The sequence below is a fragment of the Cyclobacterium lianum genome (assembly GCF_900143075.1).
In the GTDB taxonomy this organism is placed as follows: Bacteria; Bacteroidota; Bacteroidia; order Cytophagales; family Cyclobacteriaceae; genus Cyclobacterium; species Cyclobacterium lianum.
Window position 1 is genome coordinate 288358 of the sequence record NZ_FRCY01000004.1, and the last position, 115343, is coordinate 403700.

Here is a 115343-nt window from a genome sequence, read left to right on the forward strand (position 1 = left end):
AAGGCTGCTTCCGCATTAGCTAATAAATGAAGATTGCTTCTGGCAATGGCAGAGTCTACTACTGCCTGTGCCTTAGGGTCAGTTGTTGTGCTAGCTGATGGATTACAGCCGACAAAGAGTAGGCCCAGAAGAATGCCTAAATAGCTGTTGTACTTTATTTGCATCCTCTTGAAAATTGCAGGTGAACGATCTTCCGCATATCTTCCTCTACCTGCATGGAAAGGGTTACCAATCCGGCAGAATTAATTTGCTGGCCTTGCATCTCGCCCTTAATCAAATAATTGCCTTGCAATAATGCCATCTCTTTGTTGACCAGAGATTCAGCAACTTCAACAGAGAATGTCATCTCCTGCATCTCCTCAATTTCTTTTCCCAAATGACCGTCTCTGTAGTGCTCCCAGGAATCATCAACTGATCCCTGTTCGTATATCTTAGCTTTGGAAGAAAAAACCGCGTTCAACGAATCCAGATTTTTATCATTTACTGAACTGACAAATAAGTCCAGCACTTCGTTGGCTGTATTTTTGGGTTTGACCGAATCATTGCAATAAATCATTAGTATTGATAGAGCCAAAATAGCGGTGGTAAATAATTTTTTCATCATAGATTATTGGGTTAGTTATAAATAGTTAAGCAATAGTAATTTCTTTATCAAGGTAAACCTGCTGGATCAGATTAAGCAGTTCAACGCCTTCGTTTCTAGGTCTTTGGAATGCTTTCCTTCCCGAAATCAATCCCATGCCTCCTGCTCGTTTATTGATAATAGCCGTTTTTACAGCTTCAGCATAGTCCGAATCACCAGATGATGCCCCTCCCGAGTTGATCAGGCCTATCTTGCCCATGTAGCAGTTGGCTACCTGGTATCGGCACAGATCAATTGGATGATCCGAAGTATATTTCTCATACATTTCTTTAGAAGTCTTACCAAAATCCATAGCCTTGAAACCGCCATTTGTTTCAGGCAGCTTTTGTTTGATAATATCTGCCTGAATGGTCACTCCCAGATGGTTGGCCTGGCCTGTGAGGTCAGCGGCTGTATGGTAATCCTTGTCCTTGGTTTTGAAGGCTTCATTTCGGGTATAACACCACAAGATAGTGGCCATCCCTAATTCATGGGCATAAGCAAAGGCTTCTGAAATTTCACGGATCTGCCGGTTTGACTCTGCCGACCCAAAGTATACGGTAGCCCCAATGGCGCAAGCCCCCATATTCCAGGCATCCTTTACCGTTCCAAATAAAATCTGGTCATGCTTGTTGGGATAGGTTAGAAGCTCATTATGGTTGATTTTTACGATATAAGGAATTTTATGCGCATACTTTCGGGCGTTAAGCCCTAATACACCAAAGGTAGAGGCTACACCGTTACAACCTGCTTCCAAACCAAGCTGTACAATATTCTCCGGGTCAAAGTAGTCCGGATTGGGGCCAAAAGCACTCCCAGCGGAATGTTCAATACCCTGATCTACCGGAAGAATTGACAAGTAGCCCGTGCCTGCCAGGTTACCACTATTATACAATCTTGATAGTGAATTAAGCACCTGCGGATTTCTGTTTGTATTCAGAAAAACCTGATCCAGATAATCCGGTCCGGGTATGGTAAGCCTTGTTTTGTCAAAGGTTTTGCAGCTGTACTCTAACAGGTATTCAGCCTGATCTCCTAAATATTCATTTATCTTTTTCATATCCATTCTATTTACAGTTGACAATTATTGACGTTTTGTACTTGTAGATTTTAACCTCGGGACGACCAGAACGGTTACAAGTAGTAATACTGTTCCGATGATCGGGTATGGCCAGGATTTGCCAAAGGTGTACAACCAAATACCCAAAATAGGCCCCAGTACCTGACCGATGCTATTAACAGATGTTTGTAGCGAAAGATCAGCTCCGGTATGATTTTTATCAATGAAAGAAATCATAGCGATAAGATTTGGCGTAACCATGGCTCCTCCTACCGCAAAAACGATGATCATAGCGTAGACAAACAAGTTGTGTATCCAGAAAGAAAAAGCGAACATGGCCAATGAGGCTATTGCAAAGCCGATAAATAGTTGTGTGTTTATAGACAATTTTTTCTCATCAAGACTGGCAAAGAGGGGCTGTAGTGCCGCCATGATCAAACCACAAAGCATAAAGCCCAGGCCTATCTGTGAAGTAGTAAAAGTAAGGACATCCTTAGCGTATACGGAAAAGACCGTTTCAAATAAGGTGACCGCTAATTGAATAACCAACGACATCAGTAACAGTAATATAAAATCTAATCTGATGCTCAATCTTGATTGCTGTACTTCTTGTAGAATATCAAGGTTACGTCTTTCGGGATTTTTCAACCATCCGATGGTTAGAAACAAAATCAATACCCCTAATAATGCCACCGCAAGGAAAGGAACGCTGAATTTATCTAGCAGTAAATGCCCGAAGCTGGTATTAAAATGCAGGTTGGTTTGAGCGAGATAACCACCGATCATCGGCCCGGCTATCACTCCCGTACTTACAGCAACCCCGGACCATGCCAAGACTTTCCTTCGCTGCATGCTGTTGGTAATGTCACTGAGGTAAGCATTACCAACGGGGATAACCGAAGATGAGAAGATCCCTCCAAGGATACGGGCCATGTACAGCATGGTTAAAGAAGTAGCCAGGCCGGTTAATGCCTGCATAACAACAAAACCTGTCAGCCCCATAATGATGAGTAGTTTACGACCGAAACGGTCGGATAACTTACCCCAAACTACCGCAAATAATAGTTGAAAAAATGGGTATATGCTGGTAAGGATACCAATGTGATAGTTGATATCCTCATCCGCCACTACACCGGACTTTAAAGCAAGTCTTTCCGTATAGTAGGGTAAAACGGGCAGCAGTACGCCATACCCGCTCATAACCACAAAAATACTCAACAGGACAATTATTATCCTGCCAAGAATTTCTCTATTACCCATTACTTGTTACCAATTTTTTTCTTTAAAAGTTGGGCATTGATTGCCACTATAATGGTACTCAAACTCATAAATACCGCACCTACCGCAGGCCCCAATACAAAACCGGAAGTGTAAAGAACACCTGCTGCTAACGGAATGGCAACCGCGTTGTATCCCGTAGCCCATATCAGGTTTTGGATCATCTTATTGTAAGTAGCTTTTCCAAACAGGATCAGATTGGCAATGTCTTGCGGGTTGCTATTGACCAAAATAATGTCGGCTGTTTCGGCCGCTACATCGGTGCCTGAGCCCACGGCAATACCTACGTTGGCCTGTGCCAGTGCAGGCGCATCGTTCACCCCATCACCGGTCATAGCGACAAATTCATTCTTAGCTTGTAGGTCTTTTACGATTTCAACCTTCTGGTGTGGCAATACCTCTGAGTAGTATCCGTCCAGGCCTAGTTCTTCACTTACTGCTTTGGCGACTGTTTCATTGTCACCGGTAGCCATCATCACTTTAATGTTATTGTTTTTGAACACTTTAATTGCCTGGGCACTTTCCGGCCTGATCTCATCGGCCAGGGCGATGTACCCGGCCAGTTTATTATCCACCAGCACAAATACAACTGTCTCCGCAGCACTGCTGTAGGCACCATCAGGTAGGGAAATATTCTCATCTTTCAGATAACCCGGGCTCACTACTTTTACATCTTTTCCTTCCACTTTTGCTTCTACCCCTTTACCGGTAATGGCATTGAAGTTTTCCGGTTTGGGTACGGCTATGTCTTTCTCTTTTACTTTTTTGATAATACCAACGGCAATAGGATGTTCCGAACTTTGCTCCAAAGCACTGGAAAGCCGAAGTAGTTCGTCTGCCTCAAATTGCTGATCTACCGCTTCTACACGGGTAACGCCAAAATCGCCTTTGGTCAGGGTTCCGGTTTTATCAAAAACGAGGGCCGAGATCTTTCTTGATTCCTCAAAAGCAGTCCTGTTTCTAATCAGCAGACCATTCTGTGCCGAAACCGCAGTGGATATGGCTACCACTAATGGTATGGCTAAGCCAAGCGCATGCGGACAAGCAATGACCATGACGGTAACCATTCTTTCCAGGGCATATACGAAAGGAAAGCCTAAAAACAACCAGGTAGCCAGCGTACCAAAACCAATGGCCAATGCAATATAGGTAAGCCACTTGGCGGCACGGTCTGACAAATTCTGCATTTTTGACTTAGACTTTTGCGCATCTTGTACCAGCGTAATTACCTTATTGAGGTAGCTGTCTTTACCTGTATGCTCTACTTTTACTTTTAGTGAGCCATTGCCATTGAGTGACCCTCCGATTACTTTATTCTCAAGGCCTTTTTTTACCGGTTTGGATTCCCCGGTCAGCATAGACTCATTCAGGTAACTTTCCCCCTCTACGATAATGCCATCAGCCGGAACTTTTTCACCGGGTTTAATCAAAATAATATCATCTTTTTGCAAGTCTTCCAGCTTCACATCTTCTACCGTGTCACCTTTGACCCGATGCGCTTCTGAGGGCATCATGCTTACCAATAACTGCAGGGCTTTTGAAGCTCCCAGTACGGATTTCATTTCCAGCCAGTGGCCGAGTAGCATGATATCAATCAGGGTGGCCAGTTCCCAAAAAAAGTCTTCTCCTTCAAGGCCGAACACTGTTGCGGAACTATAAAAATAGGCAACACTAATGGCCATGGATATTAAAGTCATCATGCCCGGGGCACCTTCCTTCAGCTCATCCTTCAATCCTTTCAGAAAAGGCCAGCCTCCGTAAAAATAAACGATGGTAGAAAGCCCGAACAGAATGTAAGCATTGCCCGGCAGCAGCCACTCATAACCGAAAAATCCCTGGATCATTGGCGAAAAAACAAGTATAGGGACAGTGAGTACCAGCGATATCCAGAATCGCTTTTTGAAGTCCTCTATCATCATTTTATGATGATCATGTCCCATTTCACCATGCCCGGGGTTGTGACCCGAATGACTACTATGCCCATGTCCTTCATGTCCGGAATGATCTTCATGCTTTTTACTTTCTTCGTGCTTATGGTGTGTGTGATTATGCTCTTTATGATTTTCCATAATGACTATTTTTTATTTGTTCGGGTATTTCAGATTTAGTTTTTCAAGCTGTTCGGCTAAAATTTTAGCTGCTGTATAATTACGAAACCAGCGCTTATCTGCTGGGATGATGTGCCAGGGCAGATGGTCGCAGGCATTCAATATGGTATGATACGTTTTCCTGTAGTCATCCCATTTTTTTGGGATAAGTTCATCTTCTTTGGCATATTTCCATCGTTTGTGCGGTTTTGTCTTACGCTCCTCAATACGCTTTACCTGCTCGTTAGCCGATAGGTGTAGATAAAACTTTAAAATCAATGTACCATTCGCCATCAGATGATGTTCCAGTTCATTGATCAGGTTGATGCGGTGCTGCAAGACATCTTCTGAAAGGCTCTTGTTTGTAGCCGGAACCAGAATGTCTTCATAGTATGACCTGTTAAATACCCTGATCATACCTTTCTGGGGAAAATGTGGATAAACGCGCCATAAAAAGTCATGTTTGAGCTCATCAATTGTGGGTTTCTTAAACGATGTTACCTGCACGCCCTGCGGGTTCATGCCGCTAAAAGCGTGACGGATCGTACCATCCTTTCCGGAGGTATCAAGCCCCTGCAAGACAATGAGCATGCTGTATCTTCCATCGGCATAGAACTTATTCTGCAACTGAAAAAGCTCCTTTCGGAGTTTTTTCAAGGCTTTCTTTGTTTCCGCCTTATCGGCATCTTCCGGTGGCAGTGTTGATATGTGTTCTAACTCAACCATCTGCTTTTATTCAATTTCTTTTGCGTTCTGTTCATATTTCATGGTAAACCAGGCCCCATCATCCTCTGTAAACTGCTGACGTTGCAATACGAAATCGTTAGTCAGGTATTCTTCCACGACATAGTTTATCGTTTTAATACGGATTCCCATCATGTATGCTTCAATAACAGCCTCACTACTTATTTTTACTGATTGGTTCACTACCTCCTTTTTCCTGTTTTTTATGGTGACCAGGCTTTTGGATCCGAAAAAACTTAACACCCCGGATTCAACACTCATCTTCAAATGAATATCTTTTAATTCTTCTCCTTTACCCAGTTCATACAGTTGCTGAAAGTCTTCTGAAGTGACATCCACTTTTATCTTCTCGTCATCCGGATCAGTAAAAGGAAATACATTCAATAGCACATCAAACTCATTGGGATTGCACTTATATGTGGTCGTGTACTTTTCCGTAAGCCGGCCGCTTTCGTCATAGAGCTCGGTTATTACCTTTATCCGATAAGTTTTACCCTGCTGCTCTAACTCACCCGTTAAAAATATCTGCTTGCCCTGCAGGTCTCCATTTTGATCATAGTTTTCACGTACTATTCTTTTTTGCGCTATTTGCTGAATGAACATTTCTTTCTCCTGACCATACAAAATTGCAGGGGCAAGTTGCAGACACGCTATTAAGGTGAGTAGCGCACTACGCATGATGCTTCATCAGTTGGTTAATCTCTTTTGCCAGAATATCTGAAAGGTCAATCTGATTACTTTCATGCGGGATGGTATTGCACGTTACGACCTGTTGTACCCCTGCATTTTTTAGATCCGCATAGGCTGAGCCCGCAAATACGGCATGTACCCCAACACAAACCGGTGGGTGCATTCCGGCTTTTTTTAAATGGCCGACTGTCTCTATCATCGTTCTGGCGGTGGAAATTATATCATCCACCAATACCGGGGTGTGGTCTTTGTATTTTGCTACATCGGGGACGGACACTTCCACATCCCTGTCACCATGCCTTACTTTCTCTAACACGGTAAAAGGTGCCCCGGCTTCTTCTGCTACCTGGGAAACCCATTGCTCACTTTCACTATCCGGGCCGATGAATACCGGCTTTTCAATATTATCGCTCACCCATTTTGAAATGTGTGATGCCGCATGGATCAGTTTATTAGGTACGGTGTAAATCTCACTTAACGAACTTCTACGGTGAAGGTGTGGGTCAACGGTGGTCAATGTTTCTGCAAAACCTGATATCAATTCAGCAAAATACGTAGACGTGATGCCTTCTCCTGGATTAAACTGTTTATCCTGACGCATGTATGCCAGATAAGGCGCTACCAGGCACGTACAGGCAGCACCAAGTTCTTTGGCTGTCTTACTTAAAAAGTACAGGGGCAGCAATTTGGTATCCGGCTCATGCAGCGTACATACCATTACCACACATTTGTCTTTTACCTCAGAGTGAATCTGCACATAACTTTCTCCATCGGGAAACTGCCGGATGGTTGCCTCTCCCTTTTCAGCCTTGAGGTGCCTGGCTATTTTTTTAGTAAGATCTTCGTTGCCCGATAAGGCAAAAACTATCATTTCCATATTTTTAAGTCGCTTTGATTTTAATAATTTGTTTTTGTGTATCCAGGTAAGAAAGGGCGTATTCAAGCTCTCCTTGTGACTCAGCATGGATTTCAAACAGGGTATCGTTCTCTTCCACATGAGTACACAATGGTGTAAGCAGCAAAATGCCTGCTGTCATAGCACCGGGAGCACCGGCCAGCTTAGCCACTTTGGCCAGTCTACGGTTATCAATTTCTGAAACTACTCCACTTGCTGCGGATCTAATCCTATGCTTATGGGGCGCTACCTCAGGTTCCCTGAAAAAACCTTGTGCCTCGCAGATAGCAGTGAATTTTTTGTAGGCAGCTCCACTTTTCAAAACTCTCAAAGCTTCAAGAGTGCCTGACCCTTCGGCTGCTTTTCCTCCCATTTCCAGTAATCTGCCTGCCAGTATTACTGCTCTTTCTCGCAGGTCATCAGGTGCATTGTTTTCATTTCTCAAGACGGATAAAACATCCTTAGCTTCCAAGGCAGGCCCTATACCCCTCCCCACAGGTTGTGACCCATCGGTGAGCACGATATCAATATTCAGCCCGATGGCTTTGCCTACCGCAACCATCTTTTCTGACAGATGCTCAGCAGCCTCCTGCGACCGCACCTTAGCCGTAGCTCCAACAGGAATATCAATCACCACATCGGTAGAACCTGCTGCCGCCTTTTTAGAAAGCACGGAAGCGATCATCTGCCCTTCGCTATCAATATCCAAAGCTTTTTCTACACGGATGAGTATATCATCAGCCGGACTTAGCTGTACTGATCCGCCCCAGGCAAGGCAACCGCCTTCCTGTTCCACGACATTTTTCATTTGCCCGGTGGTGAGATTTACGTTGGTGACTACCTCCATGGTGTCAGCAGTACCGGCAGGAGAAGTAATGGCACGGGAAGAAGTTTTAGGGATGGTCAACCCGGCTGCGGCAACAATAGACACTACCAATGGAGTAGTTCTGTTACCAGGCAAGCCACCTATGCAGTGTTTATCATAAACTTTATCCTTGCCCCAGTCCAATTTGAAACCCACATTGATCATAGAACGGGTCAGGGCAATCACTTCGTCCTGATTTAATGAGTTCCCTGTGCTGGAAGCCAGAAAAGCCGACAATTGAATATTAGATAAGTTACGATTGACGATATCGCCAATGATCCTGTCAAACTCGGCCTGGTTCAGTCGGTGTCCATAAATTTTCTTACGGACATCACTCATGGAATCCAGGGCATCCAAATGGCTCAGCCTAAGCAAGTCACCTTCTTTAGTATCCAGGGCTTCAATGGCGGCATCAGAAAGGCCCAATTGATCGTGACTTAATTGTGACTCATCATCCCAAACGATAAGAGATGCTACGATAGTTTTTTCTCCTTTTGTAACTTTTATACGATTTAAAGCCTCAAACCCTTCCGATATACAAACCGGGCAGTCCTTACGCATAAATACCATATATTCGTTTCGAGCATCTATGCCTAATCTTACTAGTTTTAATACGTTATGCCGGGTATCCTTTGCTTCCATCACAATTCTACCTTTTGATTAAGTTGTGGGATATCTGTTTGCCATCCTTTATTATCTTCCAGGGCTTTTGACAAAGCTTCTGCCTGCTCTGCTTCCCCATGAATAATAAACACCTTTTCGGGTTGTTTTTTAATTTCAGAGAGCCAATCAATCAAATCGTTTTGATCACCATGTGCACTCAGTCCTTCAATGTGTTCCATCTGCATGTTGAATGGCAGCCATTTGCCATACACTTTAATTTCTTTTGCACCTTCAAGTAGCTTTCTTCCTCTTGTTCCTTCTGCCTGATAGCCTACAAAAAGTAGGGTGTCGTTACTATTGCCTGATCTTGTTTCCATGTAGTTGAGTATTCGTCCGCCCGTCATCATACCGCTACCTGCAATGACGATCTTGGATTTATTGTCTTCACGCAGTGCCAGGGTTTCCCGATAGTTGCTCACTACCTGAAAATGAGAACACATTTCATCACATTCTTCCGGCTTAAGCTTGTGCCAGTCCCTGGAAGCATGAAATAGATGGAGTACATTAGCACCCATAGGACTATCCATGATCATTGGTATTTTTGGAATCCTTTTCTCCTTCAAAAGCCTCCAAAGCATTAGCATCATGAGCTGAGTGCGCTCTACGGCAAAACTGGGAATGAACAAGCTTCCTCCACGCTCTACCGTTTCGTTGACTATACGTTCCAGTTCCGGGACAATACTTTCTTCTTCAGGATGAATCCTTCCTCCATAGGTGGATTCAATAAGCAGGACATCCGCTTTTTCAGGCTTTTTTGGCGTATACAAAAGCAAATCTTTTTTTCTGCCAATATCACCTGAAAACACCAGGCGGCTATCGTTGGTCTCTACTTCAATAAAAGTTGATCCGATGATATGGCCATTGTATTGCCACCTTACTTTAAAGGCACCTTCAATTACATGCCATTTACCTTCTGAAACAGGGTTGAAAAGTGGAAGGGTATTTTCAACGTCTTTTAAGTCATAGAAAGCCTCTGCCGGACTGTGCTTACTGTAACCCTCTTTATTTGCCCTGGCTGCCTCTTCTTCCTGAATTTTGGCGCTATCCTTTAAGATAATTTCTGCGATTTTTAAGGTAGGCGCACTACCATATATTTTTCCTCTAAAACCAAGCTTTACCAAACGAGCCAGGTAGCCGGTATGATCAAGATGTCCGTGCGTAAGCACAACAGCATCAATGGCTTTCGGATCATATTCAGGTTGTTCCCAATTGAGTAAACGTAATTCTTTTAATCCTTGAAACACACCGCAATCCACCATCAGTTTTTTATTTCCTGATTCAAGTAAATATTTGGAACCTGTAACCGTACCAGCGGCTCCTAAAAAGTTTATGGTCATTTTATCATTCATTTGTTGTGTTACGTACTACCTGAGCAAATTTCCTCTCCCTCTTTGATGATTCTTTTGACTCGTGTATGAGAAATGCCCATTTCTTCAAGTACTTCGGGTTTATTGCATAACTCCTTACAAAGCACGATCATCTTATCAATCAGCTTTTGCTTCTCAGCCTTTGTAAGGCTGGTAAGACATGTAACAGGGTGCAGACCAGACATATTTATCCGGTCGCTAATGCTTCCTTGCTGTGGATAATCCCAACCTATCAGTATTAGACCTGAACATTTGCCATATTGGATGGCATCTTCGGTAAACCGGGTATTGGTCACCACCCAGCCTTCATGAAATTTTGTCGCGTGTCCTTTGCGCTTTTCCCATTGCTTTTTCACATCCTCAAACCGGGATTTGATATAAAGTGGAATTTTCACATCACACTTATAACCTTGGCGGTTATGAAATTTGCACTCCACCATGAAGTGCTGATTATCTTTCTCAGCCTCCACATCTATTTCGTGAGAAACGCAATGACCCTGAATGATTACCCCGACTTTAGTACGGTACCCCTGATGTTTTAAAATTTCACCTACAAACTTTTCAAAGGGATAACCAGAGGGACCCAGCTCCAGAATCGACTGCTTGATCTTATACCTACCTGCTACAGCTTTTGAGTGCTTCCGTAGCATGGAGAATGCCTGGCTGTAGATTTTCTTTGTGGACATACCATCAACAAGCTGCGCTTCAATCTCACTCACAATCCGATCAATAACGGCAGAAACTGCCCCTGCCTTTTCAAGGGATTGCCTGAGTTTGGTTGATGAAAATGGAGCTTTTTCTCCGGAAGCCTTGGTTATTAAAACGGTCTTTTCTGGCATTCAATCTACTTTAACAATTGAATGTTAAAGTTAGAATTTTACACTCGGAGGTATTTATGATATCTCACTTTCGATGTACGAAATTACGCTATTCAAGTCAGTCTCTGATCACTAGTTGAACACCTAAAATCAAGCCTTACATAAGGCTTGATTTATTAGTTTCACGTATAGTATCTAATAAGATCTTCCTGATAAATCCAGAAAAATTTACTTATATCAAAGTAGTTCAAAGGAGCCAGCTTGTGCTTTGATTTCATCCCTTGAACTACTGCACTGTACTCTAAATAATCATCGGGAGAAAAACAACTTTGAGAACAAGCTTCAGCAATTTTCAAAGAATGGCTGTTCCATAGTGGAAAGTAAGTTGGAGCATGAACTGCGCAATATCTGGAGGCAAATTCTATGTTTTCATAATCTATATTGCTGTTCCCGTTTTGAGCAATACTAACTGCAATTAATAGCTCACCTTGACCTAACGAACTATCAATTTGCAATTTTTTGATATTATTTTGGAAACCACACCTTATGAAATAATCAGCTCTATCATGGTTGGCCACTGCCATCACCTTTTCTTTGATCACATCAATATTCTGATTGCCCGGTCGGAACCTGATGAAATTGATGAGTTTTTTATCAGTAAGAAAGTAGCCACGAATATCTTTAATATGGTTGATATGTTCCTCTATCATCTTATCCATCTTCATTATCAGCTATTGAGGTTTTATGAGTCATCTTGTTTTTGGTAATGCTACCATACCATTGATTGAAAACCACACAAGCAGTCAGGTCTCCCGTTACGTTTACTGCCGTTCGGAACATACCCAACAAGCGCTCCACCCCAATAATGATGATGATACCTTCAGCAGGAATACCTGCACTACCAAGTACGGATGCCAGAATAACTACACCTCCACCAGGAATGGCCGGAGTTCCTATTGAAGCTGCAACAATGGTTACTATTACCACAATGATGTTCAACAAGCTCATCTCCAGCCCATACGCCTGGGCGATAAATAAAGTGGTTATGGTTTGATAAAGTGCTGTACCATCCATGTTGACGGTAGCGCCTATAGGGATAATAAAGTTGCTGATTGCGGGATCAACTTTCAGTTTTTCTTCTGCTGTTTGCAATGAGAGTGGCATAACCGCTGCTGAACTGGTCGTAGAAAAAGCCAACAACTGTGCATCCCTGATTTTTCCTAGAAATTTTAGTGGATTCCTTCTGCCTGGCAAACTCACTATTAACAAATAGATACCTACAAGAATAAGTAATCCGGCTAGTACAACGGCCACATAATAACTTAGTCCGGCAAGAGAACTTAAGCCTACACTAGAAGTAAGTTGAGCCATAAGCCCAAAAACAGCCACAGGCACTAAAAGCATGGCCCACTTGACTACTGTCATACAAATTTCCTGTATTGCACTCAGCAGCAACCTCACAGGTCTTAACAAGTCTGAGGGTAGTGACAGGACTGCCACCCCAATGATAATGGTGAAAATAACAATACTCAACATTTCTCCGCTAACCATGGAAGCCAGGGGGTTTTCGGGGAGCAGATCGGTGATGATAGTTGGCACATCGTTTATCCCAAATGACAATTCTGCACTTTGAGTTCCTTTTGCCAAGGCCTCTTCATGTTCAGCTGCTGCCTGCTGGTGCAAATAGCGACCCGGTTTGAAAAGTGTGGCCAAGACAGTTCCAATACTAACAGAAATAATGGTTGTTGCCACAAAATATAAGAGTACTCCTCCTCCAAGCTTTTTGAGGTTGTCTTTGTCATTGCTGGCAATGCCTGTTATGATAGATGCCACAATCAATGGAATCATGATCATCTGCACCAGCTTAAGAAATAACATGCCGGGCAGGGCCAGCCAGTTGCCTAAAACATCTGCAGTAGCTTTGCTTACCCATCCATTTTGTGGGCTTAAAAGAAGACCAAAACCCACTCCTAAGAAAAGTGCAATGAGTACCTTTAACCAGAGCTTACCTGCTACCAGTTTTTGAAGATAGGTATTAAGTGATTTGAGAGATTTTATTTCTGTATCAAACAAGCTCATTATATAATCCCTAAACTTTCATTCGTCTTTTTAATAGAGCTTACTGCGCTTTTCTCTATTCCCGTCAATGCCCTTATAGCATCAATTGTTTCCGGTATAACAATGGCCTGGTTATCCACCACATAAGCGTAATAGAGTTCATCTCCCTCGACTTTAAGCATATCTTGCCAAAGGGCTACTTCATACATATCGCCCCAGGGTCGTCCCATATCCAGGTACTTTTCTTTGATCGTATTATTGGAAACCAGACCATCGCTGTAATTGATCAAGGTGATTCGCGTAGATGTCTGAAATGCTTCTATCACCTCTTTTTTATCAGCTTTCCGGGTAAGGCGGACATTCCAATAATGCAGGTGGCTAAGGGTTTGAGGTACTTTCACAGCCATGGTTACTACATCCAGTTCAGAGTCCACGCTCTGAGCGTCCGGTCCCTGGTGGCTGGGAATATCTTTCTCCGGAACGAGTGTATTCATGATGCCCCCTAAATGGCTTTCCCAAGGATCTGTAGCCCTGCGTAGCAGTGTACCACGAGCACTTTGCAACAACCCTACTTTTTTGAGAGCAGTAAGCGTACGCAAAATGGAGGTGGTGTTACAGGAGACCACCCGGGTACTGTCCCGGTTCAGGGCGGAGGCATAGTTATTTTCCGCACTAAAGGAGTGACCGGTAGTTTCGTGTTTTTCTCCACCTTGCAGGATAAATTTTATTCCCTGCTCCTTATATATTTTTACATTTTGTGCGGCTATCTTCTTTGGCGTACAATCTACCACCAGGTGAGCAACCCCTAATAGGTCTGCCATATTACCAGCCAGGGGAATACCGGCCTTTTGCATGTAACCACTGGCATCTTCGGTAGCTGCATAAACAGGGTATCCTTTCTTTACCGCAGCTTGAATGCGCCAGTCGCTGATCACATCACATACCCCGGCTAATTCCATATCGTCTTGTCGCGCGATTGCATCGGCTACTCTTTTGCCGATTACGCCATATCCTATAAGTGCTATTTTCTTTTTCATCTTGTTATTGATTTTTAATTGTAGAATGAATGTTATTTATGTTGGACAGTCCGAATACGATCAGCACAAAGCTCTGACCGATCTCCATCATCACTAAAATTTTGGCAGGGGTAGTTATTGGCACAATGTCACCATAACCGATGGCCGCAAATGTTACCACGCTGAAATAAAACGTCTCGAATAAATACTCGAAGTAATTGAAGCTTTCAAAAGGTTTAAAGCCCTTAAAAGAAGATGGATTGGCAGCGACCAGACAGGTAAAGTCTGCAGCATAGGAGAAAATAATGAGCATAACCAGCAGCCCGAAAATCCAGAGAAGTTGCCCGAAAGAATGACATTGTTTAATGGACTTATTGACCTGCCTGAAGGTGAAAAATGTAAAGTAACCGCTCTTAATAAAAGTGAGAAAGATAACAATATAAGGCACCCAACTTAGTGCATGATCTACAAACTGCATAAGATACACGTACACAAGCGCTACTATCGCAACCAACAAAAGAGCCGGACGCATTCGTTTAAGCAGTTGTTTTAAGAAATTACCCGTGTTTATTTTATAAGTCATCATGTATCGTCAGTTAATCACCTGAGCTGCTTTTCCTGATTGTCGAAGAATAATTACACCTATCACACCGGCAAGTACTGAAGCAAATAAAATGGTCAGTTTGGCAATGAATGTATATTCCTCTTTTTGAAAGGCCAATTCCGTGATAAACAGTGACATGGTAAAGCCAATGCCTGCTATCATGGCTACTCCGGAAATGTGTCTCCAGGAAACCTCTTGCTGCAACTCTGCCAGCCCAAGCTTGACTAAAAGCCAACCGGCTCCTAAAATCCCGGTAAATTTCCCTACCAAAAGGCCAAACGTAATACCCATGCTTACCGGGTGACTCAAAATTTCAATTATATCCCCATGGATATGAATACCGGTATTGACCAGGGCAAATATTGGTAGAATGAAAAACCCTACTATGGGCGCCAGGTGATGCTCTATCTTTTGCAAAGGAGTTTCCGCGTCATCTGATTTTTGTTTGATTTCTTCCAAAATCCCAAGTTGTTCTTCCGAGATGAAATTGCCCTTGATGGCTTTTGTTTCTAAAAATTTTAGATGAAGCTTTTGAAGGTTTTTCAGGTAATCCTCTTCCTTGATTTTGACCCTGCCGGGAATCGTAAAAGCAGTGAGAATACCTGCAATCGTAGGATGTACTCCTGAGAAGAAAAATGCCAGCCAAACACCTCCAATCCCGATAAGTGCATAAAACCAGGCTTTACGAACTCCAATATAATTACCGCCAACCAATAGCAGTATGAACAGTACACCGTGAAGTAAATCCACATAAGAAATACCGGAAGTATAGAAAATAGCAATGATGAGTACGGCACCAAGGTCATCAACTATGGCTAGTGCTACCAAAAAAACTTTGAGCCCTGCCGGTACACGATCTCCCAATAATGAAAGCACTCCAATGGCAAAAGCAATGTCTGTAGCCATGGGGATACCCCAGCCGTGCTCTGTAGGGGTATTTAAATTGAAGATGAGGTAAATGAGTGCCGGAACGACCATGCCGCCAATAGCTGCTCCGATAGGCAAAATAGCTTTTCTGAAAGAAGACAGTTTTCCTCCTATAATTTCCCTTTTCAACTCCAGGCCTACCTGTAAGAAGAAGATCGCCATTAAGCCATCATTTACCCAAAGTAATAGTGACTCTGACAAAGCAAATTCCCCAACCAAGAGCGAGATTTCAGTGTGAATAAAGTTTTGATATACTTCCCCGAATGGGGAATTAGCCCAGATCATGGCTACCAGTACAGCCAGAAAAATGGCAATCCCTGAAGCTGATTGGTTCTTTACCAGATTATTCAAAGAGTTGTTTAGGCGGGTAATCATTTGGACTCCTCCTTTTCTAAGTCCTTGTTTTTGTACTCCTGGATGATTAGCCGATTGCCTTTGTCATAGGTGAAATAATTCCACACCCAGTTCAGTGCTACCATCAGCTTATTTCGGAAACCGCTAATGGAAAAAAGATGTACTACCGACCATAACAACCAGGCGATATACCCACCAAACCGAAATTTACCCAGATCGGCTACCGCCCTTCTTTTACCGACAGTGGCCAGTGACCCTTTATCCAGATAACGAAATGGTTTTGAATATTCTCTACCCGCAATTCTGTACTTAATCACTTCACCCAGATACTTACCCTGTTGGATGGCCACCTGTGCCACCTGAGGATGGCCTTTGGGTGTTCTTTGGCTGACTACTGCAGCTATATCGCCAATGGCAAAAATATTGGTGTATCCTTTTACCAGCAGGGTGTTATTCACTTGAAGCCTGTTTCCCCGAACAATACTTTCTTCTCCAATACCTTCAGGAAAATCTCCTGTTACCCCGGCAGTCCAGATCAGATTCCTAGCGTAGAGTTTCTTTCCTGAATTTGTTGAGACAGCCGATCCATCATAATGTTCTACTGCTTCCTCAAGCATAACCTGTACGCCCAGCCGGGTCAAATATTTCAGTGCCTTTTCTGAAGCTTTGTCAGACATGGATGCCAGCAATTGATCACCTGCCTCCAGCAGATAGATATCCATTATTTCGGAGGAGTATTCCGGATAATCTCCCGGTAATATATATTTCTTGAATTCTGCAAGGGCACCTGCCATTTCAACCCCGGCAGGGCCTCCACCCACTATAATAAAATTGGTGAGAATGTCTTTTTCATGTTCATCACAGGTGATAGCTGCCTGCTCCAGGTTCTGGATCATGGTATGGCGAATATTCAGGGAATCCTGAATGCTTTTCATGCCCAAGCTCCACTTTTCAATATCGGTCAAGCCAAAAAAATTGGTTTTAGTCCCAGTGGCTATAACCAGGAAATCATAGTCAATGATACCTTTATTGGTTAATACCCGGTTTTGTTTTGCTTCTATTTGCTGAACTGTGGCGTACCTGAATATTGTATTTTTATTACCACTGATTTGTTTGCGAAATGGGAATACGATGCTATCCGGCTCCAGGCCACTGGTAGCCACCTGATAAAATAGTGGCTGGAATTGATGAAAGTTATGTCTATCAACCAGCACAACCTGTATCCTACTTCTCTTTAATGCCTTAGCAAGAGCAAGTCCCGCAAAGCCTCCTCCAATAATGACAAGCCGGGGCATATTGGTTTCCGGTAAGCAAACCATCTCATCTGTATTACAATATTCATTCATAAACATGCATTTTTAAAGGGTGTTCTTGCAATTTTTGCCAGTACAGATGCTCAAACAGGCTTGACAAATACATGCCAAAGGTGAAAGCAAATAGAAGTTCTTCCAGGGGTACTCCCAATATGAGTATATGCGTCAAAGCATCCAGGTTCCAGTAGAGGTTCACATACTCGGGGAAAAATGGTAAGATGCTACCGAAATAAATAAAGTACAACAGGGTAAATAGAAAACCACCGATCCATATCTTGCCTTTAAGATCAGGGCGACAGTATAAGGTGGCAATTGCACCGGTAAACATGGCTATAATGCCACAATAAATATGGTTTAAGCTGGTGAAATAAGCCAGGATGAGAAATACTACCGGAGGAACAAACAAGATATACCGATGCATCCGATGGCGTCTATGCGTGCGTTCTGATGGGTGCATTTCAACGGTTACTTTTTTAAAAACCAACTGATATAGCACTGACCCTATGCCCCCAATCGCAAACGAAAAGATCAGGCTTTCAATATCAAAACCTGTGCTTTTAGCTAAATCAAAAAGTGAAGGAGGATTCCAATATTGAGGAACAAATAATGGTTCTGTCAGGCCAAAAGGCATAGTGATGAGGCTCATTTTGAGCATCACCTTTCTATAATCTTTTCTAAATAAAAAGATCATTCCCCATACTGCAAGAATGATCAAAGACCAAATCAGCCATACATAGTCTATCATCCTTACTAAATCATCGGTATTTTTTATTAAAAGATATATTGTAGACCGTAGCTATGAGTGCGCCAAATAACCAGCCCAGTATGAACATTTCTACCAGTCCGATGAGTGCTTCGGTCCAGGGTACGTCCATTCTGATGATGGGGCTGGTGTCAAGTCCGTGGAGCAAACTGTTAAAAAACAGGATGGTACCTTCACGGCCTACAGTGGCCATCAGTATAATACAGCCCAGGTAGAATACCACACCTGCTACCCCCCAAGCCAATGCGAATTTTTTAATGTTGATGTGTTGCATGATCGTTTTCGTTTTTGGATTGATTTTGCTGGCTTCCGTCATGTCCAGAATGGTCTCCATGACTTCCCAACATAAATAGGTGGCCCACAAAAAATACAATGATGAAAATAAATAGCGAGTTAGTTCCATTAAAGCCGAAAACCGGCAATAAGAAGAGCAGCAGGAAGATGCCCAGGCATCCAACCAGCATCCATATCATATGATTATTTCTCATAGTTTAGTTTTTTAGTGGTGACCAGGATGAATATCTACTCCCATATTTTTTTTATTTCTCATCATTGTTTCTTTGTCCATCATGCCTTCTTTGTGCATCATCTCCATCATCTGCCCCATCATATTGGGTTTATCTTTCATCATGTCCATCATATGGGCACACATGGACGAATCCGAGTCAGCCATGTTCATCATGTTGCTCATCAGACTATGCATCATATCAGGCTTATCTTTCATCATGGCCATCATTTGATCATTGTCTGACATCATCATACCCATCATCTGCTCATTGCCTTTCATCATCATTTGGGTATGATCATCCTCCATCATTTTGGTCATTAATTGTTCAGCGTATTCATGATCGGAAATGATGGTATTAAAAATTTCATTTCGGGTTTCATCATTTTCTAACATTGTGCTTACATCCTTCTGTTGCTGGCAGGCAGGTAAAGCCGCTATCAATAAAGTGAGTATCACTACTGTTTTTAGAGTATTCTTCATATCGTTATCGGTTAAGGTTAATACTTAGTATAGGTATATCGGCATGGTTAGCCAGGTTTTCAGTAATACTCTTTCCTATCAGATTAAAAAAGCCGGACCTCCCATGTGTAGTTAATGCAATAAGGTCAGCATTTACAGATTCGGAAAACTTAAGAATACCGCGTTCTTCATTTAGCGAATTGTAGATGTTGGTGGTGCAGGTTCCTCCACGGGGACAGGTTTCATGAAAAGCATGCATTTTCTCAAGGCTCCTGTCCGTCTCCTCAAATGAAAATGGCACATTGACATAAAGAAGGTGAATATTGGATTCGTTGAGATCAGCGAACTTCACCACTGTCTTGAAAGGTTCTTTGACATCTTCTTCAAAATTGGATGCAAAAACCACATTTTTAACGGGCCACTTAGACTTTTCTTTGATGATCAAAACGGGTACAGTAGCATCTCTCAGTACCTTTTGCGCATTCGATCCGATAAACATTTCTTTTGCACCCGATGCACCATGCGAACCCATGATGACAAAATCATGATGGTGGAATGGGATATGTTTGAGAATTTCCTCTCTACCCACATCAAATACGAGAAACTGTTTGCCCTTCAAACCTTTGGTTTCCGCTTTATTTACCAGCTTATTAAGCTCGCTCTTCGCATGCCCGATTTCCTTTAATGTTTCGGGAAATCGCTGCTCCTTCTCCTTATCAAGTTTAACCCACGGAACAGGCGTGATTTGTAGGTGCAAAAAATGAATCTCCGCACCTGATTTTTCTGCTATGGCAATGGCAATATCTGCCGCTCGATTAGCTGTTTCTGAAAAGTCGGTAGGTACTAAAATATTTTTCATAAGTCTCTGTTCTCCAAGTCGGTTTCTAATGATTTTACTTTGACCATCTCACTAACCTCTGTGATATAAATAATACCGTCCCCGGAGTGAGCTGTTTTTCCATTTTGATGTATAATCTCTAGTGATTTCTTCACTTTCTTGTCGGGTAAAACAACTTCCAGTTTTGCTATTTTAGCATGTGAAAATGGATGCCTCAAAGACGGAAAATCCTTACGCTCATCGGTATAGTGACCGGTTCCCTCTCCTTCAAAGACCGTTAAGCAACAAACTCCTTCTTCACGCAGATGATTTACAATATCAGGTAATCGATCCGGCCTGACGAAAGCCTTTATTTCTTTCATTTTTGCAACGTCTTTTTTATGTCTTCATACTCTTCTTTGCTGATTTCTCCTTTGGCATACCTTTTTTTCAAAAGGTCTAACGGTGTTTCCTTTTTCATTCTTTGTCCGGGTATATCCCAAGGTGTAGCGAAAATCCAGATTATAAATATCACCCAGATCACCCACCAGATGATGTGCATACCCCAATAGTGTCCTTCAAACCAATGCATGATTTCTTATTTTATGATTTCAAATAATTTATTAACCTTTTATTGTTGGTTGTTATTCAAAATTACGAGAAAGTACAGCTCTCTTTTTTTGAAATCTTGTCTTTGATGTATGATATTTTGCTATCAAAACATCAATAGCTTAGTGGTTATCACCACTTAGGATCATAACCGTACCCATACCTACTACCATCGCTCCGACCATTACAGGAACCCACCATTTACCACGAAAAAGTCCGTGTCTGTCCCCTGGAGCCATACTGAATTTTTCAGGGTTCTTCTTAAATACCTGGAGACATTCTTCACTGTCGAAGTAATACACCTCATCATTATATGAATACTGAAGTGCTGCATTTACGTCAACGTTATTCTCACAAACAGGATCAGCATGTTTCTTAGATGTCTGGTGATGACGACCCACCGAGCAGGAGGTATTTATGATCATTGTAGACCACGCCAAAGTATATAATATTGCTTTTCTTAAGGTTAACATGACCTATACATTTTGTAAGACATCGAGTAATTTCTGGCGAATATTCAAAGCCACTATTTCAAGGTCTTCATTGGCAATTGCCTGCATAGAGCTTATCGGGTCTACAACTGACACCTCCATATGACCATCCATAAGATCCTGCACAATCACATTACAGGGTAACATGGTGCCTATTTTATCTTCGGCCTTTAATGCTTTAAATGCGTACTCGGGATTACATGCACCTAATATCTTGTAGGGATTAAAATCAATGTTAAGTTTGTGTTTCATAGTTTCCTGAACATCGATCTCGGTTAATACCCCAAAACCCTCTTTGCCCAATTCTTTAACCACATGATCTACTACATCCTGAAAAGAACTGTTTTTAACAAGTTTACTGTGATAATACTCCATGAAAAATCTTAATAAATTATAGTGTTTGATCTAATACCAACTGGTGAATATGTACTTTAATATTTTTGCTTTCCGAAAGCCTGTTTTGAAGAAATTCTGCACTAACCTCAAATGTTAACCCAAGAACACATTTGAGGTGTGACCCTCCTTCAATATGTTCCAGGGAACCTGTTCCACTTATTGGCAGGTCTGACGTTTTATAGTTAAGGGTTGCCCTAAACTCAAAAGTTTTAGGTGGATGCTTGCCTGTATCTATCTTATCTTCACCTTCACCGCTTTTTGTGATGTTCAGCTGCCCTGCCAATATAATTTTAGCATCCTCCATAGAGGAAATGACAGCGTCCAGAGAATCTACACCGGAATACAAAGAATTGGCGGGAAGGGTCATTTTAAAATAAGCCTCTTTGTAATCCAGTTCTGCAAATAGTTTTTGAGAATGCAGGTTGATCACAGAGTCACCAACTGGGACGATTAATAACACACGGCCATTAGTTGTATGGTATAAATCCTGAGCTTTTGCCATATTTACGCTAAAGAAAATCATACTCGTAATTGCCAATGTGTAAAGTATATTCCTAGTAAAAGAGTCATTTCCCATTTATGAACGAAATGTTAAAATTGGTTTGATCATAGCTTTCCTTTTTATTCAGTCTCTATCAAAAATAAGTGGATTAATGCATGATCTTTTTTCGAAATCTTGTCTTTATTGTATGAGATTAAGGTTATCATTTTCAACCCATTTTTTCACCAGACCCATCTCTCAACTTGTCAGAAAGTCTCCTGAATAGTGCCTTGTTTTGAAGGTTACTATTGTCAATGAGTAGTCCTTTCAAACCATCTTTTGTTTCGATCCCATAAATAACAGACTTACCTGCTGCATCTTCATTTTCATCAAACCGGTAGAACTCTGAAATATTCAATTCCTCAATTTGAAAGCTGGCACACAGATCCTTACATTCCAGGCAATCTTCCTTCCTGTTGAAATTATAGGTGTAGCCTTTTTCTCTTAAGTCGCCCAGTGCTTCAGATAAGTTCTTGTAGTACCGGTTCTCGTTTTTCATTACTTCTTTATAATCAGATACAGAAAGACCGGTAACACGCTTAAATTGACTGGATAGGTAATGGACGGAACTGTATCCGAGCTTAACAGCAATCTCACTTAAGTTCAGTTCATCATACTTTATCAGTTCTTTCACCCTGTCCACTCTTTTGCTTATGTAGTAGGTCTCTATCGTAAGCCCCTCAATTTTTGAAAAAAGCTTGCTAAGAAAATTGTAGTTTTTACCTATTTCGTGTGCCAGAAAATCAGACAACATCACCTCTTTGGTAGATTTTTCAAGGATTTCTATATAGTGTTGAATTCCAAGCTTAATCTGTTCCATCAGGACTTCTTCTTTGTCTTCAAGAAGTTCAAACCCGTAAGTATTTAACCTGGACGCGATTTTGTCCTTGTTCATGGCCTCAGGCACTTGTATTGTAGCATGCCCAAGCCGGATCGTTGAAATAATTGCTCCGAGTTCCTCTAATTCATTTCGTACAACCAGAATGCATCTCGGGCACACCATATTTTTAATATTCAGATTTAATGTTTTCATCTGTTATAGGGGTTAAACTTTTTCTGATCCTGGATTAAATCCAGTGAAGGAGTATCGACCGGTTAAAATCTTTGCTTATTGCCAAATGAATTATTTCAACAATAATTTTTGGCCGGCAATACATTGCCCTCGCAGAAAAAGTGATTAAGAATTATTGAAAAGAATAGAATAAGGCTGATAAGCTTGCGGAGTAGAACATGGCAAACTTCATGATCAGCCTAACAGATGAATGCTAATTGAGGAAGGATTGAATAAAAATACGAATATGGTTACCACTAACTGGTGGTGGCAGATTGGTATATAAAAACGGGAGTAATTGCTGATTAAAAGTTTCAACCTCAAAATCTATGGCGTACACCTGATAAAGCACGTGAAAGATGGGAGTCTCAACCGGTATTTGCTTTAGCTCATATTTGATTAATGAGGCATAGAGGTTATTCACTACTTCATCACAACACTCATCCTCCTCGCTATCATCATGGCTATGCTTATCATCGTGATGATGATCAGTAGCGGCTTTGTGATGATTATGGTCATGTGTTTTTTTTGGGTGAGGATCAGCTTCTTTAACAATAGCAGGATAATTCCCCCACGAAATTAATCCTAAATCACATAGCGCATCGCATACAAATACACTGATAAACCCTGTGAGGAGCAGGGTTACTATGTATTGTTTGATGTTATGCAATTTTCTCATCATGACCATTAGGGGCGATAATTATTGCATAAATGTCGGTAAAATCAGGTGTAATTCAAATGATAAATATTAAGTGAAAATATGATATAAGTCACTATACTGACAAAAAACCTTAATGAGCATGCCCTTCTTCAGATTCAAGAAATTTACCCTGAGGCCCTACTGCTTCTATATGTACGAGTTGAGCCCCGTAATGACCGGTGCGCGACACCGCATAGCCGGAAGCAATGAGTAACAAGGCAACCACTGCTACAGCCCAACGTTTTTGTTTGAAGATAAACTGACTGGCTAGCTGAGCCACAAAACCGGCAATGCTCAAGTATATGGTCCAGTCGGCCCATAAATCATGCTGCGCAAGCACCTGTTTGGCATGCGCTGTTAAATCATGGGTGTGTGGGTGGAATGTTCTCCCTGAAAGATAAGCACCCAGCGCACCTACGAAAACCATTCCCGTGATGACCCAATCTATTTCCTTTTTTAGAAAAACAACATTTGCAATGGCCAAAACGGCTCCAATCAATAACAATACGATTGGGAAGTGAACCATAAGCGGATGCAGATTGGGGAAGTCGTCCAGATCAGCTGTGACTTTCTTGCTCTCATGCTCATCTTGTTTATGCTCCTGTTGTGCTTGTATATGAGAAGAATCCTCCTGGGACTGCTCCAGATGCGTGGAATCTTCTTTTGTGTCTTTTTCATGTTTCTCCCCTTCATGAGCAGAGAGCATAAAGCATGACAACATGAAGTATAATAGTAGTCCTAACTTTTTCATAGCCGTTCAATTACAATAATTAAGAAAATTTAAAACTATGCTCATTGCATGGAAACTTCAGTACAAAATCTCATCTTAGATGTATAATATTCTTCAGCTGGCTAGCGGGTAACAACCAATTTTTTGATCATTGCTTCACTCAACGCTTCGGAATAAACACCATAGGCATCTACTAATACGCCTTTAAGTCCATCCGTAGATTCAATGGCGTAAAGAATGGAGTTGTCATCCGGGTTGCTCATGCCTTCAAACCGATATACTTCTTTTACTTCAAACTGCTCAGGATGAAGCTCAAGCTTATGGGCCGGACATTCGATACAATGCGGTTTGAGATTAAAATCGTTGGAATATCCTCTTTCTTTCAGGTCTTTTAATGCTTCAGATAGTGTTTCGTAGGTTTTCATTTTTTTACTTTTTGAAATTTATTCCAGTTACCAGGCCATTTAACAGCTTATAACAGAAATATTACCAATCCAATGCCCACAATCAGTACGAAAGTATATACAACGACTCTTTTGAAAGAAATACCTCCACCTCCGTGATCATGATCATGACCACCACCGGTTTCCATCTTTTTTGTCCTGAAATTGAAGTATAGCATGAGTGCAGTAAATGCAGCGAATACGATGTTAAAATAGAAAGTGTAATCAATCTTGAATTGTGTCACTTCTTTTACCTTCCGGCTGCCTTCGGGTAATACGCCTAATAGATCAAAGCTATAATTGAGGATCAATGCGGTAATGACGATACTGACGTACATCACTCCTGCAATGTAAAGGGCTATGCGGGTACCATAATATTTTCTATTCATATTGACCAATGGTGGCACCATCAGGTCAGAGTAAATAAAGCCCATCAATCCGGCAAACAGAATTCCGTTTTCGTTGAGCACAGTCGCCAACGGTATGTTTCCCATGGATCCTATGAATGTAGCCGCTGCTACAAATGGGGCTACCAGCGCGTTTTCTAACCGGATCACAAAATCAGGTAATTCTCCCTGCATACCATTTAAAAAGATTGCCTCCCAAAAAGACTGAGGGACTAAAACAGAAACGAGCCCCGCAATGGTAAACCCTATTAAGATATCTTCCCACGCCATTTTTCATTCCATCACAAATTTCTTCCCCACCAAAAACCAGCCTTCTTTGGACTTGATCCTTTCTTTCCAGTTAAAATCCTCCTCTTCTGCCGTTTCTTCCTGTACCTTTTCCCTGGCCGCTTTGATCCATTTTTTAGGGTAAGTAAGCTTAATGATCACCGAACTTATAGCGATCAGCAGTAGGCCACCAATTACTTCCGCCACAATAAATTGCCATCCCAGAAAAATGAATATCAGGATACCGAGTTCAATGACAAGGTTAGTGGAAGCAAACATAAACGCCACTGTACTTATGAAGTGTGCTCCTTTCTGAAATAGTGCCCTTGCCGCAGACAAAGCAGCGAAAGAGCAGGACGAGGAAATCGAGCCGAAGAATGTGGATAATGAAACGCTCTTCACACTACTTTCTCCCATGTGCTTTGTAAGTTTCTTTTTGGGGACGAAGGCCTGAATGGCACCACTTACCATATAGCCTAAGACAAATGCCCAGCCCGATTTCCAGAAAAACCCCAGTGCGGTTTTAGAGGATTCTCCCCAAAGGCTGAGGAAATCGCCAGACTCATCCTGTGCAAGTGCAATCATCGGAACTGTGACAAAAAGGCTTATTAGAATTATCGCTTTGCTTCTCATTTGATATTTTTAAATTTTCTGAAACCAATTACAAATTTATAAATAGCCGCTATTCCAGCAGGTATGGACATAAAATGATAAAACAAACCTTCAAATCCTTGGGTATAGGATATTCCCTCTATCAGTGCCACTACAAAAAGCCACATAATTCCATACCCGATTTCCCCCCATGCCTTATTTTTCCTTGATTGTAATTCATAATCTGTTTTCATATTGATAATTGTTTGGCTAAAATTCTTCTCTATATTTTTAGGTGCATCTCACAACTGCTACTACTCATAGTTTTAAGGCTCTTCTGCTTATGAAAAATATGATCAATGGTAAAATAGAAAATTGCAAGACCGGTGAAACGCCTACTTCAACGAGAGGGAGCATTGGCATCGTATCAGCATATGACCAATCTCCTCGCCATGTATGCCACAACTCCGCCAAAATAGCACCTAGAAAACCAACAATGATTAATATTATAATTCTGGTAAATTTTAAACGGCTAATCCAATAAACGTTTTTGTATATAAGGCCAAATAAGAAGAGCAGAACAAGAACCATGAGCATATCCGCTATGGAGGCCAATGCACAAAAAGAAACATGTTCAAAATCGTATTGAAAATTCTCATAAAAAGGTCCATGCGCTACCTCCCAAACAAAATTTAATTAGTTTAAAGGCTACAATAGCTGTATAAACTATGAAATACCGATATTTACGCTTATCTGCTACCCTTCTAAAAAAATGAATATATAACGTAATAATCAACGTTAAGGTAATAACCGGCACAACGAAAATACCAAAGCTAAGGTCCATTGTTTATACGATTTTAAAATTCCGCATCATGCCCATGTCCTCATGCTCCAGATTGTGGCAGTGGTATACAAACAAGCCCTTAAAATCTTTGAACTGCATGATGACTTTGGCACTCATCCCTGGCATCAACAAAACGGTATCATGCCAGCCTTCATCTACGAAACCATCTTTTATAGCATCCCATAATTGGGGATCCACATTAGCGACATCTCTTTCTATAATATTGAACTGTACCTGGTGAATATGGATCGGATGAGGCATCTGCATCATATTGCCCATCATTCCCTGGTTGTTCATCATACCATCCTCACCTCCCATCATGCCACCATCACCCATCATACCGTGACCATCCATCATGCCTCCACCATCGTCATTATTGTCCATCATACCTCCGCCATTGATCAGTTCCCAAACTTCGGTGCTTCCGAGCTTCACGGTCTCTTCATCAGCTACTTCCGTGGTTTCCCAGGTACGTCCGTTGATCGTCCACTCCATGTGGCCCATAGCGAAGGTAAATTGTCGCGGGGCGTTTAGATTTCCAGCAGTTGAGGGATCAATGTAATCCGGCTGAGCTAATTGCCCGGGTAAGGTATGATCATTACTTCCTGAACCATTAGCAAGTGCGGTAAACACAGGATATTCACTACCCTGTGGCAGATCGCTTTCAGCACCTTGCATCATACCTCCATCACCCATCATGCCACCAGACATTATCTCCAGTGGGAAGGACGCGTTTTTCATAGTCAATTCGGTGCCTTCAGGTTTGTCGGTTAGATCCAGCCAAACATCCACTCTTTTTGCCGGGCCGAGCATGAGATAGGGTAATTCTTTGGGGGTACTTAACAAGCTTCCGTCAATGCCAAAAACAGTCACTGGGCTACCGTCTTCCCAGGCCAGTTTGTAGATCCGTGAGTTTGACCCGTTCAGTAACCTCAACCTGTATTTGCAGCCCGTTTTCAGGTTTAACCTTTGTTCAGGACTGCCATTGATCAATATCCGGTTTCCTAAAAAACCTGTCATGCGGTCCATCTGGCCATTGTTCAAATAAACGAGTTGATTGTTTTCATCAAAAGTGCGATCCTGGATCACGACCGGAAGATCAAACTCCCATTGCGGTAAGTTAAGTTGTTGTTCTTCCTCATCGGTAACCAGTAAAAGGCCTGCCAGTCCATTATACACCTGCGGTCCGGTGCGGCCATGCGGATGGAACCAATAGGTACCAGCCCGGTTCATTACTTCATATTCGTAGATGTAGGTTTCTCCGCTATTAATTACGTCTTGCGGGTGAACATCGTATCGTTCCGGCACATGCATGCCATGCCAGTGGACAATACTCTCTTCCGGCAAGTCATTTTGGAAGCGAATACGGACTTTCTGTCCTTTACGTACTTTGATGACCGGCCCCAGATAACTCCCTTCTAGGGTTTGAAGCGCCTCTTTGTTGCCCTTAAGTAATTTCCCCTCATACACCCACACCTTCGTTTTTGGGCCGGATAAAATGGATAAGTCACGCTGTACCGCTTTCAGTTCCAAATCAATATCGGGCTGAAAATCCTTGCCGAGTTCAGGCTTTGCTGTAGTAGAAGATTGACTGTCGCAGGAAGAAAAGAAAGGCCATATCATGGTTACCGCAGCGCCTGCTCCAGCCTTTGCCAAAAATTTTCTTCTGTTTATTCCGAAAGGTTCTTTCATATCTCTTTAGGTTTAAATTATTTGCGTATCTGCTTTACCAACCAGACAATCAATAGCACCAGGACTACCAGCAACAGCCCCCAAAAGAGCCACATCCAGCCGCCACCGTGCATACCAAAATTTGTTCCGTGATCCATCATAGTTTTTACTTTAGTTTTTACTTAATTCAGCATTGTCTTTCCTCATTTTCAAAAACCACTTTTCCCCTACGAAAATCAGTAGTAATAAAACTATCGATACAATAATAAGTAGCATATCACTCTGTGCTTTCATCCATATAAAGGCGGCCAAAACAACTATGTCAAGCACAATAGTGGTCAAAAGTATTGCTCCGTTTGCCTTGATTTCTTTTCGTAAATGTTTAAAAACACCCCATTGTATAATGATATCCATGATCAGATAAAAGATTGCTCCCAAAGATGCAATCCTGCTGAGATCAAAAAATATGGTTAAGGTGATGGCGATGACTATGGTATAAGTCAACATATGCTGTTGCAGGTTACCCGGCATTCCAAAATGCTTATGAGGTATCAGCTTCATTTCGGTAAGCATAGCTGTCATCCTGGAAATAGCAAATACATTGGCCAAAACACTGGATACGGTAGCAATAATAGCGATCCCAACGGTGAACCATAGGCCATATTTTCCGAAAGCAGGCCTGGCCGCTTCAGCCAGAGAGTAATCTTTTGCTTCTATTATCTTTGGAACAGAAAGATTGACCGATACCGCAAATGCGACCAGCAGATAGACAATGGTACAGATAATTAGTGATATCCATATCGCTCTACCTACATTCTTATGAGGCTTTACAATTTCCTCACCACTATTGGTGATGGTGGTAAATCCTGCATAAGCCAGTATAGCAAGCGCGAGGGCACCTAAGTAACTCCCTACGGAATAGTCGCCTGAGATTTCTGAAGGGATAGCTTCTCCAAATGAAAAACCAGCAGCCCAAAGTCCTCCAATGGCAAAAATGGCTATACCGCCAACCTTGACAATTGCCATGATAAAGGAAACCCTGTCAATGATCTTATTACCAGCAATGTTGATCAAAAAAGTGATGACCAATAAAATCACTCCCAGTAAGGGTATCCAGAAATCGTTCTGATTTCCATCAAATAATTGCATGGTATAAGATCCGAATGTCCGTGCTACCAAACTCTGGTTAATGACCATGGCGAAAGCCATCAACAGCGCAGCTACAGCCGTTATGATACCTTTACCATAAGCTTTCTTTAAGTACATGGCTATACCTCCGGCAGATGGGTAAGAATTTGACATTTTTATGTAGGCATATGCACTAAACCCTGCTATTATTGCTCCGACCAGAAAGGCTATAGGAAACAATGAACCGGATAATTCAGCCACCTGTCCCAGCAAGGCAAAAATAGCTGCACCAATCATTACCCCGGTTCCCAAAGAGATAGCTCCTGTGAGTGATAGGCTGTTCTTCTTATATTTACCCACCGTCTATTTGGTCTTTTCCAGTTCTGCTTTTCTTTCTTCAAACTCCGCTTTGTCAATTTCTCCTTTGGCATAGCGGTTTTTTAGCGTCTCCATCGCTGAGCTTTTACTGGTGGATTGACTGGCTCCTTTTTGAAAGATACCACCTCTACCCAGCGCAACAATCAGAACGATGACGAGTATTACCCCGATAATCCATCCGTACATCATAATTTGAGTGGTTTTAATTTTAAATAGTGGGAACTCCAGGCAGTTGCGAGGCTTCCCGGCTGCAATTTTTAATCTGGTGGTGATCATACCTGGAATGGTACTATCGTTCCATTTCTTCGTTCATCTCCATGGAAGTGGTATCGTTCATCATGTGTTCGTCAGACTGCCCGTCCTCATGCATGTGATCATCATTACCTTCCATCATTTCAGTCTGGTCATCATCCATCATGTCTCCATGATCCTGATTTTCATCTTTTTGTTGCGTAGTGCAAGACAGTGTAAATGAGGTGACAAACAATACGATAAGCATTTTGACAAATTGATTTGTTGAAATTTTCATAGTTTCTCTGTTTTTGGTTTTTAAATTATTGCATAAAGCTGAGCTTCTTTTGGAAAAACATGCTACTGGGCAAGGTATCCTCCGTCAGCTGGTAAATATGCCCCATTGACAAAAGAAGACTTCTCGCTTGCAAGCCAAAGTACAAGCTCACTTATCTCATCTGGTTTCCCAAGTCTTCCCTGCGGATGGAGAGCAGTAATTTGCTCCATCTGTTCTTCATCAAGATTATCCTCCAACAGTGGTGTTTTGATAAATCCGGGGCCAATGGCATTGACTCTGATCCCTTGTTTGGCATATTCCAGTGCGCCATTTTTGGTGAGTCCAACTATCCCATGTTTGGCAGCGACATAGGCACAACTACTAGCAAAACCTACCTGCCCAAGGATAGAAGCCATATTTATAATAACACCATCACCATTTTCAAGCATGGCCGGAATCTGGTACTTCATACCATAAAAAACACCGGATAAATTAATGGCTATCGTTTCATCCCACGACTCTACACTGTATTCTTCAATCAATGCACTCTCTCCGCCAACACCGGCATTGTTGACGGCAATATCCAACCTTCCAAATTCATCCATGGTGGTTTTTACCATCTGAGAAACTTCTTCAGCGCTGGATGTATCCACTTTGACAAAAATCGCTTCTCCCTCGTGGGACTTCAGCTTTTCTACTACTGTTTTCCCCTGTTTTTCATCAATATCGGCTACTACTATATTTGCCCCGTTTTTGGCAAGAAGTATTGCAGTACTTTTACCAATTCCTGATGAAGCTCCTGTGATTATTGCGGTCTTTCCTTTTAATAGTTGTTCCATTTTTCTGTTTTATTAAATTCAAAATCTCATTAAAGACTTTCAATCACTGACTTTAGCCTAGACTGAATTTCTTTGGCTATTTCAGACAGCCCCTGATTATCTACCGCCTGCATGGAGGCCACCGGATCCACTGCTGCGACCTCAATCCCTTCATCAACTTGCTGTACAATTACGTTGCAGGGCAGCATCGCGCCAATCTTATCTTCAGCTAATAATGCTTTATGCGCAAAAGGCGGATTGCAGGCACCCAGAATCTTGTAAGGCCGAAAATCTTCATCCAGCTTTTTCTTCAGGGTTTCTTTTACATCGATCTCGGTAAGGATTCCGAACCCTTCTTCTTTCAGGGCGTCCGTTACTTTTCGGATCGCTTCTTCGAAGCTTGCGTCTTTCAATGTTTTTTCGTGATAGTATTTCATCTTTCAATTTTTTAGTTTTCTATCCAATGGGATTGTAGTGATTTAAATCGTAAAATGATGTAACAATTGTTACATAACTGTTTAGCTACTCCCTTAAAACGTTATCTATCGCTTTGAGACGATCAATTGCTACCTTCCAACCTTTAGATCAGCTAGCTAGTCATTCATGTTTCGTGTTTCTTCATCTAACTTACCTTCAAACTCAGGTAAGGGTCTGTTTTTCTTTTCCTCTTCTGTCTCCACCACACCATTTTCTCTGATGTCGTTGATCAACCATTGCATTTCCATAATTTCCCTGCGTTGGGCTTTAATAATTTCGTCAGCGAGTTTCCTTACCCGTACATCCTTTATTTGAGCACGCTCACTTGTCAAAATAGCAATTGAATGATGTGGAATCATTCCTTCCATGTAGTCAACACCCGTGACGGTGACCTGACTTCTCACCAATCCTATACCACCGGCAATCAATACGATACCCAAGCCGATGATTGCTATGTTTGCCCCTCGCTTTTTATACATATTCAGCATAAACAGGAGCATTATGATGATCATGGAACCGGCCATGATCAGGGTCATGAAGAACCTGGTTTCGCTATACCAGAAATGATCAATAATCTGGTAAGAATGGGTGTACATTAAAAAGAACATTGCCACCATAGCGGTTGCAATCATTGCGAAAAATTTACCGTAATTGTTGCCGTTTTTGTGTTGGTTTTCCATCATTTTGAAGTTTTTATAATTTAATTGTTTTAAAATTGATAGGTTGGTCAAAATCTTATTGAGAGCCCTCCTCCGGCACCAAAGCGATTATCATAGCTGCCCATTAGTGAGAAATTTCTAGACAGAAAATATTCTACGCCTGCAGACCATGTTGTTTCTCCTTTGTAGTCAATCGGCTCATTGGTACCTTCTTCCGTCAAAGTATTTACCCAGCCGAAATCGGCCTGATATTCATAATTACCAAAAATGGCTGTACGTGGAAAAATCATGATCTCCCGGCTTAATCGGATTTCAGGCCTTAATTTATTATCCATCCTTACATCCAGGTTGAACATATAAGGTGTAAAGAACCGAATACCCGCAATAGCGGTTGCTGAAATTTCATCCAGGCTATTCTTTGTTTCATTTTCCAGGTTCACCCCGGCAAATACCCGGAAGTAATCATATAAATATCGTTCATAGGTAAATTCAGCCTCCATGTTTTCATTGTAACCAACCTCGGCATTCAGGTTGAATTGGTTTCTTATATTGGAGGATACGAGGTTCAGCTCAGTCATGTGTGAAGCGACATCAGCCATCCCCCAGTTATAAAAGCGGTTGCCTTCTTTAAATAAGATTTTGGCCGGGTATTTTGCCAAACGTGGATCGCGCTTTGTATCGTAGCTCACTGCCCTGGCCATACCACCAATCATGTGATAAAGCACATGGCAGTGCAAAAACCAATCACTATCTTCAATAGCGTCAAATTCAATTACCGTTTTCTGCATGGGAGGCACATTTACAGTGTGTTTTAAGGGCGAGTATTCACCATGCTTGTTGATAACCCTAAAAAAATGACCATGAAAGTGCATAGGGTGATGCATCATCGTCAGGTTATTGAAAGTGATTCGCACTTTTTCCCCTTTTGAAATCTTGATCATGTCCGCCTCAGACAGAGGGACACCGTTCATGCTCCAAATGTACCGCCACATGTTACCTGTCAGGTTGAGCAATATGTCTCTTACGGGTTTGTCCTCATCTATGACGGTACTAGAAGGGGCTTTTAAATAATCATAATTATATTCGGAGAACATATTCATACCCTCCATTTGATCTTCGGCTGCAGCTTTGTCCATGTTCATGCCATTTGCATGTCCCGTTTGGGAATGATCCATTCCTTCCATATGAGAACCCATTTTCTCTTCACCTTTCTTCATATTATGGTTCATCTCCATATGCTTCATTCCCTCCATATTCATTTCATCATTCATCTGCATTCCCCAGTTTTTCATTAATTCATGAGGTTCCTCTTCAGCAGGATTAAATTTCATAGCGGGAGCGCCCATACGCATGTCCATCTGTGCCATTTGTTTCATCATTCCAATTTTGTCTGGTCTTTGAACCTCAGGTGCTCCAATGACCTCACCCTTTCCTAAGAAAGCTGAAGTATATCCGGATCCATCCTGAGCAGTAGCCCTGAATTCGATTTTTCCTGTTTGGGGAATAGTGACGATAAAATCATATGTTTCTGCTATACCGATGAATGTTTTATTATGCCTTACAGGTACTACATTCAATCCATCGGCAGCTACCAAAAGCGGGTCTTCCCCTCCAAACGTCATCCAGAATTGCGAGGAAGCTGCACCATTGATAATTCGTAAACGCACTTTATCTCCCGGCTCAAATTGAGGGTATTCCTGCACTTCCTCTCCGTTGTTAAGAAAGGCGGGATAATAGATGTCGGCAATGTCAGCACTTTCCATTCTCTGTCTCCAGAAATTTAACTGGGCACCAAAGGCTCCCCGTGCTATGACCCGATTGAGTGGTGTTGCAGTTCCTTTTTTAATGTTGTACCACTCATTACCACGCTTGAGGTTTCTCAGGACATTCATTGGCTTTTGATTGGTCCAGTCAGAAAGCACCATCACAAGTTCTTTATCATATTCTAAAGTTTCACCTTCTTTAGGCTCAATGACAATGGAACCGTACACTCCACTTTGCTCTTGCAGCATGGTGTGTGAGTGATACCAATAAGTACCTGATTGTATCAATGGAAATTCATATTTCTGAATTTCTCCAGGGTGTATAGGCGGTGTAGTCAGGTAAGGTACTCCATCATAAAAATTAGGTAGTAATAGACCATGCCAGTGAACAGAAGTTTCTTCCTCCATTTCATTTTTTACATAAATTACAGCATAGTCTCCTTCCTTAAACCTGATTGTGGGTCCTGGAATGCCTCCATTTACAGTCATACCCATCACTTCTTTACCTGCTTTGTTAACCATCTCTTGTCTTATAGTAAGATTATAAACCGTGGTATCCTTTTGGGCTAGCGCTGGGAGGTTTCCTAGTAAAAGTATGAGTGTGGTAGTTAGTATATTTATTTTCATAATTATTCTTATGGTTTAATCCTATTGGTTACTGCTTTTCATGTACCATAGTTTGACGATCAATTAACCAACCTCGATCAACTTTTAGTTATGATACTTCACTTTAGATGTATGATATTTTGTCTTTCTAAGGTTATTATGGAAGTTTTAAAGCTTTGGCTCTATACGGGTAGGCTAGCTTAAAATATCCTGCCAGTAATGAGAGTAATGAGATAACCGACTTAATCAACGAATAGACCGTAATTTTATAGGTTTTTAAACCTGAGAATTTTGAAAAGTGTATCAGTGTTTACACATCAAATCAGTTGAAGTGTATCTATTTTTACCCACCAAAGTGCCAGGTGAGCTAGAAACAAAAATTCCTTTCAATGTATTAAATGCTGATTTTCAGTTTTTTACAAAACATAATTGAACCCAGGGTCTACTTCAGATGTATAAAATGATTTCTTTTTTATATAAAATCCTGTCATAGATCATCGAGAAATCCCCTATCAATCCGTATTCTTTTTTTATAATCGGATATGGACAATCCGGTAATTCGTCTGAATTGATTTGATAAATAGTGTACACTGCTGTAGCCTAACTGTAGTGCTATTTCACTCACATTAAGCTGAGCATAATCGAGCAATTCCTTCACCTTTTCAACCCGCAAGAGTATGTAGTATTTTTCCAGTGTATGGCCTGTTTGTTTGGAAAAGATTTTGCTTATGTAATTGTAGTTCTTGCCTATTTTTGAAGAAATGAAATCCGAAAGTTTTTTGGCCTCTTTCCCTTCCTGTTCTATATGTTTCAAATATGCCAACACGGCCGTTTTTACTTCTTCAGCCAGTATACTGTCTGCTTCAAATATCAATTCAAAGCCAAATTCTTTCAGTTTATCATCTACTATTGGAAGGGTGATCCCTTGGGGTAAAACAACCTGGGCATAGCCTAGTTTCACATCCTTTATATCCACACCCAGCGCTTTGAGTTCATTTTCAACAACCAGTATACATCTGGGGCAAACCATATTTTTTATATGTAGCGTAGTGGTCATTTTGCTGAGGCTTTAGGTTAATTACTAGGAAATTTTTTGATCTTTCGCACGGTAGGCGAAGAAATGTAAAACAGCACGAACCCTGAAAGGACGGTCAATAATCCAAAAGCGGAAAACGCCCTGAGAAGCCAGTTATTAAAATCATCCCGGCTCTCGTAATCCATGGTGTGCGTCATCCATAAAAAATCAAACCAACGCCAATCTCTATGTCGCACACGTTGAAAGCTGCCGTCTTTCGCAGATACGTAAGCGGTCAGTTTTTGCGAGCCTTCATATCCAATGGCCCAGGCAGGCAGTGGCCTTCCTCTGTATTCATGATGATCGTCCACTTCTGTAATATATTGTATGTCCCTGACCTTGTATGGATCAGCAACATGATCATCCGCGATGGCTATGGCTTCTTCTTTTGATATTTTATGTTTGACACTTCCTGTTTTAGCCTCAATGAGCGTACTATCGTTAACCCAAAAATAAGGATCATCATTGATGAATTTCAACACCAACGTACTAACATTTAAGGTCGAATCAATTTGATCCATTCCTGCTAAGCCCAATGTAGTCTGATGGGGAGTTTCTTCTAAAAAATGATCACCATGGATATCGTCAATGTCAGTCCAGCTAAAGTATAATCCGCTAATTGTCCAGAATAAAAACTGAATACCAATAATTATCCCCAGATAACGGTGTGTTTTACGTATATAATAATTCCTGTTTTTTCGCATTAACCAATAGATTAAAGGCTTATATGCTACCGTATGCCAATCACATACTGGTGCACAATACCACTTGATTTAAAATCACAAATGAAGAAATTGAGATAAGGGTGCACCCTACCTCAAACAATGTAGAAGTGTGAAATGAAGGCTAATTGAGAAAAGACTGAATAAAGATTCTGATGTCAATATTTTTTAGAGGAGGAGACTTAAATCGTGCCCATTTTATCCAGCTATTGGTGTTTACTAAGTAGGTCGCATAGGAGATGATTGACTCATTCCTTACAAATAATTTTACCTCGCTATGACCAACATCGGATGCGCTAATTTTAACAGCTTTTTTATTCAGGTAAATTTGAGATATTGTATCGCAACATTTTTGGGATGGACAACAGCCTTTATCCTCTGAATCATTTTTGTTGGTCTTGTGATGACCCTCGTGTTCGTTGGTATGCTGCTCGGCTGAATGCGATTCACCGTGATGTTCATTCTCTTGAGCATCGGCTTTCTGAGGGCAAGTTACTTCCTTAATACAGAAACAACTCCCCATACCGCAGGCGATATGCACGACACCACTACTTGCGAAAAGTACCAATACCGCGATAACGAAGCTTTTATTTCTTACAAAATGAAGCATATAGCTGAAATCTGTAAATAAATATAACAATAATGCCGATATGTGGAAAGCATAATTATTGCTTATCCAAATAGGCGTTATAGTTTCCCTCGGAAGCAAAATAGAATACCGCTGCCTTCTGACCGGGTTTGAAAACTATAAATGCATCCGCTTTGTTTACTTTCTCTCCTGAGTAAGGGTCTGTAGCGTACCGCACATTGTCAGTATTCTCTTTTATTTTGCTTACGCACATTTGGCAGCATCCATAGTAGGTTTTGCCATCCGCTTCAACTGGTATTTGTTCTATTCCCATGAATGCATCGTTTACCATACACACCAATTCGTTAGGGATTTGTTCCTCTTCACTGATATCAACCGGTATTTTGCTGAATGTATCCGAAAACGCCCAATAGAGGCCTGCAATAACTACTGCCCCAAATATTGAAAGGATAATTATTGATTGTCTGTCCATAATTAAAATGATTTATGGTACCTGTGGGAATACAGTGATCATCATCCGATTTGATGAAATTACTGCAAGCTTTCCCACAGGATTTGAGTTTTACTTGATTGTTTCTTTTACACTTCCGCACTTCAGCATTTTATCACCGAAGTATGGGTTTTTGATTTCCTTTTGATTGGATAGCCAATAGGCCCCGGCATTGTTATTTGCCATGGGGCAATACTCCAGGTACACTTCACCCATAGAAAGTTCACCACTTTTTACTAAAGAGGCCATTTCATTACTCAATGAAGCGAAAGCTTTGCGCTGGCCATCCAAAGTAGTAGCTGAAACCACCTTTGCCGCCTCCGCATTAGCTTTCTGGCTCTTGTCTACTTCTTCTAAAGATACTTCCAGTTTGGTTGCAGCTTTTTTTGCCTCATTCATCTGTGAAGCGACCAGAGCTTCTTTCAGGTGGATATAATGGCCGTAAGCAATACCCAAATCTTTGTCTTTGAACATAGGCTCCATTTTTTGGCCCATTTCCTTTTTGTCATCATGACTCCCATGATCGTGTTGCGCAAATGCTCCAAAGCTTACTAAAGCCAGAGCCATTATTAAAATTGTTTTTTTTCTCATTACACTTTTCATTTTATTGATTTTTTAAAGATTAAACATTTGTATGGTGGCTATCCCAATCACCAGGAGAATTACTATACCCCAGACAATTCGTCCAGCCCACATTTTTAATTTTGAAGGGGCTTTTTCATCCCCTGTTTTACAGCATTCTTTCATTTTACTTGATATTTTCCTGTACCTCCCCACAAGTGAGCATAGATTCTCCGAAGTAGGGATTGCGGATTTCCTCTTCAGTACTCAACCAATTCGCTCCCTTATTATCATCTGCCATTGGGCAAAACTGAACGTACAGTGTCTGATCCATGGGTTTAAAGGCTTTGGTCATGGCAATCATTCCTTCAGATACCTGCTGAAATGTAGTGCGTAGTTCGGCTATCGTTTTAAGGTGCTGAACATGTTGCAATGCATTTTTCAGGTCACTGCTATAGCTCATCCAGGCATTGTGTGACTCACCGGTAAAAGCAGACATATTCACCTTATCCAGTGTTGTTTTGAGATCGGAAGCGGCTTTTTGAGCCTGATCAAATTCATCGGCCGTTAAGGCATCCTTAAATTTGAGGTATTTAGTATAAAGGGGCCGCAATGCTTCTTTCGCCTTCTGACTAATTGACACTGGCTTAGTCTCTTTTTTCTTGACCTGGCCTGACGAAGCTGGCGTATCCATACCCCCGTGGTTATGCCCTGTCATTGCCGGGCCTCCTTCCGGATTCATCATGCTTGGCTTACCAGCCAACTGTGCTGCCGCATCAATGCTGAAGGTGCCATTGACTGCTATCTCTTCACCTTCTTCAAGGCCACTCTCCACAATAAAGCTGTCACCTAAACCCGGCCCAAGCGTCACATCACGCATCATGAAACTTACTCCACTACTAGTGGTATTTTTTACATAAACTACCGAACGCTTGCCTGTCCACATAACAGCAGTTTTGGGAACCACTATGTTATTTGACTTTTTCGGCAATGTAGCTTCTACCGTACCGGATGCAAACATTTCAGGTTTTAGCTGATTGTCTTTGTTGGGCACTTCTACCCTTGCTTTTGCTACTCTTGTCTTAGGATCAATAACAGGATCCAGGAAGGTTATCTTACCTTCAAATGTCTCTCCCGGTAGAGAGGCCACTGTAAAGTTTACCTTATCACCTTTTTTGATCCAGGGCATATCCGATTCATAAACATCAAACAATACCCATACCTTTGAAAGGTCTGCAATCTCATAAATAGCCTCTCCCTTTCGGATGTAATCACCCAGATTTACCATTTTCTCAGTTACATAGCCCGAAACATCAGCTTGAACAGCAAATTCCTCTTTCGGTGTCCCCACTTTGAGAATTTGCTCTACCTGACTGTCGGAAAGTTTCCAATTTTTGAGCTTTTCTTTGGCGGAATTAAACAATTGCGGCTGTGTATCTTTAATTTTTTGTGCTTCAAATAATTCCTCCTGTGCAGTAACCAAATCTGGAGAGTATATATAAGCAATGGCCTGCCCTTTCCTTACGAACTCACCTGTGAAATTGACCATCAGCTTTTCTATCCTGCCCGGTATATGGGAAGACTGAGAAAAAACCAGTCGCTCATCTTCCTGTACCTTTCCGTTCAGCCTAACCGACTTAACCGGATCCATGGTTCCTACAGCAGCCGTTCTGATATCAGCCAGTTGCATGGCGGTAGGCGACATACTTACTGCCATAGGGTCAAGTACTTCATTCTGATCATCCTCCAAAGGAATAAGGTCCATACCACAAATAGGGCAGTCTCCGGGTTCACCCTGACGGATCTGAGGATGCATGGAGCAGGTCCACACGGTCTCTCCGGCTATTTCTGTAGTGTGCTGGTGCTCATCATCCATTTTACTTTCGGATGATGAACCACCAAAAATCAACCAACCCAGCAATAAACCTATTGCCAGCGTTGACAGTGCTATGATTATTATTTTTTTATTTGTGTTCATCTTAATATGTTTTTGCAGTTAAGTAATTGAGTTTGGCCAGGGCAATTTGGTACTGCGTTGCGGCCGTTGCCTTCATCTTTTCATATTTTAAGAGCTGTTGCTGCATACGCAGTACCTCTTCAAATTCATTTCCTGAATTACTGTAAGCCGTAAATAATAGATTTAAAGCCTGATTGGATTCCTGAATTTGTTGATCGTATAGCTCAATCAATTCTTGCTGTTGTTGAATTTCAAACCAGGCCATTTCGTAGTTTGACGTTAGGGTATTGGCAAAGTCCTTTTTTTGGAGTGAATAGCTTTCCTGCATGAGCTGTGCTTCTTTAACAGCGGCTTTATATTTACTCCTGAAAATGGGAATGCTGACAGAAACCATAGGCATTAGAATGTCCTGACCATTGTCGGGAAGTTCCACTTCAGGTCTGTTTCCCACAATAGCATAATCCAATCCTACACCAAATTTTGGAAGTCCTTGTTTGTAAGCGACCTCCTCACTTGCCTCACTGGAGGCTATTTTTAAGTCCAGTTCTTCCAATACCGGGTTGTTCGTAAGCAAAGAGTCCTTTCTGAAATTATCAGGCAAGGCTTGAGCAACGAGTGAATCCTCTACGGTTACCAATGCGTCCTCCTCTCTGTTGAGTAGTTTATTAAACCGGGTCAGCAGAGGAGCTTCCTTATCGTTCAGAATGGAAAGGTTTGTAGTGGCGTCTTTCAACATAATATCCACACGCAAGAAGTCAACCATCGTACCCACTCCATTTTCAAACTTTTTGTTGGTAATGGTTTTATAAGACTCCAGTATTTCAATATTCTCCCGCTCAATCTCTTTCCATTGATTAAGTTCATAAAGCGGATAATAGGCCGCTGCCACTTGGTAATACAACCTATTCCGAGCGTCTAAGAAGGCTTGATATTTTGCTTCCGCCATTAAAGCTGCGGCATTTCCCTGTGCCCGTAGCGTCCCAAACCAGGGGAACATCTGCGTTAGGGAAAACCTTGCCTTTTGTGGTCCTACCCTCGTTTCCACCGGTGAAATGAAATAACCAAAAGAGAAATTAGGGTCCGGTAAAGTATTTACCTGCTCCACCTTCTGTATGGCCGCTTCAAATTCCCGATATTTCGCCTGTAATCCCGGATTGTTTTCCGCTGCTATTTTAAAATAGTCATCCAGGACCTGCGCCTGACTTACGCTGGTTCCGAGAAAAACAAGTATTACGATATTTATAATAATCTTCATGGTTGTGTCTTTTTAAATTTTCTTTCTTCCCTCATAGCGTATAAAACCGGCACGATGAAGAAGGTGACGGCTGCGAAGAACATACCTCCGAATGCTGGAATAGCCATTGGGATCATGATGTCTGCTCCGCGACCCGTTGAGGTAAGTATAGGCAGCAAGGCAATGATGGTGGTGGCGGAGGTCATCACGGCAGGTTTTATTCTTCGTTGACCAGCTTCCACTGTTGCCGCTCTTATTCCTTTCAGACTGTCTGTTTTATTACGATTAAAACTTTGATCTAAATAAGTAGCCATTAATACCCCATCATCAGTGGCTATACCAAACAAGGCAATAAACCCGACCCAAACAGCCACGCTCAAATTGATAGTATGTATTTGGAACAAGTCTCGGAAATTCGTACCGAAAAGGGAGAAGTCCGCAAACCAGGTCTGGCCATACAACCATAGCATGATAAAGCCTCCACTAAATGCCATGGCAATACCAGTAAACACCATTAATGAAGTCGCTACAGACTTGAATTGGAAGTAAAGGATGAGGAAGACGATACCCAATACCAACGGAACAATGATTGAAAGCCTCTTTTCAGCCCTTACCTGATTTTCATAGCTTCCTGAGAACTTGTAGCTGACCCCGGCAGGAACGACTAAATCACCTGTATCTATTCTTTCCTGAATAGCTGCCTGGGCATCATTCACCACTCCAACTTCCGAGTATCCGTCCCTTTTGTCAAATAGTACATAACCCACCAAAAAGGTTTCCTCACTTTTGATCGCCTGTGGTCCCCTCACATACTCAAAGTCCACCACCTGGCTGATCGGTATTTGTGCTCCTGTAGGTGTAGGCAAAAGGATCTTACCCAATGCTTCAGGATCGTCCCTGAGTTCGCGTGGATAACGTACCCTCACTGGAAAACGCTCCCTTCCTTCCACAGTTGAAGTAATTTTCATTCCTCCAATGGCTGTTTCAATGGTCTGCTGTACATCTTCCACATTAAGCCCATAGCGTGAAATCTCATCCCTGTTGATGTTAAGATGAAGATAGGGCTTACCTACAATTCTGTCGGCAAACACGGCTTCCGCTTTTACCGAAGGAACATTTTTAAGCACTTCCTCCAGTTGCAGCCCAAAGTCTTCTATCGTTTTCAGATCCGGACCATATACTTTGATACCCATGGGGGCTCGCATACCTGTTTGTAGCATCACCAAGCGGGTTTCAATAGGCTGCAGCTTAGGTGCTGAAGTTACTCCCGGTATTTTGGTGACCTTAACAATTTCATTCCAGATATCATCTGGAGATTCAATTTGCGGCCGCCAGTTGCGGAAATAATTCCCGTTATCATCAGGGATGAGTTCCTCCAAAACAACACCTCGGTTAATGGCTTCTTCATTAGAAAGGCTATCACCGCTATTGAGTATGAAGCGATCTTCCTTATCAACTTTGAACCTTATTCGGTGCCCTTTTTCACTGAGCATGTACTCCGGTTTATAGTTGATGACATTTTCGTACATGGAAATAGGTGCCGGATCAAGGGCAGATTCTACCCGTCCTAATTTGCCTACCGTTAATTCTACTTCCGGGATGTTGGTCAGGAGCATATCCAACTGACCAACTACTTTACGGTTGAACTCAATACCGGAATGTGGCATGGAGGTGGGCATGAGCAAGAAACTTCCTTCGTCCAGAGAAGGCATAAATTCTTTTCCTACACCCGGGAAAGTATGGGTCAAGCCTGACCAAACTGTAGTTGTCCGGACATCCCAGCCGAGATTGTCCAATGCTTTAGGAATAAACCCGAAAATGGTATTAAAACCCAACCAAACATTAGCGCCAAGCAAAATCAAGAAAGTAGGTATCAATAAAAAAGTTATTTTATTATCCAGGCACCATTTTAATATAGATTTGTAGTAATATTCTAAAAGCGTGAACGACCCCAGGATAAATCCTACCAATAAGGTCACAAAAATAAAGTTGAGTAACAGAGACTTTGAGGCTCCTAGCGGTAGCCAGTATTTAGCTAAAAGCCAGGTTACGCCAATTAGTACAATGATCAGCTCGGCATAATTGAAGAGAAATAATACAGGCCTGGAAAAGCGTTCCTTTTTAGCGTCAAAGATATTCTTTACAATTGCGATTGCACCAAACAGTACCAGCAGTACACCACCCCATATCTGAGCGGTAAAGAGCCCTATAATTCCAAATAGTACTAATGCATAGCCACCATATTTCTTAAGAAACCTATTATTGATTTTGAACCCAAAGAACCAATGTGCCAAGGTAGGCATGATCAATAGACTCACCAACAGCGCAGCTACCAAAGCGAAGGTCTTTGTGAATGCCAAAGGCCCAAATAACTTTCCTTCGGCAGCTTGCATGGTAAAGACCGGAATGAAGCTGACAATTGTGGTAGAAACAGCGGTGAGAATAGCGGTACCCACTTCTGAAGCTCCATTATAAATGGTATCTATCAGTTTTTGACCGGGAGGAGCTTCATCTATATGTTTAATAATGTTTTCAGAAAGTATAACTCCCAAATCCACCATCGTACCAATGGCAATGGCAATACCTGAAAGTGCAACTATGTTGGCATCAACACCAAAATAGCGCATGGCTATAAATACCATCAATACCGCAATCGGCAGGATACTTGAAATGAGAAATGAAGCCCTGAGATTATACACCATCACGATCACTACCAAAATGGTAATGAGCACTTGAAGCGAAATGGCTTCTTCCAGGGTTCCCAATGTTTCATAAATAAGCTCGGAGCGGTCATAAAACGGAACGATAGTCAACTGGCTTTCCCTTCCATCTGCCAACGTTTTTTTAGGCAGTCCCGGGGCTATTTCTTTGATCTTATCCTTGACGTTGTTAATGACCTGCAAGGGATTGGCACCATAGCGGGCCACCACTACGCCACCTACCACTTCAGCACCATCTTTATCCAGCAGGCCTCTACGGGTGGATGGCCCCAGGGTAACTACACCTATGTCTTTAATACGGATGGGAACATTTTCCTGAACGGCAACTACGGCCTTTTCAATGTCTTCTACTTTTTTGATGTAACCCAAACCACGCACCAGGTATTCTGCCTTGTTTATTTCAATGGTTTTAGCCCCCACGTCTTTGTTTGATTTCTGTACCGCCTGCATTACTCTATGCAATGGGATATCATAGGCTTTTAGAGCATCAGGGTTAACATCAATCTGATATTCCTGTACAAAGCCACCAATAGAAGCCACTTCCGAAACGCCTTCTGTTGCGTTTAATCCATATTTGACGTAGAAGTCTTGTACGGTACGGATTTCGTGGAGATCCCATCCTCCGGTAGGGTTTCCATCCTTATCTCTGCCCTCAATGGTATACCAATACACCTGGCCCAGCGCAGTGGCATCAGGCCCGAGTGCAGGCTGGACCCCTTCCGGTAATAAGCCGGAAGGCAAGGAACTTAGTTTCTCAAGGATACGGGAACGTGACCAGTAAAACTCTACATCTTCACTGAAAATAATGAAGATACTGGAAAAGCCAAATATAGAAGAACTCCGTATAGATTTTACGCCCGGAATACCTAATAAATAGGTAGTCAGCGGATAGGAAATTTGGTCTTCTATGTCTTGTGGTGATCGGCCCTGCCACTGGGTAAAGACAATCTGTTGGTTTTCTCCTATATCCGGAATAGCATCTACCGGAACGGGATCAGAAGGTAATGCGCCTATCTGCCAACCGAAAGGGGCGGTCACAATGCCCCAGGCAATGAAGCCAATTAAGATGAGAACGGTAACTAACTTGTTCTCAAGAAAGTATTTAATGATTTTATTAAGCATGATTTCATTCAATTTTCTTTGAAACTGTTTTGAGAAAAGCGCACGCCAAAGCATGCACTTGGGGCGTAGCAAGACGCTACGACTCAGTGAAAAATTTGAATGAAATGCTTAAATAAGGAAGGACTGAACGAGCACAGGTATGTCACGCTCAATCAGTGGGGGGGAATAGTCGTTAAACGTATAGTGATCAACGGTAGTGTCACTAAAAAGAAACGAAACCACAGCGTAGATAACTGCGATCATTTGAAAATCAGGAACCGCAACTTTGGTCACTTGCGTAAGGTCTTCATGACCCTCAATTACTAAAGTCTGGTCTTCACAGCAACCTTTTTTAGTCACCTGCTGGTGTTCGCAATCCGGATCATGCTTATCATTGGCACAAGGTGATTTTTGAGTGGCCATTTCGCAGGGCTCAGCCCCGGAAAAAAGTGCAATGCTCTCTAGCTGGCCCATACAGAAATGCATCCCAAACGTGAAACTCGTGGAACTGAGTAGCACCAGGCAGGATAACAAAATGGCCGATATTTGTCTAAAACGTTGCACTTTGGAGAAAGTCTAATGCGAATTTACGGGATTTAGTTCAGAATGTTCAATTTTAACGTCAAAAATAACGGTTTTCATTTCAAATACTTCAACATGTGGATGTTCATGCTTTATTTCTATTGGAAAATCATAGTTTGCTGATGCTTATTTTTGGAGTCATTATCTTTTACACAGCAGTAAAAAGAATCCCATGTGGATGAGTCACCCACACGGGAGTTCCGTCAGAAACTAATCACCGCTTCAACCACGACTCCACTAAATTCAGCCCCGGCAAAACGCCCTGTCCAAGCATTGCCTTCATATTGCTGCTTCATGTACTCAACTTTTGTTAAAACGTTCTTTGAAAGATACCAGCCTCCACCAAAATTGACCCTGCTGATTTCCAAATCTTCTGTGGCACTTTCACGCATTTTACCAGTTACTGTATTATATCTACCCCCAAGATAGAAACGTTCATCAGCTCCAAACCTATACAATACCTCAGCTGCTATTTGTGTGAATGCACCCTCTGTGTCGGCTTGAGGTGTTGTGAATTCATTGCTTCCATCAGCCAGCTCATAAATACCAAAGAACTCCAGGCCTTTGTACTTGATGAATGGGTTAATTTGCAAGGCTGTGAGTTTTGTGAACCTGGCATTGAACTGCCCATCACGAGGGCCACCTTCTGTATTGCCATCCACATCCGGTACTGTAAAAAGCACATTGTAATACCTGGAGCCTCCTCGGTCACCACCATACAGATATGTGCCTGTTGAGGTTCCTTTATTGATGTACCAAGATCCGGTCAATCGTACTCTCAGATCCTCGTTCAGTTGTTTATCGTATCCCAACTTTCCGAAGAAAGAAGGCTTATTGTCCGTATTGTCATTCACCGTTACATTTTGATTGAGCTTACCGTTTGTCAACCCAACCACTGCCAATAAGCCATTCTTTTGAACGGTAATCTCTCCGAATGCTTCGGTGGAGAATGCATCCATAAGATAGTTTCCCACAAAAGGGTTGAAAATACCTCTGGCATTGTCTGTTCTCCTGAAATGTGCGTCCCCATAGTTAAACTCATCTAGCCCTATGGTGATGCTTGTATATTTCATAACTCCCTCCAGAAACCCGGGTTTAACAAAGTCAAGATTATCCACTCTCATGTATCCACCCTTAATCCATGCTTCGTTGTGTGCTCTGGAAGAAAGATAGGTTCTGAGGTGCATCCGAACACCTTCCATTACCTGTACATCAAGGTTGAGGTTAGCTGAAGGTAAATTGAAATCGGAACCAAGCTCAACCAAGGTACCTGCTTCATTACTTTGGTTGAGGCCCTGAAATTGCATGGCGAAATCACCGCCTACTCTTACTTTGAGGCCATCAAAGATGATTGTATCCTCTTTTGAGGGCTCAAATACATTGAGGCCGTTTTTATCGTTTGGCCTGAAATACTGCAAGCCTGGTTGTTGGGCGTATGTGGTATTGATCACCATCAGTGTCAAGGCAATGAATACCAATTGAATTTTATGAAACGTTTTCATGATTTTAACATTTTATTGAAAGTCTGATTAAAGAAACTTGATGATAGTTTTGTCGGATAGATCGTGTCTAATGCTGTTCGAATATCCCGGAGCAGCTATATTTCACAGAACCATTTCCGACATTGCCCGAAGGTTTTGTACCGAGCAACTAACTGATAATCAGATGTTAGCTAAAGAAGAAATGACTGGAACAGGATAGAGCGATACCGCCCTGACCAGCCGGGGGGAGCCTTTTTAGAAGTTGTGTAGTTTCTTGACTCGAAAAATTGTGTAGAAGGCAAATGAAAAGAAGGCTGAGCCAATGCCGCTGTTGAAGAAGCAATGACAGGAATGTCAGAATGAGGTGTCCTGAAATCATCGAGAGAGAAGATGGTTTCCTGATCCTCACAACCATCACAAGGGTTGCTGTGATCGTCACAGCATGGTTCGTGGTGTTTTAGAAAAAGCTCGAAGCTGATCAGTTCGCCCCCGCAGAAGTGCTGAAACACTGCCATCCCTTTGCCAGGGAGAAGCATTACAATGAGCAGGACGATATATAAGTTGCGCTTCATGAGCCTTTTGATGTAAAATGCCATTCATTGAAGGGGTATCAATTTAGTATTCCCTTCAATATGAGTCAAAAGTACGCAACGGTTATTGAGAGCGCTATGACATTGCACATGTCAAAACATGATGTATGTCACATAAAGCATTGTCTTCCCTAGCAACATGCTTGATCAGAATCCAATTGTACTGGTGGACAAGGTGCTGAGCCATAGGAGCAATACACGCAACAATCCCCTTCCTTCGGTTTTAACAGATGATAACAGAAAGCAGGCTTACGCTTAATAATGTATTTTCTTCATTGTAAAATTCAAGATTTTAGAACTTCAACTATCCTTATATCCCAAGTACCGTTTAAGTGATTGTCCTCTTTATCTTTCACAAAAACTTTTAGCTTGATCTTCCCGGTGTTTAGGGATTTGACTATTTCTGAAGGTGTATCAGAACTCACAATAAAAGTCTCCCCATTAACATTTACTTGCCATGCATTTTCGTTCTTAACCAACTGGCCAACGATGGTGACTTCAGCATTCTTGGCTGAAAATCCATTATTCCTCACCTCTTCCTGAATCTTTTGAAGTGTCAATTTATTATCAGATGCGAGCTTAAGGTAAGCTTTACCATCATTCAAACTCACCTGTACCTTTTCCAGCCCATCCATTTTCTTGAGTCCACGCTCCAGGCCATAGGCACAAGGTGCACAATCCATTCCAAAGACCTCTTGATCTACTTTGATCAACTGAGCCATTACACCGCTCAAACTAAAAATTGTCAACAATGCTATTATTCCTAATCTTTTCATTTTCTTCTGTTTTTTAAAGTTTATAACCAATAACTAATGTTCATTGAAAGCCTGTATTCCTCTTTTGGACCCTGTGTTATATCCTGATAGAGCGGAAATAATGCTCCAAAGGATATACCCCAAGCTCCATAAAGCCCCAGGAATGAAGGGCCAATCATTACTTTTTTTCCTCTTTGATCAATGGGGATAAGCTGACCTTCACTGGTACTAGTGCCTGGAAACTCTGCTAATGACTCTACAAAAACACGCCAGTCGGGTTTTGGGTAATCCCCCATAAAGATGTTTGGGCGGTAGCCTATCACAAGGCTGGCATAAGGCAGATCTCCCAGCTGCTCATTACCCTCCTCGAAATAATATTGATAACCACCGCCAACCCAGGCATACCAGGTACGTGAAGCATATCCGGTAGAGATTGCTCCATGAATGGAGTTGCTTACATTGATACCACTCCTAGTTTCTTCTGTAGGTGTCGAAACACTTAAAATAGCCGTGGATTCAAAGCGTTTGCCAACCCCAAATGCATTGGAAAAGAAACGGTACCAGACCGATGCTTCTATGTCGCCATTTGCTGGCATGTTGTTGTTACCTCTTGTTCTGGGTGCTTCAGACAATCTGTTGACCATGGTGGGTGTGGTGATATTAATTTGCAGATCTTCTGTCACGCCATACGACCAGATGTACCTAAGCATAAAGGATTGATCATCTTCGGTAGCCAGGCTCATAGCTGCTGCATTAAAGTCAAATCCTCCTTTTGCCAAGGTGGGGGTTTGTAAACCATAAAGGGGCCCGTGTCCCTGAGCGCTGACCTTAGAAATGGCTGTAACAGTTAGTAATATTAAAAAGGCTGTTCTTTTCATCGTATTATTTTAAAGTCCTAAAAATTGTTGAATTGGTAGTAGCAGGTAAGCTGAGAATAGTCCGAGAAGGTATAAACCAAAGGATATCCATAGGATAATTTTACTCCACCGGGCGGCTGTATCACATGGTGTCTCATTGCCATATTCGTCTATTTCACAGACCTGGTCTCTTTTGCGGCCATAAAAAAGCCAAAAGTTGAATCCGATCAAAATACCTGCTGCCAGAAAAGTCCATTCCTTATACTTGCTAAACCAGATCAATGCGTGAAAGTCCGAAACCATTCCGGCCACTACCGCTCCCATACCCACCGCTACGAGTAATGACGGAAGGGCACAGCAAAGCAAGGTGGATACCGATGTAAACAAGGAAGCTATGCTGACGAAATCCTGCTTTAGTGATTTTAAGACTTCCATAAGATTATGCCGCCATTTTAACGCAGCTTTCTGCGCAGGCTGCACATTTTTCCGCACATTGCTTGCACACCTCACTGTCAAATTTGCCGCACTCTTCTGCACAAGCCTTGCAAAGATCCACGCAAATAGCACATACCCTGCTGGCGTAGTCGGATTGGGAAGCCAGCATCTGTACGCATGCCGTACACAAGGCAATACAATCCAGGCAAAGCTGGTGGCACTTTTTCATGTCCGGCTCGCCTAAGTGCTGATCCAGACAGATGCGTGCTGCGGTGATACATGCGTTACAATTGTCAATGCAATGTTGTAAATCATTACTCAATTGTTTCATGATTTTTGTGATTTAAATGAATTCCCTTGCCAGCACGGCAGCAAGGGAAAATATAATGTAAGCCGTGCCTTACTTGTTTTTACCCTTGTCCTATACCCGCTTTGATCAGCTCTTCTTTAGAAATTCCCTGGTTTTCACAGCAGGATAAAAGTGAGCCATTCACAGCAATAGCAGGTACTTTTTTAATCCCATATTCTTCCAGCTTGCTAAGACAGGTCTTGTCTTCACACTGCTTCACCAAATCATAAATGGTGATATCGCATTGCTCACAAGCCAGGTCTTTCACCACTTGAACTACCGGGTCGCAAACAGGGCAGTTTGCTGTAAATATTTCTACTTGTCTTTTCATCTTTTCCACTTTTTAAAATGTTCATTTTATATTTTAGAGATTCTCTCCGGATAAGAACAATTCAAAGGTAAGTTCGGGGGTGGGGTGGTAGCCAAGGATAAATAGCTAGAAAATTTGATTTATTTTTTTGTGAGGATAAAGGTTAATATAGGAAGCAGGAAAATGGACAAAAACGGAGAAAGGCCGATATTTGTGAAGGGTAGTAAGGGCATTGACTCATCATATTGCCACAAGCCCAAGATCAGCGCAATTTTTTCAGCCGCGATAGATACCAAGGCACTAAAGGCTAAGGTTGTAGCGACTTTCGCTGCAGTAAAGCAATGTATCCAGCCTGTATTTTTGAAAATAGCGGCTACTAAAAAAATATACCATAAAAATTAGCAGCGCCTCCCCCAATGCACAGAGCAGAAAATATATCTGCCTCATCCATTCAGTGTAATTCGCATACAGGGAAAAACCACAGGTTCTCTCAGAGAAAACTCAAGATGAAGCCTGTAGTAGCCATGAATAAGTAAACTGACTTATTCGTTCTCCTTGCCATTACCTGAGCCTATACGTTGTTTTAATTCAGCAATCTCCTTCATCATAGTGGTGAGATTGTCTAGGTGCAGATTGGGAAACTGTTGTCGGATAAATTCTATGCGGTCTTCGTAACCACAATGCCGGGACAGGCTTCAACGGTTTCCGAAATTTTAATGGCAAGAGCTTTCCGGTAGGCTTCATCCAGTAATAAATAATGAGCCTTATCAAGTCCTTTTTGCGCAGCTTTGAACTGTAGCAGAATTTTTTCCGGATCCTTTCCTTCATCCAGCATTTTTATCAAACCTTCTACCTGCCCTTTGATGCTTTGCAATCGTGTTTTTATATCCTTTGTCAGGTCTTTGGGTATCATAATACTTAGCGTTTTGTTAAAGGTAAGTTTGGGGCAGCGGTGGTAAACAAGGAATTGCGTGGTTATTCTAATTTCAATTAAACCATTGATCCGATATCCGATCCCATGGACGGATAGGAATAGATCATATTCCTGATGTCTGCAACTTTTAGTTTTACCCGAATGGCCATCGCAAAAATGTTGATCATTTCCTCCGCATGAGGACCGATGATGTGCGCTCCTAAAATGTAGCCTTCTTTATCAGAAATGACCTTATAAGCATAGGTTGACTCATTGATCCGTTTGGCATCGTACCAGCTTGATGCGGAGCCGTCTTTCACCTGATATTCTAAACCTGACTTCTTTGCCTGTGCTTCCGTCATGCCAACCGCGGCAAGTGTGGGCAAGGTAAAGACTGAACTGGGCATTTCCGTGTAGTCAGGCTTTTTGGAGTTACCCCGTATAATATTGGTTGCCACTGCATGGCCTTCCATAACTGCAACAGGTGTGAGATTGAGACCTTTGCTATCAGCCGCATCACCTGCTGCATATACCCGTTCATTGGTTAAACTTTGTAGGTATTCATTTACGTCAATCCCTTTCTTGCCGTAGGAAATGTTTGCCTTTTCCAGGTTCATGCCATCCAACTCCGGTACTCTACCTGCTGCATTCACCACCAAATTCGTTTGAATAGTTTTTTCACCCCCTTTTGATGCTGCCTTTACGGTATAGCCATTATCCTTTTTTTCAACTGCAACCACATCCCACTCAAGGTGAAGTTCAATCCCCAATTCCTCAGTAGCTTTGATCAAGTGCTTCACGATATCAGACTCAAAGCTTTCTAAAGGCATTTTGCCTCTGTGGAATATGGTCACTTTACTTCCGGCCCTGACAGCCAGGTGGGCAAACTCCATCGCTATATATCCGCCTCCAATAAAGGTGATGTGCTCAGGGAGTTTTCCCAGATTTAGAAAATCTGTGCTGTCAATTGGTAAATTGCCCCCTGGAATATCAAGAATAACAGGTCGGGCACCTGTAGCTATCACTATTTTATCAGCTTCCAGTAGGTCGTCTCCGATGCGCACCGTGTTTTCAGATTCAAAGCTGGCTGTTCCATGATACATTTCTACACCTGACTTTTCATAGCCTTTCTCCACATTTTTAGGCATTTTGGAAACGAACTCATTTTTGTAAGCCATCAAATCCTGCCAATTGATGGAGATATCTCCTTGAATACCGATTCCCTTCATTTTATTGGCCCGGTCTATAATTTCAGCAGCTCCGACTAATATTTTCTTAGGATCACAACCGCGTAGTGCGCACGTTCCCCCATACGGTCTGGAATCTGTAACGGCAGTCTTTAGTCCTTTTTTAGCACATTTATTGGCAATGGTCATTCCTCCCATGCCTGATCCGATTACAATTACATCGTATTTTTTCATCAGCAGCAATTGTTTTTACCACCTTCCTGAATGGGAGGACAGGCATTTGTTCCATAGCTGCAATACACGCAGCAATCACCTTGTTTTGGCTTTAATACTTCTTGGCAGTTTTCACATTCGTAAAAGTATTGGCATGCATCCGTAGACATGGTTTCTTCTTTTTGATGTCCACAGTTTGGACAGGTAATGGTGGATTGTAATACGATCTCTTTTTCCATTATTAATCTATTTTAGGTTTTAGTACTTCTGCTTTATAGGTTGTTTTTTCTTCAATTGCTGCAATAAGCTGTTCAGGTTGGGTTTGTTTGGGGTCATAATCCACTACAGCTATATCTCCGGGATATTGCACTGAGTTGTCAACCACCCCTTTTGTTTCTTTCAAAACCTTGTAGAGATGACTGGCACAACCGGCACAGGTGAGCCCGGTGACTTTGAGCTTAACTGTCTCACTTTTCTGAATAGTTTTGACGGTTTTTGAGGATCAGCAGATTGTGCCATTCCATGTCCTGCAAGCAAGAAGATGAATGCTAGGCTGAAAATTATGGGTTTCATTTTTCTATTGATTTAAGGTTTCTTCTTTTATAATTTTCTTGCCAGTGACTTTATAGCCAGTGGCTTCCTCCACCGCAGTTGCCAATTGCTCAACAGATACTTTTGATTGATCAAACTTTACCAATGCAATACCGTTTTCGTAGGAAGAAGAAGCTTCGAGAACGCCTTCGCTATTATTAAGTGCTGCATTCACGCTATGCTCACAACCGGTGCAGGTCATGCCTTTGATACTAAGCTCAGCATTCAGAATATCATTGTCACTTACCTTGATAACCTTATCTGCATTGCTGTTATTTGAGAAAAAGATGCCGGAGTAAGTCGGAAAAGCAAGCATCAATACCGCAAAGACGGTAAGGATTCCCAGAAACTTCTTAGACTGCCAAAAGGAAGGACGCTCATCGTCCCCGCCTGCCGGACGGGCAGGTTCACAGGCACAATCGATTTCCTCCTGTGTCCTGGGTTTTAATTTCTGATACCAGGCAAACCCCAATACCAAAACTGTAAGGCCTATTAAATAAGGTCTGAAAGGTCCCATCCATGAAATGGACGAAGCAATGCCTCCAATCCCTGCCAAAGTGGCAAAAACGGGGGTGATGCAACAAAGGGATGAAGTAAAGGCTACTAACAAACCGGCTCCTATACTTTTGGAAGATGAGTTTGATTTATTTGAATTACTCATATTACTTGTTCTTTTTTACTGCCATTAAATAAACTTGCTAACACAGGTCTGATTACCTGTATATTCTCTTCTACCAAAGAATAAAACACTGTTTGTCCCACCTTCTCACTGGTTACAAGACCTCCTTCTCTCAATTTCTTCAGATGTTGGGAAATGGCAGGCACGGTCATTTCCAAAATGTCACTGAGGTCGCAGGGACAAAGTTTGGTTTCTTTGCTAAGTAGGTAGAGAATTTTTAAGCGGACTTCATTGCCCGACAGGCTCAATGCCTTAGCTACGGTAGCTATTGATGGTGTTACTTTGTTAATTTCTTCTTTGCACTGTTGGATCTGCTCAACATCTGCAAAAACCCGGATACACGATTTACTCATACTATACTTCTTTAATATTTAAGCAACTACTTAAATAACGAAGATAAGAAAATAAAGGTTTAAGCAAATGCTTAAATAAATTGAATTTCGAAAAAAATGAATTTAATGCACCTTCATATGCCCATTCAATGCTTTTACAGAATGAAAGCCCTTTCCGCATTCTCTACACAGGAAGTCTTGATTACTTTGCTCGCTTATGCTATTTTTTACAGGCTTAAAAACAGGTCTTTTCTTTGTAAAACGTTGGTTTTCCGCCACTTTTTCAACAAATAGCTCAGCATAGCTGTAGCCCGTAAACGCCAGTACTCCGGACAAAAATACTTTGGTGAAAGCAGCGATTAATTCTGGTTCGAGTAATGTAAAAGGATTGTAGTATAGCAGGTTGATAATAAAAACGAAAACCGCATATAGAGCAGGCTTTCGTTTGATCACATGGATGGTAAATACCAGAATGGTCAGGTCAAAGCTAATGGCATAGAAGAGCGCATAAAAATTCTTCCAGACTTTATTGCCTTCAAATGGCGACACATTGTAAAATAACTGGTGAGAGTGCATGATCATAGGGATGGTACCTGCGATCACTACGATGAAGATGAACTTTCTGGAGTAGAGAAAGGCCTCCAATCGCTCAAATACATCTGTTTTTCTGTTTTCTTCCATTATTTTCAAGGTTTCTCACACCACATCAACAGTTGGTCCAGTCATGCCATTTTTCGCTAAACTCTTGCACCTCTTTTGAATCTTGCCAGCTCATTGCCATAGGATTTGTTCTCATAAATGATCGCGGTTTCCCACTGGCCTTTGAAAGTTTCCATCAGCATCTTTTCCAGTCTGCGGATGCCTAGAGCCTGGTTGGGTTTTGCCCGTTTATGGGTTTTGTCCAGGGAATAAAAAGTACGAACATTGCCATCGTAGAACCAGACAATGCATTTCGTCAGTGCCTCCCGCTGCATTTTTTCACTGAGCATAGGCTGGTTGTTTACGTTTTAAGTTTTTCAGATGTAAACAGCGTTGTAAACACTGCTGATAGGCTTGATTCAGGGATTCATCCCGGTATCCGGCCAGCCTTTTCTGCTGAATCCGGAAGAGCTGTAAACGGGTCTTTTCCCGGAAGCGACCCTTATTCTGTTCATGCTGTTGCCATTCACTCTTTACCTGTTGAAGCAGCAACTGGTTCCTTATTTCAATTTTGAGGGTTTCCTGCTTCACATACCATTGCCAGGTCTTTTTGAAGCGGTTCCGCTCGTTGTTGGGATGGAAGTAGATATGGGGTTTAGGAATCCAGTGGCCCGGACTTCTGGTTAGCCACCTGGCCACCATATTGACCCGGTTGAAAGCTGTATCCTGGTACTTGAGCCAGTCTTTTTCAGTTGCATTCGATTGAAGCTTGCCGTAAACCGACTCCCAAATCAGGTTAAGGATTTCCCTTACTTCAGGCTCGGAAAGAATCAAGTCGGGATACAGCACTTTTCGGGCATAATCCCAGAACTGCCGGATGAGTGAAAGTAAGAAAATGCGCTCCGCCCCGGCCTGTTGTTCCTGTTTTTCGGCTTTACAATGCCTTTCAGGAGCTTTTACTTGCCTTTATGAGGCAGGGTTAGCATTTTCCTCCGTGTTCTTGTCTTGTTCATGTTGTGTTCCTGTGGCCTCCGATTTATCGAGGCCATTCCTGTGACCGTAGGGAACTCCGCTTTTTTGAGTTCCTGACTTATCCACTTTGCTATTATTATTTAATTGTTCTTGTTGTTCATGAACTAAAGGGTGAAAATTTTTCGCTTTTTCATAAGAAAGAGAGGCTACATCCCCGATTTTCACCACATTGTCCCCACAGTTAGTTGATAACTTTGCCATGCCTAGTATAACCGGATTTAGCCAGATTTCTACACCTCCTTTGCCTCTATGTTCCTCTTTGGTAATGAAACCCGATTGTTTCAGGCGTTCTTTATGATTGATATCATTTTGCTCTTCCATTCGCTGACATTTTAAAAGTTTGGAAATAACTTTTAAACAATCTATTAATAGAATCATTATTTCTTTTTTATCAGAAGCAGTCATTGGTCTTTTTAGGTATGACTGGGGAAAAGTAAATGACTAAATTAAAATTACATTCTTATTAAATTCCAGGACACTCCCACTCAATGGTTGTAATGAAAAAAAAATTGTTGTTGGAAATAATTAAATCTTAGCACAAAATTTTTATTTTTTTTGCAAATTTCAGCTAATAAAAAGAAAGAAAACATAATTAGAAATGAACGGTAGTGGTAAAAAAACAGATCAATTCGCCCCTGGATTCGCCCCTGATTAAAAAAATTAAACCCTAACTTATAGATAACCAATAAATTAGGGTTTTATCCAGTAGAGAGTGGGGGATTCGAACCCCCGGTACGCTGTTACGCGTACGACAGTTTAGCAAACTGCTGGTTTAAGCCACTCACCCAACTCTCTGGTTAACGTGGAATCAAACACTAAAACTAGCGCTCCCGGCTAACAGTGATGCAAATATAAACCATTAATCCCCAATTTAACAAAACGAATTCTCTAAAAATCTGCATTTTTTTGGGCCCTATTCCCTAATTCATTTTGAGCCAGCAGCCTACCTCCCTCCTCCCTGCTTGCCCGGATAGACCGATCAGATAAACCAGATTTTGAAATCATTTGATTATCCCTTTCTTTGCACTTTCTTTTAACAGCATTGAGATGAAAATTATTGCCATTGGCCGAAATTATGCAGCACACATACAAGAGCTGGAAAATGACAGACCCGATGAACCGGTAGTCTTTATGAAGCCGGACACTGCCCTGCTCAAAAATAACGAGCCCTTCTATCATCCGGAATTCTCTGAAAATATCCATCATGAGGTGGAACTGGTGCTCAAAATCAACAGGGAAGGCAAATACATTCAGCGGCAGTTTGCCCACAAATATTTTGATCAGATAGGCATAGGCATCGATTTTACTGCGCGAGACCTGCAGCAAAAATGCAAAAGCAAAGGCCTGCCCTGGGAAATTGCCAAGGCCTTTAACGGCTCCGCCCCAATTGGGGAATTCAAACCTGTATCTGATTTTAAATCGCTCGAAGACATTAATTTTCACCTGGATATCAACGGTGAACGCAGGCAAACCGGCAATACCTCGCTGCTGCTTTTTCCCTTTGACGTGATCATTGCCTATGTTTCACAGTTTTTTACCCTGAAAACCGGTGACCTGATTTTTACCGGCACACCAGCAGGAGTCGGCAAGATAAATATTGGAGACCGGCTGGAGGCTTATCTGGAAAATGAAAAATTGCTGGACTTTGAAGTTAAATAAGCCTGTTTCCATTGTTCTTCTTTTACTGATTGCCCTCACACTGCTTTCCCAGACAGCAGAAAACTATTACCTTTTTCCCATCAAACCGGGAAAGCAGAACTTTCTGGCCGGGAATATGGGTGAAATCAGGCCCAACCACTTTCATACCGGGCTGGATATCAAAACGGAAGGAAGGCAGGGACTTCCGGTTTATGCGGCTGCAGACGGATACCTGTCCCGCGTCAAAATTTCCTCTTTTGGCTATGGCAATGTCATCTACCTTAAGCATCCCAATGGCAGCTCCACCGTCTATGCTCACCTACGTGATTTTGAAGAACCTATTGCCAGCTACGTGAAATCAAAAATTTATGAAGCGCAGCAAAACGAACTGGAATATTTCCCCGAGCCTGGAGAGCTGACCGTTAAAAAAGGAGATGTGATCGCCCTCTCAGGCAACACCGGCAGCTCTGGTGGCCCCCATCTGCACTTTGAAATCAGAGATTCGCTCAACCGGGCCATCGATCCCCTGCATGCCGGCTTCGCTGAAATTAAGGATACCACTTCTCCAATTGTACGGCGGGTAGCCATCAGCCCCCTGGACCAGCACAGCAGGGTCAATGGCATGTTTCGCCGACAGGAATTTTACCTGGTCTATAATAACGGTGCGTTCAGGGTACCCCCTACCATCAATATTTCCGGAAAGGTCGGAATAGAAGTACTGGCCTACGACCAACTGGACGAAATGTATAACCAGAACGGATTTCCGGTTTATGAAATCTACGAGGAAGGACAACGGATATTCCGCTCTGAGGTAAACGAAGTAGATTTTACCCTGGGACGATTTATTTTGGTACATACCTATCGAAACCGCTACACCCGATTGTACAAAAAACCCAACAATAAATTTGACTTTTATGAGCCCGACTCGGCTTTCAGTGGCGCCATCAGTGCCGATCCCGGGGTCAGCAAAGAGATCACCGTAAAACTCAAAGACGCCTATCACAATGAAACGGATCTGGTACTTGATTTTTACGGGGAGGAAGCTCCTGTCCTGCTGAGAAATTTCAATTATACTTCCGGAAATCAAACCCTGGATTACCAGGAAAATCACCTGATCATCAATGCACCGAAAGCAAAAAATGGCAGTCTGGCCAAATTTTATGTAAATGGCTATGTCATGGAGATACCCTTTGCCTATGAGGGCACCAATAAAAGGACCTACCTCTGGGACATGCAGCTCGGCCTGCCAGACTCTGTAGACCTTTGCAACGAAACGGTGATCCCCGAAGTAAATGCAATTATCCCGGCCAACCAACAAACCACATACACAGATCGCAATGTCACGATATCATTCGAGAAGGAGACCTTGCTGGATGACCTGCACCTCAGGCTCAGTCCCGTTCAGGATCTGATCCACCAGGGCATCGCGATCAATGACCCTTACGAGTACCTGTGGAACAGCATGGAGCTGAGCTATCACGCATCCGATTTCCGGGGAGATAAGTCCAGGACACACATGTACCTGCTCTATGACAATGGCTACAAAAATTTCCAGGGAGGCAGTTGGGAAGGCAACAGCATTACCTTCTCCACCCGGAATTTCGGAAAGTTTGTCCTGGCCACCGATTCCGTGCCACCCACCATCCGACCCATACGGATCAACCAGAATCAGATGCGCTTTGTGATCCGGGACGGCTTGTCAGGCATCAGCGATTTTAATGCATGGGTAGATGGGGAATGGGTCCAGATGCGGTATGAGCACAAACAGGCTGTGATCTGGTCTGACCCTCCCTCTGGAAAAGCACTTAAGGGAGAGCTCATTCTAAAAGTCAGGGATCGGGCAAATAACGAGTCCATTTATAGGGGAAAAATTTAATTTATTCCGATATTTAGGGCCTTAAATCAATTTACCATTCCAAAAAACAAAAACCATGTCATTAGAAACAGGCCAGACTGCACCGGATTTTGAATCAATTGACCAGGATGGAAACCCCATCAGGCTTTCTGATTTCAAAGGCAAAAAGGTGGTATTGTATTTTTACCCCAAAGACAACACGCCCGGATGTACTGCTCAGGCTTGTAACCTGAGAGATAACTACGAAGCTTTGCAAAAAGCGGGTTATGTAGTGTTGGGCATCAGTTCGGATTCCGGCAAATCCCATAAAAAATTTATTGAAAAGCACGATTTACCTTTCCCATTGATCGCCGACGAGGACAAAAGTGTACATGAAAAGTACGGTACCTGGGTTGAAAAAAACATGTATGGCAGAAAATACATGGGTACTGCCCGGACCACCTTTATCATCGATGAGCAAGGTAAAATTGAGGATATTATCTCCAAGGTAAAAACCAAAGAACACACCAATCAAATCATCAAATAATTCCAAATCGATGGAAAAACATTCAACAGAAAAATTACAAGCAATTTGCTCTCAGGTAAGAAGGGATATACTGAGGATGGTGCACTCTTGCCAGTCAGGTCATCCGGGAGCCTCCCTGGGCTGTACAGAATTTTTTGTAGCCCTCTATTTTGACCAGTTAAAGCACAACAAAGATTTCAATATGGATGGAACAGGGGAAGACCTGTTTTTTCTTTCCAATGGGCACATATCTCCGGTTTGGTACAGTGTGCTGGCCCGAAGCGGATATTTCGGTACCGGTGAATTGGCTACTTTTAGAAAAATCAATAGCCGGCTTCAGGGGCATCCGGCCACTGAAGAAGGTCTTCCCGGCATCAGAGTAGCATCCGGGTCACTGGGCCAGGGCCTCTCCGTAGCGATAGGAGCTGCATTGAGCAAAAAAATGAACGGTGACAATCGTACCGTGTATGCGCTGATGGGGGATGGAGAGCAGCAGGAAGGACAGATTTGGGAGGCCGCCATGTGTGCTCCCCACCACAAAGTGGACAATTTAATTGCATCTATCGACGTCAATGGTCAGCAGATCGATGGCCCGACCCATGAAATCATGAACCTGCTGGATCTGAAAGCCAAATGGGAAGCTTTTGGCTGGGAAGTCATCGTCACCGAAAATGGCAACGACATCAGCCAGGTAATTCAATCCCTGGAGAAAGCGAAAAGCCTGCTGGGCAAGGGAAAACCGGTGCTTAACCTGCTCCATACCGATATGGGTTACGGGGTAGATTTTATGGTTGGAACACACAAGTGGCACGGTGTAGCGCCTAACGACGAGCAATTGGAAAAGGCACTGGCTCAACTTGAAGAAACCCTTGGAGATTATTAAGGACGACTTGTCCCGATCATAAAATGAATGGAATAATGGAAAAAACACTCGATACCAAATATACCTACACAGAAAAAAAAGATACCCGTTCCGGATTTGGCGATGGGTTTCTGGAGCTCGGTAGAAAAAATGAAAATGTGGTCGGCCTGTGCGCAGACCTTATCGGCTCCCTCAAAATGGGGGCTTTTCAAAAGGAATTCCCAGATCGATTTTTTCAGGTAGGTATTTCGGAAGCAAACATGATGGGCCTGGCTGCAGGGATGACCATAGGCGGTAAAATTCCTTTTACCGGTACCTTTGCCAATTTCTCTACCGGCAGGGTTTATGACCAGATCCGGCAATCGATCGCATATTCTGAGAAAAACGTAAAAATCTGTGCTTCCCATGCCGGACTTACTCTTGGAGAGGATGGTGCTACCCACCAGATACTGGAAGATATGGGCATGATGAAAATGCTGCCCAACATGACGGTAATCAATCCCTGCGATTACAACCAGACCAAGGCAGCTACCCTGGCGATAGCAGACTACGAGGGACCGGTGTACCTGCGCTTTGGCCGGCCCAGTTGGCCCATCTTCACTCCTGCCGACCAGAAATTTGAAATAGGAAAAGCCTGGAAAATGATTGAAGGAAAGGATGTCAGCCTTTTTGCGACGGGGCACCTGGTGTGGGAAGCCGTGGTAGCGGAAGCCATGTTGCGGGAAGAAGGCATCTCTGTGGAGTTGATCAACATCCACACCATCAAGCCTTTGGATACAGAGGCAGTTCTTGCATCTGTGGCCAAAACCGGCTGCGCTGTTACTGCGGAAGAACACCAGCTCAATGGTGGACTGGGTGACAGCATCGCCCAGACCCTTATCCGTAACAATCCCGCACCGCAGGAATTCGTCGGCGTAGATGACTCTTTTGGTGAATCAGGCAAGCCGGTAGATCTGCTGGAAAAATATGGACTGAACGCAGCTAATATTGTAAAAGCGGTGAAAAAAGCCATTTCCAGAAAATAGATATTGTCAACTTTTGTTTCGAGCGGAAAAGGAGTAGTTCCTTTTCCGCTTTTTTTATGGAATAGCAAATTAGGTTATGCTAATCCAAAGCATTATTTTTAGATAAACTCCATCGGCTCATCCATGAAAATTATCCACCACTCAGTTCGTAAAGCATGCTGCGCATGTTGCCTGTTTTTCTTTTTGTATACCGGATCGAATGCGCAGACCCTCACCTTTGAGCAACAATCCGACGGCTGGCTGCTGCTGGACGAAGGCGAGCCAAGGTACTTTTACCAAACCGCCACCAAATCCCTCGACGGGAAATACCCCAGGGCAAACTACATTCACCCGCTCTACGATGTCGACGGAGAGGTCATCACCGAAGACTTTCCGGAAGATCATCCCCACCACCGGGGAGTTTTCTGGACCTGGCACCAGCTATGGGTAAAAGACCAGCGGGCAGCAGACCCCTGGATTTGCGAAAACATCACCTGGGAGGTCAAAAACGTAAAAACCGGCATCCACCCCAATGGCGCTGCCCGCCTGGAGGCCAGAATAATCTGGAAAGGTACCGGAGCCATCAAAAAAAATATACTCGAAGAAACGCTGATAGTAACTTACCAAAGGATTTCTTCGCGGGCATATAAACTGGCTTTTGACATTAGCTTAAGGCCACTGTTACAAGAAGTCAGACTGGGAGGATCTGAAGATCCGAAAGGCTACGGCGGTTTTTCTCCCCGAATCAAACTGAGTAGCAATCCTGGATTTTTTGATGAAAACGGACCCCTGGTACCGGCCGAACTGGCCATCAATGCAGGACCCTGGGTTAATGTAACCATGGAAAAGGCAACTGATCCCGGAGTAGTGATCATGGGCGAACCAGATCAGCTTCCCTCCTACCAGGGTTGGATCCTGAGATCCGAAAACAGCATGCAAAATATGGCCTTCCCTGGGAGGGAACCGATATTGCTAAGCCGAAAGAATCCTCTTTTGCGGTTTAGAAATCAACTTTTGATTCATCAAGGCATGGAAAAACAGGAAATCTCCAATCAATACCGGATTTTCAGGAATCAAAATTGATTTGAACGGGATTTTTGCATATCATCTGTCCGCGGAGGACGAAAAAATCAACTCCATCAGCTATTTTTCCGTCTGTCCGGGAGCAGCCTATAAAACCTGATTCGGAACAGATCGAAAAAAGGCAACGATCAATGACCGTTGCCTTTAAGTTGGTTATTTGTTTCAAAAATTGGTTTTAAAACTATTTGACGGGTTCTTCTTTCACTTCTTTACCCATGTTATCATACTTCTTCTCTACTTCTCCTTCAGGAGTTTCGCCTTCAAATTTTACCAGGTAAAATACAGCAGCATCTTCCATGACCTGATGGGCCTCTTTTATTTTAAGGTTTTTTACTGCCTCATCATTTTGGATGGCCTCTTTTACCTTTTCCGGAAGACTTTCCGGATCGATTTTGGTGGTTTCCTGAACCATCACCTGATCTACAGATTTTACTGTCTCGGCATTGATCCCGGCAAAGGCCAAAAGGCTCATTGCTGCAAGGGACAACATTAACTTTTTCATAACGTTTTCATTTTATGGTGTTAAATAATAGTTGGTTGAAAACAATACTATTTAAATATTATTTTCAATTATACTTACCCAAATGCTATGCCAAATAATTTTTAAGTATTTTTCTTATAAAAAACAGGGGTTTAACAGCATTTAAAACCGATTTTTTGAAAATCAGCCCAAATGGAAAAAAAATCAGTCATTTTATAGTATACCGATTAGTGTGGATTAAGCACCCCAAAGTGTAAATGAATACAGTCATCAAATCCGATATTTCGCAAAAATCATCTTTGGATTAAAGTGCAGTCCGGAACATGAACAGTAAATATTGCTGACAAAAGGTGAAATTTACCAATGACCGGACATAGCGATTTACAAAGACCGTAAAGCTACCCATAAAGCTAAAAACCAAATTCCCTGCAATTTTCTCTGGGAATTCCCTTTGCGGAATGATCATCTCGATTACTGTTTGGAGCCATTTGCCGAAAACCACAGCACTATATACTTCATTGGGAGATTTAATGGGGCTGGCTTCCGGTCTTTCATGGGAATGTCCTATATTTGCGCTCCAATAATTTAGCTCTATAATGGATATCCAGAAAGCCTTAACGAATACCTTAGCCAGCGCGTTTCACGACCTTTTTGATCAGAAAGTGGATCCGGATAGCCTCCTTCTGCAAGCTACACGAAAGGAGTTTGAGGGGACCTATACCTTTGTCATGTTTCCCTTTTTAAAGCTAACCAAAAGCTCTCCCGAAGCCAGTGGTGAAAAAATTGGCAATTATCTTTTGAAACACCTGAGCGAAGTGAGCGCTTTTAACGTAGTCAAAGGTTTTTTAAATATTTCCCTATCTCCTGCCTACTGGATCCGGTTGTTTGAGGAATTGTATCTGAAAAAAGAAATCGGCAGCTTCCCTCAGAAAGAAAGTAGGGTGATGGTCGAATACAGTTCTCCCAATACCAACAAACCGCTGCACCTGGGACACCTTAGAAACAATTTTCTGGGATTTTCGATCGCCAGGATTCTAAAAGCTTACGGCTATGAGGTAATTAAAGCCAATCTGGTAAATGACCGTGGCATACATATCTGCAAGTCCATGGTCGCCTACAGTAAATTGGGCAATGGCGAGACCCCCGAAACAGCCGGTATAAAAGGAGACCATCTGGTAGGAAAATACTATGTGCTGTTTGATAAGGAATACAAGAGACAAGTCCGGGAATTGATGGATGCAGGCATGCAGGAAGAGGGTGCCAAAAAAGCCGCCCCCTGGATGGAGGAAGCCCAGCAGATGCTGGTCGATTGGGAAGCGGGCGATCCCGAAACGGTTGGACTGTGGAAAAAACTAAACGGCTGGGTTTACCAGGGTTTTGAGGCAACCTACCGACAAATGGGGGTGGATTTTGACCAGTATTACTATGAATCAGACACCTATCTGTTGGGAAAGGATATTGTTTCGGAGGGCCTGGAAAAAGGTGTTTTTTTTAAAAAGGAAAACGGTTCTGTATGGGCAGATCTCAGTGAAGAAGGTTTAGACGAAAAGTTGATTTTACGGGCAGATGGCACTTCTGTGTACATGACCCAGGACATGGGCACAGCGGATCTTAAGTACAGGGATCATCAGATTGATAAATCAGTATATGTTGTGGGAAACGAGCAGGATTATCATTTTGAGGTATTGTTTAAGATCATGAGGAAGCTGGGTCGCCCCTATGCAAACGGACTATATCACCTGTCCTATGGGATGGTGGATCTGCCTTCGGGTAAAATGAAATCTCGGGAAGGGACAGTGGTAGATGCAGATGACCTGATGGCTGAAATGATAAATACCGCCCGGGAGCACACGCAGGAATTGGGTAAAATCGAAGGCTTTAGCCTCGAGGAGGCCGAAGCCCTGTACGAGATACTGGGTCTGGGAGCTCTTAAGTATTTCCTTTTAAAGGTAGATCCTAAAAAGCGGATGCTATTCAACCCCCAGGAGTCTATAGAATTTCAGGGCAACACCGGTCCGTTTATTCAATACACCCATGCCAGGATAGCTGCCATCCTGAGAAAGGCAGCTCAAATCGAACTGGATTATTCAGCAGCCCGATGCCGGAACTACCTTTCATTGGAAACTGTCGAACAAAGTCTGATTTTTCAGTTGAATGACTACAGCAATAAAATTGCTGCAGCGGCCGAAGAATTATCTCCTGCCCTAATCGCCCAATATTTATTTGATTTGGCAAAGGAGTATAATCGGTTTTATGCAGAATTGCCTATATTTAGCGAAACCCAGGCTGAGGAACAGGCATTCAGGGTAGCATTATCTGCCCAGGTAGCCAAAACAATTAAGTCTGGCATGGGTTTACTTGGTATAGATGTTCCCCAAAAAATGTAGCTATGAAAACAACATTCGCTTTTCTCTGTTTAGCCTTACTGGCACTGGTATCGGCCCAATCCAACCTGCAGTCGGTATCCCGGGAATACCCGGATGCGGAAATCATTTCAAAAATAGACCTTATGGATGTAAGAAAAGATTTTTACGAATTCACGATGAATGACATCGACGGTAATCCGGTAGATTTTTCTTCTTTCAAAGGAAAAAAGCTGCTCATAGTTAATGTAGCTTCCAAATGCGGATATACGCCCCAATATGCAGCATTGCAGGAGTTGTATGAGACTTACAAGGATCAGATCACCATTCTGGCATTTCCGGCCAACAATTTCGGCGGTCAGGAGCCCGGTAGCAATGAAGATATTAAAAGCTTCTGTACTGAAAATTATGGTGTCACGTTTCCCATCTTTGAGAAGATATCTGTAAAAGGTGTAGACAAGCATCCTTTGTACCGCTGGCTTTCGGATAAAAGCATGAACGGGTGGAACAATACAGAGCCATCCTGGAATTTCTGCAAATACTTTGTCAGTGAAAAAGGAGAGCTTATCAAATTTTTTCCTTCTTCCGTAAAACCCATGGACGAGGAGATCATCGCATTGATCAAATCCTGATAACAAATCCTACAGAATTAAACGAGCAAATTTCCTGAAACAAAGGAAAAATCTAACTATTGAATTTCCAGCGAACATCTGTTTCTGACCCTTGACTACTTTTAGCAAAAGACAGGCATGGATTCATGCCATGAGATTGAGAACGCTTCCTCTGGCCCTTTCGAGTATCCTGATGGGAAGTGTAATTGCATTTCAGACCTCCGGTTTTCGGTGGTCGGTTTTTTTACTTGCGGCGCTCACCACCACCCTGCTTCAGGTGTTGTCAAATCTGGCCAACGACTATGGAGACAGCGTTAATGGTGCAGACCACTCCGGCAGGCTTGGGCCGGTTCGGGCAGTGCAATCCGGAGTGATTACCCTTTCCGAAATGAAATCGGCCATGCTGATTTTTGCAATACTATCCCTGTTTAGCGGCATCGGCCTGTTGTTTGTGTCCCTGGAAGATCCCCTTAAATTTCTATTGTTCATGGGAATGGGTATTTTGGCGATTTTAGCTGCCATTACGTACACCTCTGGCAGCAAGCCTTATGGATATGCGGGACTCGGAGACCTGGCTGTTTTTTTGTTTTTTGGCTGGCTGGGTGTCATGGGAACTTTCTACCTGCATACCCAGGCTTTTGATGCCATGTTGTGGCTGCCTGCTTCTGCAGTAGGATTGCTGAGTACAGCCGTGCTGAACATCAATAATGTGCGGGACATCCAATCAGACCAGGCTGCCGGAAAGCGCTCCATTCCGGTAAGAATTGGAAAAAGGGCGGCCACCTGGTATCACTGGTTCCTATTGATCGCCGCATTGCTCCTTATTTTGGTTTTTGTTGTTATGGAGCAGGCCTGGGGTGGACTATTCTTTCTGCTGGCTACACCAATGATACTCAGGACCGGCTGGGCCATGGAAAAATTTAATTCTCCCGAAAAGCTGGACCCCTATTTGAAAGTTATGGCCGGGTCGACCTTTCTCTGCGTTTTGTTTTTTGGATTGGGCTGGTTGATTTTTTAAACAATTTGACCATTTTTTACCAATCCTGTTGATATTTTTGTAATTTCCCTACATTATCAACTTAAACGGTTCGAAGCAAAGATGAAAAGCATTTTAGTACCTTATGATTTTTCGGAAGAAGCAGAAAATGCCTTCCAGTTTGCGCAGCAACTCGCCTCCAAAGCCTCGTGCAAATTAAAATTGGTTCATGTGATAGAAATTCCCACTGCCCAGCATTTTAATACCATGGGGGAAATCAACATGGAAGATAATTTTATCGACAAAATCTACATGGTGGACCTGGTAGAGAAACGGAAAGATCAATTTAAAAAGTTGGAAGAAGCGCATGCCGTGAAGCCATACCAGTTTAGCACCAACCTGCTGTTTGGCAACCCCTATGCTGGTATTTCCAGTGAGATCACAGCGGTCAAGGCAGATCTGGTCATCATGGGCTCAAAAGGATCCAGTGGACTGGAGGAGCTATTGATCGGTTCAAATACCGAGAAAGTGGTCCGTCACTCCAAATGCCCCGTCATCACCGTAAAAAGTCCACTGAATGCAGACGATCTCAATACAATTGTATTTGCAAGTGATTTCAGTGAGGATAGCAAAAAGGTGATGAAACAGCTCAAGGATTTTCAGGAGCTGCTCGAAGCCCAGATCAGATTGGTCAAGATCAATACACCAAATTCTTTTGAAAAATCAAAAATCTCCTTTGAACGGATCAATGATTTTGTAAAGGCAAACAAGCTGGAAAATGTGCAGATTGATATCTACAATGCCGATTCAGAGGAAGAAGGAATCATCGAGTTTGCAGATGAAGTCGATGCTGACCTGATCGCGATGGCCACCCACGGCAGGACCGGATTTCTGCATCTCCTTAGCGGCAGCATTGCGGAGGATGTCGTCAACAGCGCCAAAAGGCCGGTTTGGACCATGAAGTTTAAAAAGTAGATCATTTTTATGGGTAGAAAAAAAGACAATAGCTGGAAGCACAGAGATGGGGTCGTTTACTCCACTTCAGACAATTTTGATTTTGACGATCAGCAACCGGAACCTGAGGAAACCCTCCCTCCTGCACAACAACATTTGAGAGTAATGCTGGATAAAAAATCCAGAGGAGGCAAACAAGTCACCTTGGTTACCGGCTTCACCGGCAGTGAAGCGGACCTCAAATCATTGGGGAAAGCACTGAAAGCCAGATGCGGTGTAGGCGGCAATACCAAAGAAGGAGAGATTATCATTCAGGGTGATCAACGGGAAAAGGTTTTGGAACATTTACTTCAGCAAGGATACAAAGCAAAAAAATCCGGGGGCTAAGCTTTCGGATTTTTTTATTTTTTAAAGGCGCATCTCTGTTAATTTTTAACCCCGGATAGCAGAGGTTCACCGACCACTTTTACATGTTAAACGAATTTTTTCACGCCGGACATAAAATCACTGTACTTTTATACCATCAAATTTTTACAACCGGCAAATCCGGTACGCCTGGGAAGTGCGTAACTACTTCCAAAAATTAACAGCAAAAAAAATGGGACAGTTCAGATTACTTACTTTTAATGCAGGAATCACCAATAGGGTCACTTCAGATTTCTATCTGGACGCTGAGGAATCCAAGACATTGCTTGTACAGCTCAATAGACTTGCTGCCATCGATGAGGCGCTGGTTCTGTCTTTGCCGGAAAGAACCGAAATTCTCTATTATGGGCCCGAAGCATTAGACGAAGCCATTTATAGTGCTATCGTCGGCGTCAAAGGTATGGAGAGTGTACCGGAGCCCAATTTTTTCCAGCACACCTGCAATGAAGAAAGGGCACTCGCCCATCTCACGGAATTGTGTTTTGGCACACAGGCCTCTACCTACGGGTCCGTACCCCTCTTTTCTCATTTTATCGCTGCATTTTCAATTGCCTCGCAGGCAGGCATGACCGGCGAGCTTCTGGACAAGTGGTGGGGACACCTGATCAGCACCAACAAAACGATAAAGAATGAAGTGAGCTTTCAATTTCCGAATTTCTCCATTTCCTACACGGTGGCAGACATGGTGACTGAATTGATCAAAAAGGTGAAGACACCAAAGATCGCAATCATCGGTTTCAATGCGCTGGGTAAGCGCGTTTACCAAAACCTTACTGAAAAAGGGTTTTCGAATATAACGATAGTAGAAAAAAGTATCCGTCCCTTTACCAGTCTGGATGAAAGGGAATTGAAAAATTTCATTTTTGAGCCCTACGAGCAGATCTTCAATGTGATACAGGAAAACGACATTCTGATCAGTACCCTCGAGGATGTGGAGACAGCCATCCCATCCGGCGAGGACTCTCCGGAATTCAAAGCTCCCCGCGTGCTGATTGACTTGTCCCTGAAAGGCTCCTTTCTGAATTGGCTCGGCGACCATGAACTGGTCATCACCTTTGAACTTGCGGATATCTACCAGATCATCGAAAACAAGATGGAGATCAACAAGAAGTGGCTTAAAAAAGTAAAACCACTGATTGCCAGAAGAAACGCCGTTTTTTTTGATTGGATGGATAAAAAAAAAGGACTGGATATTTTAAATCAGGCCAACGAGCTTCTGGTCAGAAACCCATGTGGTGAACAATTTTACACCAAAGTGGTCAGCGGCAAGCAGCTAAAAGTGAACCGCCATATGGATACCAGCCTGGTAAATAAATCGCTTTTAAAAATGTCGATAGAAAAAATGAGTAGTCAGTCTCCCTACAAGGACATCGTTAACTACGAAAGAATTGTCAATGAGTTTTACGTATACAATTAATTTTTATTCCGGATTTTTTTATCAGTTTTCAGCAGGGTATTGAAACGTTTTTTGGTTAAGTTGGTTTATTGTTTCAGAGGCTCCTTCCGGGAGCCTCTTTTTTGTGCTTGATAACCGCATTTATTTTGTATAATAGCGATAGCTCCTTAAATTTGTCAACTCATGATGACCAGAAAACTCAAAAATCTCAACCCTTTAATTTTTCCCCTTGCTGTGCTAAGGCATCATGTCCATCAGGTATCCGCTAAAAAGTAGCTTGCCATCCTTAAGCCCTTTTTCAATCAAAAATAAATACGATTTCATATAAGTCATATTGCTCCCCAATTACATGGAAAATATCATCAGAATTGCTGTTCAGAAAAGTGGAAGATTAAGCGAAGAATCTTTGAAGCTAATCAAAGAGTGCGGAATAAAATTTTATAATGGAACAGGCAAATTAAAGTCTTCATCCACCAACTTTCCCATAGAGTTTTTATTTTTAAGGGATGATGATATTCCAGGTTATGTAGCTGACGGTGTAGCTGATTTGGGAATTGTAGGCGAAAATGAAGTTGCTGAAAAAAATAAATCCATAGACGTATTAAAGAAACTGGGTTTCTCCAAGTGCAGGCTATCCCTGGCCATCCCCAAAGGTGAAAGCTATTCAGGAATAGGCTATTTTGAAGGCAAAAGCATCGCTACTTCCTATCCAAATATCCTCTCCGATTACCTTAAATCCAAACAGGTTCAAGCTGAAATTCATGAAATAAGCGGATCGGTAGAGATTGCACCCAGTATCGGACTGGCAGAGGGAATCTGCGATATTGTGAGCTCAGGCTCTACCCTGATGATGAATGGCCTTAAAGAAGTGGAGGAGATATTTCAGTCAGAAGCCGTGCTCATATGCCACAAGGACATTTCCGGAGATAAGCAGCAGACAGTAGAGAAATTACTCTTCAGGATGGATGCTGTCCAAAAAGGTAAGAAGAACAAATACGTTCTCTTGAATGCCCCCAACGAAGCCCTGGATCGGATCATTTCCCTGATCCCCGGAATGCGCAGCCCTACCATCCTGCCCCTGGCAGAAAAGGGATGGTCGTCTGTACATTCCGTAATCAGTGAAGACCAATTCTGGGAAAACATAGAGGAGCTGAGGGCGGCGGGAGCGCAGGGCATATTGGTGGTCCCCATAGAAAAAATGGTACTCTAAGCCACCGGGAATGAGATATGAGACATTTCCTATTAATCATCCCGGAGCAGGAATTTAAATTAGTCGTAAGATAAAATAGACAGGATTAAAATCATCATTAAATATGCATGGCAATGATTGTTTTAATCGCCAAAGATTCTCGCGATAAAATCGGGACAAGGCATCTGACCGCTGAGAAAACATAACAAACACATGAAAATTCTGGTAAATCCTGATGTCAACACCTGGTCTAAAGAACTGGCCCGGCCGGTTCGGAAAATGAAGGACATCACCAAGATCGTGAAACCGATCATGAAAAAAGTAAAGCGTCAGGGTGATAAGGCGCTGAGAAAATTTGCACTGGAATACGATCACGTAGAAATTGACGAGATTTTGGTGGACCAGGAAGCCATAGATTCAGCCGGCCAGAAAGTAGATCCCGAGCTGAAAGAAGCCATCCAGACCGCAAAAAATAATATAGAAAAATTTCATAAGCTCCAGGACGCACCTCCCCTGACATCCGAGATCATGGGCGGAGTCATCTGTATGAGAAAAAGCGTACCGATCCAGAAAGTCGGACTCTACATACCGGGAGGCACAGCTCCATTGTTTTCTACGGTTTTGATGTTGGGCATCCCGGCAAAATTGGCCGGCTGCAAGGAAATCGTTTTGTGCACACCTCCGGATACCAGTGGAGAAATTCATCCTGCCATTTTATTTACCGCCAAGATCATTGGTATCGATAAGATTGTTAAGGCAGGAGGGGCACAAGCCATCGCTGCCATGACATATGGCACCGCATCCGTTCCCCGTGTAGATAAAATATTTGGGCCAGGTAATCAGTACGTTACGGCGGCCAAACAATTGGCTACCAACAAAGGAGTAGCCATAGACATGCCAGCAGGTCCTTCAGAAGTGCTTGTCTACGCGGACGAGACGGCCATACCTGACTTTGTAGCTGCGGACCTGCTTTCTCAGGCAGAGCATGGGGTAGACAGCCAGGTAGTACTCGTAGGTCCTTCCGAAAAATTTGTCAGGAAGGTCATCAAGTGCATGGACAGCCAATTGGAAGCGCTGCCCAGGCAAAAAATTGCCAGAAAAGCGCTGGAAAATAGTGTTGCTGTGGTTATGGATGATCCCGAAAAATCCATACATCTTATCAATAGCTATGCACCCGAACACCTGATTGTAGCGGTAAAGGACGAAGACGAGGCCCTCTCAGCGATCGTCAATGCCGGATCTGTTTTTATTGGAAACTACACACCGGAATCGGCCGGCGATTATGCTTCCGGCACCAACCACACTTTACCTACAAACGGCTATGCCAGAGCCTACTCGGGCGTATCGCTGGATAGTTTTGTAAAAAAGATCACCTATCAGAAAATCACCGCTGCAGGTATAAAAGCATTGGGACCAACCATAGCAATCATGGCAGAAAACGAAAATTTGCATGCCCATAAAAATGCAGTCAGCATTCGTTTAAATCATCTTTCCAAAAACAAATGATATGGCTTTTGAACTGACAAAGCTGTTGCGTCCGCATATTCATGCGCTCAAGCCCTATTCATCTGCACGGGATGAATATACGGGGAAGGAGGGTATATTTCTGGATGCCAATGAAAACCCGCTGGGTTCTGTCAGCAGCAAACCCTTCAATAGATATCCAGACCCCAACCAGACAGCCCTCAAGGCGAGATTATCAGAAATAAAGAAGGTAGCTGCTGATCAGATTTTTTTGGGAAATGGTAGCGACGAAGCCATTGACTTACTTTTTAGGGCCTTTTGCAGGCCAGGAATAGACAATGTAATCATTTTACCTCCTACATACGGCATGTATGAGGTAAGTGCTGGAATCAATGATACCCGGGTAGTAAAAATCCCTTTGAGCGCTGATTTCCAGATACAGGAAAAAAAGGTACTGCATGCCATAGATGATAACACCAAAATCATCTTTATCTGCTCTCCCAATAATCCCAGTGGAAATAAACTCAACAGAGAATCCATCTATAAATTGCTGAAATCCTTCAATGGCTTGCTGGTGATTGACGAAGCATATATTGACTTCAGTGATGAACCCAGCTTCTCAAGGGAGCTGGACCAATACCCAAATCTTCTGGTATTACAAACCTTGTCCAAAGCTTGGGGTCTGGCCGGCCTGAGGTTGGGAATGGCTTTTGCATCCAGAGAAATTATTGCAATACTCAATAAGATCAAACCTCCCTACAATATCAGCGGCCTTACCCAGCAAACTGTACTGAAGGCACTGGACAATCTGCACAGGCTGGAAGAGATGGTCTCGGAGATAAAATCGCAGAAAACCGCACTGGAGGAAGGATTGCGCAAAAACCCCAAAGTAGAGCGCATTTTTCCTTCTGCGGCCAATTTCCTGCTGGTCAGAGTGCCCGATGCCCACAAGGTCTATCAACAACTGATAGACAAAAAAATAATCGTCCGTGACCGGTCCAGAGTACAACAATGTGAAGATTGTCTGAGAATAACGGTCGGCAGCAGCGAAGAAAACAATCGGCTCCTGCTGGCTCTAAATGAAGTGCTGGAAACCCAGGCGATCGCTGAAACTAACCAACGAAAGTAATGATGAAACGAAAGGTTTTGTTTATCGACAGAGATGGTACCATCATCAAGGAGCCACCCACAGATTTTCAGGTAGATAGTCTGGAGAAACTTGAGTTTATTCCCCGGGCGATCACCAACCTGAGCAGGTTGGCAGAGGACAATCAATTTGAGCTGGTGATGGTGACCAATCAGGATGGTCTCGGCACTTCCTCTTTTCCCGAGGAAAACTTCTGGCCTGCCCAATACAAAATGCTCAAAACACTGGAGCAGGAAGGAGTAGTATTTAAAGCCATCCATATCGACAACTCGTTTGAACATGAAAATGCACCTACACGTAAGCCTGGAACCGGCATGCTCGAAGCCTACCTCAGCGGGGAGTATGACCTGGAGCATTCATTCGTGATCGGTGATCGCAAAACGGACATTCAACTGGCAGAAAACCTGGGTACTGGTGCCATATATTTTGGTTCGGAAGAAATGGAGGGGGCAAGACTGTCTACCGAATCCTGGGATGAAATTTATCATTTTTTAAAACTGCCTCCGAGAAAAGCCAGTCTTAACAGGACAACCTCGGAAACACAGATCTCTATTCAGCTCAACCTGGATGGTACGGGAAAAAGTAAGATCCAAACCGGCATTCATTTTTTTGATCACATGCTGGACCAACTCGCCAGGCACGGCGGCACTGATCTGGAGATTCAGGTGAGCGGCGATTTACACATCGACGAACACCATACCATAGAGGATACCGGGCTGGCATTGGGAGAAGCTTACCTCAAGGCCCTGGGAGATAAAAAAGGGATTTACCGCTACGGATTTTTGTTGCCCATGGACGATTGTCTGGCTCAGGTAGCAGTAGATTTTGGCGGCAGACCATGGTTGGTATGGGAAGCGGATTTCAAACGGGAGAAGATAGGAGAAATGCCTACGGAAATGTTTTACCATTTTTTCAAGTCCTTCAGTGATACTGCAAAATGTAACCTGAATATCAAGGCCTCCGGAGAAAACGAACACCATAAAATTGAAGCGATTTTCAAAGGCCTGGCCAGGGCAATCAAAATGGCCGTGAAAAAAGACCCCTATCAACTGGACCAATTGCCCAGTACCAAGGGAAAGCTATAAAGAAAAGGGCTATCCTGCCGTGAAGGATAGCCCTGATTAAAAAATACTTTTTTACCTTATCGCCTGCGGTATTCATTTTTCTGGTAAGCCTTCAAATATCCCGACGAAAGAGATTGGTTTTCACCCTTTTGAATCCCTTAAAACGTCCCGCCTTTAAAAGTACGTAGCCGGATGGTAATTTGGATCGAAATGAATAAGGGAATTTTTGTATAAAGTAGGAATTTGGTGTATCTTTAAAACTAATCTATTAATTTACGATAAAATTATCCATGCCCCCTACCCGACTCACATCTTGTATTTTAGTTCTGCTGGTATTCAGCCAGTGCATCGGGAGCTTCAGAGATGCAGAAGCCCTTTACCTAAGCGGCAGGTATGAAGAGGCCATTGAAGCGTTTAATAAAGTACTGTTTGTCAGTACCACTGACCTGAAATCATTGCACCTACGGGCGAGATCCTATGAAGAGCTGGAGATGTATGACTTCGCAATAAAGGATTACCGAAGGATATTGGCCCTGGAACCTACCTATGCGCAGGCTTATGCGGGTATTGGAAAAATCGCCTGGGAGAAGAAAAACATGAAGGAAGCAGAGCAAAACTTTTTGCTGGCAGCCATGCATGATCCCTCCGACTATGACATACTGGTGTTACTCTCCCGGGCAATGATCAAAAACGGACGATACAAAAGTGCGGTAGAGTTTCTCGATGAAGCCATTGTGCTGAAGCCAGAGGAACCAATGCCACATTACTACAAAGGCATTGCCCAGGCTTATTCGGGAGATGGGCTAGGCGTGATCGTTTCATTCAACAAATACCTGGAGATCGAACCAGACAACCTGAGTGCCCATTACAACAGGGGATTTGCCTTGATGAAGCTGGGCTATTGCTCCTGGGCCGTAGAAGATTTTGACAAGGTGCTGGAAGAAAACCCGCGACATTACGATGCCCTTGCGCGGCGTGCCCTGTGCCTTCTGGAAAAAAATCCGCGACAGGCCTGCTTTGATCTGGAAACCGCGGCCATAAACGGCAACCTGCTTGCAAAAGCAAATTTGAACCGCTGTCAGGCTTTCCGTTAGCCTGCCAATGGACCATTTTTAAAGATTTTTAACCTTTGAGGACGCCTTATTCTTTGTGTTAGTAAAGAATAAACGTTTATAAATCCTACTTTTGTTCTCTGAAATATGAAAGGCAGAAAAATAGTTATCATACCCACATACAATGAGAAGGAAAATATCCGGGATATAATTTCGGCCGTCCTGGAACTTCCTGAAGGATTTGAAGTACTGGTGATTGATGATGGCTCTCCGGACGGAACCGCAGAGCTGGTTAAGGACCTGCAGCTGAATTTTGCCGGTAGGTTACACTTGATCGAAAGAAAGGGAAAACTGGGTCTCGGTACGGCATATCTCGAAGGTTTTGCCTATGCCCTTGATAAAGGCTATGACTATATTTTTGAGATGGACGCTGATTTTTCTCATGATCCGAAAGATCTCAGCCGGCTGTATGCGATGGCCGCCAATAAAGGGTTTGACATGGTGATCGGTTCGCGTTATGTCTCGGGTGTAAATGTAGTGAACTGGCCCATGGGACGTGTGCTGATGTCATTTTTTGCCAGCAAATATGTACAATTAATTACCGGAATCCCTATCAAAGACACAACGGCGGGATTCATTTGCTATCACAGGAGGGTTCTGGAACACATCAATCTGGATAAAATCAAATTTATTGGCTATGCATTTCAGATAGAAATGAAATTCACCGCCTGGAAACTTGGATTTAAAATCGTAGAAATACCGATTATTTTCACGGACAGGACCCGAGGCACATCTAAAATGTCCAAACATATTTTCAGGGAGGCCATCTTTGGTGTGGTATACATGAAGCTGAAGAGTATTTTTTTTGGCTACAAGCCGGTCAATCAAACTTGATAGATTTGATCGGGTTTACATTACTGGTGATCATGGCGGGAATAAACAATACGGCCGTAGTGATGATCAGGATCAAAAGATTGAGGCCAGCGATAAGAGGCCAATTCCAATATACAGGGACGAAACTCATGTAATAATTTTCCGGGTTCAGCTTGATGATGCGGGTATATTCCTGTAGCCATCCAAAGCCCAAACCGATAAGATTACCCAGGAGCATGCCCCGGCCGATGATCCGTATTCCATTCCAGATAAAGATGTTTCTTACTTGTCTGTTTCTCGCACCCAATGCTTTCAGTAAACCGATCATAGGTGTACGCTCCATTATGAGTATAAAAAGTATAGAAACCATGTTGAAGGCTGCAACAAACAGGATCAGGGCCAGAAAAACGTACACGTTGTTATTCAATAATTCCAGCCAATCAAAAATCTGGATGAATTTATCTGTAGCCTTTACGAGTCTGAGGTCATAATCAATAAAATCGTACAGTGCCTCTTCATACGTATCGATATCCCCGGGGTCTTTCAGAAAAACCTCAAAACCACCGACCTGCGATTCATCCCAGTCATTGAGTACCCGGATCACCTGGATGTCTCCAATCACGATCTTGTCATCAAAATCTTCCAGAAAGGTTTCGTAGAGGCCGACCACCTCCATCCGCCTGAACCTCGGCGGGTCCTGTACAAAATACAAGGTAACCCTATCCCCTACATCCAGCAGCATTTTCCTCGCAATCCTGGTGGAGATGACAATTTCATTGGCAGGAGAACCGCTTTCATCAAATCGTATAAAACGACCTTCCACCAGGGAAGACTTAAAGGAAAGTGAATCAAACCCAGGCCCTACCCCTTTCATCATAACGCCTTCGACCTCGTCCTCTCCCTTGATCAGACCGGGCTTATTGGCATACACCTGAACATGACGGATCTTGTCCAGATTGCTGTAATTTGTATAAAAATTGCTTTCCTTGCTGCTCGGCGATTCGTCCAGCGGCTGGCTCAACACTAAACGGTTTACCTGATAGTGCCCCGTAAATGAAAAAACTTTATTGGATATTACCGCCTGAAAACCTCCCAAAATCAGAAAGGAGATGATCATGATCGAAAGCCCCAGCGCAATGCTGGCTACTGCGATCCGGTGAATGGTTCCGGTGAAACCTCCCGTCTTTTTAAAACTGATTCTTTTCGCAATGAAGTAGGAAAGGTTCAATGAAGTCGTTTATTTTGTTAACGGAAACGCAAATTAATATGAAGCACCTAAAATTAATACTTATCCTGGCTTTTTTGTTTGGAAACCTGACTTATTGCAAACAAAGCGCGGAAAACCGGGCTGCAGCACCCACAGCAGATACCGGTGAAGGTCCTGTTGCCGGGGCTATTCCGGGTGCCGACCGCGCCGACCTGTATATGTCTAAAATAGCCGATAAGCGGATCGCGCTGGCAGTAAACCAAACCAGCGTCCTGACCCAAAAGGAAAACCAGCACCTGGTGGATTTTTTGCTGGAAGAGGGAATAGATGTAAAGAAAGTATTCGTTCCGGAACATGGCTTCCGGGGAGATGCGGATGCCGGAGAGAAAGTCGAAAACCAGGTGGATCCCAAAACAGGCCTGCCGCTGGTTTCACTTTACGGCGATTTTAAAAAACCCTCTGCTTCGGCCCTGGCAGATGTGGATGTAGTTATTTTTGACATTCAGGACGTAGGCGTAAGGTTTTACACTTTTATCAGTACCCTGCACTATCTGATGGAAGCCTGCGCAGAGCAGGGTAAGGAGCTCATGATCATGGACCGGCCCAACCCCAATGGAGATTATGTAGACGGCCCGGTGCTTCAACCTGGTTTTGAAAGTTTTGTAGGCATGCATCCCATACCTGTGGTTCATGGCCTCACCGTTGGTGAACTGGCAAAGATGATCAATGGGGAAGGCTGGCTAAAAAATGGGGTACAGGCGACTATAGATGTGATTCCGGTAGATAACTGGAGCCATGCCGACCATTATTCCCTGCCCATTAAGCCCTCTCCCAATCTGCCCAATGACGTGTCCATCCGACTGTACCCATCGCTTTGTTTTTTTGAAGGAACGAACGTCAGTTTGGGCAGGGGTACCCTATTTCCGTTTCAGGTATATGGCTTTCCTGATCCCAAATTCGGAGATTTCACCTTTACGCCAGTAAGTATCGATGGCATGTCCAGGAATCCGCCACAGGAAAACAAGTTGTGCTACGGAAAGGATTTGCGAAACGAGCCTTTGACCCATCAATTTACGCTGACACACTTATTGGATGCCTTTAGAATCGCTGACAGTGGTCCAGCTTTTTTCAACAACTTTTTTGATAAACTTGCCGGGTCGGATCAATTGAGAAAAGCCATCATCAATGGAGATAACGAAACCGAAATACGGGAGTCGTGGCAGGCAGGGCTGGAAACATATATGGCCAAACGGACGAAATATCTGATCTATGATTGATATAGCATGAACAAAGACCTAAGGATAGTATTTATGGGCACTCCGGAGTTTGCGGTCGCAGCGCTGGAATCATTGCTTCAGGAGGGCTGGAATGTCGTTGCGGTGGTAACAGCAATGGATAAACCCCAGGGCAGAGGTAGAAAACCCAAACCTTCAGCCGTCAAAGCCTGCGCGCTGCAGCACAATATTCCGATATTACAGCCTCCCAATCTAAAGAGTGAGGCTTTTCTTGCTGAGTTGAAGGCTTATCGGGCAGACCTGCAGGTAGTAGTGGCCTTCAGGATGCTTCCGGAATTAGTCTGGTCCATGCCTCCCAAAGGCACCTTTAATCTGCATGCTTCGCTATTACCCGATTACAGGGGTGCTGCCCCCATCAACTGGGTGCTGATCAATGGCGAAGAGAAAACGGGGGTCACCACGTTTTTTTTACAGCATGAAATTGACACGGGAAATATCCTCTTTCAGGAAGAAGAGCCCATTCATCCTGAGGACAATGCAGGTAGCTTGTACCAACGCCTGATGGAGAAAGGGGCAAGACTGGTGGTAAGGACAGTAGAGGCCATCGCCTCCGGTAATGTCGAGCCAAAGGCACAGGACCACAATAAAGTCAGGCACCAGGCGCCAAAAATATTCAGGGAAACCTGTGAAATTGACTGGGCGCAGCCTGCCACCACCATCCACCAATTGGTCAAAGGCCTCTCACCCTATCCTGGAGCCAGGTGTGACTTGAACGGAAGATCTTGTAAAATATACCGGACAGCAGTGGTAAAGGAAGAAGACACAAGCCTGCGTGCGGGGGAGTTTGAAACCGACAACAAGACCTATATTCATTTCCAGACAGCAAAGGGGCTTCTGGCCCTGTTGGAGCTGCAGGTTGAAGGAAAAAGGAGAATGGAGGTACAGGAATATCTCCGGGGCAATCGACTTTGAATATGAAATACGGGCTGCAGGGGGGCGTCTCTTTCAGTTAAATTGTCGTTTGGGGAATCTTCAGGCTATAACCTCCTCAAAACTTTCGGCTTAATTGGGTACTGCTGCCCAATCAGGTTAAACCCTCAGGCTCTTTTGCTGTCTAAACAAGGAATGGTTCCACTAATCGACGTCAAACTTTTAGAGATGATCAGCGATCCCCTAACGAGAGACAGGGGATTCCGCTTGTTGGTAGAGACCTATCAGAAGCGGGTTTATGGCATGGTCAGGAAAATGGTGATTGTCCATGATGATGCCAATGACGTGGTTCAGAACACCTTTATTAAAGCATTCAAAAATATCCACAAGTTCAACCATAAATCTACGCTATTTACCTGGATCTACAGAATAGCGGTAAACGAAAGTCTGAATTTTCTGGAAAAGAAAAAAAGACGTAACTTTTTCTCTATGGAGGACCATCATGAGCTCATGCAGGCACATATCGAGGAGTCCCCGCTGGTGGATGGAAACGAAATCCAGAAGCAGTTACAGAAAGCCATTCTGACGCTGCCGGAGAAGCAGCGCCTGGTTTTTAATTTGCGGTATTTTGAAGACCTTTCCTACGAGGACATCAGTGCGATGACCGATACCAGCGTCGGCAGCCTGAAAGCCAGTTATCACCATGCCGTAAAAAAAATTGAAGAAATTTTGAAGCAACAGTAAACCTTGTCGTTAATTAACTGTCTAAAAGGAGAATATGAACAAATTCCCAAAAGAAAATATATTTAAGGTTCCGGAGGATTATTTTGAAAGTTTGCCGGACATCATTCTTGACAAGCGAAAGCAGCGCATTAAAAATTATTATATCAGTGGAATTGCTGCTGCCGCCGTATTGTTGGTAGGTTTTTTGATTCTGGCGATCAACTTCAGCTCAATGGAAGAGACTGATCTTCAAGCCGAGATCAATAATGACGTCGAATATTACATTGCTACCGGGATTTGGGATGACGAAGAAATATTACTGCTGGCCGAGCATCCAAATGATCTGCTGGATCTTATCGCAGAAGAAGAATGGAGCCGGCAGGAGTGGGATGAGGAGGAGTTTTACGATAATGAAATGTGGTATTGATATGAAATCGGCACGATTAGAATCATCACTAACCAAATTGGACAATGATTATTTTAATCGTCAAAAATTCTCCCGAAAAAATAGGGACCAGGCTTATGGCCGCTTAAAGACAATAACAAACATATGAAAAATTGGATAATGGTCTGCCTGCTGATGGGCATTAGTCTGGCCAGCTATGGGCAGCGCGACAGGAATATAGACCGGGAAAAACTACAGGCTGCCAGAGTCGGTTTCATTACCAACAGACTCTCCATTACACCTGAACAGGCAGAGAAATTCTGGCCACTTTTCAACGAACACGAGGAAGACAGGATGTCCCTGATGCGTGAAATGAGAGAAATTTCTAAAAAAAGTGAAGAAGACATCAGCAATGATGAGGCCCGGAAATTGATTGAGGCTAGATTTGATCTTCAAATGAAATTGCTAAACGCGGAAAGAGTATTTCTGGAAAAAGTAGCCGAGACCTTATCCCCTGTGCAGTCTTTGAGATTGAACGAAGCCAACCGGGATTTTACGAGACATATCTATCGCATGCAACGGCGTGGAAGAGAACCAGGGGACGACAAAAGAGAGGATTGAGCCTTTCCAAAAAGAAAATACCTGCTATATCATCTGCTGTAGATGTTGAGGGTTGATGTCAGCAAAAGGCTACCAATTTTCAATCATTTTTTCGTTTATTTGTGGCATGCAGCAGCCCATCACACTATTTTATCTGAACACCATTATCAAGGAAAGTCTGGACAAGCAGCTCTCTCCCACCTACTGGGTCATTGCAGAAATTGGTGAATTGAGAGAGGCGGTCAGGGGACATGCCTACCTGGATCTTGTAGAGAAAACCGATGGGCAGATCAGGGCAAAAATGAGGGGCAATATATGGTCCTACAGCTACCAGGCCATAAAGCAAAAGTTTGAAGGGACCACCGGTCAGCGCTTACAGGCAGGGATGAATATCCTGGCACTGGTAAATGTGCAGTTTCATGAACTCTACGGCATCAGCCTGGTCATCAAAGATATAGATCCCAATTTCACTTTAGGAGAAAGGGCCAGACGGCGACAGGAAGTAATTGACCGGTTAAAATCGGAAGATATATTGCACCTCAACAAGCAATTTATTTTGCCAGCAGTAAGCCAGAAAATTGCCATCATCAGCTCTGTAACTGCCGCAGGATATGGGGATTTTATCGACCAACTCGACCAGAATACTTACGGATATAGAATCCATTACCGGCTCTATCAGGCCGCCATGCAGGGAAACGCTGCCGGCCAGGAAATTATTGCTGCCATAAAAGAAATAGAAAAGGCCGTACCGGCCTTCGATTTGATTGTCCTTATCCGGGGCGGCGGAGCACAGACAGACCTGGACTGTTTTGATGAATATGATTTGGCTAAAACGATCGCCAATGCTGGCCTGCCAGTAATTACCGGTATCGGGCACGAGAGGGACGAATCCGTCGCCGATTTGGTGGCGCATACCCAGCTAAAAACCCCCACCGCGGTCGCCAGCTTCATTTTATCCGGCTTCAGGGCCTTTGAAGAAAGCCTGCATCATCATTTGATCCGTATCGAAAGGTTGGTTCAGGGCCGACTACGACTGGAATCAGAGGGTGTAATGGATAAATTACACCTCCTGAAAAACCTTTTTCAAGGAAAACTAAATGAAAAAACGATTCACCTGGATCGTCTCTCCCAACAATCCCTGCGATCTGCATTGTACACGATAGAAAAGCAAAGCATCCGGGTATCAAATGACGAGAAAACCATGATAAAGGCCAGCGGGTCCTGTATCAGCAAGGCTCGCGAAAAACTCCAGCACCTGGAAAAAACGCTGCACCGCCTCAACCCGGATTACCTCTTGTCCAGGGGATATACCAAAACAGAAAAGGACGGAATCCCCATTCACCTCCAGGAGCTTAAAGAGGGGGATGAATTGGACACATTTAGTCAGCGACAAAAAATCACTTCAGTAATTAAAAAAATCGATAAAAAATGAATAAAAACACCAAAGAACCAGGCTACGACGAAGCCCTGAAAAGACTGGAAGAGATAATCGCCAAACTTGAAGAAGAAGATCAGGGAATGGATGAACTTACCGAAATGGTAAAAGAAGCCGGCAAGCTGGTAAAAGTGTGTAAGAAAAAGCTGACGATGACAGCCGAAGAAATCAAACAAGCTTTTTCAGACGACGATTGAATGTCTGTTTTACCGCCAAAGTAAATTCTGAAAAACATTTGTCCAATTTCAGAATGCCATCAGGTTATTTTGACCAAAAACTGTACATTTGACATTAGATAGTTACATCTTTTTTAATGAATAAACCAAGCAGGGAAGAAGCAGAAAAGCGGGTGGCTGAGCTGACCGAAATCATCAACTACCACAACGACCTGTACTACCAGGAAGACCGCTCCATTATCAGTGATTATGAATTCGATCAGCTCCTGGAAGAGCTGAATGCACTGGAACATTTTTTTCCTGACCTTAAAAAACCAGATAGCCCTACCCAGCGTGTGGGAGGTAGCATCACCAAAAATTTTGAAACTGCCAACCACGCAGTTCGCATGCTTTCACTCGGCAATACCTATTCGAAAGAGGAATTAATGGCTTTTGATGAGCGGGTTGCCAAGGGTTTGGGTCATAGAGATTATGAGTACTTTTGCGAACTGAAGTTTGACGGGGTAGCCATCAGCCTGGTCTACGAACAGGGGAAACTTATCCGTGCAGTCACCCGTGGGGATGGGTATAAGGGCGATGTGGTAACAGCGAATGTGAAAACAATTCGAACCATCCCATTAAAAATAAAGGCTTCAAAAGACCTCCCCGCCTATCTGGAAGTTCGCGGTGAGATATTTCTACCCAAAATCGGGTTTGAAAAAATCAACCGGGAAAAATTGGAAAAGGGCGAAAATTTGCTGGCCAACCCCCGAAATGCAGCCTCAGGCACCCTGAAAATGCAGGATTCCTCGGTAGTGGCCCGGCGCCGGTTAAATTGTTACGTTTACCAGCTTATTTCTGAGGATATATCCCTGACCAGGCAGCACAAAGCCATTGAACAACTGGAAGCATGGGGTTTTAATGTATCGCCCACCTATCGCAACTGCAATGACTTGAACGAAGTGCTGTCATATATTGATGAATGGCGGGATAAACGCCACGAATTGCCTGTGGAAACCGATGGAGTAGTTCTGAAAGTCAACGACTACCAGCAGCAGGAAGAGCTGGGATTTACAGCTAAGATACCCAGGTGGGCAATTGCCTACAAATACCAGGCGGAAAGTGCCGCTGCTACCCTGCTTTCGATTAGCTATCAGGTGGGCAGAACCGGCGCGATCACTCCGGTAGCCAATCTTTCTCCCGTTTCACTAGCCGGAACCACGGTAAAGAGGGCCTCTCTGCACAATGCCAATGAAATACTCCGATTGGACCTTCATGAAGGTGATACCGTCCTGGTTGAAAAGGGAGGTGAAATTATTCCGAAAATTACGCAGGTCGTTAACGAAAGCAGGTCAAAACTTAGTAAACCTATCCAATACATTGACACCTGTCCCGAGTGTGGCACCAGCCTGGAGCGAAAGGAAGGAGAAGCCAAACATTTCTGTCCCAATGCTTCGGGTTGCCCGCCACAGGTCTTGGGTAGAATCGAGCATTTTGTCTCTAAAAGGGCCATGGACATCGACTCCCTGGGTACCGAAAGGCTTCGTGCACTCATACACCAAGGATATGTAAACAATCCTGCCGACCTGTATGAATTGCCAGACCAGAAAGCTGAATTGCTCGGACTTGAGATCACTGATGAGCAGTATACCAAAAACAGCGAGGGACATTTATATGTAAACCTGAAAAAGGCCCTTTATGCCCTGACCCATCAGGTTACTTTGAAGGAAATTGAAGCGTTTTTAGCTTTGCACGAAACGGCCAGGCAGCAGGAAAAAATCGATCTTTTTCTGCAGGTACAGCGCAAAAAGAACAAAAGGAGCCCGGAAAATGAGGAACGGATCAGCAGGCTACTTGAGCTTGTCCAAAATCAGCACTGGGATAATATTGACGGGTTTGTCCCTATAGGCTACGTACTCTCTGTATTGACGCCGGCTGCAGGTATTGACCTGAAAGGCTGGATGCAACTTTCTAAAAACAAAAGCAGCCTGCATGACCTGTTGATCCATAGTGATATCCCCCTTGACGAGGCTCAGGCAGATCAAGTCAATAAACTGAAAGGGAGTACTTTTCAGGATGGTGTGATCAGCAATATGATGGAGGGAATCCGAAATTCGCTTTCTCAGCCTTTCCCAAAGGTGCTTTTTGGATTGGGTATCCGAAACGTGGGAGAAAATACCGCCATTTTACTCGCCAGACATTTTGGCAATATCGACGCACTTGCAAATGCCAGTGATGAAAGTTTATTGGAGATCAATGGTGTGGGACAAACCCTGGTAAATAGTATCCGGGCCTTTTTTTCCGATGAAAAAAACCAGTTGATCATCCAACGCCTGAAGGAGAAAGGACTGCAGTTTGAATTGACTGAAGACGCCGGTAAAAAAGAAAGTGACAAGCTAGCCGGTAAAAAAATCCTTGCATCCGGAAAATTGAACCATTTTAAGAGAGATGAAATCATCGATTTTATAGAGGCCCACGGAGGCACCTACAGCAAATCTGTGTCAAAAAATCTCGATTTTATCATTGAAGGAGAGGACATGGGTCCCAGCAAGAAAGAAAAGGCAGAAAAACTAGGAATTCCATTGCTAAGTGAAGCAGATTTCCTGAAAATGTGTTCAACCAAATAGATCAATAAAAATAATGAAATGGATACGGGAATATTTTGTGAAAAATGCTTTGGAAAAGCCAAAGAAAAAGAATGCCCAAAAGTCCATATTACTTCATATTGAAAATATAAAAACGATTGGAATACTAGGCAACAATAAGGAGGAAATTGAGAAAATTACGGCTGTGATCCACGAAGAACTTAACGAGGGCATTGAAGTTCTGGGAAATTACTATGACGAAAAATCTGTAGATGAACAGGCATTTTCCTATAAAGATTTTACTTTATTTGGTAAACCAGGAGAAAAACTAAACCATTTACTTTCCCTTAGACCAGATTTGATTATTTTTACTTCCGAGAAGCTGAATTATTTCACCCTCTACCTGCTTCAATTGCAGGCAACGTCATACAGTATGGGTTTTTTCAGCGAAGAGCTAAAGCCCTATTTGGACCTGATGTTAAACAAGGAAGAAAAAGACATTCAATCAGGTACAGCATTATTGATAAAATATTTAAAGCAGATCAATTAATACAATGGAAAAATTTAAAGGTACCGGTGTAGCATTGGTAACACCTTTTCATAAAGACGGATCTATAGACTTTACGGCTTTGGAAAAGGTCATTGAACATGTAATTCATGGAGGCGTGGATTACCTGGTAGTTCAGGGTACCACCGGAGAATCTGCCACCTTAACAGAATCCGAAAAAATGAAGGTGCTGGCCTTCACCAAAAAAATAAACCAGTCCAGATTGCCCCTCGTTTATGGCCTGGGTGGAAATGATACACAATCGATCCTGAATCAGATCGAAAAAATCGATTTTATGGGGATTGATGGCATTCTGTCTGTCAATCCCTATTACAACAAACCCAGCCAGGCGGGTATTATCGCTCACTATGAGGCTATTGCCGATCATTGCCCCGTGCCGGTGATCCTGTATAATGTTCCGGGAAGGACGGCCTCGAACCTGAGCTACCAAACCAGCCTGCATCTCGCCCAACATCCAAATATCATTGGGATAAAAGAAGCCAGCGGCGATCTGGAGCAGTGCATGCATATCGCAAGGGACAAGCCGGAAGGTTTTCTATTGATCTCCGGCGACGACATGATCACCACTCCAATGCGCAGCATTGGGGCGGAGGGGGTCATCTCTGTCATCGCCAATGCTTATCCAGAAATAATGACTGCTGTCATTCATGGAACTGCTACCTATAGTAAAAAGGGAACTTTCAGTCTGCTGGATATCAATCCATTGATGTACGAGGAAAGCAATCCTGTAGGGGTAAAATGTCTGATGCATCATTTGGGCATATGTGAACCAAACGTGCGGTTGCCACTATTGAAGGCCTCAGCGGATCTATGCCAACGGATCAGGGTTGCAGCTGAAAAAGTCAATACCAGGCAATTTTATTCTCCCCACCTGGAATAAAAAAACAGGCTGTCTGAAAAGGGCAGCCTTTTTTATGCGGGTATCTTTCCGGAATATTCGGAAAAGCTGGAATCTCTAATATTTCGTAAGATTGATTAATCAAAAGGGTGATTTTCGCCCTAAAGCACCGCGATGTAAACCTGTCCTGGAGATGCGAAAACCATTTTAGCTGAAAAGAGCGCTGCTGCCATTAGCTTCCTAAGGTTATGCCCGAATGCCATCAGCATAAATTCCATTGCTACCTTTTATCATCCATTGAATGTAAATTGGTTGACCTTATTGTTGCTTTTCAGCTGGCCAAACACCGCTTCGGATTCTATCGGGCGATTGTTGCAGGGGATAAATCCTTTCTCGCTGCTCAGTAGCTCCCTAAATGAATGTTTTCAGTAGGTGTCTTAGCGATATTGCGGCAAGACTATGCGTTTGACAAGTAGCTGTAAAACAGCATTTTGGTCGTCATTAGGGGATGGAAGGCGGAGGTAACGCGTCCTTTGCAGATCTGTATTATTGCGCTGATATCCAGCAAGTCCACTACCGAAACTACAAGGTGGGGGGTTGTCGGCAATTCTGTCAAAAATGTTGACCGGGAAGAGTTCAGGACTCTTGCCGGTTTGGTTATTTAAAAACCAACCTGGCCATAGTTGCTTTTTTGTACAACTCCAAAATACCATTTTTGAAAAAATAACAACTAAATTAGAGGCTGCCCGACTTTTCAGACAGCCTCTTTGGAAATTAACCGTCAGAAGTATTTATTTTTTAGGAGGCATGCTGGGCCTCACTTCGATTTTACTGGGAAGCGTACGCGGATCCAGCTTAAACAAGCTTACCACCATTTCTCCAATATCTTCAATCTGGATTTTCCAGGCATCCTTTTCATTTACTTCATGGTCATTGAAGCCCGTGGCTACAGATCCGGGCATGATGGTACTGACCCTCACCCCTTCCTGTCTCAAATCAAGCATGACGGCCTGAGTAAAGCCGGTCAGGCCAAACTTACTCGCATTATAGGCCGAACCTCCTGCAAAGAAATTGGTTCCTGCAAGACTGGAAATCGTCAGAAAAAACCCCCTTGAGGAAGTAAGCGCGTCTACCGAGGCTTTGATACTGTAAAACACGCCGCTCAGATTGGTATCAATGGTTTCCTTCCACTTCTCCGGAGAAAGCTCCTGAATGGGCGCAAAGTGTCCGACACCAGCGTTGGCTACGAAGAAGTCTAGCTTGCCCCATTCTTTGAGTACGGATTGAACTGCCCGTTTCTGGGCATCAAAATCCCTCACATCCACTTCCAGCGGCAATATTTCTCCCTTGGATGTAGATTTTTTTCTGATTTTCTCAGCCGCTTCACTTGCCCTTTCCATAGAACGGCTGGTGATAGCAACGTTGACACCCTCTGCCACCAGCGCCTCTGCTATGCCATAGCCGATTCCTGTATTGCCTCCGGTAATGATCGCAGTTGTATTTACTAAAGTCATGTTCTGTATTTTTACGGTTCAAATAAAAAAAGGCCAATGAATCCTCATTGACCTTCTTTAAAGATAAATTTCTTACTTGGTCTTTTCTTTGGCTTCTGCCAATAGCTCCTTACCTCTGGCTTTGGTTTCTTCGGCTACTGTAGCGATGTTTTTATTCATCTTGTCCATTTTCTCGTTCATGCCCTTTAACAGACCGTCAATCTGTCCATTAATGTCTTTCAAATATTCCTCTCCTTTCTTGGTGAGTTTCTTGCGGGTATCAGTGCCTTTTTCCGGAGCGATCAATAAACCAATCTGAACTCCTACTGCTACTCCTGCCAATGCGCTTAAAATTATTTTCGCTGATTTCATAATATCTGATATTAACGGTTTAAAATATGAAAAACTCATCTCCGTTTCAGAAGACATTCTATATCAATTTAACATCAACATTTATACCAAAGTTGCGATTAAAACAATTTTCTCGCATTAGATTTTCACGATGACAGTGCTTATCAGGTCTATTACCCGAATGTTAATGTGTAGGAGAAAAAATTCGTTGCATATTAATCGCTGTATATGGCGGTAAGCCTCCCATTAATTGTATTTTTACAAACCAAACGTAAAAATCCCCTGGCACTATGCTTTTCCAAACGAGGTACCTTGTCGCATTGCTTTTATACTCACTCACCATCCCCTTGTCTGCCCAGCAGCCAAAATTACACAGCCACAACGACTACCTGCAATCACTTCCATTCTGGGAAGCCTATTCCGCCGGGGCTGCTTCCATAGAAGCGGATGTGATACTTTTGGAAGACACCTTATTCGTGGCTCATGAAGCGGAAAACATCAAACGGAAACATACCTTAACTTCCCTCTATCTGGATCCTATCCTGAGCGCGATGCAGCTTGAGATAGGACCCCTGCAACCCTTTATCCTGCTTGTGGATATCAAGACCGAGGCCTATACCAGCATGGAACGCTTGCTGGAAGAAATACAGCCGTATAAGGCGTTATGGGAAGATAAGGAGAATCCGTTTGTAAAAATAGTGGTTTCCGGCAACCGCCCTGCCAAAGAAGATTATTATCAATATCCTTTTCCAGTATTTTTTGATTTTCAGAGCACGGAAGACACCCTGAACCTTCCGATCGAAAAAATAGAGCTATTCAGCCTGAGCTTCAGAAAGTTTTCCGATTGGGATGGCGCAGGAAATCTACCAAAACAGGATGCAAGAAAATTAAAGCAGGCGATTCGCGTAGCCCATGGATTCGGCAGGCCATTCAGGTTTTGGGCTACTCCAGATACCCCAACAGCCTGGGAAGCCCTGTCTGAGATGGGGGTGGATTACATCAACACCGATCAACCCCAGGCTGCCGGTACTTATCTTAAAGGCCATAACGCCAGAAGTAGCCGTCCGGGTAGTTGAGTCGGATGCTTGATTTCGCTAAAGCCATCCTTTTTCAATACAAATGGAATTTGCATAAAATATCGTTACATAAGACATGAAGCAAAAAACATCACAACATAAGAAAGCTATCCCTGGAAATTTCCTCTTATTTTCGTTATTCCTGTTATTTAGTCCAATTGTCGTCATGAGCCAAACCCCAAAAGAAATACTATATATTGGCACCTACAGTGAAAAGGAAAGCGAGGGATTGTACGTCCTGGATTTCAACCGGTCAGAACTCAGCGCCCGGACCATACAGACGGTCCAGGACAAAAAAAGTCCTACCTTTTTGGCATTGCATCCCAATGAAAAATTTCTGTATGCGGCCTACCGGGAAGGTAAAGATAAAAATGATCCGGCAGGAACCATTGTGGCCTACGCGATCGATAAAAAGACAGGTAAACTCTCTGAAATTAATCAGGTTTCCTCAGTGGGTGCCAGCCCCTGCCATATCAGCGTAGATCCATCAGGACAGGTGGTGTTTGTTTCCCATTATCAGGGTGGTAACCTTTCCACTTTCAAAATCCTGGAATCCGGTGGTATCAGCGAGGCCGTCTCCTTTGTACAACACGAAGGAAGCAGTGTGCATCCGAACCAAACCAAACCCCACATGCATGCCATGATCCCTTCGCCAGATGGCCACTGGGTATATGCTTCTGATCTGGGAATAGACCAGATCCTGAAATACAAGGTCAATCCCAAAAAAGGGAGTGTCGGCAAAAAGCCAGAGATCTTTAGCACGAAGGCGGGCGCAGGACCGCGCCACTTCATCCTACATCCGGATTTGCCTTATGCGTACTCTTTGGAGGAATTGAGCAGTACGGTGGCGGTGTACCAGGTCAATTCAAGTAATGGAGATCTCCGCTTTCTGGACCGGGTAGACATGCTCTCTCCCGAGATCCAAAGCGATTACAATGCTGCCGCAGACATTCATTTATCCGTAGACGGAAAATGGCTCTATGCCAGCAACCGTGGACAGGACAACCTGGCCATTTATCAGGTAGATCAGGATAATGGATTGCTGTCGCTGCAGGGCCATGTTTCTTCCGGCGGCCAACATCCCCGTAATTTTAAGGTAGATGAAAAGGGGCAGTTGCTTTTGGTAGCCAATATGGAATCGGATAATGTGGTGTTTTTCAGGCTAAATAACCAAACTGGCATGCCGGAAGCTACCGGAAAAACCATTGCAATACCCAGGGCGGTATTTATTGAACAGTTGTTTTTAGATTAGCCGGCTAATCTTTCATTCCGAATGTAATCGGTTGGTCCGTCGCAGCTGAAACCCATCGCCTTTCCCTCCCGGCTGAAATCCAAAAGCCTTTCGTCCGGGGCTTGTCGGGATGGTCACTGGACTCGAGCAACAATTCTGTCTGCCAGAATGCCTCTTCGTTGAATTGTCCCTTCACAAGGATGTCCCCATTCACATGTTTGACCCTGATGCTGGGTTTGTTAACCGGGTCACCTTTCCATAAAAGTGTGAGCGGCATCAGCCTTTGATAGGTATGGGGCTGATCGGTCTGATCAATCCCAAATTCCATTTGCTCGAAACTGTTCCCTATGAACGTGACATTTTTGGCGTAGCAAGTTTGGCAAGACTTCCAACCCATTCTGAAGGGCTGCATTGTTGACCCGCTGGTATTGACAAAATGATTGAATGCCAGTCGGGTATTGATTGTTCCTCCATAGCGCGAACCAATCCAGGCAGCCGGTACATTCGAAAATACCTGATTGCCACGAAACTCTCCACCATAACCTGTTAATCCACCTCCAATGTAAAACGCAGCGGCCTCCGATTGAGAAGATGGTGTCTTATGATCCACTGTGATCCGGTTACCCATGATCAGGTTATCGCCGGCACTGGCACTGTAAAAAACAGCCCAGGCCATGGGCGTGTATTCCGGATATTCCGGAAAAGCCCTGCCGATTACTTCAATGGTATTGTTATACACCTTATTACCATACGCACCGGTTGGAGAGCCCGGCTTGTCCCCATAGTCGGCAATCCTGATGGCAGCCGTGCTGAATTCTTCCTTACCGTATTCTGTCGTCGGAGGGGAGGCTGTTATCCGGATGCGGTTATTGAATATTTCTATGCCTTTGTGCCTGAAAATCTCGATCCCGGAGCCTGTCTCCGGAGCAATGTCATTTTCAAAAATCAGGGAACTATCTCCCATGGCCATGATGCTGTAATGGTTGGTTACTCTTTGTTGATTTACAAAAGTATTGTGATGAACCGAAGATTTTGCTCCTTTGAATACCAAGCATCCCTGCCCCCCTCTAAACTCCGAATAGGCTACCGTTGACGCTGCTGTGCCCCTCAGGTCTACAGCGTAATGCTGGGACCCGTGCCGGTGTATCAATTGGGGATTGCTCACTTCAAACCTGCACCTACTGATACGGGCCTGGGGCACATCTACCGCTGTGGCATTGATCCCCTGATTGATGATGGTCACCTGATCCAAAATCACCTGCACCTCATCGGCGGTGGATTGAATCCCCCAACTCATTACCGCGCGGGAGCCGGATTTGATAGTACCGTTTTTGATCGTAACGGTTCCCCTGCCGCTTGCCTGTGGAATTCCCGGCAAAGGGATTCCATGTCGAAAATTTGCTGTATAATCATAAAAGGCAGCATGTTTATTTTCGTACAAATGGTCGTAATGTCCTTTTGGATGGGTTTTGCCTACAATCCCAATACCCACATCAAAAGCAGGAAAAATACCAATTTCATCGACCAGGCAGGCTGTCTCCGCTTTTATCCGGATCCTGTACTTCCCTGCCGGAAGGCCCTGCAAGTGGGCCACAACAAATCCTCCACCCAATCGGGGGCTTCTGTTAAATACCGGACTGCTCATTATCGGTTCTGACCCGTAATCGGTCCATACCTCGACCACTTCCCCCCTTTCATCCTCGACCAAAAGGCTGATTTTCATTTCATTGTTCAAATCCCCTTGCATATCCCTGAATACATGGCCGGTGATGCCACAGATCGCATAATACGATCGATTCGCATAGGGTAATTCCATATAAGAGGAAACTATCTGATCCCCTTTTTTCAATCCAAGTAATTTTTCACCAATGAATGGGCGTGTTTTTCGGGTTTCCAATAATTCGGCCCCTGGTGCTTCTGTAAGATCCCAGCCCTCCAGCCCATCTTCGAAACCTCCATTTTCAAGGCTGTCATATTTTCCGTCGGCAAAAGTGATCGTATGCCCATTCAGGTCCAGGGTGATATCTTTCCCCAGAAAAAAAGCACTTTTTTCGGCATAGATATCCCGCGTGAGTACATAGGTACTTCCCGCTTCGTCATAAAATCCGGGTCGGTCTATTTCGATAACTTTACAATTCCCGGGAAACAGGGCGGACTGTGCGGCCAGCTCCAGTTGGGGAAACACCATCGATAACACCGAAAACCCGGCAGCTAGCCCTTTCCAGGAAACTTTACCTACCAATATCATTTTACCAGGATTTTTAAAGAAGCGGACACCCAACCTATGTTTTTCTAATTTTGGATATTATTTTGAAATCTGAACAGGCTATATGCTGTTTTTATCTGCTGGATTTTATCAGACCTGCCTGCCTCACTGAAAATCGTCCAGGCTTAGCCTGGCTAACGCGATCTTTTCATAAGGGCTTTGATCTCCCTTTTCAAAGAGACAGAGAATTTCGCCATCAGGCAATACGGCCAAAGAAGAATAAGCAGAAGGGCCGTCAAAAAGCACGTGGGAAGCTGGCCAGGTTCTGCCACTATCCCGGCTTAATTTTACGGTCATGTTTTCCCTACTCGTGCTTGCAGGATTGGAAAATAAAACCAGATCTCCGGTGGGGTCCTCTGGCCAGGAATACCGGAGAAAGGCGGCCTGACAAACAGGTTCGACCAGTGCACTCGCTTCCACCGGGTCTGACCAGCTAATCCCGCCATCCCTGCTCAGAGAATATGTACGCCTGTTGTTTCCAAAATAGGAACGCATATTCATCATCAGCGTACCCTTTCCATCCGCCATTTCAATGAGTTGGCACTCGTTCACTTTGGGCCGGATCACACCACCCAGATTCCAGGTTTGTCCCTGATCGTCACTGTAGATCACATGCGCACCGAATTCAAAATCGCCCCCCCTTACATTTCCATTCGGATCGTCATAACTGTGATCGGCAGGGACGACCAGTCTACCTTTATGCGGACCGTTTTTAATCTGGATCCCCACGCCCGGACCGGTCGCATACCAGCCCCAGTCCGATCGCTTGGCCTGTGCCGTAATGTCTTTGGGCGCTGACCAGGTGTGGCCATGATCAGCAGAACTCATCACAAACACTTTCCGGGTGCTTTTGCTCTTCTTCCGGATAATGTCTCCTTCATGGTCCTCGCCCAGATTCCAGGTCATCAGCAGATGGATTTCCCCGGTGGTTTCATCCAAAACCGGGTTGGGATTGCCACACACATTGCCTCCATCATCCCATATCACTTCCTGCGCGGACCAGGTCTTGCCTCCATCCTTCGACTTCTTTACCAGCAGGTCTATATCTCCCGAGTCGCCCCGGCCCGATTTTCTTCCTTCAGCAAAGGCCAGCAGCGTACCATCTTTAGCCACCAGCAAAGCGGGAATTCTGTAGGTGTGGTAGCCATCCTCCCCGCTTACAAAAATAGCTGCTTCATTTTGTTGCTCCGGGCTGGGGAGCCCCAAGGATGCTGAAGCATGAAATGAGAGAATAAGGATACAATACGTTATCAAATTTGCCATGTCATTAGAAAATTTTGTGTAATTATTGAAGTCCCATATTTCCCGGATACTACTCCTGATATCCCTCCGGATACCTGATAATCTGCAATAAATAGGGTTTTTGGAGATATTCTCTGGCGATCGACTGCACCTGATTTGCAGTCACCCCCAATACCCTGTCTTCCGCACCCAAAACCGTATCTAATGGCATACCCCCACTGATGGCCGCACTGATCTGCCCATGCCAAAAGCCGTTCCGCTTCAGGTTTTCTTCCAGTGAGATGCGTTTGGTTTCCCGTACTTTTTCAAGGTCCTCCGGTTCGGGACCATTTTTCTTAATTTTCTCAATTTCTTCCCACACTGCATCGGTCAATTCCTGAACCGCATCCGGACCGCAGGGGAAATTTATGGTAAAGGCAAACCGTTCTTCCGGAACCCGGCTCAAAGCCCCTCTGGCACTCACCCCATATACGCCGCCGATTTCCTCCCTCAGGGTTTCTATCAGCTTTATGGTGAGAATTTCTCCCAGATAGGAAAACTGCTGGCTTTTCTCCAGAGAATAGGGAGTTTCTCCGTTAAAATACAAAATCACCTGGCTCTTATCGTCCACCCCTACTTTGATGAGCTCCCTTTCCTCCTGCGGTGGCCTGATCCCCAGATCATTGTACTCCTCTTCCCCGACCAGGGGATTACCCGGCAAACTCCCCAAATACAGTTCAATCAAAGGAATGGCCGTTTGAAGGTCTATATTGCCCGTAAATAGAAATTCAAAATCCGATATATTTCCAAATCGCTCCCGGTATATCTCAAGGCTGCGGTCCAGGTCAATAGAGTCCAGTTGTTCCGGTCGGTAGATACCCATACCCCGGGGATTTCCGTTACTGATAATCTCGTTTACCTTTCTGCTAAATTGAAAATCGGGATTCACAGCAGCACTCTCCAACTGGTTTTTTTGATTGGCGAGAAACACTTCCCAGAGCCCTCTGTCCATCCTGGGCGCGGTAAAGTAAAGGTGCATCAATTGCAGCGCCAATTCGAAATCACCAGGCGAAGTATTGCCCGAAATATTCTCCGCATACCTGCCAATATTCGGCGTCACCTGCACATTTTTACCTGCCAGAACTTTCCTCAAATCAGAGGGTGAAAAATCTCCCACCCCCATCACATTCACAGCGGTACCAGCATAGGAAGCACTATAATGGTCTTTATCGGCATACAATGACGTCCCTCCCTCACTGTATCCGGTAAATACGATTTCATCATTTCTAAAGTTTGTAGGCTTAAAATGTACTTTGAGGCCGTTTTCCAGATCTATGCTCGTAATGCCTACCGAAGGCAGGCTATCTATAGATTTCATTTTTCCGGGTTCAGGCAAGCTGAGCAATAGTTCCTCTCTCAGCTCCTTTTCCTGGTAGGGTTCGGTTTCGAGTTCACCGGCATTTTCCAAAAGCGCAAGTAACTCGTCTTCGTCTGGTAGCCCGGCACGGTCCTTCTCCGGTGCGGTAACAATCACCACGGTATTGTCATCGCGGATCAACTTACCGGCCAGTTGGTTTACCTCCTCCAGGGAGATCCGGGGGATCATTTCCTGATAAATCCTGTACCTGAGTTCCGGACCTTCCGCAAAACTCTGGTTCAGAAAATGGCTTACATACCGACCTACCAGGGAGCGCGACTCAGCCTTGTCCATCTCCTTAAAATTGCGCTCTGCGCTATTCAACAGTGATCTCTTGACCCGCTCCAATTCAGTCTCTGTAAATCCATGCTGTACAATGCGCTGATTTTCTGTCAGAAAAGCCTGCAAACCCGCCTTCGCCTTTCCGGGACCAACAACACCGGAAGTGGTAAAAAATTCCAACCCCCTCACCAGGCTGCCATACCTTGCACCAGCAAATATAAAGGGTGCATCGGGCTTTTGCCTGATCTCGTCCAGCCGCTGGGTGAGCATGCCGCCAAACATCGTCCTTAGCACCTTCGTTTTGTAATCCTCATACGTAAGCGTGGGTTCAGGCTTGTGCTTGTAATAAAGCTGTACCTGAATGCCCGGAGCTTCCTCATCGGTCACGATTTTTACAAAGTTCTCTGCATGCTCCGGCACCTCGTGATAGCTTCTCTCCGGAGCGTTTGGCAGATTTTCCAGGTCGGAAAAGTAATCCCTGACCAGTTGCTCTACTTCTGCTACGGGTACATCGCCCACAGCCACGATACCCATGAGTTCGGGCCGGTACCAATCCTGGTAAAATTCCCGGATGAGCCTTTCGTCTGCATTCCGGATCACGTCCATTTCTCCTATGGGCATTCTACGGGCATAACGGCTATCATGAAGCAATACCGGCAAGTACGCATCCCGCATGCGCTGGTCCACTCCCTGGCCCGTGCGCCACTCCTCTACGACTATCCCACGCTCGGCATCGATATCTTCCGACTCCAGCAAAAGCCCTCCGGCCCAGTCTCGCATCACCTGAAAGCCTGTCTTCAGTTTTTCCATTTCATCGGTAGGTATGGGTAGCATGTACACCGTCTCATCAAAGCTGGTGTAGGCATTCAGATCACTTCCAAAGGACACTCCTATAGACTGCAGGTAACTGATCAATTCGTTTTTCTCGAAATGCTCAGACCCGTTGAAAGCCATGTGTTCTACAAAGTGAGCAAGACCAAGTTGGGTGTCTTTTTCCTGCATGGAACCGGCTTTTATCGCCAGCCGAAGCTCCAGCTTGTCTTCGGGCTTGGGATTGTTTTGAATGTAATACCGCATCCCATTCTCCAATTGACCCACCCTAACCCGCTGATCCAGTGGGACGATCGCTGAAGAATCGACCTGTGCCAGGGACGATAAAACGTGAAACGCAAAACAAATGAACAATAAATATTGCCTGCTTAACTGCATACCTGTTGATTAGAAAAGAGGGTAAAACCCTGGATAGGATGACCAATATGCTAAATTTTATTACTATTTGAAAAAATCTGTCCAAATGAATAGAAAATAAGTTAGGTTTTTATAATCGTGGAACTATTCACCGATCCGCATTGGAAATCATTGATTTGCTTTCGATATTTGAAATCGAACCGATATCCATTATGCTTAAAATAAATCTCCCCGTTCTTTTGGTCGCTATTCTTGCGATGGCCTGTACCTCCTCTCCCATTGCCCGCTTTAGTCTGGAAAACAGAGGTGTGGAAAGAAAAAACAGTCCCTTGTTGATCAACCTGGAAAAAACACTGCCGGCAGGAAGCAATTACGAATTGGTGAATGAGGCCACCGGGCGCGCCTTTCCTGCACAGGTGCTGGAATCTGGTCAGTTGCTGGTTTTTATAGATTCCATGGGTGCGGAAACCGCAGCAAACTACGCCTTAAGGCAAACCGACGACGAAATGAAAAGCCAGCAAGCTCCATCTATCAATGTCACCGGGGAAGGAGTGGAAATCAGCATAGCAGGTAGTCCCGTATTGTTTTACCAGACGGCCACTGCCTACCCCGAAGAGGGACTTCCGGATTACTATAAGAGAAGCGGAATGATACATCCCCTTTACAGTCCGGAAGGTCAGGTGCTTACAGATGCATTCCCCGCAGGACATACGCATCAGCACGCAGTTTTTAATGCCTGGGTAAATACCCGTTTTAAAGGAGAAAAAGTTGATTTCTGGAACCAGCATCAGGAAACAGGTACAGTAGAACATGTTGAACTCAATCATGTTGAATCAGGAAGCAATACGGCATTGTTTGAAAGTATTTTGAGCCATATCAGCCTTAAAGACGGTGAGGTATTGGAGGAAAAATGGCGGGTGATGGTATACCCGGTCAGCGATTATTATTTATTTGACCTGTATTCAGAGCAAACCAATACCAGTTCTGATACACTTCATATTTTGGAGTACCATTATGGGGGCATGGGCTTTCGCGGTAGTCAGGAATGGAATGAAGTTGATACCCTTAATTATACCAACTCGTGGAATATACTTACTTCAGAGGGTTTTACTAACGAAAATGCCAATCATACTGATGCGGCCTGGGTAGCCGCATATGGAGAGGTGGAAGGTAAAACGGCAGGCAGTACCATTTTCGGCTTTCCGGATAATTTCCGCTATCCCCAGCCAATAAGGGTGCATCCTACCATGCCCTATTGGGTATATGCCCCGATGGTTAACGAAGGGTTTTACATCGCACCGGGGGAAAAATTCAAAAGCAGCTTCCGGTATTATGTGCACCAGGGCGAACCCGATGAAAAAGTAATCGAAAGTATCGCCAATGACCTGAAAAACCCAATCCTGGTAAACATCCTGGATCAATAGCAGCACACACAGGATTTTCCGAAGGAAATTTGATCCGGGTCCGGTTACTCCATGGTTATTCGGTGAATTTCCCGCATTTCGGCATCTTCGAGTGCCCGGTCAAAAATGGCAATTCCACCAATCAACCCATTGAAAAAGTTGCCCATCCCCCTTTTTAAGACTACAGCTCCAACCGTAAAATCGGAACCATTGTCTCCTAATCCATGAGGAAAAAAGTAGGGGTTTTTGGAATGGACCAGTCCCTCTGGCAATCCCGGAAAACCTTTGGTGTTTTTGATTGGCTCAGGAGCCCTTTCCTGAAATTCCCCATCCAGATAAGATTTGATAAACTGACCGTCATAAGTAAAAGCAATAAAATGCCAATTGCCCGTGTTAAGTTCTTGTTTGCTGGCTGAATAATCGCAGCTATATGGGAATGGCGGAGTTGGTCCGCCTGAAGCAGAAACATGGCCGCAAACCTGATTGGCCCCATTGTAATGCGGGAGGTCAACAAACAGCCCATATTGTCTTTTGCCTCCATCTGTATATTCATTCCACATTCCACCAACAAAACCTGTCTTTCCCTGCCATTTTACCCATGCCATCACCGTTATTCCCTGCCTTTCCCCATGAATATTCAGAGCACCTGACTTTATATATGGAAGTGCCATATATGCCTCATTTTTAAAAACTGCAGAAAAGCCTGATAAAGGCCCTTCTTCAATCCTGGAAATTGGGCCATTCATTTCTTTCAAAGGAAAACTCCCCAAACCGATCGCCATTCTTTCATTTCCGGCAGTTTCCTTAAAATCCCATAATGCGACCAAACCGTTTTTCCCGGCGATTTCCCGGATCGGTTCCTGCCTACCAAAAGTGAGATGTACAACAACTATATACAGCCAAATAGTACATTGAAAGGCTCTTTTTCGCATCATTACTTCAGATTTCTTTGTGAAAAGAAATATATTTATATTGTTTGCTTTTCAATATTGTAAATTTATAAAATAATACGCTAGCTACCTGAGCATCTAAATGAAGAAAAAAGTCAATTTTCCAGTAAGCAATGGCCTTGTCCTCATATTAATTTTTTTCCTGGAAGCTGTGTCCTGCACCCATCAGGAAGCAGAGGAGACATCTGCTCCGAAACCTCCGAATATTTTATTTATTTTTTCCGATGATCATGCCTTTCAGGCTATCAGTGCCTATGGCAATCGGCTTGCCGCGCTTGCCCCCACGCCCAATATAGACAGAATAGCACGCAGGGGCATGCGATTTGACAAGGCCTACGTCACAAATTCCATCTGCGCACCTTCCAGGGCTACCGTTCTTACGGGGACCCATAGCCATGTGAATGGGCAGCGCACCAACGGGGACACCTTTGACGGGAGCCAGATTACCTTCCCGAAATTGTTAAAAGAAAATGGATACAGGACCGCATTGATCGGCAAATGGCACCTTCGCTCTGCTCCTACCGGTTTTGACCACTGGGAAATCCTACCCGGACAGGGGCATTATTACAACCCGGAATTTATCACTGCCTCAGACACTACTGTCGTATCCGGTTATGTCACCGACCTGATAACGGACAAGTCATTGGAATGGCTGGAAGCAAACAAGGATGGGGAAAAACCGTTGTTACTGATGCTACACCACAAGGCTCCTCACAGGGAATGGGAAAAAGGACCTGATCACCTAACCTTGTACGAAGACATAACTTTTCCAGAGCCGGATAATCTTTTTGACGATTACAGTACCCGTGGTACCGCTGCCAGAGAGCAGGACATGACCATTGAAAAAACAATGCAGACAGCGTCGGATTTGAAAATCTGGAGCCCGGAATACAGCAGGCAGGGCAGTTTCCAGCGTACCTATGGCAGGATGAATGCCGAACAAAAGGCTGGCTGGGACGCTGTGTACAATCCCATTATTGAAGCATTTGAGCATAAAAACCTTCAGGGAAAAGAGCTGGTAAAGTGGAAATACCAGCGATATATGAGGGACTACCTGGCCACCATTCGTTCTGTCGATGACAATGTGGGCCGCATACTGGATTACCTGGAGGAGAATGGACTGGAAGAAAATACCCTGATCGTCTACTCCTCAGACCAGGGATTTTACCTGGGTGAGCATGGCTGGTTTGACAAGCGCTTTATGTATGAGGAGTCCTTCAGGACGCCTCTTTTGATGCAGTGGACCGGTAAAATCCCTGCAAATACCGTCAACAATGATTTGGTGTCCAACCTGGATTTTGCACAAACCTTCCTGGAACTTGCAGGAGTGGAAGCACCTGACCGCATGCAGGGTCGCAGTTTGCTGCCCCTCATGATGGGGCAATCACCCGACACCTGGCGGGAATACCTCTATTACCACTACTACGAATTCCCGGGAGTACATAGTGTACAAAAGCATGAAGGTCTGACAAGTAAACGCTACAAACTCATGCATTTTTATGAGCTTGACGAGTGGGAAATGTACGATCTGGAAAAGGACGCAAAGGAGATGAATAATATCTATGGAGACCCCGCGTACGAAGCTATCCGGGCCAATTTAAAGGACCGACTGAAAAGGATCAAAATTCAATACGGCGTGATACATCCCAGAAGTACCTATTGATCAGCAAATAAACCCAAATATATGCGAATCTTTCATTTTATTATTCTATCCGTCCTGGTGGTAAGCTGTGGACCCGGCGGAAATGACCGGGAATCCAGCACTCTTGCAGATACAGCCAAACTCGAGATCATTCAGGATGAAACCAGCGGGCAAATCCAGGTCTTTAGAAGGGACTTACCGGAAAAGGCCATCCTGGTGCAGGAAGCCAGAAAGGGATTCAGGCCCTATATCCACCCTATCCTGGCACCAGATGGTTCCGGCCTGCTGACCCAATACAGTCCGGGACATCACAAACATCAGACCGGGTTATATTGGGGATTTACGCAGGTAAATGGTCGGGATTATTTTCATCATCCAGGGGAGAGCCACTGGAAGAAAATAGCTGCCAATGTGATTCAGGCATCGGGTGAAACGGTAGCCTGGCAAACCGTCTATGAAATGCTGGACAGCCTGGGACAACCTCTGATGACGGAGACACAGAACTGGTCTCTTACTTTGAATGAAGGAAAATATTTCCTGGATCTGGAATGGACAGGGCAAGCCGAAACAGCGGTTAACATCGGAAAATACGATTATGGTGGACTCTTTCTCAGGATGCCCTGGTCTGAAGGGATCGATGCCGAAGTCATCAATACTGCAAGACAGAAAAATGAAATGGCGGAGGGGCAGCCTTCCATGTGGCTCAACATAGGCATGCAGGTGCCTGATCGGGACAATCGGGTAAACATCGCACTTTTTGACCATCCCGATAATAAGGGGTATCCCCAAAAATGGCGGGTTGACGGACAATTTGGCGTGGGACCTGCCTACACCCGGGACGAGGATTGGGAGATTGCTGCAGGAGAAGAACTGGTATTAAAACACCGGCTGCTGGTATATACAGATGAATTCCAGGACCTGGCCCTGACCGATGCCTGGGGGCAATATACCGGCAATACCGGCATGTACAATACCACTGCGCTTTGGAGAATAGCCCAGGAGGAAGGCAGAAAGGCAAAATTTCTCAGTCCGGACGAAGCCGTAGCAGAAATGACCGTTAAACCCGGATTTGAGGTCAATGTCTTTGCTGCTGAGCCCATGATCACCCAACCTATGGCTTTTTGCTGGGACGACCAGGGCAGGCTTTGGGTGGCTGAAAACAGGGATTATGAATCCCGTGGGCATGGTTTCTCCAACGCGGGCGACAGCCGCATCCTGATATTGGAAGATAGCGATGGGGATGGTATTGCGGACAGCAAAAAAGTTTTTATGGAAGGCCTGGCCTTTCCGGCTGCTTTGGCCGTTGGATTCGATGGGGTATACGTGGGAGCACCTCCCAACCTGCTTTTTATCCCCGACAAGGATGGTGATGACAAGGCCGATGAGGAGGATATAGAAGTCTTGCTAACAGGTTGGGGCATAAGGGACCGTCACGAAACCCTAAACAGCTTACATTGGGGGCCAGATGGCTGGTTGTATGGCCTTCAGGGATTTGCCACGCCGTCAAAGATCAGGAAACCGGCTGGAGCAGAAAAAAAGAAATTGTATTACCACAAAGACCGATTTCCGGAAAATTTGCTTGAGGGGGAAGGCGTGGATATCAACGGAGGAGTGTGGCGCTATCATCCGACCAAAAACCAATTCGAAGTGGTAGCCCATGGCTTTAGCAACCCCTGGGGTATCGATTATGACAGCAAAGGACAATTGATCATGAGTGCCTGCGTAATCCCCCACCTTTGGCATGTGGTACCCGGAGGCATTTACCACCGGCAGGGAGGGCAACATTTTAATCCTTACGTGTATGAGGATATCAAAACTATTACGGATCACAGCCACCGTTCTGCGCATGGAGGTGCGCGGATTTACCAGTCCGATGCTTTCCCGGAGGAAGAGCACGGCAAGGTATTCATGGCCAATATTCATGAGCATGCCGTGTTGACGGATAAATTGGTTCCCGATGGCTCAGGATTCAGTGGACAGCACGGTGATGATTTTCTTTTGGCAAATAATGCGCAATGGGTAGGTTTCAGCATGGAAATAGGACCGGAGGGAGGTGTATATGTACTTGACTGGCATGATGCTGACATCTGTGGACAGGAGGTGCTACATGGTGAGACCGGGAGAATTTTCAGGATCATGCCAGAGCAATCCGGGGCCGAAAACTGGGAGGGCCGGTATCAGGACCTGAACAATTTATCTGACTTGGAATTGGTCAAACTGCAAACCAGCAACAGTGACTGGCACTCCAGAAGAGCGCGGGGGATATTGCAGAAAAGAGCGGCAAAGGATGCTTTAAAGGAGGAGACCATGACCGGCCTGAAGGACATATTTGACAATAACAAAGATCCGGATTACCGGCTTCGGGCATTATGGGCCCTGCACCAGATTAACGGCTTGCAGGACGAGGAACTGGTCTCCCTTCTGGAAGACAGCGACCCCTATGTAAGGGCCTGGGGCATACAGTTGCTTTGTGAAGACAAGAATCCCCCCGCCCGGGTTCGGGAAAAATTTCGGATGTTGGCAGAAACCGACCCTGCAGCCACAGTGAGGTTATACCTGGCTGCTGCCCTGCAAAGGGTTCCCGAGGCATGGAAATGGGAAATAGCCGCTGCACTGATGCAGCGTGAGGAAGATCAATCGGACCACAATATCCCCAAAATGATCTGGTTTGGTACAGAGCAGCTGATCGAAACTAATCCGGAGAAATTTCTCGAACTGGCTTCCTCCTCAAACATCCCGCTATTGACCCGTTTTATGGCCAGGCGGGCTGTGGATGAAGACCTGCTGGCTGATTTGGTAAGCACCATTCAGTCGGCAGATCAAAACAAGATCTGGCTTTTGGAAGGCATGCTCAATGGGATGGAAGGGCGTACGGATCTGGAGGTGCCGGCAAATTGGAAACAATCAGCAAAGCAACTGGAAAAAAATGACCGATTGAAAGATTTATCGGCACGGATATCTGCCAGATTCGGAGATGCTGCTGCCACCCAAAAAGCCCTGCATGACCTGCGTAGCCGGTCTGAAACCGTTGAGACAAAAATAAGAGCCATACAAATGCTTTCTGCTCAGCAGAAGCAGGAGCTGACTGCTCTCCTCCCCCAACTTCTCGATGACAGGGAACTCCGGCTGGCGGCAATCAAGGCAGTGGCAAACTACAACAATTTATCACTGGGAGAAAGACTGGTAGACCTGTATCCAGGGGGATCTGAAGAGGAAAAAACAGCCATCCTGCAAAGCCTGTCCAGCAGATCTGTATATGGGAATCTGCTGATGCAGCAACTCCAATCCGGTAATATTTCCAAAAAAGAAATTCCCGTCACGCTGGCCCGGCAATTGCACAGGGTAATCGGGAGCGGATTTGTAGAAGTCTGGGGTCCGATCGAGCATGTACCAAATGATAGGGAGGCCTACGAAAATTATCGGAAAATCCTAAAGTCAAAGGCACTGCAGTCTGCCGACCTAGCTGCCGGTAAAAATACTTTCATGCAATCCTGCGGAAGCTGTCATAAAATGTTCGGTGAAGGTGCCGATATTGGACCGGACCTGACGGGCTCCAACCGGCAAGATCCGGAGTACATTCTGCTCAACGTACTGGAACCGAGTGCTGAAATACAAGATGCCTATAGACTGGTAATCATCACAACCCTGGATGGCAGAACCTACACCGGAAATGTAGTGGGTGAAAGCCCGAGGCAAATCACCTTGAAAATTGCCGGCCAGGACCCTGTACAGATAAACAAATCAAATATCCAAAACAAGGAAACCACAGACCTGTCACTTATGCCACCGGGCTTATTCGAGCCATTGTCTGATCAGGAACTGATCAACCTGATGGCCTACCTGCAAAGCCCGCGAAAAATCGAATGAGGGCCGGTCAATAAATCTTGATTCTAACACCTGCGACGTTGTTCAGCAAATGGTTCCATTTTGAGGAAGGTGCCCCCCATTGGGGCTGTTCACCAAAAAACTTACCAAGCTCATACTGAAATTTGTAAAAAACACCCACGTAGCGATTGAACTCAAAATTTACCCCTGCATTAGGTGCCAGTACGGCTCTGGTAAAAATCCTGGTACTGTTGGCAGGAAGCACCATTGGTTCCTCAGATTTGGGAGAAATGAATTCAAAGCCAGCTTCTGCACCATAAAAGAAGGAAAGAAAATCACTGTAATAATAATCATATCGATAGCTTCCCCTGGTAGTAACCAAATGTTGGTATTGACCGAGTGAATCTTCAACTTCATCTGTGATTCTATCTCTCCTGTAGATTCCGACATTGAGTCCCCAGGTCATCATATCGGCAGAAAAAGAAGTCAATTCCTGCCTGCCTGCAGCCAGTTCGATACCCAAAGCGGGTGCATAAACGTCTCTTTGATTACCGAGGAGGTATTTGTGGCTCAGTCCGGCACTGAGCTCCAGCTCCTGGGCTTTGCTCTGTGCTGAATACAAAACCAGCAACAGTGCTCCGATCAGAAAAATTGGTTTGGTTTTCATTTTCAATAAGTAGGAAATAGTCGTCAATCACAGCAGCCCACCATGCAGGGGCAGGCGCAATAAATGTTTATCCAGTCGATCGGCAATTTCTATACCAAAACTTCTACCTTTGCGTAAATAGCAACTGAACTTGAATCTGACAACAGCGGGCAAATACATCTGGCAATACGAGAGGCGGCGGGTGCACCTGTTAAAGGAAAAAGCCATTTGGCTGGAAGAGGAAGCGGCCATTCTTATAGCAGATACCCATTTTGGCAAGGCGGGGCATTTCAGAAAATCCGGAATCCCAATTCCGGAAAGCGTGCATGAATCCGATTACCTTAAACTCCGTGAGCTGATCACTACGCTGCAAGCCAAAAAAGTATTTTTTCTCGGTGATCTGTTCCATAGTGATCATAACGGTGCCTGGACTGTTTTGCTGGATTTCCTGGATATGCATGCTCATGTAGATTTTCATCTGATAATGGGCAATCACGACGTCTTGCCGGCGGCAATGTACAGCACTAGCAGACTCTCGATACATAGAGAATTTTTTTCAATCGGGTGTTTTGTTTTGAGTCATGAACCATTGCAGGAAGTAGCAGACGGAAAAATCAACATTTGCGGGCACTTACATCCCGGCATAGTGATCAAAGGAAAGGGAAAGCAGTCGCTCAGGTTAGCCTGCTATTTTTTAGCAGACAATCGACTGATACTACCTGCCTTTGGATCTTTCACCGGACTGGCAAAAATGACTGCCAAATCAGCAACTGCCTTGTGGGCAATTGGTCCTGAAGCGGTAATCCCCTTCAAATTAAAAAATAAGGTTTGTTAAGTCAAGATACCTGATTAATTTTGAAACCCGTAAAGAGAGCATAATGGCCAAAATGCAAAGAAAAAAAACCAGGCTGGGCAGCTACAAGTTTGCCAGTGTGCTATTCAGCATTACCCTGTCACTGCTGATGATGGGCTTATTTGGCGTGATCGTTATTCAGGCAAAAAAATTAACCAGTCTGATCCGGGAAAACATTGAGATACAGGTATTTCTAAACAAGGATGTAGAAAAAGCTTCACGGGACAGACTGCTCTCACAAACGGCCGCCAAGCCTTATGTCCTGCAAAAAGAGGATGAGACGACCGTGCAATTCACCTCGAAGGAAGATGCAGCGAGTTTATTTCTGGATGAGGTGGGCGAAGATTTTACTGCTTTTCTGGACGAAAATCCCCTTAGAGATTCCTTTACGTTTTCCGTAAAAGACGAATATCAGACCCCGGAGCAAATTTCCATTATCGTCTCGGAATTGGAGAAGCTGCCCGGCGTATTTGAGGTTACCTACATGCAGGACATGGTGGCATCGATCAACGAAAACCTGCTGAAAGTGAGCATCGTTTTGGGAACACTGATTTTGATTTTATTGGTGACTGTGGTTATTCTCATTAGCAATACGATCAAACTGGCCCTGTTTTCGCAACGTTTTCTGATCAGGAGCATGCAGTTGGTGGGTGCCACAAAGGGATTCATCCGAAGACCCTTCCTCTGGCGCGCTTTTCTGTATGGTGCGCTATCCGGCATCATTGCCTCTGCACTTATATTTGCCTTGCTGGAATACGGAAAAAATTTTATCGAAGGATTACAGCTTCTCTACGACATGGAATTGCTTGCCCTACTTTTCGGAGGCCTGATTCTGTTGGGAGCGCTGATGTCCTGGTTGAGTACTTACCGTTCTATTAATAAATACCTGAACATGTCTCTGGACGAACTTTATTGAAATATGAAAAACAATCCGCTACCTTTTACCAGAAGGAATTACCAGTTGATGTTAATTGGCATCGCCATAATTGTTTTGGGATTCACCATCATGGGCATGGACAGACAGCTACACGGCTTTGGTTTTATGGGACTTACCCTTGGCCCGGTCACCGTACTTTTTGGATTTCTCTTTCAATTTTACGCCATTTTTTATAAAAAAGACAATTAATGAGTTTTTTTGAAGCAATCATCCTGGGCATTGTCCAGGGTTTAACTGAATTTTTACCGGTCTCCTCCAGTGGTCATTTAGAGATCGCAGCAGTCCTTTTGGGAAGCAGTAATTTACCAGAGGAGAGTCTGATGTTTACCGTAGTGGTGCATTTTGCTACCGCGCTGAGTACCATTGTGGTGTTTAGAAAAGATGTGTATGAGATCATAAAAGGTCTTTTCCAATTTAAGGACAACGAAGAAACCCGATTTTCGCTGAAGGTTATCCTTTCCATGATTCCGGCTGCCATTATCGGATTGTTTTTTGAGGAACAATTGGAGCAGTTATTTGGAGGGAAAGTAGTCTTCGTAGGCTTTATGCTCCTGATTACTGCCTTGTTGCTATTCCTGGCAGATCGGGCCAGAAATACGGGAAAACCAGTTTCCTACGTACATGCCCTGATCATTGGCATCGCGCAGGCTATCGCCATGCTACCGGGTATTTCCCGCTCCGGCGCCACCATATCCACCTCTGTTTTATTGGGAATCGATAAAAACAGGGCCGCCAGATTTTCTTTCCTTATGGTAGTACCGCTTATCCTGGGGAAGATCGGCAAGGATATTCTGGATGGTGCGCTCAGCTATCAAGATGATCAATTCATCACCCTGATTGTAGCCTTTGCGGCGGCTTTCGTTGCAGGACTCGCGGCTTGTACCTGGATGATCCAGCTTGTAAGGAAGAGTAAGCTGAGCTATTTTTCCGTGTATTGCCTAATCGTAGGATTACTGGCTATTGGCTCTGTTTGGTATCGATGAGCAGTCAGGAAAAACCATATGGCGCCGTTTTTCTGGTTAATAAACCCTATCAATGGACATCGTTCGATGTGGTAAAAAAAATCAGGAATGCACTAAAGATTAAAAAAGTAGGCCATGCAGGCACACTGGATCCGCTGGCCACCGGCTTGTTGATCGTCTGTGCTGGTAAGGAAACCAAAAATATTGAAGGCTATCAAGCGCAGGAAAAAGAGTATGAAGGCACGATTGTTTTGGGAAAAACCACCGAGTCTTTTGACCTGGAGAAAGAAATAAAAGAAGTAGCTGAGCCCTCCCACCTGACAGAAGAAGAGATACACCATGCTGCAGGAAGGCTCACCGGCGATATCCTGCAGGTACCCCCTATGCACTCTGCCATCAAAAAGGATGGGAAAAGGGCATACAAGGCAGCAAGAAAGGGCATTGATGTCAAACTGGATCCCAGACCTGTGAGGGTGCTCCGCTTTGAGATAACCGGAATTGATTTGCCGGAAATCCATTTTAGGATAGCCTGTTCAAAAGGTACCTACATCAGGAGCATAGCAAGGGACATGGGCGAGATACTGGGCGTAGGGGCCTATCTGTCAGTCCTTAAGAGAACAGCGATCGGGACATTTAAGCTGGAAGATGCCTGGAATCTGGATTCTCTGGTAGCTAAAATTAAAAGTGAGCAGCATGAAAATTTATAAATCTCTTGCTGATTTACCCCATTTTGAAAACCCCGTGGTGACCATCGGTACCTTCGATGGTGTACACCTGGGCCATCAAAAAATACTCAAAAGGCTTCAGGATATCGCCCGTACAATTCAGGGAGAGACGGTATTGGTATCGTTTTGGCCCCATCCGAGAATGGTGCTGTTTCCGCAGAGTCATGGCATCCATTTGTTGAATACCTTTCGTGAAAAAACTGCCTTGTTGGAACAGTTTGGCATAGACCACCTGATCAGTATACCTTTTACGCGTGAATTCGCGGCGTTAACATCTGATGAGTTCATACAGGGCATATTGGTACAAAAAATCAAAACCAGGAAACTGGTGATTGGTTATGATCATCGATTTGGCAAAGATCGGGCGGGAAGTTTCGAACATTTGAAAGCCCGTCAGGAACAGTACCGGTTTGAACTCGAAGAAATACCCCGTCAGGATATTGACGACGTAGGCATTAGCAGCACCAAAATCCGAAAGGCGCTATATAAGGGAGACATCAAAACTGCAAATGAGTTTCTTGGCAGACCCTATCAACTCGAGGGTAATGTGGTACGGGGTGATAAGATCGGCAGGACCATAGACTTTCCTACCGCAAATATACAGGTAGCAGATCCAGATAAGCTGATACCTGCAGATGCCGCATATCTGGTAAGGGTGGAAGTAGGAAAAGAGGAATTTGCCGGCATGTTAAACATCGGTAACAGGCCAACAGTAAGTGGTACCAGCAGAAGCATAGAGGTACATCTACTCGACTTTAATAGGGAAATCTATGGAGAAAACATATGTGTGTTTATGCTTGACTTTTTGAGGGCACAAAAAAAATTTGCAAATTTAGCGGAACTGAAAGACCAATTGGAAAAAGACCGGCAGTTTGCCAGAGCCTTCTTTCAAAAGGGAAATGGACACAAAAATGATTGATAAAAGCCTGAACAATGCTTCTGAAGCCATTCGCGACATCACTGATGGGGCTGTGTTGCTTTTGGGCGGCTTTGGGCTGTGTGGAATCCCCGAAGCTTCCATCAAGGCCCTTGCGGAGCGCCAGATTAAAGACCTGACCTGTATTTCCAACAATGCCGGTGTGGATGATTTTGGCATCGGCCTCCTGCTGAAAAAAAGAATGCTCAGGAAACTAATTGCCAGCTATGTCGGCGAGAATAAGGAATTCGAAAAACAGTATGCGGCAAGTCTGTTGGAGTTGGAGCTGATCCCACAGGGAACCCTGGCGGAGCGGATAAGGGCGGGTGGCGCCGGGATTCCGGCATTTTTTACACCTGCAGGTATTGGCTCTGATGTGGCAAAGGGAAAGGAGATCCGGGAATTTGACGGAAGATTGTATTTACTGGAAAGGTGGATAAAAGCAGACTTTGCCCTTATCAAAGCCTGGAAAGGCGATACTGCCGGCAACCTGATTTACCGGGGAACGGCCAGGAATTTTAATCCTTTGATGGCTGCAGCCGGAAAAATCACCATTGCCGAAGTAGAGCAACTGGTACCTGCGGGAGCCCTGGACCCCAACCATATCCATACGCCAGGTATCTATGTGCAGCGTATTTTTCAGGGCGAAAGCTACGAAAAAAGAATAGAAAATGTCACGATTTCAGCCTAATCCAGCCAGCAAATGTTAAGTAAAAGTCAGATTGCCAGGAGAATAGCCAAAGAAATCAAAAACGGCCAGTACATCAATTTGGGCATCGGCATACCTACCCTGGTGGCCAATTACATTCCGGATCATCTGCAGGTCGTATTCCAGTCAGAAAACGGCTTATTGGGAATAGGCCCCTTTCCGAAAGCGTCCGATACCGATCCGGATCTGGTCAATGCAGGTAAGGAAACCATTTCCATGGTGAAAGGCTCTTCCCTTTTCGACTCTGCCGAAGCCTTTGCCATGATCCGCGGCGGACACATCGACATGGCCATATTGGGAGCACTGGAGGTCTCCGAGAATGGAGATATCAGCAATTGGAAAATTTCATCCGGATTGGTCAAGGGTGTAGGGGGGGCCCTGGATCTGGTAGCATCAGAAGCCCGACTCCTTGTAGCCATGCATCACTGCCATAAGGACGGAAGCTCAAAGCTTTTAAAGGAATGTAAATTACCGGTAACCGGTGTGAAATGCGTCCACAAGATTTTTACTGACCTCGGTATTTTTGGCATTCTTCCGGAAGGCGGGTTTAAGTTACTGGAGAGGGCTCCCGGAGTGAGCCTGGACGAAATAAGAAGTAAGACTGAAGGGAAATTAGTGATCAAAGGAGAAATTCCCGAAATGGAAAGTTTTGACTGAGTCCTATACCAAACGTTTCGATAATCTTTGCTAGTTTTGTGACCTCAAAACAACAACAATGAAAAAATCTGAAATCAAATTTTCCGTAGCCCTTGACGAAAAGAATCTGCCAAAAAGCATAGAGTGGGATGCATCGGATAAAGAAACCGTGGGATTGGAATCTACCAGAAGTATCAGTCTGAACGTTTGGGATAACCTCAACCAAAGTACCCTACGTATTGATCTTTGGACGGACGAAATGTCTGTTGCTGAGATGAAGCGGTTTTACATTGATATTCTCGGTGGCATGGGTCAGACCATTTTAAACAGTACCGGTGACGAATATTTTTCTGAAGAAATCAAATCCCTGTGTGACCGGCTTGTCAACCATGTCAATGAGGAAAATAAAACCAAATAAATTTCAAAAATATAGCCCATTTTAACATGGGCTTTTTTGTATCCTCCCTATCCAAACAGGAATTCTTTTTAATTCTTTTCCCCCCTTGCAGATCCAAAAGGATTGATTGGTTCGTAAGTGATTGATGGAAACCATATAGTGTTACTCATCCCCTTAGCTAAGCCCTGGCTTACTATAAAAATGAGCCATGCTAGAGGTTAGCTTCAATAATTTATTAACCAATAACCAACAGTATCATGTCGAAAACCAGTAAATCAAAAGTGGAAGCCCCTTTGGATTTCCGACTTAATGGTTCACGAAGATCTTTTATCAAATACGGAGGAGCCACTCTTGCGGCCTCTGGATTGTTGATTTCAGGTTGTGAACACCTGGAGCAAATTCTCCCAGACAAGGGAAAGGGTAAACCTGAAGGTCACCCACGTCCGGTAAATCTGGGCAGTGGTGACACAGGCATTTTGAACTATGCCTATGCACTTGAACAGCTTGAGGCTGCATTTTACATTGAAGTGGTCAACATGCCTTACAATGGCATACCTGAGGAAGAAATGGTGATCATGGAGGATTTACGGAAGCATGAAGTAGCCCACAGAGATTTCTTAAAGGCAGCCTTAGGTGATAAGGCCATTATTTCCCTGAGTTTCGACTTCAGTTCGGTGGATTTTTCCAACCGGCAAAGTGTCTTAAGTACTGCAAAAACCTTTGAAGATCTAGGCGTTGCTGCTTACAATGGTGCTGGTAGGCTATTTGAAAGTACTGATTTGCTTTTGATTGCCGGGAAAATTGTTTCTGTAGAGGGAAGACACGCTGCAGCAATCAGAAGTGTTTTGGACGAGGATTCCAGGTCATTTGCAGGAAGCGATGTCATCGATGGCGACGGATTGGACAGGGCGTTTAAACCCGAAAAAGTCCTCGAAGCAGCATCCCCGTTTATCCTTAACAAAATAAATGCAAATCAATTACCAAAATCTTAAAACGGAGGAAGCAATCATGAACATATTTAAACTATTAAAAAACTATGATGTGAAGCCTGAAGGAATAGAAAACTTCATATCAAGAAGAGATGCCTTTGAAAAACTACTTGGATTAGGTAAAAAAGCGGCATTTGCTGCAATACCCCTTTCACTTGCCGGTGTAGCAACAAATAACAAGGCTTCTGCTCAATCTGCGACTTCGGAAGATCTGGCTGATGTGCTTAATTTTGCATTGACACTGGAATACCTGGAAGCGGAATTTTATACAATGGGATTAGATACAAATGGTCTTATTCCTGCCGGTAAGGACCATTCTATCATTGAATTGATCAAATTTCATGAGGTCCACCATGTAGACTTACTGAAAACTGTCATCGATTCACTGGGAGCCACTCCGGTTTCCAAACCCGATTTCGATTTTACCGCGGGAGGAGCCTTTAATCCTTATGGGGATTACCAACAGTTTTTGGCTTTAGCACAAGCTTTTGAAGATACAGGCGTCCGAGCTTACAAGGGGCAGGCGGGGAACTTATTTTCTAATGGCGATTTATTGACCGCTGCGCTGCAGATTCATTCCGTGGAGGCCAGACATGCATCAGAAGTGAGGAGACTGAGGGGTTTGAAAGGCTGGATTCTTCAGGACCAGAGAGGTGAAGCCATGCCCGCACAAACACAAGCTGTCTATAATGGCGAGGACAATTTGGTGCAAGGAGGAGTAGATGTCACCACAGTTAGCCTTGTTGGTGCAGATGGGGTGACAGAATCCTTTGATGAACCTCTTAATAAGAATGAAGTACTTATTATAGCTGGATTATTTATAGTCTGAATCCTCTTATCCGGACCTGCATCAGAAAGGTTTTTTTATACCTTCCATGGTCTGGATATGACCTGATACTGAAACAGGTCGGCAGATTTTAGAACCAAATAAATGCCTGAAATAGATACAGGAGTGATTATCCACAGCGGATGAATTGCTCCTGTTTTTTCTATTTGCACTAATCGCATTTTCATTAAAAGCCACCCAACCAACAGCAATTCATTGGAATAATGGTGCAAATAAATTAAATTTTCATTACCTTAAATTAAAATTAACCGTTTAAAAATAAAACGCTATTTCATCATTTATCTATGAAGTATCAATACCAATTCTAAAATATAAATAATGATTATAAACTTTTGACTGAGAAATTAACGTATTTTGCTAAACTAAACCCAAACAAATCATGAGCATCTCTATAAAG

122 protein-coding genes, 1 tRNA gene and 1 pseudogene (2 of these 124 only partly in view) are annotated in these 115343 nt (G+C 43.8%); 46 read left to right on the forward strand and 78 right to left on the reverse strand.

The features are described 5' to 3' along the window. From BUB19_RS08220 to BUB19_RS08505, 58 genes and pseudogenes are all read right to left on the reverse strand, one after another. Positions 1-164 carry the 5' end (the start) of a DUF6503 family protein gene (locus tag BUB19_RS08220; protein WP_073094032.1) on the reverse strand. It extends 610 nt beyond the left edge of the window, so only the first 164 of its 774 coding nucleotides appear in the window; its start codon is at positions 162-164; its stop codon lies beyond the left edge, outside the window. Then, complete coding sequence (locus BUB19_RS08225) at positions 155-604, reverse strand: hypothetical protein (protein WP_143155964.1); 450 nt, start codon at positions 602-604, stop codon at positions 155-157. The genes BUB19_RS08220 and BUB19_RS08225 overlap by 10 nt, the downstream gene beginning before the upstream one ends. A 25-nt stretch (positions 605-629) precedes the next feature. Further along, positions 630-1682, reverse strand: coding sequence for a class I fructose-bisphosphate aldolase (locus tag BUB19_RS08230; protein ID WP_178371460.1), 1053 nt, complete (start codon positions 1680-1682; stop codon positions 630-632). A gap of 24 nt (positions 1683-1706) precedes the next feature. Continuing rightward, the gene (locus BUB19_RS08235) at positions 1707-2942 is read right to left on the reverse strand and encodes an MFS transporter (protein WP_073094035.1); all 1236 of its coding nucleotides are present in this window, start codon (positions 2940-2942) and stop codon (positions 1707-1709) included. Beyond that, positions 2942-5029 carry a copper-translocating P-type ATPase gene (locus BUB19_RS08240; RefSeq protein ID WP_073094036.1) on the reverse strand — a complete coding sequence of 696 codons (2088 nt, stop codon included), beginning with the start codon at positions 5027-5029 and terminating at the stop codon, positions 2942-2944. The genes BUB19_RS08235 and BUB19_RS08240 overlap by 1 nt, the downstream gene beginning before the upstream one ends. A gap of 12 nt (positions 5030-5041) precedes the next feature. Beyond that, the gene (locus tag BUB19_RS08245; RefSeq protein WP_073094037.1) at positions 5042-5773 is read right to left on the reverse strand and encodes a PPK2 family polyphosphate kinase; all 732 of its coding nucleotides are present in this window, start codon (positions 5771-5773) and stop codon (positions 5042-5044) included. Between the two features lie 6 nt (positions 5774-5779). Continuing rightward, positions 5780-6469: a hypothetical protein gene (locus tag BUB19_RS08250; RefSeq protein ID WP_073094038.1), complete on the reverse strand. Its 690-nt coding sequence runs from the start codon at positions 6467-6469 to the stop codon at positions 5780-5782. Then, positions 6462-7358: a ribose-phosphate pyrophosphokinase gene (locus BUB19_RS08255; protein WP_073094039.1), complete on the reverse strand. Its 897-nt coding sequence runs from the start codon at positions 7356-7358 to the stop codon at positions 6462-6464. The genes BUB19_RS08250 and BUB19_RS08255 overlap by 8 nt, the downstream gene beginning before the upstream one ends. Before the next feature lie 4 nt (positions 7359-7362). Then, positions 7363-8883, reverse strand: a complete 1521-nt coding sequence (locus BUB19_RS08260) for a thymidine phosphorylase family protein (protein WP_073094040.1) — start codon at positions 8881-8883, stop codon at positions 7363-7365. Then, positions 8883-10241 carry an MBL fold metallo-hydrolase RNA specificity domain-containing protein gene (locus BUB19_RS08265; RefSeq protein ID WP_245802808.1) on the reverse strand — a complete coding sequence of 453 codons (1359 nt, stop codon included), beginning with the start codon at positions 10239-10241 and terminating at the stop codon, positions 8883-8885. Before BUB19_RS08265 ends, BUB19_RS08260 begins: the two co-directional genes overlap by 1 nt. Before the next feature lie 20 nt (positions 10242-10261). Then, entirely contained in the window at positions 10262-11110 is an 849-nt protein-coding gene (locus tag BUB19_RS08270) for a restriction endonuclease (protein WP_073094042.1), read from the reverse strand. A 161-nt stretch (positions 11111-11271) separates the two neighbouring features. After that, positions 11272-11814 (reverse strand): hypothetical protein, encoded by a 543-nt coding sequence (locus tag BUB19_RS08275; protein ID WP_073094043.1) that lies wholly within the window; start codon positions 11812-11814, stop codon positions 11272-11274. Then, positions 11801-13168: a dicarboxylate/amino acid:cation symporter gene (locus BUB19_RS08280; protein WP_218588552.1), complete on the reverse strand. Its 1368-nt coding sequence runs from the start codon at positions 13166-13168 to the stop codon at positions 11801-11803. Before BUB19_RS08280 ends, BUB19_RS08275 begins: the two co-directional genes overlap by 14 nt. Then, entirely contained in the window at positions 13168-14184 is a 1017-nt protein-coding gene (locus tag BUB19_RS08285) for a type II glyceraldehyde-3-phosphate dehydrogenase (protein ID WP_073094044.1), read from the reverse strand. The genes BUB19_RS08280 and BUB19_RS08285 overlap by 1 nt, the downstream gene beginning before the upstream one ends. 4 nt (positions 14185-14188) lie before the next feature. Next, complete coding sequence (locus BUB19_RS08290; RefSeq protein WP_073094045.1) at positions 14189-14749, reverse strand: ion channel; 561 nt, start codon at positions 14747-14749, stop codon at positions 14189-14191. A 6-nt stretch (positions 14750-14755) separates the two neighbouring features. Further along, the gene (nhaA, locus tag BUB19_RS08295) at positions 14756-16069 is read right to left on the reverse strand and encodes a Na+/H+ antiporter NhaA (protein ID WP_073094046.1); all 1314 of its coding nucleotides are present in this window, start codon (positions 16067-16069) and stop codon (positions 14756-14758) included. Next, positions 16066-17394 (reverse strand): NAD(P)/FAD-dependent oxidoreductase, encoded by a 1329-nt coding sequence (locus tag BUB19_RS08300; RefSeq protein WP_014022538.1) that lies wholly within the window; start codon positions 17392-17394, stop codon positions 16066-16068. Before BUB19_RS08300 ends, nhaA begins: the two co-directional genes overlap by 4 nt. Continuing rightward, positions 17387-18106 (reverse strand): lycopene cyclase domain-containing protein, encoded by a 720-nt coding sequence (locus tag BUB19_RS08305; protein WP_014022539.1) that lies wholly within the window; start codon positions 18104-18106, stop codon positions 17387-17389. The genes BUB19_RS08300 and BUB19_RS08305 overlap by 8 nt, the downstream gene beginning before the upstream one ends. Before the next feature lie 10 nt (positions 18107-18116). After that, on the reverse strand, positions 18117-18458 hold the full coding sequence (locus BUB19_RS08310) for a DUF5676 family membrane protein (protein ID WP_244874476.1): 342 nt from the start codon (positions 18456-18458) through the stop codon (positions 18117-18119). Between the two features lie 165 nt (positions 18459-18623). Beyond that, complete coding sequence (locus BUB19_RS08320) at positions 18624-19112, reverse strand: hypothetical protein (protein ID WP_073094047.1); 489 nt, start codon at positions 19110-19112, stop codon at positions 18624-18626. 4 nt (positions 19113-19116) lie between these two features. Next, a complete protein-coding gene (locus tag BUB19_RS08325) occupies positions 19117-19950 on the reverse strand; it encodes a universal stress protein (protein WP_073094048.1) in 834 nt (277 codons plus the stop codon). After that, the gene (locus BUB19_RS08330; protein WP_073094049.1) at positions 19947-20291 is read right to left on the reverse strand and encodes a P-II family nitrogen regulator; all 345 of its coding nucleotides are present in this window, start codon (positions 20289-20291) and stop codon (positions 19947-19949) included. The genes BUB19_RS08325 and BUB19_RS08330 overlap by 4 nt, the downstream gene beginning before the upstream one ends. Next, entirely contained in the window at positions 20288-20500 is a 213-nt protein-coding gene (locus BUB19_RS08335; protein ID WP_073094050.1) for an SHOCT domain-containing protein, read from the reverse strand. The genes BUB19_RS08330 and BUB19_RS08335 overlap by 4 nt, the downstream gene beginning before the upstream one ends. A gap of 139 nt (positions 20501-20639) precedes the next feature. Beyond that, positions 20640-20990 carry a YHS domain-containing protein gene (locus tag BUB19_RS08340; RefSeq protein ID WP_073094051.1) on the reverse strand — a complete coding sequence of 117 codons (351 nt, stop codon included), beginning with the start codon at positions 20988-20990 and terminating at the stop codon, positions 20640-20642. A 3-nt stretch (positions 20991-20993) separates the two neighbouring features. Continuing rightward, positions 20994-21383 carry a DUF302 domain-containing protein gene (locus BUB19_RS08345; protein ID WP_073094052.1) on the reverse strand — a complete coding sequence of 130 codons (390 nt, stop codon included), beginning with the start codon at positions 21381-21383 and terminating at the stop codon, positions 20994-20996. 16 nt (positions 21384-21399) lie between these two features. Beyond that, a complete protein-coding gene (locus BUB19_RS08350; protein ID WP_143155965.1) occupies positions 21400-21906 on the reverse strand; it encodes a hypothetical protein in 507 nt (168 codons plus the stop codon). 208 nt (positions 21907-22114) lie between these two features. Further along, positions 22115-22978: a helix-turn-helix domain-containing protein gene (locus tag BUB19_RS08355; protein WP_073094054.1), complete on the reverse strand. Its 864-nt coding sequence runs from the start codon at positions 22976-22978 to the stop codon at positions 22115-22117. Between the two features lie 232 nt (positions 22979-23210). After that, entirely contained in the window at positions 23211-23678 is a 468-nt protein-coding gene (locus BUB19_RS08360; RefSeq protein WP_073094241.1) for a hypothetical protein, read from the reverse strand. 109 nt (positions 23679-23787) lie between these two features. Then, positions 23788-24447, reverse strand: coding sequence for a DUF2231 domain-containing protein (locus BUB19_RS08365; RefSeq protein WP_073094055.1), 660 nt, complete (start codon positions 24445-24447; stop codon positions 23788-23790). Between the two features lie 101 nt (positions 24448-24548). Continuing rightward, positions 24549-24851, reverse strand: coding sequence for a phosphoribosylpyrophosphate synthetase (locus BUB19_RS08370; protein ID WP_073094056.1), 303 nt, complete (start codon positions 24849-24851; stop codon positions 24549-24551). Positions 24852-24898: 47 nt separating this feature from the next. After that, a pseudogene (locus BUB19_RS24515) lies at positions 24899-26176 on the reverse strand (permease). Further along, a complete protein-coding gene (locus BUB19_RS08380; RefSeq protein WP_073094057.1) occupies positions 26173-26388 on the reverse strand; it encodes a hypothetical protein in 216 nt (71 codons plus the stop codon). Before BUB19_RS08380 ends, BUB19_RS24515 begins: the two are co-directional and overlap by 4 nt. 593 nt (positions 26389-26981) lie before the next feature. After that, positions 26982-28670, reverse strand: a complete 1689-nt coding sequence (locus tag BUB19_RS08390; protein ID WP_073094058.1) for a multicopper oxidase family protein — start codon at positions 28668-28670, stop codon at positions 26982-26984. Between the two features lie 17 nt (positions 28671-28687). Beyond that, a complete protein-coding gene (locus BUB19_RS24650) occupies positions 28688-28810 on the reverse strand; it encodes a hypothetical protein (RefSeq protein WP_262485831.1) in 123 nt (40 codons plus the stop codon). 10 nt (positions 28811-28820) lie between these two features. Further along, entirely contained in the window at positions 28821-30137 is a 1317-nt protein-coding gene (locus BUB19_RS08395; protein ID WP_073094059.1) for an APC family permease, read from the reverse strand. Positions 30138-30140: 3 nt separating this feature from the next. After that, the gene (locus BUB19_RS08400) at positions 30141-30344 is read right to left on the reverse strand and encodes an SHOCT domain-containing protein (RefSeq protein ID WP_073094060.1); all 204 of its coding nucleotides are present in this window, start codon (positions 30342-30344) and stop codon (positions 30141-30143) included. A gap of 100 nt (positions 30345-30444) precedes the next feature. Beyond that, positions 30445-30684, reverse strand: coding sequence for a hypothetical protein (locus BUB19_RS08405; RefSeq protein WP_073094061.1), 240 nt, complete (start codon positions 30682-30684; stop codon positions 30445-30447). 62 nt (positions 30685-30746) lie between these two features. Beyond that, on the reverse strand, positions 30747-31502 hold the full coding sequence (locus tag BUB19_RS08410) for an SDR family NAD(P)-dependent oxidoreductase (RefSeq protein WP_073094062.1): 756 nt from the start codon (positions 31500-31502) through the stop codon (positions 30747-30749). A gap of 29 nt (positions 31503-31531) precedes the next feature. Then, the gene (locus tag BUB19_RS08415) at positions 31532-31918 is read right to left on the reverse strand and encodes a DUF302 domain-containing protein (RefSeq protein WP_073094063.1); all 387 of its coding nucleotides are present in this window, start codon (positions 31916-31918) and stop codon (positions 31532-31534) included. 156 nt (positions 31919-32074) lie between these two features. Further along, positions 32075-32641, reverse strand: a complete 567-nt coding sequence (locus tag BUB19_RS08420) for a DUF305 domain-containing protein (RefSeq protein ID WP_245802809.1) — start codon at positions 32639-32641, stop codon at positions 32075-32077. Positions 32642-32685: 44 nt separating this feature from the next. After that, positions 32686-35007 carry a multicopper oxidase domain-containing protein gene (locus BUB19_RS08425; RefSeq protein ID WP_073094064.1) on the reverse strand — a complete coding sequence of 774 codons (2322 nt, stop codon included), beginning with the start codon at positions 35005-35007 and terminating at the stop codon, positions 32686-32688. A 466-nt stretch (positions 35008-35473) separates the two neighbouring features. Beyond that, positions 35474-36043 (reverse strand): AraC family transcriptional regulator, encoded by a 570-nt coding sequence (locus BUB19_RS08430; protein WP_073094065.1) that lies wholly within the window; start codon positions 36041-36043, stop codon positions 35474-35476. A gap of 17 nt (positions 36044-36060) precedes the next feature. Then, positions 36061-36765 carry a PepSY domain-containing protein gene (locus tag BUB19_RS08435; protein ID WP_073094066.1) on the reverse strand — a complete coding sequence of 235 codons (705 nt, stop codon included), beginning with the start codon at positions 36763-36765 and terminating at the stop codon, positions 36061-36063. A 142-nt stretch (positions 36766-36907) separates the two neighbouring features. Further along, complete coding sequence (locus BUB19_RS08440; protein ID WP_073094067.1) at positions 36908-37393, reverse strand: hypothetical protein; 486 nt, start codon at positions 37391-37393, stop codon at positions 36908-36910. Positions 37394-37448: 55 nt separating this feature from the next. Further along, the gene (locus BUB19_RS08445) at positions 37449-37844 is read right to left on the reverse strand and encodes a hypothetical protein (protein WP_073094068.1); all 396 of its coding nucleotides are present in this window, start codon (positions 37842-37844) and stop codon (positions 37449-37451) included. Positions 37845-37934: 90 nt separating this feature from the next. Next, entirely contained in the window at positions 37935-38453 is a 519-nt protein-coding gene (locus tag BUB19_RS08450; protein WP_073094069.1) for a DUF3347 domain-containing protein, read from the reverse strand. 157 nt (positions 38454-38610) lie between these two features. Then, positions 38611-40401 (reverse strand): efflux RND transporter periplasmic adaptor subunit, encoded by a 1791-nt coding sequence (locus tag BUB19_RS08455; RefSeq protein ID WP_073094070.1) that lies wholly within the window; start codon positions 40399-40401, stop codon positions 38611-38613. A gap of 1 nt (position 40402) precedes the next feature. Beyond that, complete coding sequence (locus BUB19_RS08460) at positions 40403-41635, reverse strand: TolC family protein (protein WP_073094071.1); 1233 nt, start codon at positions 41633-41635, stop codon at positions 40403-40405. Continuing rightward, positions 41632-45456, reverse strand: a complete 3825-nt coding sequence (locus BUB19_RS08465; RefSeq protein ID WP_073094243.1) for an efflux RND transporter permease subunit — start codon at positions 45454-45456, stop codon at positions 41632-41634. The genes BUB19_RS08460 and BUB19_RS08465 overlap by 4 nt, the downstream gene beginning before the upstream one ends. Before the next feature lie 108 nt (positions 45457-45564). Beyond that, the gene (locus BUB19_RS08470) at positions 45565-45999 is read right to left on the reverse strand and encodes an HYC_CC_PP family protein (RefSeq protein ID WP_449390447.1); all 435 of its coding nucleotides are present in this window, start codon (positions 45997-45999) and stop codon (positions 45565-45567) included. Positions 46000-46220: 221 nt separating this feature from the next. After that, complete coding sequence (locus BUB19_RS08475) at positions 46221-47519, reverse strand: hypothetical protein (RefSeq protein WP_073094073.1); 1299 nt, start codon at positions 47517-47519, stop codon at positions 46221-46223. Positions 47520-47689: 170 nt separating this feature from the next. Continuing rightward, on the reverse strand, positions 47690-48070 hold the full coding sequence (locus tag BUB19_RS08480) for an HYC_CC_PP family protein (protein ID WP_143155966.1): 381 nt from the start codon (positions 48068-48070) through the stop codon (positions 47690-47692). 149 nt (positions 48071-48219) lie between these two features. Next, positions 48220-48351, reverse strand: a complete 132-nt coding sequence (locus BUB19_RS24700) for a GDCCVxC domain-containing (seleno)protein (protein WP_425386812.1) — start codon at positions 48349-48351, stop codon at positions 48220-48222. 21 nt (positions 48352-48372) lie between these two features. Next, positions 48373-48864 (reverse strand): heavy-metal-associated domain-containing protein, encoded by a 492-nt coding sequence (locus BUB19_RS08485; RefSeq protein WP_073094244.1) that lies wholly within the window; start codon positions 48862-48864, stop codon positions 48373-48375. A 20-nt stretch (positions 48865-48884) separates the two neighbouring features. Then, positions 48885-49721, reverse strand: a complete 837-nt coding sequence (locus BUB19_RS08490; protein WP_073094075.1) for a hypothetical protein — start codon at positions 49719-49721, stop codon at positions 48885-48887. Positions 49722-49730: 9 nt separating this feature from the next. Further along, positions 49731-50135: a hypothetical protein gene (locus BUB19_RS08495; protein ID WP_073094076.1), complete on the reverse strand. Its 405-nt coding sequence runs from the start codon at positions 50133-50135 to the stop codon at positions 49731-49733. 4 nt (positions 50136-50139) lie between these two features. Then, entirely contained in the window at positions 50140-50466 is a 327-nt protein-coding gene (locus BUB19_RS08500) for a four-helix bundle copper-binding protein (protein WP_073094077.1), read from the reverse strand. A 79-nt stretch (positions 50467-50545) separates the two neighbouring features. Beyond that, the gene (locus BUB19_RS08505) at positions 50546-50815 is read right to left on the reverse strand and encodes a thioredoxin family protein (RefSeq protein ID WP_073094078.1); all 270 of its coding nucleotides are present in this window, start codon (positions 50813-50815) and stop codon (positions 50546-50548) included. A gap of 114 nt (positions 50816-50929) precedes the next feature. On the opposite strand from BUB19_RS08505, the gene BUB19_RS24135 reads away from it, so the two are divergent. Continuing rightward, positions 50930-51196 (forward strand): hypothetical protein, encoded by a 267-nt coding sequence (locus BUB19_RS24135; RefSeq protein WP_178371461.1) that lies wholly within the window; start codon positions 50930-50932, stop codon positions 51194-51196. Positions 51197-51452: 256 nt separating this feature from the next. On the opposite strand, the gene BUB19_RS08515 is transcribed toward BUB19_RS24135, so the two are convergent. From BUB19_RS08515 to BUB19_RS08565, 11 genes are all read right to left on the reverse strand, one after another. Further along, on the reverse strand, positions 51453-51707 hold the full coding sequence (locus tag BUB19_RS08515; RefSeq protein ID WP_245802810.1) for a metal-sensitive transcriptional regulator: 255 nt from the start codon (positions 51705-51707) through the stop codon (positions 51453-51455). A gap of 77 nt (positions 51708-51784) precedes the next feature. Next, positions 51785-53128, reverse strand: a complete 1344-nt coding sequence (locus BUB19_RS08520; RefSeq protein ID WP_073094080.1) for a dihydrolipoyl dehydrogenase family protein — start codon at positions 53126-53128, stop codon at positions 51785-51787. Continuing rightward, positions 53128-53346, reverse strand: a complete 219-nt coding sequence (locus tag BUB19_RS08525) for a GDCCVxC domain-containing (seleno)protein (protein ID WP_073094081.1) — start codon at positions 53344-53346, stop codon at positions 53128-53130. The genes BUB19_RS08520 and BUB19_RS08525 overlap by 1 nt, the downstream gene beginning before the upstream one ends. Positions 53347-53348: 2 nt before the next feature. Continuing rightward, on the reverse strand, positions 53349-53510 hold the full coding sequence (locus BUB19_RS24520; protein WP_245802811.1) for a hypothetical protein: 162 nt from the start codon (positions 53508-53510) through the stop codon (positions 53349-53351). Between the two features lie 174 nt (positions 53511-53684). After that, entirely contained in the window at positions 53685-54359 is a 675-nt protein-coding gene (merTP, locus tag BUB19_RS08535; protein WP_073094082.1) for a mercuric transport protein MerTP, read from the reverse strand. Beyond that, positions 54356-54730 carry an ArsR/SmtB family transcription factor gene (locus BUB19_RS08540; protein WP_073094083.1) on the reverse strand — a complete coding sequence of 125 codons (375 nt, stop codon included), beginning with the start codon at positions 54728-54730 and terminating at the stop codon, positions 54356-54358. The genes merTP and BUB19_RS08540 overlap by 4 nt, the downstream gene beginning before the upstream one ends. Before the next feature lie 102 nt (positions 54731-54832). Further along, on the reverse strand, positions 54833-55390 hold the full coding sequence (locus BUB19_RS08545) for a C2H2-type zinc finger protein (protein ID WP_073094084.1): 558 nt from the start codon (positions 55388-55390) through the stop codon (positions 54833-54835). A 56-nt stretch (positions 55391-55446) separates the two neighbouring features. After that, positions 55447-55698, reverse strand: a complete 252-nt coding sequence (locus tag BUB19_RS08550; protein ID WP_073094085.1) for a hypothetical protein — start codon at positions 55696-55698, stop codon at positions 55447-55449. Continuing rightward, the gene (locus BUB19_RS08555) at positions 55688-56197 is read right to left on the reverse strand and encodes a hypothetical protein (RefSeq protein WP_073094086.1); all 510 of its coding nucleotides are present in this window, start codon (positions 56195-56197) and stop codon (positions 55688-55690) included. The genes BUB19_RS08550 and BUB19_RS08555 overlap by 11 nt, the downstream gene beginning before the upstream one ends. Positions 56198-56314: 117 nt before the next feature. Next, positions 56315-56785, reverse strand: coding sequence for a hypothetical protein (locus tag BUB19_RS08560; RefSeq protein WP_073094087.1), 471 nt, complete (start codon positions 56783-56785; stop codon positions 56315-56317). Positions 56786-57086: 301 nt separating this feature from the next. Further along, positions 57087-57175: transfer RNA gene (locus BUB19_RS08565), tRNA-Ser, on the reverse strand. Positions 57176-57427: 252 nt separating this feature from the next. Here BUB19_RS08565 and BUB19_RS08570 point away from each other — a divergent pair. The 6 genes from BUB19_RS08570 to BUB19_RS08595 all read left to right on the forward strand — a co-directional run bounded on the left by BUB19_RS08570 (position 57428) and on the right by BUB19_RS08595 (position 63327). Continuing rightward, positions 57428-58039, forward strand: coding sequence for a fumarylacetoacetate hydrolase family protein (locus BUB19_RS08570; RefSeq protein WP_073094245.1), 612 nt, complete (start codon positions 57428-57430; stop codon positions 58037-58039). Further along, a complete protein-coding gene (locus tag BUB19_RS08575; protein WP_073094246.1) occupies positions 58026-59894 on the forward strand; it encodes a M23 family metallopeptidase in 1869 nt (622 codons plus the stop codon). The genes BUB19_RS08570 and BUB19_RS08575 overlap by 14 nt, the downstream gene beginning before the upstream one ends. Before the next feature lie 55 nt (positions 59895-59949). Further along, complete coding sequence (gene bcp, locus BUB19_RS08580) at positions 59950-60399, forward strand: thioredoxin-dependent thiol peroxidase (RefSeq protein WP_073094088.1); 450 nt, start codon at positions 59950-59952, stop codon at positions 60397-60399. A gap of 10 nt (positions 60400-60409) precedes the next feature. Further along, positions 60410-61261, forward strand: a complete 852-nt coding sequence (locus tag BUB19_RS08585; RefSeq protein WP_073094089.1) for a transketolase — start codon at positions 60410-60412, stop codon at positions 61259-61261. Between the two features lie 35 nt (positions 61262-61296). Further along, entirely contained in the window at positions 61297-62265 is a 969-nt protein-coding gene (locus BUB19_RS08590; protein ID WP_073094247.1) for a transketolase family protein, read from the forward strand. 123 nt (positions 62266-62388) lie between these two features. Beyond that, positions 62389-63327: a DUF6807 family protein gene (locus BUB19_RS08595; RefSeq protein WP_073094090.1), complete on the forward strand. Its 939-nt coding sequence runs from the start codon at positions 62389-62391 to the stop codon at positions 63325-63327. A 181-nt stretch (positions 63328-63508) separates the two neighbouring features. Here BUB19_RS08595 and BUB19_RS08600 read toward each other — a convergent pair whose 3' ends face one another. Next, positions 63509-63829: a hypothetical protein gene (locus BUB19_RS08600; protein ID WP_143155967.1), complete on the reverse strand. Its 321-nt coding sequence runs from the start codon at positions 63827-63829 to the stop codon at positions 63509-63511. 575 nt (positions 63830-64404) lie between these two features. Between BUB19_RS08600 and argS the strand changes: the two genes are divergently transcribed. The 12 genes from argS (at position 64405) to BUB19_RS08660 (ending at position 77344) form a co-directional block, all read left to right on the forward strand. After that, positions 64405-66195: an arginine--tRNA ligase gene (gene argS / locus BUB19_RS08605; RefSeq protein ID WP_073094092.1), complete on the forward strand. Its 1791-nt coding sequence runs from the start codon at positions 64405-64407 to the stop codon at positions 66193-66195. 2 nt (positions 66196-66197) lie between these two features. Then, a complete protein-coding gene (locus tag BUB19_RS08610) occupies positions 66198-66803 on the forward strand; it encodes a glutathione peroxidase (protein WP_084097116.1) in 606 nt (201 codons plus the stop codon). Positions 66804-66894: 91 nt separating this feature from the next. Then, positions 66895-67800: a 1,4-dihydroxy-2-naphthoate polyprenyltransferase gene (locus BUB19_RS08615; RefSeq protein WP_073094093.1), complete on the forward strand. Its 906-nt coding sequence runs from the start codon at positions 66895-66897 to the stop codon at positions 67798-67800. An 81-nt stretch (positions 67801-67881) separates the two neighbouring features. Further along, the gene (locus BUB19_RS08620; RefSeq protein WP_073094094.1) at positions 67882-68733 is read left to right on the forward strand and encodes a universal stress protein; all 852 of its coding nucleotides are present in this window, start codon (positions 67882-67884) and stop codon (positions 68731-68733) included. Between the two features lie 9 nt (positions 68734-68742). After that, positions 68743-69099 (forward strand): translation initiation factor, encoded by a 357-nt coding sequence (locus BUB19_RS08625; RefSeq protein ID WP_073094095.1) that lies wholly within the window; start codon positions 68743-68745, stop codon positions 69097-69099. 211 nt (positions 69100-69310) lie between these two features. Beyond that, positions 69311-70555 (forward strand): glutamyl-tRNA reductase, encoded by a 1245-nt coding sequence (locus BUB19_RS08630; RefSeq protein ID WP_073094096.1) that lies wholly within the window; start codon positions 69311-69313, stop codon positions 70553-70555. 328 nt (positions 70556-70883) lie between these two features. Beyond that, the gene (hisG, locus tag BUB19_RS08635; protein ID WP_073094097.1) at positions 70884-71744 is read left to right on the forward strand and encodes an ATP phosphoribosyltransferase; all 861 of its coding nucleotides are present in this window, start codon (positions 70884-70886) and stop codon (positions 71742-71744) included. Between the two features lie 192 nt (positions 71745-71936). Further along, positions 71937-73229, forward strand: a complete 1293-nt coding sequence (hisD, locus tag BUB19_RS08640) for a histidinol dehydrogenase (RefSeq protein ID WP_073094098.1) — start codon at positions 71937-71939, stop codon at positions 73227-73229. A 1-nt stretch (position 73230) separates the two neighbouring features. Next, positions 73231-74316: a histidinol-phosphate transaminase gene (gene hisC / locus BUB19_RS08645; RefSeq protein WP_073094099.1), complete on the forward strand. Its 1086-nt coding sequence runs from the start codon at positions 73231-73233 to the stop codon at positions 74314-74316. A 2-nt stretch (positions 74317-74318) separates the two neighbouring features. Then, a complete protein-coding gene (gene hisB, locus BUB19_RS08650) occupies positions 74319-75419 on the forward strand; it encodes a bifunctional histidinol-phosphatase/imidazoleglycerol-phosphate dehydratase HisB (RefSeq protein WP_073094249.1) in 1101 nt (366 codons plus the stop codon). Positions 75420-75688: 269 nt separating this feature from the next. Next, positions 75689-76492, forward strand: coding sequence for a tetratricopeptide repeat protein (locus BUB19_RS08655; RefSeq protein ID WP_073094100.1), 804 nt, complete (start codon positions 75689-75691; stop codon positions 76490-76492). Positions 76493-76597: 105 nt separating this feature from the next. After that, a complete protein-coding gene (locus BUB19_RS08660) occupies positions 76598-77344 on the forward strand; it encodes a polyprenol monophosphomannose synthase (protein WP_073094101.1) in 747 nt (248 codons plus the stop codon). Here BUB19_RS08660 and BUB19_RS08665 read toward each other — a convergent pair. Then, positions 77331-78551 (reverse strand): ABC transporter permease, encoded by a 1221-nt coding sequence (locus tag BUB19_RS08665; RefSeq protein WP_073094102.1) that lies wholly within the window; start codon positions 78549-78551, stop codon positions 77331-77333. The two genes, BUB19_RS08660 and BUB19_RS08665, sit on opposite strands and share 14 nt — an antisense overlap. Positions 78552-78589: 38 nt before the next feature. Between BUB19_RS08665 and BUB19_RS08670 the strand changes: the two genes are divergently transcribed. The 10 genes from BUB19_RS08670 (at position 78590) to dapA (ending at position 88026) form a co-directional block, all read left to right on the forward strand. Further along, positions 78590-79807 carry an exo-beta-N-acetylmuramidase NamZ family protein gene (locus BUB19_RS08670; protein ID WP_073094103.1) on the forward strand — a complete coding sequence of 406 codons (1218 nt, stop codon included), beginning with the start codon at positions 78590-78592 and terminating at the stop codon, positions 79805-79807. 6 nt (positions 79808-79813) lie between these two features. After that, positions 79814-80737 carry a methionyl-tRNA formyltransferase gene (gene fmt / locus BUB19_RS08675; protein ID WP_073094104.1) on the forward strand — a complete coding sequence of 308 codons (924 nt, stop codon included), beginning with the start codon at positions 79814-79816 and terminating at the stop codon, positions 80735-80737. A 153-nt stretch (positions 80738-80890) separates the two neighbouring features. Next, complete coding sequence (locus BUB19_RS08680; protein ID WP_073094105.1) at positions 80891-81439, forward strand: RNA polymerase sigma factor; 549 nt, start codon at positions 80891-80893, stop codon at positions 81437-81439. Between the two features lie 34 nt (positions 81440-81473). Continuing rightward, positions 81474-81845 carry a hypothetical protein gene (locus tag BUB19_RS08685; RefSeq protein WP_073094106.1) on the forward strand — a complete coding sequence of 124 codons (372 nt, stop codon included), beginning with the start codon at positions 81474-81476 and terminating at the stop codon, positions 81843-81845. A gap of 123 nt (positions 81846-81968) precedes the next feature. After that, positions 81969-82424, forward strand: coding sequence for a Spy/CpxP family protein refolding chaperone (locus BUB19_RS08690; protein ID WP_073094107.1), 456 nt, complete (start codon positions 81969-81971; stop codon positions 82422-82424). 55 nt (positions 82425-82479) lie between these two features. Beyond that, positions 82480-83835, forward strand: coding sequence for an exodeoxyribonuclease VII large subunit (xseA, locus tag BUB19_RS08695; RefSeq protein WP_245802813.1), 1356 nt, complete (start codon positions 82480-82482; stop codon positions 83833-83835). Continuing rightward, positions 83832-84035, forward strand: coding sequence for an exodeoxyribonuclease VII small subunit (gene xseB, locus BUB19_RS08700; protein ID WP_073094109.1), 204 nt, complete (start codon positions 83832-83834; stop codon positions 84033-84035). The genes xseA and xseB overlap by 4 nt, the downstream gene beginning before the upstream one ends. A gap of 116 nt (positions 84036-84151) precedes the next feature. Further along, complete coding sequence (gene ligA, locus BUB19_RS08705; RefSeq protein ID WP_073094110.1) at positions 84152-86620, forward strand: NAD-dependent DNA ligase LigA; 2469 nt, start codon at positions 84152-84154, stop codon at positions 86618-86620. A 13-nt stretch (positions 86621-86633) separates the two neighbouring features. Further along, positions 86634-87128 (forward strand): DUF6913 domain-containing protein, encoded by a 495-nt coding sequence (locus BUB19_RS08710; protein ID WP_073094111.1) that lies wholly within the window; start codon positions 86634-86636, stop codon positions 87126-87128. A gap of 4 nt (positions 87129-87132) precedes the next feature. Continuing rightward, complete coding sequence (gene dapA / locus BUB19_RS08715; protein WP_073094112.1) at positions 87133-88026, forward strand: 4-hydroxy-tetrahydrodipicolinate synthase; 894 nt, start codon at positions 87133-87135, stop codon at positions 88024-88026. 749 nt (positions 88027-88775) lie between these two features. Here the strand turns inward: dapA and BUB19_RS08725 are convergent. Both BUB19_RS08725 and BUB19_RS08730 read right to left on the reverse strand, forming a co-directional pair. Further along, a complete protein-coding gene (locus BUB19_RS08725) occupies positions 88776-89498 on the reverse strand; it encodes an SDR family oxidoreductase (protein ID WP_073094114.1) in 723 nt (240 codons plus the stop codon). Positions 89499-89570: 72 nt separating this feature from the next. After that, positions 89571-89849, reverse strand: coding sequence for a YtxH domain-containing protein (locus BUB19_RS08730; RefSeq protein ID WP_073094115.1), 279 nt, complete (start codon positions 89847-89849; stop codon positions 89571-89573). 269 nt (positions 89850-90118) lie between these two features. On the opposite strand from BUB19_RS08730, the gene BUB19_RS08735 reads away from it, so the two are divergent. Together BUB19_RS08735 and BUB19_RS08740 are read left to right on the forward strand one after the other, a co-directional pair. Then, positions 90119-90904, forward strand: a complete 786-nt coding sequence (locus tag BUB19_RS08735; protein ID WP_073094116.1) for a phosphatidylinositol-specific phospholipase C/glycerophosphodiester phosphodiesterase family protein — start codon at positions 90119-90121, stop codon at positions 90902-90904. Between the two features lie 166 nt (positions 90905-91070). Next, positions 91071-92156 carry a lactonase family protein gene (locus tag BUB19_RS08740; protein ID WP_073094117.1) on the forward strand — a complete coding sequence of 362 codons (1086 nt, stop codon included), beginning with the start codon at positions 91071-91073 and terminating at the stop codon, positions 92154-92156. A 4-nt stretch (positions 92157-92160) separates the two neighbouring features. On the opposite strand, the gene BUB19_RS08745 is transcribed toward BUB19_RS08740, so the two are convergent. From BUB19_RS08745 to BUB19_RS08755, 3 genes are all read right to left on the reverse strand, one after another. Then, entirely contained in the window at positions 92161-94383 is a 2223-nt protein-coding gene (locus BUB19_RS08745) for a right-handed parallel beta-helix repeat-containing protein (RefSeq protein ID WP_143155968.1), read from the reverse strand. Between the two features lie 123 nt (positions 94384-94506). After that, positions 94507-95664 carry a sialidase family protein gene (locus tag BUB19_RS08750; protein ID WP_073094119.1) on the reverse strand — a complete coding sequence of 386 codons (1158 nt, stop codon included), beginning with the start codon at positions 95662-95664 and terminating at the stop codon, positions 94507-94509. Positions 95665-95713: 49 nt separating this feature from the next. Then, on the reverse strand, positions 95714-98530 hold the full coding sequence (locus BUB19_RS08755) for a M16 family metallopeptidase (RefSeq protein ID WP_073094120.1): 2817 nt from the start codon (positions 98528-98530) through the stop codon (positions 95714-95716). Between the two features lie 191 nt (positions 98531-98721). Between BUB19_RS08755 and BUB19_RS08760 the strand changes: the two genes are divergently transcribed. Next, positions 98722-99933, forward strand: coding sequence for a DUF6807 domain-containing protein (locus BUB19_RS08760; RefSeq protein WP_073094250.1), 1212 nt, complete (start codon positions 98722-98724; stop codon positions 99931-99933). Between the two features lie 44 nt (positions 99934-99977). On the opposite strand, the gene BUB19_RS08765 is transcribed toward BUB19_RS08760, so the two are convergent. Further along, entirely contained in the window at positions 99978-100847 is an 870-nt protein-coding gene (locus BUB19_RS08765) for a LamG domain-containing protein (protein ID WP_143155969.1), read from the reverse strand. Positions 100848-100944: 97 nt separating this feature from the next. Here BUB19_RS08765 and BUB19_RS08770 point away from each other — a divergent pair, with 97 nt between their 5' ends. Together BUB19_RS08770 and BUB19_RS08775 are read left to right on the forward strand one after the other, a co-directional pair. Beyond that, positions 100945-102525 (forward strand): sulfatase family protein, encoded by a 1581-nt coding sequence (locus BUB19_RS08770; protein ID WP_073094121.1) that lies wholly within the window; start codon positions 100945-100947, stop codon positions 102523-102525. Positions 102526-102546: 21 nt separating this feature from the next. After that, positions 102547-106371, forward strand: coding sequence for a PVC-type heme-binding CxxCH protein (locus tag BUB19_RS08775; protein ID WP_073094122.1), 3825 nt, complete (start codon positions 102547-102549; stop codon positions 106369-106371). A 7-nt stretch (positions 106372-106378) separates the two neighbouring features. Here the strand turns inward: BUB19_RS08775 and BUB19_RS08780 are convergent, their stop codons facing one another. Continuing rightward, the gene (locus BUB19_RS08780; protein WP_073094123.1) at positions 106379-106996 is read right to left on the reverse strand and encodes a hypothetical protein; all 618 of its coding nucleotides are present in this window, start codon (positions 106994-106996) and stop codon (positions 106379-106381) included. A 130-nt stretch (positions 106997-107126) separates the two neighbouring features. On the opposite strand from BUB19_RS08780, the gene pdeM reads away from it, so the two are divergent. The 12 genes from pdeM to BUB19_RS08845 form a co-directional block, all read left to right on the forward strand. Then, positions 107127-107810: a ligase-associated DNA damage response endonuclease PdeM gene (gene pdeM / locus BUB19_RS08785; RefSeq protein WP_245802814.1), complete on the forward strand. Its 684-nt coding sequence runs from the start codon at positions 107127-107129 to the stop codon at positions 107808-107810. A gap of 43 nt (positions 107811-107853) precedes the next feature. Next, positions 107854-108744 (forward strand): cell division protein FtsX, encoded by an 891-nt coding sequence (locus BUB19_RS08790; protein ID WP_073094124.1) that lies wholly within the window; start codon positions 107854-107856, stop codon positions 108742-108744. Positions 108745-108747: 3 nt separating this feature from the next. Then, positions 108748-108954 carry a DUF3098 domain-containing protein gene (locus BUB19_RS08795; RefSeq protein WP_073094125.1) on the forward strand — a complete coding sequence of 69 codons (207 nt, stop codon included), beginning with the start codon at positions 108748-108750 and terminating at the stop codon, positions 108952-108954. Further along, positions 108954-109748, forward strand: a complete 795-nt coding sequence (locus tag BUB19_RS08800) for an undecaprenyl-diphosphate phosphatase (protein WP_073094126.1) — start codon at positions 108954-108956, stop codon at positions 109746-109748. Before BUB19_RS08795 ends, BUB19_RS08800 begins: the two co-directional genes overlap by 1 nt. Beyond that, positions 109745-110434 carry a tRNA pseudouridine(55) synthase TruB gene (gene truB, locus BUB19_RS08805; protein ID WP_073094127.1) on the forward strand — a complete coding sequence of 230 codons (690 nt, stop codon included), beginning with the start codon at positions 109745-109747 and terminating at the stop codon, positions 110432-110434. The genes BUB19_RS08800 and truB overlap by 4 nt, the downstream gene beginning before the upstream one ends. Further along, positions 110421-111371, forward strand: a complete 951-nt coding sequence (locus tag BUB19_RS08810) for a bifunctional riboflavin kinase/FAD synthetase (RefSeq protein ID WP_073094128.1) — start codon at positions 110421-110423, stop codon at positions 111369-111371. Before truB ends, BUB19_RS08810 begins: the two co-directional genes overlap by 14 nt. Then, positions 111364-112059, forward strand: coding sequence for a CoA transferase subunit A (locus BUB19_RS08815; protein WP_073094253.1), 696 nt, complete (start codon positions 111364-111366; stop codon positions 112057-112059). The genes BUB19_RS08810 and BUB19_RS08815 overlap by 8 nt, the downstream gene beginning before the upstream one ends. A 12-nt stretch (positions 112060-112071) precedes the next feature. Beyond that, the gene (locus BUB19_RS08820) at positions 112072-112734 is read left to right on the forward strand and encodes a 3-oxoacid CoA-transferase subunit B (RefSeq protein ID WP_073094129.1); all 663 of its coding nucleotides are present in this window, start codon (positions 112072-112074) and stop codon (positions 112732-112734) included. Positions 112735-112792: 58 nt separating this feature from the next. After that, positions 112793-113131, forward strand: coding sequence for a gliding motility protein GldC (gene gldC, locus BUB19_RS08825; protein ID WP_073094130.1), 339 nt, complete (start codon positions 112793-112795; stop codon positions 113129-113131). A gap of 236 nt (positions 113132-113367) precedes the next feature. Further along, positions 113368-114102 carry a ferritin-like domain-containing protein gene (locus BUB19_RS08830; RefSeq protein WP_073094131.1) on the forward strand — a complete coding sequence of 245 codons (735 nt, stop codon included), beginning with the start codon at positions 113368-113370 and terminating at the stop codon, positions 114100-114102. Between the two features lie 16 nt (positions 114103-114118). Continuing rightward, positions 114119-114928: a ferritin-like domain-containing protein gene (locus BUB19_RS08835; protein ID WP_073094254.1), complete on the forward strand. Its 810-nt coding sequence runs from the start codon at positions 114119-114121 to the stop codon at positions 114926-114928. Between the two features lie 397 nt (positions 114929-115325). After that, positions 115326-115343 carry the 5' portion of a TonB-dependent receptor gene (locus BUB19_RS08845; RefSeq protein ID WP_073094133.1) on the forward strand. 2871 nt of this gene lie beyond the right edge of the window, so the window shows 18 of its 2889 coding nt (coding positions 1-18); its start codon is at positions 115326-115328; its stop codon lies off the right edge, out of view.

Excerpts from the sequence above, each read along its gene's own strand:
- BUB19_RS08225 (WP_143155964.1), bottom strand. The coding sequence starts at position 604 with ATGATGAAAAAATTATTTACCACCGCTATTTTGGCTCTATCAATACTA.
- BUB19_RS08230 (WP_178371460.1), bottom strand. The coding sequence starts at position 1,682 with ATGAAAAAGATAAATGAATATTTAGGAGATCAGGCTGAATACCTGTTA.
- BUB19_RS08235 (WP_073094035.1), bottom strand. The coding sequence starts at position 2,942 with ATGGGTAATAGAGAAATTCTTGGCAGGATAATAATTGTCCTGTTGAGT.
- BUB19_RS08240 (WP_073094036.1), bottom strand. The coding sequence starts at position 5,029 with ATGGAAAATCATAAAGAGCATAATCACACACACCATAAGCACGAAGAA.
- BUB19_RS08245 (WP_073094037.1), bottom strand. The coding sequence starts at position 5,773 with ATGGTTGAGTTAGAACACATATCAACACTGCCACCGGAAGATGCCGAT.
- BUB19_RS08250 (WP_073094038.1), bottom strand. The coding sequence starts at position 6,469 with ATGCGTAGTGCGCTACTCACCTTAATAGCGTGTCTGCAACTTGCCCCT.
- BUB19_RS08255 (WP_073094039.1), bottom strand. The coding sequence starts at position 7,358 with ATGGAAATGATAGTTTTTGCCTTATCGGGCAACGAAGATCTTACTAAA.
- BUB19_RS08260 (WP_073094040.1), bottom strand. The coding sequence starts at position 8,883 with ATGGAAGCAAAGGATACCCGGCATAACGTATTAAAACTAGTAAGATTA.
- BUB19_RS08265 (WP_245802808.1), bottom strand. The coding sequence starts at position 10,241 with ATGACCATAAACTTTTTAGGAGCCGCTGGTACGGTTACAGGTTCCAAA.
- BUB19_RS08270 (WP_073094042.1), bottom strand. The coding sequence starts at position 11,110 with ATGCCAGAAAAGACCGTTTTAATAACCAAGGCTTCCGGAGAAAAAGCT.
- BUB19_RS08275 (WP_073094043.1), bottom strand. The coding sequence starts at position 11,814 with ATGAAGATGGATAAGATGATAGAGGAACATATCAACCATATTAAAGAT.
- BUB19_RS08280 (WP_218588552.1), bottom strand. The coding sequence starts at position 13,168 with ATGAGCTTGTTTGATACAGAAATAAAATCTCTCAAATCACTTAATACC.
- BUB19_RS08285 (WP_073094044.1), bottom strand. The coding sequence starts at position 14,184 with ATGAAAAAGAAAATAGCACTTATAGGATATGGCGTAATCGGCAAAAGA.
- BUB19_RS08290 (WP_073094045.1), bottom strand. The coding sequence starts at position 14,749 with ATGATGACTTATAAAATAAACACGGGTAATTTCTTAAAACAACTGCTT.
- nhaA (WP_073094046.1), bottom strand. The coding sequence starts at position 16,069 with ATGATTACCCGCCTAAACAACTCTTTGAATAATCTGGTAAAGAACCAA.
- BUB19_RS08300 (WP_014022538.1), bottom strand. The coding sequence starts at position 17,394 with ATGAATGAATATTGTAATACAGATGAGATGGTTTGCTTACCGGAAACC.
- BUB19_RS08305 (WP_014022539.1), bottom strand. The coding sequence starts at position 18,106 with ATGATAGACTATGTATGGCTGATTTGGTCTTTGATCATTCTTGCAGTA.
- BUB19_RS08310 (WP_244874476.1), bottom strand. The coding sequence starts at position 18,458 with ATGGAGACCATTCTGGACATGACGGAAGCCAGCAAAATCAATCCAAAA.
- BUB19_RS08320 (WP_073094047.1), bottom strand. The coding sequence starts at position 19,112 with ATGAAGAATACTCTAAAAACAGTAGTGATACTCACTTTATTGATAGCG.
- BUB19_RS08325 (WP_073094048.1), bottom strand. The coding sequence starts at position 19,950 with ATGAAAAATATTTTAGTACCTACCGACTTTTCAGAAACAGCTAATCGA.
- BUB19_RS08330 (WP_073094049.1), bottom strand. The coding sequence starts at position 20,291 with ATGAAAGAAATAAAGGCTTTCGTCAGGCCGGATCGATTACCTGATATT.
- BUB19_RS08335 (WP_073094050.1), bottom strand. The coding sequence starts at position 20,500 with ATGCATTGGTTTGAAGGACACTATTGGGGTATGCACATCATCTGGTGG.
- BUB19_RS08340 (WP_073094051.1), bottom strand. The coding sequence starts at position 20,990 with ATGTTAACCTTAAGAAAAGCAATATTATATACTTTGGCGTGGTCTACA.
- BUB19_RS08345 (WP_073094052.1), bottom strand. The coding sequence starts at position 21,383 with ATGGAGTATTATCACAGTAAACTTGTTAAAAACAGTTCTTTTCAGGAT.
- BUB19_RS08350 (WP_143155965.1), bottom strand. The coding sequence starts at position 21,906 with ATGGCAAAAGCTCAGGATTTATACCATACAACTAATGGCCGTGTGTTA.
- BUB19_RS08355 (WP_073094054.1), bottom strand. The coding sequence starts at position 22,978 with ATGAAAACATTAAATCTGAATATTAAAAATATGGTGTGCCCGAGATGC.
- BUB19_RS08360 (WP_073094241.1), bottom strand. The coding sequence starts at position 23,678 with ATGATGAGAAAATTGCATAACATCAAACAATACATAGTAACCCTGCTC.
- BUB19_RS08365 (WP_073094055.1), bottom strand. The coding sequence starts at position 24,447 with ATGAAAAAGTTAGGACTACTATTATACTTCATGTTGTCATGCTTTATG.
- BUB19_RS08370 (WP_073094056.1), bottom strand. The coding sequence starts at position 24,851 with ATGAAAACCTACGAAACACTATCTGAAGCATTAAAAGACCTGAAAGAA.
- BUB19_RS08380 (WP_073094057.1), bottom strand. The coding sequence starts at position 26,388 with ATGAAAACAGATTATGAATTACAATCAAGGAAAAATAAGGCATGGGGG.
- BUB19_RS08390 (WP_073094058.1), bottom strand. The coding sequence starts at position 28,670 with ATGAAAGAACCTTTCGGAATAAACAGAAGAAAATTTTTGGCAAAGGCT.
- BUB19_RS24650 (WP_262485831.1), bottom strand. The coding sequence starts at position 28,810 with ATGATGGATCACGGAACAAATTTTGGTATGCACGGTGGCGGCTGGATG.
- BUB19_RS08400 (WP_073094060.1), bottom strand. The coding sequence starts at position 30,344 with ATGATGTACGGATGGATTATCGGGGTAATACTCGTCATCGTTCTGATT.
- BUB19_RS08405 (WP_073094061.1), bottom strand. The coding sequence starts at position 30,684 with ATGAAAATTTCAACAAATCAATTTGTCAAAATGCTTATCGTATTGTTT.
- BUB19_RS08410 (WP_073094062.1), bottom strand. The coding sequence starts at position 31,502 with ATGGAACAACTATTAAAAGGAAAGACCGCAATAATCACAGGAGCTTCA.
- BUB19_RS08415 (WP_073094063.1), bottom strand. The coding sequence starts at position 31,918 with ATGAAATACTATCACGAAAAAACATTGAAAGACGCAAGCTTCGAAGAA.
- BUB19_RS08420 (WP_245802809.1), bottom strand. The coding sequence starts at position 32,641 with ATGATGGAAAACCAACACAAAAACGGCAACAATTACGGTAAATTTTTC.
- BUB19_RS08425 (WP_073094064.1), bottom strand. The coding sequence starts at position 35,007 with ATGAAAATAAATATACTAACTACCACACTCATACTTTTACTAGGAAAC.
- BUB19_RS08430 (WP_073094065.1), bottom strand. The coding sequence starts at position 36,043 with ATGACCACTACGCTACATATAAAAAATATGGTTTGCCCCAGATGTATA.
- BUB19_RS08435 (WP_073094066.1), bottom strand. The coding sequence starts at position 36,765 with ATGCGAAAAAACAGGAATTATTATATACGTAAAACACACCGTTATCTG.
- BUB19_RS08440 (WP_073094067.1), bottom strand. The coding sequence starts at position 37,393 with ATGCTTCATTTTGTAAGAAATAAAAGCTTCGTTATCGCGGTATTGGTA.
- BUB19_RS08445 (WP_073094068.1), bottom strand. The coding sequence starts at position 37,844 with ATGGACAGACAATCAATAATTATCCTTTCAATATTTGGGGCAGTAGTT.
- BUB19_RS08450 (WP_073094069.1), bottom strand. The coding sequence starts at position 38,453 with ATGAGAAAAAAAACAATTTTAATAATGGCTCTGGCTTTAGTAAGCTTT.
- BUB19_RS08455 (WP_073094070.1), bottom strand. The coding sequence starts at position 40,401 with ATGAACACAAATAAAAAAATAATAATCATAGCACTGTCAACGCTGGCA.
- BUB19_RS08460 (WP_073094071.1), bottom strand. The coding sequence starts at position 41,635 with ATGAAGATTATTATAAATATCGTAATACTTGTTTTTCTCGGAACCAGC.
- BUB19_RS08465 (WP_073094243.1), bottom strand. The coding sequence starts at position 45,456 with ATGCTTAATAAAATCATTAAATACTTTCTTGAGAACAAGTTAGTTACC.
- BUB19_RS08475 (WP_073094073.1), bottom strand. The coding sequence starts at position 47,519 with ATGAAAACGTTTCATAAAATTCAATTGGTATTCATTGCCTTGACACTG.
- BUB19_RS08480 (WP_143155966.1), bottom strand. The coding sequence starts at position 48,070 with ATGAAGCGCAACTTATATATCGTCCTGCTCATTGTAATGCTTCTCCCT.
- BUB19_RS08485 (WP_073094244.1), bottom strand. The coding sequence starts at position 48,864 with ATGAAAAGATTAGGAATAATAGCATTGTTGACAATTTTTAGTTTGAGC.
- BUB19_RS08490 (WP_073094075.1), bottom strand. The coding sequence starts at position 49,721 with ATGAAAAGAACAGCCTTTTTAATATTACTAACTGTTACAGCCATTTCT.
- BUB19_RS08495 (WP_073094076.1), bottom strand. The coding sequence starts at position 50,135 with ATGGAAGTCTTAAAATCACTAAAGCAGGATTTCGTCAGCATAGCTTCC.
- BUB19_RS08500 (WP_073094077.1), bottom strand. The coding sequence starts at position 50,466 with ATGAAACAATTGAGTAATGATTTACAACATTGCATTGACAATTGTAAC.
- BUB19_RS08505 (WP_073094078.1), bottom strand. The coding sequence starts at position 50,815 with ATGAAAAGACAAGTAGAAATATTTACAGCAAACTGCCCTGTTTGCGAC.
- BUB19_RS08515 (WP_245802810.1), bottom strand. The coding sequence starts at position 51,707 with ATGATACCCAAAGACCTGACAAAGGATATAAAAACACGATTGCAAAGC.
- BUB19_RS08520 (WP_073094080.1), bottom strand. The coding sequence starts at position 53,128 with ATGAAAAAATACGATGTAATTGTAATCGGATCAGGCATGGGAGGAATG.
- BUB19_RS08525 (WP_073094081.1), bottom strand. The coding sequence starts at position 53,346 with ATGGAAAAAGAGATCGTATTACAATCCACCATTACCTGTCCAAACTGT.
- merTP (WP_073094082.1), bottom strand. The coding sequence starts at position 54,359 with ATGAGTAATTCAAATAAATCAAACTCATCTTCCAAAAGTATAGGAGCC.
- BUB19_RS08540 (WP_073094083.1), bottom strand. The coding sequence starts at position 54,730 with ATGAGTAAATCGTGTATCCGGGTTTTTGCAGATGTTGAGCAGATCCAA.
- BUB19_RS08545 (WP_073094084.1), bottom strand. The coding sequence starts at position 55,390 with ATGGAAGAAAACAGAAAAACAGATGTATTTGAGCGATTGGAGGCCTTT.
- BUB19_RS08550 (WP_073094085.1), bottom strand. The coding sequence starts at position 55,698 with ATGCTCAGTGAAAAAATGCAGCGGGAGGCACTGACGAAATGCATTGTC.
- BUB19_RS08560 (WP_073094087.1), bottom strand. The coding sequence starts at position 56,785 with ATGACTGCTTCTGATAAAAAAGAAATAATGATTCTATTAATAGATTGT.
- BUB19_RS08570 (WP_073094245.1), top strand. The coding sequence starts at position 57,428 with ATGAAAATTATTGCCATTGGCCGAAATTATGCAGCACACATACAAGAG.
- bcp (WP_073094088.1), top strand. The coding sequence starts at position 59,950 with ATGTCATTAGAAACAGGCCAGACTGCACCGGATTTTGAATCAATTGAC.
- BUB19_RS08585 (WP_073094089.1), top strand. The coding sequence starts at position 60,410 with ATGGAAAAACATTCAACAGAAAAATTACAAGCAATTTGCTCTCAGGTA.
- BUB19_RS08590 (WP_073094247.1), top strand. The coding sequence starts at position 61,297 with ATGGAAAAAACACTCGATACCAAATATACCTACACAGAAAAAAAAGAT.
- BUB19_RS08595 (WP_073094090.1), top strand. The coding sequence starts at position 62,389 with ATGAAAATTATCCACCACTCAGTTCGTAAAGCATGCTGCGCATGTTGC.
- BUB19_RS08600 (WP_143155967.1), bottom strand. The coding sequence starts at position 63,829 with ATGAAAAAGTTAATGTTGTCCCTTGCAGCAATGAGCCTTTTGGCCTTT.
- argS (WP_073094092.1), top strand. The coding sequence starts at position 64,405 with ATGGATATCCAGAAAGCCTTAACGAATACCTTAGCCAGCGCGTTTCAC.
- BUB19_RS08610 (WP_084097116.1), top strand. The coding sequence starts at position 66,198 with ATGAAAACAACATTCGCTTTTCTCTGTTTAGCCTTACTGGCACTGGTA.
- BUB19_RS08620 (WP_073094094.1), top strand. The coding sequence starts at position 67,882 with ATGAAAAGCATTTTAGTACCTTATGATTTTTCGGAAGAAGCAGAAAAT.
- BUB19_RS08625 (WP_073094095.1), top strand. The coding sequence starts at position 68,743 with ATGGGTAGAAAAAAAGACAATAGCTGGAAGCACAGAGATGGGGTCGTT.
- BUB19_RS08630 (WP_073094096.1), top strand. The coding sequence starts at position 69,311 with ATGGGACAGTTCAGATTACTTACTTTTAATGCAGGAATCACCAATAGG.
- hisG (WP_073094097.1), top strand. The coding sequence starts at position 70,884 with ATGGAAAATATCATCAGAATTGCTGTTCAGAAAAGTGGAAGATTAAGC.
- hisD (WP_073094098.1), top strand. The coding sequence starts at position 71,937 with ATGAAAATTCTGGTAAATCCTGATGTCAACACCTGGTCTAAAGAACTG.
- hisC (WP_073094099.1), top strand. The coding sequence starts at position 73,231 with ATGGCTTTTGAACTGACAAAGCTGTTGCGTCCGCATATTCATGCGCTC.
- hisB (WP_073094249.1), top strand. The coding sequence starts at position 74,319 with ATGAAACGAAAGGTTTTGTTTATCGACAGAGATGGTACCATCATCAAG.
- BUB19_RS08655 (WP_073094100.1), top strand. The coding sequence starts at position 75,689 with ATGCCCCCTACCCGACTCACATCTTGTATTTTAGTTCTGCTGGTATTC.
- BUB19_RS08660 (WP_073094101.1), top strand. The coding sequence starts at position 76,598 with ATGAAAGGCAGAAAAATAGTTATCATACCCACATACAATGAGAAGGAA.
- BUB19_RS08670 (WP_073094103.1), top strand. The coding sequence starts at position 78,590 with ATGAAGCACCTAAAATTAATACTTATCCTGGCTTTTTTGTTTGGAAAC.
- fmt (WP_073094104.1), top strand. The coding sequence starts at position 79,814 with ATGAACAAAGACCTAAGGATAGTATTTATGGGCACTCCGGAGTTTGCG.
- BUB19_RS08680 (WP_073094105.1), top strand. The coding sequence starts at position 80,891 with ATGGTTCCACTAATCGACGTCAAACTTTTAGAGATGATCAGCGATCCC.
- BUB19_RS08685 (WP_073094106.1), top strand. The coding sequence starts at position 81,474 with ATGAACAAATTCCCAAAAGAAAATATATTTAAGGTTCCGGAGGATTAT.
- BUB19_RS08690 (WP_073094107.1), top strand. The coding sequence starts at position 81,969 with ATGAAAAATTGGATAATGGTCTGCCTGCTGATGGGCATTAGTCTGGCC.
- xseA (WP_245802813.1), top strand. The coding sequence starts at position 82,480 with ATGTCAGCAAAAGGCTACCAATTTTCAATCATTTTTTCGTTTATTTGT.
- xseB (WP_073094109.1), top strand. The coding sequence starts at position 83,832 with ATGAATAAAAACACCAAAGAACCAGGCTACGACGAAGCCCTGAAAAGA.
- ligA (WP_073094110.1), top strand. The coding sequence starts at position 84,152 with ATGAATAAACCAAGCAGGGAAGAAGCAGAAAAGCGGGTGGCTGAGCTG.
- BUB19_RS08710 (WP_073094111.1), top strand. The coding sequence starts at position 86,634 with ATGAAATGGATACGGGAATATTTTGTGAAAAATGCTTTGGAAAAGCCA.
- dapA (WP_073094112.1), top strand. The coding sequence starts at position 87,133 with ATGGAAAAATTTAAAGGTACCGGTGTAGCATTGGTAACACCTTTTCAT.
- BUB19_RS08725 (WP_073094114.1), bottom strand. The coding sequence starts at position 89,498 with ATGACTTTAGTAAATACAACTGCGATCATTACCGGAGGCAATACAGGA.
- BUB19_RS08730 (WP_073094115.1), bottom strand. The coding sequence starts at position 89,849 with ATGAAATCAGCGAAAATAATTTTAAGCGCATTGGCAGGAGTAGCAGTA.
- BUB19_RS08735 (WP_073094116.1), top strand. The coding sequence starts at position 90,119 with ATGCTTTTCCAAACGAGGTACCTTGTCGCATTGCTTTTATACTCACTC.
- BUB19_RS08740 (WP_073094117.1), top strand. The coding sequence starts at position 91,071 with ATGAGCCAAACCCCAAAAGAAATACTATATATTGGCACCTACAGTGAA.
- BUB19_RS08745 (WP_143155968.1), bottom strand. The coding sequence starts at position 94,383 with ATGATATTGGTAGGTAAAGTTTCCTGGAAAGGGCTAGCTGCCGGGTTT.
- BUB19_RS08750 (WP_073094119.1), bottom strand. The coding sequence starts at position 95,664 with ATGGCAAATTTGATAACGTATTGTATCCTTATTCTCTCATTTCATGCT.
- BUB19_RS08755 (WP_073094120.1), bottom strand. The coding sequence starts at position 98,530 with ATGCAGTTAAGCAGGCAATATTTATTGTTCATTTGTTTTGCGTTTCAC.
- BUB19_RS08760 (WP_073094250.1), top strand. The coding sequence starts at position 98,722 with ATGCTTAAAATAAATCTCCCCGTTCTTTTGGTCGCTATTCTTGCGATG.
- BUB19_RS08765 (WP_143155969.1), bottom strand. The coding sequence starts at position 100,847 with ATGATGCGAAAAAGAGCCTTTCAATGTACTATTTGGCTGTATATAGTT.
- BUB19_RS08770 (WP_073094121.1), top strand. The coding sequence starts at position 100,945 with ATGAAGAAAAAAGTCAATTTTCCAGTAAGCAATGGCCTTGTCCTCATA.
- BUB19_RS08775 (WP_073094122.1), top strand. The coding sequence starts at position 102,547 with ATGCGAATCTTTCATTTTATTATTCTATCCGTCCTGGTGGTAAGCTGT.
- BUB19_RS08780 (WP_073094123.1), bottom strand. The coding sequence starts at position 106,996 with ATGAAAACCAAACCAATTTTTCTGATCGGAGCACTGTTGCTGGTTTTG.
- BUB19_RS08790 (WP_073094124.1), top strand. The coding sequence starts at position 107,854 with ATGGCCAAAATGCAAAGAAAAAAAACCAGGCTGGGCAGCTACAAGTTT.
- BUB19_RS08795 (WP_073094125.1), top strand. The coding sequence starts at position 108,748 with ATGAAAAACAATCCGCTACCTTTTACCAGAAGGAATTACCAGTTGATG.
- BUB19_RS08800 (WP_073094126.1), top strand. The coding sequence starts at position 108,954 with ATGAGTTTTTTTGAAGCAATCATCCTGGGCATTGTCCAGGGTTTAACT.
- truB (WP_073094127.1), top strand. The coding sequence starts at position 109,745 with ATGAGCAGTCAGGAAAAACCATATGGCGCCGTTTTTCTGGTTAATAAA.
- BUB19_RS08810 (WP_073094128.1), top strand. The coding sequence starts at position 110,421 with ATGAAAATTTATAAATCTCTTGCTGATTTACCCCATTTTGAAAACCCC.
- BUB19_RS08815 (WP_073094253.1), top strand. The coding sequence starts at position 111,364 with ATGATTGATAAAAGCCTGAACAATGCTTCTGAAGCCATTCGCGACATC.
- BUB19_RS08820 (WP_073094129.1), top strand. The coding sequence starts at position 112,072 with ATGTTAAGTAAAAGTCAGATTGCCAGGAGAATAGCCAAAGAAATCAAA.
- gldC (WP_073094130.1), top strand. The coding sequence starts at position 112,793 with ATGAAAAAATCTGAAATCAAATTTTCCGTAGCCCTTGACGAAAAGAAT.
- BUB19_RS08830 (WP_073094131.1), top strand. The coding sequence starts at position 113,368 with ATGTCGAAAACCAGTAAATCAAAAGTGGAAGCCCCTTTGGATTTCCGA.
- BUB19_RS08835 (WP_073094254.1), top strand. The coding sequence starts at position 114,119 with ATGAACATATTTAAACTATTAAAAAACTATGATGTGAAGCCTGAAGGA.